This is a genomic window from Herbaspirillum chlorophenolicum (genome assembly GCF_001189955.1).
Taxonomy (GTDB): Bacteria; Pseudomonadota; Gammaproteobacteria; order Burkholderiales; family Burkholderiaceae_D; genus Herbaspirillum; species Herbaspirillum chlorophenolicum.
Genome location: NZ_LFLT01000020.1, coordinates 1 through 88,959, shown reverse-complemented (window position 1 = coordinate 88,959; position 88,959 = coordinate 1). Strand labels below are relative to the sequence as shown.

Genomic DNA, 88,959 nt, shown 5'->3' with positions numbered 1-88,959 from the left:
AACGAGATCATAAACACGCTCTTACGGACGCCTGCCCATGATCGAACCGCGCGATATCGACCTCAACTTGCTGGTGGTCTTCCAGGAAGTATTCCAGGAACGCCAGATCTCCTCCGTGGCGCGTCGCCTGGGGCTGTCGCAGCCGGCCGTCAGCAATGCGCTGGCGCGCCTGCGGCGCAGCTTCGGGGATGAACTGTTCGTGCGCACCGCACAAGGCATGCAGCCCACGCCTTTCGCCGAACACCTGGCCGAACCGGTGGCGGCAGCCCTGCAGCAAGTCTCGCGCGCGCTGAACCTGCATGAAGGGTTTTCACCGCAGTCCAGCCAGCGCCATTTCACGATTGCCATGACCGACGTCGGCGAGGTCTATTTCATGCCGGCGCTGATCGAAACCTGCGGCCGGCTGGCGCCGGGCGTACGCATCAGCACGGTGCGCGCCGGCGCCATCGACCTGAAAAGCGAAATGGAGTCGGGCCGCGTGGACCTGGCCATCGGCGCATTCGACAATGTCTCCGGCGCGCTTTACCAGCGCCGGCTGTTCCGCCAGAACTATGTGAGCATGTTCCGTATCGGCCATGTGCTGGACAACAGGGCCGACATTACGCTGAAGGAATTCCTCGCAGCCGAACACCTGATGGTGTCGTCGCAGGAAAGCCCCTACGACCGCATCAACCAGAACCTGGAGAAGGCCGGGGTGTTGCCCAGCGTGCGTTTCCGCGTGCCGCACTTCACTGCCGTGCCCTATATTGTCAGCACCACCGACCTGGTGGTCACCGTGCCGCGCAAGCTGGCTGAAAGCGCCGCCGTACCGTTCGGCTTGCATTACATCAAGCCGCCGCTGCGCCTGCCGTCGCTGCAGACCAATATTTTCTGGCATCGCCGCTACAATCAGGATGAAGGCAACCAGTGGCTACGCAGCTTCATCTCCGAGCATTTCGCCGAATGATCAGAACGACCGCACAGGAAATCACATGAACATCTACCGCGAGTACACCCGTGAAGCGCTGGACCTGCAATACAACGTGAGGCTGGGCATCACCGGTTTCCAGGACTACTTCGACCGTTTCTCGCAGCAAGCGCTGGCCGCCCGGACATCCCATCCGCATTTGGCCGACGTGCCTTACGGCGGCGACCCGCTGCAGACTTTCGACTTCTTCCCCGCCAGCGCCAATGGCCGGCCGCTGGTGCTGTACATTCACGGCGGCTACTGGCGCTCGCTGGACAAGAACCTGTTCAGCCACCTCGCCCTGCCCTATCTGCAGGCAGGAATCAATGTTGCACTGATCAATTACCGGCTGGCGCCGCAGGTACGGATAGACGCGATTGCCGTCGACTGCGCGACCGCGCTCCAGTATTTGCATGCGAAGGCCGGCGCCCTGGGTTTCGATGCGGATGCCATCTGGCTCATGGGCCATTCGGCCGGCGGCCACCTGGCCACGCTCATCGGTGCGCTGGGGCCGGTGCCGGTCAAGGGAGTCTGCGGCATCAGCGGCATCTACGACCTGGAACCGGTCAGGCTGAGCTACCTCAACGAGATCATGCATCTGTCTCCCGACAATGCCGTCCAGGCCAGCCCGATCCGCCTGCTGCCGCCGTCCGGCGTGAAAACGCTGCTCTGTACCGGCGGCCTCGAATCCGATGAATTCCGGCGCCAGCGCGATGCCTATGCGGCCAGCCTGCGCCAGTCCGACCATTCAGTGGCCATCGCCGAGGCGCCTGGCGCGCACCATCTGAGCATCATCGATGTGGCGGCGGATGCAGGCAGTGCATTGACCCGCGCCATGCTGGCAATGGTCCAGGCCCGCTGATCGCGCGCCAGCCTCGTCGCATTGCCTGTTCGTCAAGCATGCCGGCGGCCGATCTTTTTAAATAAACGCCAATCATTATCATTTGCGGTAATTTATAATAGCGTTCTCCCTGCATTGCCTGCCTGCAACGGCTTTACGGGCGATTCTTCCGATGGAAGAACAAGGGGTCCAGCCCGACAACCATCGAACAACAATACGCTGCCCGACCACACGCAGCCCAACGCCGCACGAGCATGTTCAAGAATATCTGGTTCCAAATCCACTGGTTCATCGGCATCACCGCCGGCACCATCCTCATGACCATCGGCCTCACCGGCGCCGTGCTCTCCTTCCGCGAAGAGATCATGGATGCGCTCAGCCCCGGCGTCATGCACGTGAAGGTACGCGAACAACAGCCGCTGACGCCGCAACAGTTGCTGGAAAAGATCGGCGCCGCCGAACCCGGCCGCCGCGTCACCTCGATCACGCTCACGCCCGAAGCCGGCGCCTCCGCACGCGTGGTGTTCGCACCGCCGCCAGGCGTGCGCCGCGGCGAAGCGCGCTATGTCGATCCCTATACCGGCCAGGTGTCCGGTCCGGTGACGGGCATGGAATTCTTCGAGATCGTGGAACGCTTCCACCGCTGGCTGCTGCTGCCGACGGAGATCGGCAAGATCGTGCTGGGCACACTGGCGCTGGCGCTGCTCACGCTCGCCCTGTCCGGCCTCTACCTGCGCTGGCCGCGCCGGCCGCTGTCGCTGCAGGCCTGGTTCAGGCTGGACTTCAAATTGCAGGGCCGTTCCTTCCTGTGGAACCTGCACTCCATCATCGGCACCTGGGCGCTGGTGATGTATGTGATCTTCTCCATCACCGGCGCCTATTGGGCGCTGGACTGGTTCAAACAGGGCGTGAACACGCTGGCTGGCGAAGGACGTGCACCGCAGGCGCAGCGCGCCGGCGGTGGCGGCAAGCAGCAAGGCGGCGAACGCAGCCACAAGGACAAGGAAGACTCCCCGGCGCCGCTGGACCTGACGCTGGCCTGGGACGCCTTCCTGGCCAAGGCGCCGCATTACCAGAACGCCCAGCTGCGCCTGCCCGAGAAAGCGACGCAACCGGTGCAGATCCTCTTCCTCGGCGAACATGCCCCGCACGAGCGTGCACGCAGCCGCATGACGGTGCTGCCGCAAAGCGGCGAGGTCAAACAGCTCGAACTGTATGAAGACAAAAGCGCCGGCGGCAAATTCATCGCCGCCATCTACCCGCTGCACATGGGCACCTTCTTCGGCCTGCCGGGCCGCATCATCATGACCATCGCCAGCCTGATGATGCCGCTGTTCGGCATCACCGGCTGGATGCTGTACCTCGACCGCCGCCGCAAGAAAGCGGCACTGCGCGCCGAACGCGCCGCGCTGGAACAGGCCGGCGTCGCCGCAACGCCGGCCGGCAATGACGGCGCACAGGACAGCCAGTACCTGGTCGCCTATGCTTCGCAAGCAGGCCAGGCCGAGCGCGTCGCCCTGCATACCGCTGCGTTGCTGCGCCAGTCCGGCGCCCAGGCCACGGTGCAATCGCTGGCGCGCATGACACCGGAAAAACTGCGCCATCATCCGCGCATCCTGTTCATCGCCAGCACCTTTGGCGAAGGCGAAGCGCCGGACAGCGCGCGCGCCTTTGAGCGCCGCATGCGCGCAGCCTCGGGCGAATCGCTGGCCCACGTCGAATATGCGCTGCTGGCGCTGGGCGACCGCAACTACGCCAAGTTCTGCGGCTTTGGCCACACGCTCGACCACTGGCTGCGCAACCGCGGCGCCAAGGCCTTGTTCCCGCTGACTGAAGTAGACCGCATGGATAGCGGCACACTGCAAAAATGGGAACAGATGCTGGCCGATAACGGCATCGTCACCGCTGCCGCCGTCGCCTCGGCGACCACGTCTGCCGCCCCATCCGCGCCACGGCCGCAGGAAGGATGGCATGCCTGGTCGCTCTCGGAACGCCTGCAGTTGAACCACGGCAGCCAGGGCGGGCCGATCTTCCACATCGAGCTGCGCACAGCCGATGTCGCCAACGACGCATGGCAGCCGGGCGCACTGGCGGAGATCCTGCCGCGCCATGCAGCCGACCGCATCACACTGCTGCTGCAGCGGCTGCAGCTGGATGGCCGCATCGTCGTCGACAGCAAAGGCACACGCCTCCCCCTGCAAGACCTGCTGGCGCGCAGCGTACTGCCCGTCGGCCATGCCGCAGCCAATGCCCGCGATGCGCAAGCCTTGGCCGACACCTTGCAGCCGCTGGCGGCACGCAGCTATTCGGTCGCTTCCGTACCGCAAGACGGCGCGGTGCACCTACTGGTGCGCCAGGCGCGGCACGAGGACGGCCTGGGCCTGGCGTCGGGCTGGCTGACCGAATATGCGGAAGTGGGCGCCCCGCTGGACGTGCGCCTGGTGGCCAACGCCAACTTCGCGCCGGCCGGGGGCGATACGCCGGCCATCTTCATCGGCAACGGCTCCGGCATGGCTGGCCTGCGCGGCCACCTGCGCGCGCGCGTCCATGCCGGCCACGCACGCAACTGGCTGCTGTTTGGCGAACGCAACCGCCGCCACGACTTCCTCTACCAGGACGAGCTGGAGCAATGGCTGGCCGATGGCAAGCTGGCGCGGCTGGACCTGGCCTTCTCGCGCGACCAGAACCAGCGCGTCTACGTACAGGACCGCCTGCGCGAAGCGGCCGACGAGTTGCGCCGCTGGATCACCGACGGCGCCGTGGTGTATGTCTGCGGCAGCCTGGAAGGCATGGCCGCTGGTGTCGATGCCGCGCTCGCCGAGGTGCTGGGCGAGCAGGCAGTGGAAGACCTGATCGAACAGGGCCGCTATCGGCGCGACGTCTACTGACGCTGCCCTGACGGATGCGGATACGCCTTGCCAGGCGTATCCACTCCTCCTCCGCCTCCTGGATTTCCCCATCTCATCACGGCCTTCGTCCTTGCCACAAGGCCTGTAGGCAAGCTCCGCTTTCCTCTGTAGGAATACGCCGATTCCGCCGCAAAAGCGGCGCCCCCCTCTGGAGCGCGGCAGATCCCCCACCTATACTCGGCCCAAGCATGCGCTCCTTTTTACGACTGCCATGCGCGCGTCGGCGTCACGGCGCCGCGATACCGGAAACAGACATGAACATCCTGGCCGGAATAAAAAATACAAGCCGAACCGGCATGCATGCCGCAACGCTCGCGCTCGTCCTGGCCGCTTCGCTGCTGGCCGGCTGCGGTTCGCTGCCGACCATCGTTCCCGACATGGAGATGCGTTCGGCAAAGAACATCCGGATGAAGGGCGGAAACGGCGTGCTCACCGAAGAGCAGGCCAAGAGCGCGCTGGACAGGCTCAAGCAGCAGAACGGCAACAATACGATCCTGGACCGCCACCTGGCGGTGGAAGGGGCGATCACCGGCGCGCCGCTGGTGACCGGCAACAAGGTCACGCTGCTCATCGACGGTCCGGCCACTTATGCCTCCATGACACAAGCGATCCAGGCCGCCCGCTCACACATCAACATGGAAACCTACATCATGGAAGACGATGAGGTGGGACGCCAGTTTTCCGGGATGCTGATCGCGATGCAGAAGAAAGGCGTGCAGGTCAACCTCCTGTACGACAGCGTAGGCGCGCTCAACACGCCACGCGCCTTTTTCCAGCCGATGATCGATGCCGGCATCAACGTGCTCGAATTCAATCCGCTCAATCCCACGCTGGCGCGCAAGGACTGGGCCGTGAACCAGCGCGACCACCGCAAGCTGCTGGTAGTGGACGGCAAGACCGCCTTCGTCGGCGGCATCAACATCAGCAGCGTGTATTCCAGCGGTTCGTTCGGCCGCCACAAGAAAAAAATCCAAACCGATGACAACGGCGACAAGATCCCCTGGCGCGACACCCAGGTGCGCATCGACGGCCCGGCCGCACTGGAATTCCAAAAGCTCTTCATGGAAACCTGGAACAAACAGCACGGCCCTGACCTCGGTGAGCACGCCTATTTTCCCAAGGTCGCCGCGGCCGGCGGCGAGATCGTGCGCGCCATAGGCAGTTCTCCTGACGATCCCTACAGCGTGATCTATGCCACCTTCATCTCGGCCATCAACCATGCCGAATCCTCGATCTACCTGACCAACGCCTATTTCGTGCCCGACCCGCAACTGCGCGAGGCGCTCAAGAATGCAGTCAAGCGCGGCGTCGATGTGCGCCTGGTGCTGCCGTCCAGGAGCGATTCCTCGCTGGTGCTGTACGCTTCGCGCTCGTTCTATGAAGAGCTGCTGGGCGCCGGCATCCGCATCTATGAGCGCCAGGATGCCCTGCTGCATTCCAAGACCGCCATCATCGACGGCGTCTGGACCACCATCGGCTCGACCAACCTGGACTGGCGCAGCTTCGTCTACAACCAGGAAATCAATGCCGTCATCCTCAGCCCGCAATTCGGCGCACAGGCGAAAGGCATGTTCGACCGGGACCTTGGCGCCTCGAAGGAGATCACGCTAAAAGAATGGGAACAGCGTCCGGTCAGCGAACGCATGAAGGAATTCGGTGCCAGCGTGTGGGCACGGCTCCTGTGAAGGCCTGCGTGCAGCCTTGATGTGGGCGCACAAATAAAAAGAGGAAACGCATCGCGTTTCCTCAACCTCATCAACCAGCGAGCCCCGGAGGCCTCGCGATGTCATGCTGCAACTGCTTGCGGCCCGGCGCTTATTTCAGCGTCAGTATCCATTTCACCAGTTCACGCGCTTCGGCTTCGCTGACCTGGCCCTTGTTGGCCGGCATCGGCACCGCACCCCACACGCCGCCGCCGCCGCTCAGGACCTTCTGCGCCAGCTTGGTTTCGGCATCCTTCTGGCCGGCATATTTCTTGGCCACATCCTTGAAGGCGGGGCCGACGATCTTGTTGTCGACCGAATGGCAAGCCATGCAGTTCTTGGACTTGGCCAATTGCGGGTTGGCCAGCGCCTCGGCGGTAATGGCCGATCCGGCGACCAGGGTGGCGATCAACAGCAGGTATTTCATAGGGTCTCCTCAGCATTCTTGAACGGCCGGACCTTCGCTCGCAAGAGGTGCGAGGAAGTCCACAGACGGGGCCTATTCTACCTGCCTTGGAGGCCCCCCTATTATCTCCCTGTGCGTATATCTGTCATAGATCAAATCCCATGTCGATACATCCACCCCATTTGCGGCGCAAGCGGGGCGAGTCAGCCGGTGACGGCACCCTTGCTGGCGGTGGAAGCCAGTGCCGCGAACTTGGCCAGCACGCCGCGCGTATAGCGCGGGGCCGGCTGCTTCCAGGCCGCGCGGCGCTTGTCGATTTCCGCGTCGGGCACATTGAGCTGGATCAGTTGCCGGTGGGCGTCGATGGTGACCGAGTCGCCTTCGTGGACCAGCGCGATGGCGCCGCCGACGAACGCTTCCGGCGCCACGTGGCCGACCACCATGCCCCAGGTCGCGCCGGAAAAACGGCCATCGGTAATCAGCCCGACCGATTCTCCCAATCCCTTGCCGATCAGCGCCGAAGTCGGCGACAGCATCTCCGGCATGCCGGGGCCGCCCTTGGGGCCGAGATAGCGCATCACCAGCACGTCGCCCGGCTTGATCTGGTCGGCCAGGATCGCGTCCATGGCGCTGTACTCGTCATCGAATACGCGCGCCGGACCGGTGATCACCGGGTTCTTCAAGCCGGTGATCTTGGCCACGCAACCTTCGGTGGCCAGGTTGCCCTTGAGGATCGCCAGGTGGCCTTGTGCGTACAACGGCCGGTCGATCGGGTGGATCACATCCTGGTCGGCACGCAATGCCGGCACGCTTTCCAGTTCCTCCGCCAGCGTCTTGCCGGTGATGGTGAGGCAGTCGCCATGCAGCAGGCCGGCCTGGTGCAGCACCTTCAGCACGGCCGGAATGCCGCCGGCCTGGTGCAGGTCGGTGGCGACGTACTTGCCCGAGGGCTTCAAGTCGCAGATCACCGGCACCTTCTTGCGCATGCGCTCGAAGTCGTCGATGCTCCATTCGATCTCGGCGGCATGGGCGATGGCCAGGTAGTGCAGCACGGCGTTGGTCGAGCCGCCGGTGGCCATGATCAGGGCAACCGCGTTTTCGATGGATTTGCGGGTAATGATGTCGCGCGGCTTGATGTCCTTCTTGACCGCTTCCACCAGCACGCGCGCCGATTCGGCGGCGGAGCCGGTCTTCTCGTCGTCGGGGTTGGCCATGGTCGAGGAATAGAACAGCGCCATGCCCAGTGCCTCAAACGAGGACGACATGGTGTTGGCGGTATACATGCCGCCGCAGGAGCCGGAAGACGGACAGGCGTTGCGTTCGATACCGTCGAAATCTTCCTGCGACATGCGGCCGGCGGAAAACTCGCCCACCGCTTCGAAGGCAGAGACGATGGTCAGGTCGCGGCCCTTCCATTTGCCCGGCTTGATGGTGCCGCCGTAGACATAGATGCCCGGCACATTGGTGCGCGCCAGGGCGATCATGCCGCCCGGCATGTTCTTGTCGCAGCCGCCGATGACCACCACACCATCCATCCACTGGCCGTTGACGGCGGTCTCGATGCAGTCGGCGATGACTTCGCGCGAGATCAGCGAATACTTCATGCCTTCGGTGCCCATCGACATGCCGTCCGAAATGGTCGGCGTGCCAAATACCTGCGGATTGGCATCGGCCTGCTTGATGGCCGAGATGGCGACATCGGCCAGCTTCTGCAGGCCGGAGTTGCATGGCGTGATAGTGGAGTGGCCGTTGGCCACGCCGATCATCGGCTTGTCGAAATCGTCCTTCTCGTAGCCCAGCGCGTAGTACATCGAACGGTTCGGGCTGCGCGAAACGCCCTGGGTGATATTTTTGGAACGGCGGTTGTATGGCATGGGGGTCTCCTGGTTGAACAAAGTGAACTCTCTGTGTTGTTCCGCCAGGAATGGCAATCCTGGCGGGAAGGAGTTCTGGCTGGGGTAGAACCTGTTCTGAGATTGCGCTTGTACTTATCAGCCTGTCAAATATATTATTCATCGACAATTAATACGCCAGAGATATCAGAAAGCCGCTCCCATGCCCTCCGACACCCGCCTTGAACTGCGCCAACTGCGTTACTTCACCGCCGTTGCCGAAGAAAAGCATTTCGGCCGCGCCGCCATCCGGCTGCACATGACGCAGCCGCCATTGTCGCAAGCCATCGCCGCGCTGGAGGAAATGCTGGGGACGCCGCTGTTCCTGCGCACCAAGCGCAGCGTGGCGCTGACCCCGGCCGGGGAGGCCTTGCTGCCGGAAGCCCAGCGCATCCTGCAACAGGCGGCCGCCCTGCCCGACCTGGCGCGCCGCGCCGCCAGCGGCGCCTCGGGCCTGCTCTCGCTGTCCTTTATCTCGACCGCCGACTACAGCATCCTGCCGCCGCTGCTGCAACGTTTCCGCGCGCGCTACCCGCAGGTGCAGATCGACCTGCGCGAAGCCACTACCGACATCCAGCTGGAAGACCTGATGCAAGGCAAGATCGACGCCGGCTTGCTGCTGCCGCCGCTGCCGGACAAGGCGGCGGCCGTGCTCGACTATCGCCCGGTGCTGTCCGAACCGCTGATCGCCGCGCTGCCCGCCGGCGCCGTGCGCGGGCGCGACGCCGTCGCACTGAAAAGCCTGCGCGAGCTGCCGCTGATCATTTTCCCGCGGCGCATCTCGCCGGCCTTCCACGACACCATCCTCTCGTGCTTTCGCGATGCCGGAGTGACGCCGCACATCGGCCAGGAGGCGATCCAGATGCAGACCATCGTCGGCCTGGTGTCGGCTGGCATGGGAATGGCGCTTGTGCCACAATCCGTATCCAACCTGAAGCGGCCGGGGGTCGACTATCGCCGGCTGTCGGATCCGACGCCGGAAATCCAGACCGGCCTGGCCTGGCGGCGCGACAGCCAGTCGACCGTGCTGCGAGCCTTCCTTGAATTGCTGGAACCATCCGCCTGAACTTGTTAGGGGAGCGCATGCTCCAAATGCATCCCCGCCCCGCCCATCATTGAAAGACCGAATTCATGCTGATCCACCCCATGCCCAACCCGATCGCCCTCCAGATCGGCCCGCTCGCCGTCCACTGGTATGGCCTGATGTACCTGCTGGCGTTCGCCCAGTTCATCGCCATCGGCCGCATCCGCATCAGGCAGCCGCATATCGCCGCGGTCGGCTGGAAAAAGGAGGATCTGGACGACATGCTGTTCTACGGCGTGCTGGGGGTGGTCATCGGCGGCCGCCTGGGTGAAATCCTGTTCTACAACCCGGCGTATTACTTTGCCCATCCGGCCGACATGATCGCGGTCTGGAAAGGCGGCATGTCCTTCCACGGCGGCTTCCTCGGCGTACTGCTGGCAATGTGGCTGTGGGGCCGCAAGCGCGGCCGCCACCTGATGGACATCATGGACTTCATCGCACCGATGGTGCCGCTGGGCTACGCCGCCGGCCGCCTGGGCAACTTCATCAACGCCGAACTGCCGGGCCGCCCGGCAGACCCGTCGCTGCCGTGGGCGATGATCTGGCCCAACGTCGACAACATCCCGCGCCATCCATCGCCGATCTACCAGATGCTGGTGGACGGCATCCTGCTGTTCATCATCCTGTGGTTCTTCGCGCGCAAGCCGCGTCCGCGCATGGCGGTGGCCGGCATGTTCTCGCTGCTGTACGGCTGCGCGCGCTTCTTCACCGAGTATTTCCGCGTGCCGGACTACGAGGTGCATTTCGCCGGCTTCACCATCTCGGCCGGGCAGATGCTGTCGGTGCCGATGATCGTACTGGGCATCCTGCTGCTGGTTGTAGCCTACCGCAACAAGCAGCAGGCACAAGCGCCCGCGCAGGCCGGATAGCATTGGCGCGACTTCAATGAAAACGGGCGGTACCGAATCGGTACCGCCCGTTTTTCTTTCGCAGAAACGAAACTGCTTAAGCCTTCTTCAGTGCGCTGGCCGCACGGGCCAATTCGGTGATCTTGCCCCAGTCGCCGGCTTCGATCGCCGCTTTCGGGGTCAGCCACGAACCGCCCACGCAGACCACGTTCTTGCAGGCCAGAAACTGCGGCGCGGTTTCCTGCGTGATGCCGCCGGTAGGGCAGAAGGCGACATCGCCCAACGGGCCGGCGATGCCGTTCAACATGCCGATGCCGCCGGCCGGCACCGCCGGGAACAGCTTCAGCTGGCGGAAGCCCGCTTCGCGCGCAGCCATCACTTCGGACGGCGTCATCACGCCGGGCAGCAACGGCAGGCCGCTGCGCTTGGCGGCTTCGATCAGCGCCGGGGTCAGGCCGGGCGAAACGCCGAACACCGCACCGGCGTCGCGCGAGGCGGCGAACTCTTCGGGCGCAGTCAGCGTGCCGACGCCGACGATGGCCTCAGGCACCGATTCGGCGATGGCGCGGATGGCCGGCAGGCCGTGCTCGGTGCGCAGCGTGATTTCCAGCACGCGGATGCCGCCTGCGACCAGTGCCTTGGCCAGCGGAATGGCGTGTTCGAGCTTGTCGATCGCGATCACCGGGATGACCGGCGAGGCGCGCATGATTTCCAGTGTGGTCTTCATACCGTTGCTTTCTCTTTCTCAAAAATCGGCGGTAAGCCGAAGGTAGCGCCGCCCTCTTCCGCGGTGCCCACGGAGTTGCGGAACATGGCAAACAATTCGCGGCCCATGCCGTGCTGGTTGTCGAACAGGTTGGCGCTGTCGTTGGCGCGCTGCTCCCATTCGTCCTGAGGCACCAGCGCTTCCAGCATGCCGGCCTCGGCGTCCAGGCGGATCATGTCGCCGGTACGCACACGGCCCAGCGGACCGCCGTCCAGCACTTCGGGCGTGACGTGGATCGCGGCCGGTACTTTACCCGATGCGCCCGACATGCGGCCATCGGTCACCAATGCCACATGGCGGCCCTTGTCCTGCAGGATACCCAGTGCCGGGGTCAGCGCGTGCAGTTCCGGCATGCCGTTGGCGCGCGGACCCTGGAAGGTGATCACGGCGACGAAGTCCTTATCCAGTTCGCCGGCCTTGAAGGCCGCCATGAAGGCTTCCTGCGAATGGAACACGATGGCCGGCGCCTGCACCGCACGGTGCTCATGCTTGACCGCCGAGGTCTTGATGACCGCACGGCCGAGGTTGCCCTGCAGCAGCTTGAGGCCGCCATCGGCCGAGAACGGCTTGGCCACCGTCCCCAGCACGCCTTCGTCGGCGCTCTGTGCCGGCACGTCCTGCCACGTCACCTTGCCGACCTGGCCTTCGGCCACGTCGCCGGCCAGCATCGGCTCCTTGCAGTGCTGGCGCAGGCCCTGACCGAGGATGGTGGTGACGTCGTCGTGCATCAGCCCGGCGTCGATCAGCTCGCGCAGCACGAAACCGGTGCCGCCGGCCGCGTGGAAGTGGTTCACGTCGGCCGTTCCGTTCGGGTAGATCTTGGTGATCAGCGGCACCACGGCGGAGAGCTTGGAGAAGTCGTCCCAGTCGATCACGATGCCGGCGGCCTTGGCGATGGCCACCAGGTGCAGCGTGTGGTTGGTGGAGCCGCCGGTGGCGTGCAGCGCAACGATGGCGTTGACGATGGCCTTCTCGTCGATCATGCGGCCCACCGGCGTGTATTGCGTGCCCTGGTCGGTGATGCGCGCAGCCTGGCGCGCGGCTTCGGCGGTCAGGGCGTCGCGCAGCGGCGTGTTGGGAGTGATGAAGGCAGCGCCCGGCAGGTGCAGGCCCATCGCTTCCATCAGCATCTGGTTGCTGTTGGCGGTGCCATAGAAGGTGCAGGTGCCGGCGCCGTGGTAGGACTGCGATTCGGCTTCCAGCAATTCGGCGCGGCCGATCTTGCCGGCGGTGTAGAGCTGGCGGATCTTGACCTTGTCGCTGTTGCTCATGCCGCTGGTCATCGGGCCGGCCGGCACGAACACCGCCGGCAGGTGGCCGAAGTGCAGCGCGCCGATCAGCAGGCCCGGCACGATCTTGTCGCACACGCCGAGATACAGCGCGGCGTCGAACATGTTGTGCGAGAGCGCGATGGCCGCCGCCATGGCGATGGCGTCGCGCGAGAACAGCGACATTTCCATGCCGGTCTGGCCTTGCGTGACGCCGTCGCACATGGCGGGCGTGCCGCCGGCGAACTGCGCCACCGCGCCCACTTCACGCGCGGCCTGCTTGAGGATCTGGGGGAAACGCTCGAACGGCTGGTGCGCCGAGAGCATGTCGTTGTAGGCGGAGACGATGGCCAGCGAAGGCGCCTTGTCTTCCTTCAGCTTCAGTTTGTCGTTGGCCGGGAAGGCAGCGAAGCCGTGGGCCAGGTTGGTACATGCCAGCGCGCCGCGCTGCACGCCCTTGCGGCGGGCTGCTTCCAGTCGTTCGAGGTAAGCGGTCCGGTAGGGACGGCTACGTTCGGCGATGCGTCGGGTGACGCTGGCTAAGGTAGCGTTGAGAGGCATTGTCGTTTCCTGTTAGCGTTAACAATGTAATTTTACTACACAATTTTCAACAAATAAAATCAAATACTTAGCTTTTCCATCGTGCGTCGCAGTACCAGTTTCCCGACGAAATTTCATTATCCTTCAAAACGCCCTGTGAGCAAGCGATCCAGCTCTTTTCCATCCCTCATCGGTAATGTCATCCACCCGTCACAAACTGTAGTGAAATTACCATCGAGGGCGCATTTGATGTATAGTCTGCACGTCGCGCCCAAGAACTCAAGCCGTGCCGGGGCTGGAAATGCCCTCGGCGACACGGCGTTCACACATTGACAACATGCACACCACCGCCCTGACCGACACGGCAGCATTCAAAGCTCTGCAGCAACACCACGCCAGCCAAGCCGTCCACTGGCACATGCGCGAGCTGTTCGCGCAGCAGCCCGACCGCTTCGAACGCATGTCGGTGCGCGCCGCCGGCCTGCTGCTGGACTACTCAAAGAACCGCATCGAGTCCGAGACCCTGTCGCTGCTGCTGAACCTGGCGCGCGAACGCCAGGTGGAAGCCCTGCGCGATGCCATGTTCAGCGGCGAGAAAATCAACTTTACCGAACATCGGGCGGTCTTGCACACCGCACTGCGCTCGCCGGCCGGCGATACCCCGCTGCAAGTGGATGGACAGCAAGTGAGTGCGGATGTTCACGCCGTGCTCGGCCATATCCGCGATTTCACCGAACGCGTGCGCAGCGGGCAGTGGCGCGGCCATACCGGGCGCGAAATCACCGACATCGTCAACATCGGCATCGGCGGCTCCTACCTCGGTCCGCAGATGGTCTGCACCGCGCTGCGCCAGTTCAGCCATGCGCGCCTGAAGGCGCACTTCGTCTCCAACGTGGACGGCCATGACCTCGACGAGGTGCTGTCCAGGGTCGATCCCGAGACGACGCTGTTCATCGTTGCCTCCAAGACATTCACCACGCAGGAAACCATGCTGAACGCGCAGTCCGCGCGCCGATGGTTCCTGCGCCACGGCAACGAGAGCGACCTGGCGCGCCATTTCGTGGCGGTATCGACCAATGCCAGGGAAGTGTCTGCCTTCGGCATCGACCCCGACAACATGTTCCCCTTCTGGGACTGGGTCGGCGGGCGTTATTCCGTATGGTCGGCGATCGGCCTGTCGATCGCGCTGATGATCGGTTTCGAACATTTCTCCCAGTTCCTGGCCGGGGCCCACGCGATGGACCGGCATTTCCGCGAAACCCCGCTGGAGGCCAACATGCCGGTGATCCAGGCGCTGATCGGCATCTGGAACCGCAACTTCTTCAACAGCGAGTCGCTGTCGATCGCGCCTTACCACCATGGCCTGCGCTATTTCCAGGCCTACCTCCAGCAACTGGAGATGGAAAGCAACGGCAAGCGCATCACCCGCGACGGTACCGCCGTGGGCGTGGCCACCTGTCCGTTCATCTGGGGCGATGTCGGCACCAACGGCCAGCACGCTTTCTTCCAGCTGCTGCACCAGGGCACCGACATCACGCCGATCGACTTCATCGCCGTGCTCAAGCCCTCGCACGGCATCGACGGGCACCACCAGGTGCTGCTGGCCAACTGCTTCGCCCAGTCCGAAGCCTTCATGCGCGGCAAGGATGCGGACGAGGTACGCGCCGACCTGCGCAAGCAAGGCCTGGACGATGCGGAACTGAATGCGCTTTTGCCGCACAAAACCTTCGACGGCAACCGCCCGAGCAACACCATCCTGCTGCCGGAATTGACGCCGGCCACGCTGGGCTCGCTGATCGCGCTGTATGAGCACAAGACCTTTGTCCAAGGCGCGATCTGGGGCATCAACAGCTTCGACCAGTGGGGCGTGGAACTGGGCAAGGTGCTGGCCAAGACCATTCACGGCGAGCTCCATGCCGAGGCCAACCCGGCCCTGCACGACGCCTCGACCAATGCCCTGATCGCCCTGGCGAAACAGGCCCAGCAGCAATGACGGATCGCTGGCGCCCCTGAAGGCGCGCCGGCCTCGACAACCAACGCAGACGACCCAACCTACATCATGGCTATTTCCGATTTCGACCTGGTTTTATTCGGTGGCACCGGCGACCTCTCGATGCGCAAGCTGCTGCCGGCCCTGTACGCGCGCGACCGCGCCCGCGACCTGCCGCCCGAAGCGCGTATCGTCTGCATCGGCCGCGACGACAAGACCCGCGAAGAATTCTTGAACATCGTGGAGAAGGACTCCAAACCGCACATCCCCGCCAGCAACCTGGACGCTGCCGTCTGGGACCGCTTCGCCGCGCGGCTGCGCTATGCCTCGGTCAACGCCAAGGAAGGCTCCAGCTTCGAACACCTGAAGGAGGCGCTGCGCGATACCGCGGGCCTGCCGCGCGTGTTCTACCTGGCCACGCCCCCCAGCCTGTTCGCCTCGATCTGCGAGAACCTGTCCAAGGCCGGGCTGGTGACCCCAAGCTCGCGCGTGGTGCTGGAAAAACCGCTGGGCCGCGACCTCGCCAGCGCGCGCGACATCAACAAGCAGGTCGGCCAGTACTTCGAGGAATCGCAGATCTTCCGTATCGACCATTACCTCGGCAAGGAAGCGGTGCAAAACCTGCTGGCGCTGCGTTTCGGCAACGTGCTGTTCGAGCCGCTGTGGCGCCGCGAATGGATTTCCGACGTACAGATCACCATTGCCGAAGAACTCGGCGTGGGCGGCCGATTCGACTATTACGACACCTCGGGCGCGCTGCGCGACATGCTGCAGAACCACTTGCTGCAACTGCTGTGTATCGTCGCCATGGAACCGCCCGTGTCCAACTCGGCCGATGCCGTGCGTGACGAGAAACTGAAAGTGCTGCGCTCGCTCAAGCGCTTCACCCCCACCACGCTGGCCATGAACGTGGTGCGCGGCCAATACCGCTCCGGCCACGTCAACGGCGTGCCGGTGCCGGGCTACCGCAAGGAAGACGACGCCAACCCCGAATCGCGCACCGAGACCTTCGTCGCCGTCAAGGCCGAGATCGACACCTGGCGCTGGGCCGGCGTGCCCTTCTACCTGCGCACCGGCAAGCGCATGGCCGACTCGCTGGCCGAAATCGTGGTGCGCTTCAAGAGCGTGCCGCACTCGATCTTCGCGCACCAGAACGACACCCCGAACTGCCTGGTGATCCGCCTGCAGCCCGACGAAGGCCTGCACATGAACCTGATGGCCAAGCAGCCCGGCGACGGCATGCGTCTGCGCCCGGTCGAGCTGGAGCTGGACTTCCGCGAGAAGTTCAAGACCCCGCGCATGGATGCCTACGAGCGCCTGCTGCTGGACGTGCTGCGCGGCCATCTCACCCTATTCATGCGCAGTGACGAACTGGAAGCCGCCTGGGAATGGGTGGAACCCATCCTCGACCATTGGGAGCAGCAGGAGTCCGACCCCATCCCCTACAACGCCGGCACCTGGGGCCCCGCTGCCGCCAGCGCGCTGATCGGCCGCGACGGACTGCAGTGGCGCGAAGAAGCGCTGCCTGAAGTCTGACACGCGGGAAGCTCGTAAAAAGGCCGCACCATGTCCATGCTGCTCGACTCCATCCGCACCCACATCAACTCCCTCTCCAAGTCGGAGAAGAAGGTGGCGGCGACCGTGCTCGCCAATCCGCAGCTGGCGCTGGCGGAAAACCTGACCGCGCTGGCCAAGAATGCGGAAGTGTCGGAGCCGACTGTGATCCGCTTCTGCCGCGCCATCGGCTATGAAGGCTGGCATGACTTCAAGCTGAAGCTGGCCCAGAGCCTGGCGCTGGCGCTGCCGGGCGCCGATGAGACGCTGGCCCAGGACGACCTTGCGGCCGACCTGGTCAACAAGATCTGCAGCCGCTCCATCAATACCCTGCTCGACCTGCGCAACCACCTCAACCCGGACGCCATCCAGCTGGCGCTGGACGTGCTGGCGCGCGCCAACAAGATCGAGTTCTACGGCCAGGGCACCTCCGGTATCGTGGCCAACGACGCGCAGCACAAGTTCTTCCGCTCGGGCGTACCCACCGTCGCCTACTCCGACCCGCACATTCACAGCATCGCCGCCTCGCTGCTCAAGGCCGGCGACTGCGTGGTTGCCATCTCGCAACGCGGCGGCAACGCGGCGCTGCTGCGCTCGATCCAGCTGGCGCGCAAAGGCGGCGCCGACATCATCGTGCTGGGCCCGTCCGGCACGCCGCTGGCCGAACTGGCCACGGTACTGGTGCCGATCGACCTGTCCTTCAACATCGACCCCTACACGCCGATCTCGGCGCGCCTGGCGCACCTGGTGGTGATCGACATCCTGGCAGTCGGCCTGGCGCTGCGGCGCGGCCCGGAATTCCGCAAGCAGATGCAGAACGCGCAAAAGTCGCTGCAGAAGTTCGACATGCAGTTCGATTCCTTCTTCCGCTGATCCGCGCTGCTGCGGGTCTGGATCAAAGATCAGGCATCCGCCGACAGACAGCCCGCCGCGATTGCGTACAATGGCACGATCCGGCTTTCCCTTCCAACTTCGCAACCAGGACTTCCCATGAGCCAGCTTGACCAGTTGAAGCAGTACACCACCATCGTGGCCGACACCGGCGACTTCCAGGCAATGAAGGCCTTCGCGCCGCAGGACGCCACCACCAACCCCTCGCTGATCCTGAAGGCGGTGCAAAAGGACGAGTACAAGCCGCTGCTGGAATCCGTGGTCAAGGCCAACGCCGGCAAGAGCACCGAGCAGATCATCGATCGCCTGCTGATCGCTTTCGGCCTGGAAATCCTCAAGCTCATCCCGGGCCGCGTGTCTACCGAGACCGACGCGCGCCTGTCGTTCGACACCGAAGGCACCGTCGCCAAGGGCCGCGAACTGATCCGCCTGTACGAGGAAGCCGGCATCAAGCGCGAGCGCGTGCTGATCAAGATCGCCTCCACCTGGGAAGGCATCCGCGCCGCCGAGATCCTGGAAAAGGAAGGCATCCGCTGCAACCTGACCCTGCTGTTCTCGCTGCCGCAGGCAATTGCCTGCGCCGAGGCCAAGGTGCAACTGATCTCGCCGTTCGTCGGCCGCATCTACGACTGGTACAAGAAATCCACCGGCCAGGAATACACCGGCGCGGACGATCCAGGCGTGCAGTCGGTCAAGTCCGTCTACAACTACTACCGCAAGTTCGGCTACGCCACCGAAGTGATGGGCGCGAGCTTCCGCAACACCTCGCAGATCGTCGAGCTGGCCGGCTGCGACCTGCTGACCATCAGCCCGGAACTGCTGCAAAAGCTGGCTGACACCGATGCGCCGGTGGAGCGCAAACTGAGCAAGGATGCAGCCCTGGCCGCCGACATCGAGCGTGTGACACTGGACGAGAAGACCTTCCGCCTGACGCTCAATGCCGACGCCATGGCGACCGAGAAGCTGGCCGAAGGCATCCGCCTGTTCGCGGCCGATGCGGTCAAGCTGGACAAGATCGTCGATAACCTGCGCTAAGCGCTTACCGATTCGGACAAACAAAAGGCCGCGTCTTTCGGACGCGGCCTTTCTTTTTCGGACATATGTTCCGGATGGCGCATCCCATGCGGAATACAGCCAACCCGGATCAACTCCCCAGCATCTCCGGCAAGGCACCGATCACCTTTTCGCTGCACTGGCGCAGCGTTTCGTTCATCCACTGATGCGCCATGGCGTAATCGTCCTTCATCCATTCTTCCAGCGGCAGGGCTTTTTCCGAGACACGATTGCATGACACACGCACCAGTGGACTGATCGTAAACAGCCCCGCATCTTCCTTGCGTTTGTAGATCTCCAGTTCGGTGTTCATCTTGTATTGCTGCGCTTCCTCGCCGGTCAAGCTCTCATAGATCAGGCGGGTATTGCCGCCAGCCACGTTGATCGGATTCTTGAAGCCGGAAGGATACAGATCGGGCTTGGCGTCGACAGCCAGGTTGACGTCCTTGCGCAATTGTTCGACGAAATCGGTAGCAACCGGATTGCGGACATTGTTGCGGTCTTTCACGTCATCGATCTTGCGGCCCTTCAGATCTTCCTTGCCGAAACCGCTGAAACCGATCCCCCCAGCCAGTGCAAAAGTCAGGATACCGAGCGCGGCCTGTGTAGCCACGTTCTTCTGCGTAGCCTCGGTATTGACGATCATAATTTCCTCCGGAGTCTCCTTCAACCGACTGCCATCGGGAAAACTCGTGGTGTACAGCACTCCCAGCTTCACCAGCTTGGCCGGAATCTCCGGCTTGGAATCGGCACCGGAAGATGGAACCGTGGGCGTGGCCACAGCGGAGGCGGCGGATTGGTTGGCAGCCTGCTGGCCGGCGCAACCGTTGAGGGCGACCAGCGACGCCAGGAAGAGAGTCTTGAGATTTTTTTGCATGCTCTTTTTTATCAAATGAATGGAAAAAACCGTCCCCGCCCTCCTATATGGAAAGCAATATATTCAAAAGGAAATGGGGAAGCAGACGAAATCTTTTCCTGTTGAGGCGCAACCGAACCTTCATGGCCAGCTGCGACTACAAGTGACAGATTCCCCCTTGTCTGCAAGCTGCGAATCTTAGGCCATGAGAACTTGTCTTGTCTATAGACAGTATTTCAACAATCAACTTTTTGCTTGATTTTTCGATGACCGAAAAAGAAAAAGCAGGCCTCACGGCCTGCTTTCGGATGCTGGCACCTTGCAGGTTCAGGCGAAACTGATCTGCACCTTCATCATCTTCGACCGGTCGCCGGCAATCTCAAAGGCTTCCACCGATTTTTCAAACGGATAGGTGGCCGAGATCAGCGGCTTCACGTCCACCAGCTTCTTGTTCATCAACTCCACCGCCATGGCGAACTCCTCATGGAAACGGAAGGCGCCGCGCCAGTCCAGCTCCTTGCCCACCAGCAGGTTGGCCGGGAAGTTGATATCGCCGCCCAGCCCCACCTGCACGATGATGGCCTGCGGGCGCAGTGCTTCCAGCGCGCCGACCAGTGCACGCTCGTTGCCGCTGGCTTCGAACAGGACGTCGAAAGTGCCTTTATCGGCTGCGTATTCCTTCAGCGCATCGGGTGTTTCCGCCATGTTGACGGCGCGGTCGGCGCCGACCTTGACCGCGGTCTCCAGCGGCATCTTCGCCACATCGGTGACCACCACTTCCAACGCGCCGGCGCGGCGGGCGGCGATCACCACCAGTGCGCCGATCGGGCCGCAACCGGTCACCAGCACGCGCTTGCCGACCAGCGGACCGGCGCGGCGCACGGCATGCAGCGCCACCGACAGCGGCTCAGCCATGGCCGCTTCGCCATCGCTGACGTGGTCCGCCACCACATGCGCTTGCGCGCGCTCGATTACGATCTCCTGACGGAACGCACCCTGGACGTGCGGCATGCGCATGGCGCTGCCGTAGAAGCGCATGTCCAGGCAGTGGTTCTGCTTGCCCTCCTGGCAGTACTTGCAGGCGCCGCAGGGACGGCTTGGGCTGATGGCGATACGGGTGCCCGGCTTGATATCGGAAATGCCCGAGCCGACCTCGGCGATCTGGCCCGATACCTCATGGCCCAGCACCATCGGTTCCTTGATGCGCACCACACCGAAGCCGCCGTGGTGGTAGTAATGCAAATCGGAGCCGCAAATGCCGCCGGCCTTGACCTTGACCTTCAGTTGCTGCGGCTGCAGTTCGCCGGTTTCCAGTTCCTGGATGCGCAGGTCGTGCGGCGCATGGATGACGATGCCTTGTTGCATGGTGGTCTCCTGATGTGTACTTGAAGGGTTGATTTACAGTGTCGCGGTCACGCCACCATCCACATAGAGGATATGGCCGTTGACGAAGCGCGAGGCATCGCTGCCGAGGAACACTGCTGCGCCCACCAGATCCTCGACGTCGCCCCAGCGGCGCGAGGGCGTGCGGCCCACCAGCCAGTCGGTGAATTTCTGGTCGTTGACCAGCGCCATGTTCATCTCGGTCTTGAAGTAGCCGGGGCCGAGGCCGTTGACCTGGATGCCGTACTTGCCCCAGTCGATTGCCATGCCCTTGGTGAACATCTTCACCGCGCCCTTGGTGGCGGCGTACGGTGCGATGCCGGGGCGGCCCAGCTCGCTCTGCACCGAACAGATGTTGATGATCTTGCCGCGGCCGCGCGGAATCATGTGGCGCGCCACCGCCTGTGCTGCGTAGAACACGCTGTTCAAGTTGGTGTTGATGATGTCGTGCCAGTCGGATTCCTTGAAATCCTCCAGCGGGTTGCGGCGCTGAATGCCGGCGTTGTTGACCAGGATGTCGATGGCGCCGATGTCGGACTCGATCTTCTGCACGGCTGCCTTGACCGCTTCTGACGAGGTGGCGTCGAAGCTGGATTCATGGATGGTGTGGCCCTCGTCGCGCAGTTGCTGCGCGACCTTGCCGAGCTTGCCCGCATCGCGTCCGTTGAGCACGATGGCCGCGCCCGCCTGCGCCAGGCCTCGCGCCAGCGCCAGGCCGATGCCGCCGGACGATCCGGTGATCAGGGCCAGCTTGCCCTCCAGGGAAAATTCTTTCAGGCCTGCGGGTAGCGCCGTGGTCTTCACTGTCATGTCGTCTCCTGTTGTCGGTGGTGTTTTATGTCGGTCTGACCATCTCGCGCTGGAAAGCGGCGATGGCGTGGTACTCGGCTTCCAGCTTGGCGGGAATGGCCGAGAAGATTGGCTGCAGTCGGCTGTAGACCTTGACTGCTTCGGCTTGCGGCGTGTGATGGTGGTTCGATCCGACCATGTCCGAGATCGCCTCCAGCGAGTCGACCAGGCCCAACGCATACGCCCCCAGCACGGCCGCGCCCAGGCAGGAGGACTCCACGCTCTCGGGCACCATCACTTCGCGGTTGAAGATATCGGCCATCATCTGGCGCCACAGCGCCGAACGGGCGAAGCCGCCGGTGGCCATCATGCGTTTGGTGGGGCCGACCAAATCCTCCAGCGCCGGCAGGATGCTGTAGAGGTTGAAGATCACGCCTTCCAGCGCGGCGCGGATCATGTGGTGCTTGCCGTGGTGCAGGCCGAGGCCAAAGAAGGAGCCGCGCAGGTCGGCGTTCCACAGCGGCGCGCGTTCGCCGGCCAGGAAAGGATGGAACAGCAGGCCTTCGGCGCCGGGGGTGACCTTCTCGGCGATGCGCGTCAATGCCTCGTAGGGATCGACGCCCTCATCGCGCGCGGCAGCCGCTTCGGCCGTGGCCAGCTCGTCGCGCACCCAGCGGAAGATGTTGCCGCCGTTGTTGACCGGGCCGCCGACCACCCAGTGCTTCTCGGTCAGTGCGTAGCAGAACAGGCGGCCGTGCGGGTCTGTCAGCGGCTGGCCGATCACGGTGCGCATGGCGCCGGAGGTACCGATGGTAACTGCCACGTGGCCGGTCTCGATGGCGTTCACACCGAGATTGGACAATACGCCGTCATTGGCGCCGATGATGAAAGGCGTGGAAGTCGACAAACCCAGGCGCTGCGCCATCTCCGGCTTCAGCGCCGGCAGGCGGTAGGTGGTAGGAACCGGCTTGGGCAACTGGGCAGCGTCGACCTTCAGCAGCGCCAGCGCTTCCTTGTCCCAATCCAGCTCGCGCAGGTTGAACATGCCGGTGGCCGAGGCGATCGAATGGTCCACCACCCACTCGCCGAACAGGCGGAACATCAGGTATTCCTTGATGCCGACGAAACGCGTGGCCTTGCTGAACACCTCGGACTTTTCGTGGCGCATCCACATCAGCTTGCACAGCGGCGACATCGGATGGATAGGCGTGCCGGTGCGGCGGTAGATGGCGTTGCCGTCGAATTCCTTCTTGATCCGCTCGGCCCAGACCGAGGCGCGGATATCGCCCCAGGTGATGCTGTTGGACAGCAGCCCGTTGTCGGCATCCAGCGCAATCACGCTGTGCATGGCGGCGCTGAAGGACAGCAGCGCGATGTCTTCCGGCGCCGCCTTGGCAGCCTTCACCGCGCCGGCGATCGAGCCCAGCGCGGCTTCATAGATCTGTTGCGGGTCCTGCTCGGCCATGCCCGGCTCGGTACACAACACCGGGTACTCCTCCGCATGCTGGGCAACCACCTTGCCGTCGAGGGTGAACACGACGGTCTTGGTGCTGGTGGTGCCGAGATCGACGCCGAGCATGTAGCGGGGAGTAGTAGACATGGCATTTCCTTTATGGCAAAACGCCCGGCGCGAGCCGGGCGGGTAGTGCGTTTACACGACCAGGTTGAGCAGCATGATGAAGATAATAGCAACAACCGAAATCAGGGTTTCCATCAGCGTCCAGGTCTTGAAGGTTTCCCCCACGCTCATATTGAAGTATTCCTTGACCAGCCAGAAGCCCGCATCGTTGACGTGCGACAGGATCAGCGAGCCGGCGCCGGTGGCCAGCACCAGCAGTTCCTTGTTGGTGCCGGGGATCAGTGCCACCAGCGGGGCGACGATGCCGGCGCCGGTGATGGTGGCGACAGTCGCCGAACCGGTCGCCACGCGGATCACGCCGGCCACGAACCAGGCCAGCAGCAGCGGCGAGATCTGCGCATGTACGGCCAGCTGGCCGATGGCGGTGCCCACACCGGAGTTCACCAGCATCTGCTTGAAGCCGCCGCCGGCGCCGATGATCAGCACGATGGCCGCGGTCGGCGCCAGGCTCTGGTCGACGAATTTCAGGACTTGCTGGCGGGTGAAGCCGCGGGCCACGCCGAAGGTCCACATCGCCAGCAGCAGCGCCGCCAGCAGGGCCACGATGGGGTTGCCGATGAAGTCCATCAGGTCGCGCATCGCATGGCCGTCCGGCAGGGTGACGTCGACAAAGGTCTTCAGCAGCATCAGGAACACCGGCGACAGCACCGTGACCAGGGTGACGGTGAAGCCCGGCAGGTTCTTGGTCTCCGGCTCGCGCGCCAGCTGTGCCACCAGTTCGTCGGAGGGCTTGATGTCGACGTACTTCGAAATGAAGGAGCCGAACATCGGACCGGCGATGATGACGGTGGGCAGGCCGACGATCAGGCCGTAGAAGATGGTCTTGCCGATGTCGGCGCCGAAGATGCCGATGGCCAAGAGCGGCCCCGGATGCGGCGGCACCAGGCCGTGCATCACCGACAGGCTGGCCAGCATGGGCATGCCGATCTTGAACAGCGGCACGCCCGAGCGGCGCGCGACGATGAACACCAGCGGGATCAGCAAGACGAAGCCGATTTCAAAGAACAGCGGGATGCCGACCAGGAAAGCGCCCATCATCATGGCCCAGTGCACGCGCTCGCGGCCGAAGGCGCGCACCAGCGTCTGCGAGATCTGGTCGGCGCCGCCGGATTCGGCCATCAGCTTGCCCAGCATGGTGCCCAGGCCCAGCACGATACCGACGAAGCCCAGCACGCCGCCGAAGCCGTCCTGGAAGGATTTGACGATCTTGGGCAGCGGCATGCCCGAAATCAAGCCGAGGAAACCGGACGTGATGGTCAGCGCGATGAAGGGGTGGATGCGCAGGCGCGTGATCATCAAGACCAGCGCGAGGATCGCGATGAATGCATTGAACAGCAATGTTGCTTCGTGGCTCATGCCCAGCATGGGATCTCCGTATGCCGATAGCCGACGGCGCGCGGCCAGGCCGGCCGCCGGAGGGCGCCCATTGCCGTTACGGCTTGCGGGCGAGCGTCTCCGGCGACCAGCCTAAGAGGTGGCGCGTTCGTCTGCACTATCTTCGTAGTGTTTTGTTGAATCTTCCTGAGTGTAGTAGCCAGCACCAACTTCGCCGCCGTGTTCCCGGCGGTCGAAATGTTAGCGTTAACATGGGGCGCGATGATAACGCTAACATTTCAAGCTGGTCAAACACTTGTTGTGCTGCGCTGCGGCACAACGGCATCTTCGGCACAGCATGAAAATTGGCTGCGGGAAAGGATTCCCGATCGCCGCCCGGGGGCCCGTCGCGGTATGATGTCGGCCACATCGACGATCCCACCGCCATGAGCAAGCGCGCAGCACAAGACAGCAAATCCGTTCCTCTCCCCCTTCCGAAAGGCAGCCGGGCCACCGGCCGCGTGACCATCACCGATGTCGCGGCCGAGGCCGGCGTCAGTTCGATGACGGTGTCGCGCGCCTTGAAGATGCCGGAGCTGGTGCAGGAACAGTCGCGCGAGCGCATCTTTGCCGCCATCGAGAAGCTGGGCTATGTGCCCAACCAGGCCGCCGCCACGCTGGCCTCGGCGCGCTCGCAGGTCATCGGGGTGCTGGTGCCGTCGCTGACCAATGCCGTCTTCATCGAAACGCTCTCCGGCATCCGCGACTACCTGGCCGAAGCCGGCTATCAGTTCCTGATCGGCGAAACCGGCTATGCGCGCGACAAGGAAGCGCAACTGATCTCGACCTACCTGGCGCATGCGCCGGCCGGCTTCCTGCTCTCCAGCAGCGAACAGCACGAGATCCTGCAAAGCCGCCCGGCCAGCCGCGCCATTCCCGCCGTGCGCATGTTCGACCTGGGGCGCAGCAACGACGAATACTCGGTCGGCTTCTCGCAGACCAAGGCCGGTTATGCAGTGGCCCGCCACCTGGCCGAACGCGGCTACCAGCGCCCTGCCTTCATTGCGGCCCAACTCGACCCGCGCATGATGAAGCGCCGCGAAGGCTTCCGCAAAGGCTTGCAGGAAGCCGGCATCGATCCCGCCGTGGAAGTGCTGCTGCCGCTGCCGACCACGGTGGACATGGGTGCGCAGCTTTTGCGCCGGGTCCTGGAGGTGCGTCCCGATTGCGACGCCGTGTTCTGCTGCAACGACGACCTGGCCCTGGGGGCATTGTTCGAATGCCAGCGCCAGGGCATTGCGGTGCCCGGACAGTTGGCCATCGCCGGTTTCAACGACCTCTCCTGGGCGGCCTGCGCCACCCCCTCCATCACCACCGTCATCACGCCGCGCTACGACATCGGCTACAAGTCGGCCGAAATGCTGATCCGCCAACTCAAAGGCGAAGACATCCCCAAAGGACGGCTCGACCTCGGCTTCGAACTGGCGGTCCGCGAGAGTACCTGAGCACGCCTGTTTTTGCATCGCAACAGCACGCTGGCCCCATCAAATCCATCCCGATTGGCCCTGCCCTCGCCATGGCGGAAATGCTATTCTGCGCCCGCCATGCTCGACAGTGGACGACAGGCGGATACGGCACATGCGTGGATGAAAGCGGCATCAATAATCCAGCGCTTGTCAGAGAAATCCTATAGACAGGCCCAAGGCAGCCTCTACAATCATTGGGTGCCGCCGTCTGCCAGACTGCTGCCATCGATGGCGGTACACAGAACACAAGAATGTTCTAAAACAATAACCCTCTCGACAAGTCCAGATATCAGGAGATCCACATGCAAAAGTTCACCGGACTTTGCAAGCCAGCCGCATTGGCTTTGCTGCCCCTCTGTACCTCGCTGGCGTTCATGCCGGCTTCCGCGCAGACGCCCCCGCCCTCGGCGCCAGTCATCAAATACGACCTCACCTACGACATCATCAGCCCGGTCGAGGCCAAGAACGGCATGGTCGCCACCGAGCAGGGACTGGCCACCAAGGTCGGCGTGGATATCCTGAAGAAGGGCGGCAACGCAGTCGACGCCGGCGTGGCGGTCGGCTTTGCGCTGGCAGTGGTGCTGCCTAATGCGGGCAACATCGGCGGCGGCGGTTTCATGATGATCCACGATGCCAAGACCGGCAAAAACGTGGCGCTGGACTTCCGCGAAATGGCGCCGCAACGCGCCACCCGCAACATGTACCTCGACGACAAGGGCAACGTGGTGCCCGGCCGTTCGCTGTATACCCACCTGGCTGTTGGCGTGCCCGGCACGGTCGCGGGCCTGACCCATGCGCTGTCCAAGTACGGCACCATGAAGCTGTCGCAGGTGATGCAGCCGGCCATCGAGCTGGCTGAAAAGGGTTATCCGGTCAGCCCGAGCCTGGCCTTGATCCTGGCCGCCGAGCGCGAGCATCTGGGCCAGTGGGAGTCGAGCAAGGCCATCTTCTTCAAGGACGGCCGTCCGCTGCAGGCCGGCGAGAAGCTGGTGCAGAAGGACCTGGCCAAGTCGATGCGGCTGATCGCCAAGCAAGGGCCATCGGCCTTCTATGAAGGCGCCATTGCCAAAAAGATCGTGGCCGAGATGGACAAGCACGGCGGCCTGATTTCCGCCGACGACCTGAAGAACTACAAGGTGGTGGAACGTGTGCCGGTCACCGGCAATTACCGCGGCTACCAGGTGATGTCGATGCCGCCGCCGAGCTCGGGCGGGGTGCACATCATCCAGATGATGAATATCCTGGAACGCTATCCGCTCAAGGAATACGGCGCCGACAGCGCGCAGTCCATCCACCTGATGGCCGAGGCCATGAAGCTGGCCTACGCCGACCGTTCCGAATACCTGGGCGATCCGGACTTCACCAAGGTGCCGGTCAAGGGCCTGACCTCGCGCGCCTACGCGGATGAGTTGGCCAAGAAGATCAACCCGGACCGCGCCACCCCGTCGTCCGAGATCAAGCCGGGCCAGCCGCAGCCGTATGAAAGCGACCAGACCACGCATTTCTCGGTAGCCGACAAGGAAGGCAACCTGGTGGCGACCACCTACACGCTGAACCTGAACTTCGGCAGCGGCATCGTGGCGACCGGCACCGGCATCACCTTGAACAACGAGATGGATGACTTCTCCGCCAAGCCCGGCGTACCCAACGCCTTCGGCCTGGTCGGCGGCGATGCCAACGCGGTCGGCCCGTACAAGCGTCCGCTGTCGTCGATGTCGCCCACTTTCGTGCTCAAGGACGGCAAGCCCTTCCTGGTCACCGGCAGCCCGGGCGGCAGCCGCATCATCACCACCACGCTGCAGACCATCCTCAACGTGATCGACTACGACATGAACGTGGCCGAAGCCACCATCACGCCGCGCATCCACCACCAGTGGGCGCCGGACCAGTTGCGCGTGGAAAAGGGCTTGTCTGCCGATACCCTGAAGATCCTGCAGGACAAGGGCCAGAAAATCAGCGTCCAGCCATCGATGGGCCGCACCCAGACCATCCAGATCAAGCCGGACGGCTTCTATGGTTTCTCCGATCCGCGCAATCCGGATGGGCGTACCTTCGGGTTCTGATCCGCAAGCCTGATACGGACCTGCGGGCGCTGCCCGCAAAAAAAAATGCCGCGACGTTCAATACGTCGCGGCATTTTTCATTGTGCGGCGGGCTTGCAGGAATTTACTCCCGCGCGTCCAGCAGCTTGGGATTGATCTTGACCAGCACGATCTTCGGCCCCGACATGCGCTTGATCACCACGTCGAACGCCGGGAACTCGATGCGCTGGCCTTCCTTGGGCAGGTCGCCCAGCTTCTCCATCACCAGGCCGCCGACCGAGTCGATGCTGTCGTCGTATTCGATATCGATGCCCAGCATGTTCTCCAGCGTGACGATCGGCAGGCTGCCCTTGCCCAGCAAGGTGCCGTCGTCCTGGCGCGTCCACTCGCCGGTGTTGTGGCGGAACTCGTCGCGGATCTCGCCCACCAGCAGGCTCAGCATGTTATCGAGCGTGATAAAGCCCTGCGGCGGCTGGCCCTTCTTGCCGATGATGGCGAAGTGCGGCGAACCGGTGCGGAAGCGCCGCAGCAGGTCCAGCGCGGGCAATGCCGGCGAGATGTACTGCACCGGGCGCAGGTAGGCCTTCAGGTCAGCGATGGCGCGCCCGTCCTGCTGCGCCAGGAAGACATCCTTCAAGTGCACCAGCCCCAGCACCTGCTGGCGCTCGGCATCGAAATACGGGTAACGCGAGAAGCGGTTGCGATAGATGATCTCGAGGTTCTCTTCCAGCGTCATGTCTTCGCCCAGGCCCACGATCTCGCTGGCCGGGCGCATGATGTCCGCCACATCCAGTTCGGCGAAGTTCAGGCTCTGCGCCAGCACGTTCCATTCGTCGCGGGTGAACTTGCCGTTCTTGCCGCTCTTGTTGCCGGCGCGCAGGATCAGCTTCAGCTCGTCGGACGAGTAATGCGCATCATGGCCGTGGGTGCCACCCAGGCCGGCCACGCGCAGCAGCCAATTGGAGCTGGCATTGAGCACCCAGATCAGCGGATACATGCCCCAATAGAAACCGTACAGCGGCAAGGCGCACCACAGGCCCAGCTTTTCAGGGCTGCGGATGGCCAGGGACTTGGGCGCCAGTTCACCGACCACGATGTGCAGGAAGGAGATGACGAAGAAGGCGAATACGAAGGAAACGCCGTGGATCAGTTCCTGGTTGGTCACGCCAGCCAGTGAGAACAGCGGTTCGAGGATGCGGGCGAAAGCCGGTTCACCGATCCAGCCCAGGCCCAGCGAGGCCAGGGTGATGCCCAATTGGCAGGCGGAGAGGTAAGCGTCCAGCTGGTTGTGGACCACGGCCAGGATGCGGCCGCGCAGACCTTGTGTTTTTGCGATGGCCCGGATGCGCGTTTGGCGCAACTTGACCAGACTGAATTCTGCTGCAACGAAAAAACCGTTCAACGCAACCAGGAAAAAGGCTGCGACGATCAGTAATATATTTTCCAACTAGGGTTCCTATAGGGCTTGTCGAGGGGCCCGGGTCAAAAAAATACCAACCCGGACTCCGTAATTTACCATGCGCCATGGGGCGAACCCGGAAGATTGCATTAAAGATAACTTTCAATCATCGCGTTGTGCGACCGCTGCCGGGATGAAGGGCAAGCTGCGGCCTCACCTCCGTCGTCCTGTCCTCCCCCGCTCACGGTAGCAAAAACTGCCCGGCTCAGAAGCCTTCCAGCACCACCTTGCCGCGCGCGCGGCCGGTTTCGATCAGTGCGTGGGCGCGGCGCAGGTTGTCGGCATTGATCTTGCCGAAATTCTCACCCAGCGTGGTCCGGATCACGCCCTCATCGATCAGCGACGATACGCGCTGCAGCAACTGGTGCTGCCTGATCATATCCGGCGTCTCGAACATCGAGCGGGTGAACATCAGTTCCCAGTGCAGGGAGATACTCTTGCGCTTGAGCGGCAAGGCATCCAGCGTGGCCGGGTCGTCGATCAGCGCGAACTGGCCCTGCGGCGCCAGCACCTCGACAATCTGCGCGTAATGCTGGCCGGTATGGGTCAGGCTGATGACGATGTCGACATTGGCCAGGCCGATCTTCTGCAACTGCTCCTGCAACGGCTGGCTATGGTCGATCACGTGATGCGCGCCCAGCTCGCCGACCCATTGTTGCGTTTCCTTGCGCGATGCGGTGCCGATCACGGTCAGGCGGGTCAGCTTGCGCGCCAGCTGGACCAGCATGGAACCGACGCCGCCGGCCGCGCCGATAATCAGCAAGCTCTTGCCGTCGCCGCCGTTCTCAGGCACGGCGAGACGGTCGAACAGCAGTTCCCAGGCAGTGATCGCCGTCAGCGGGATCGCCGCGGCGTCGGCATAGCCCAGGCTCCCCGGCTTGGCGCCGACGATACGCTCGTCCACCAGATGCAGCTCGCTGTTGGAACCGGGACGCGTGATGGAGCCGGCGTAGAACACCTCATCCCCGGCTTTGAACAGCGTTACCCCGGAACCCACGGCACGCACCACCCCGGCAGCGTCCCATCCCAACACGCGCGGCTCCTTGACCGGCGCGCCGGTACGGATCTTGGTGTCGACCGGGTTGACCGATACCGCCCTGACTTCGACCAGCAGGTCACGCGGGCCCGGCGTGGGCTGCGGCAAGTCGGTATCCACCAGTGAATTGGCATCGGTAATCGGCAAGCCGTGCTGCGTGTAGACTATCGCTTTCATGTCATTTCCTTTTCCTGAGGTAAAGTGATCTTCGGCGGGAAGCTACTGCCCCGGCAATACCGGAATACCTTCCACCATTGGAAGCCATATTAAGCAAGCGCCGGCGCGTCGACCATCCGCGTTTCCGATTAAGACTTTCACGCCAGATGTGAAAATGATCCGCTTAGAAGACCTCCAATTGTTTGTCCGCTCGGCCGCCCTGGGCAGCTTCTCCCAGGCCGCGCGCGAGGCCGACCTGCTGCCCGGCCAGGTGAGCGCCGCTATCGGCCGCCTGGAGCGCGACCTCGACATCCGCCTGTTCGCCCGCTCCACCCGCAGCCTGCGCCTGACGGAAGAAGGCGAACGCTACCTGCCCTATGCATTGGAAGCGCTGCAGACCTTGCGCGAAGGCCAGGATGGCCTGCGCGGCGACGACGCCGAGCTGTACGGCACGCTGCAGGTGGCCGCGCCGTCCGACCTCGGCCGCAACGTGCTGCTGGCCTGGCTATCGGAATTCCGCCGCGACAATCCGAGGCTGGATCTGCGCCTGCTGGTGTCGGACCAGGTGGCCGACGTGTTCCGCGCCCCGGTCGACATCGCCATCCGCTATGGCCGCATGGACGACGCCAGCTTCATCGCGCTGCCGCTGGCGCCCGACAACCGGCGCGTGCTGGTGGCCTCCCCCGACTACCTGCGCCGGCACGGCGCGCCGCAAACCTTGCAAGAGCTGATGCAGCACGACTGCCTGCAGTACCAGTTGCACAGCCGGGTCTACGATAAATGGTTCTTCCCGCTGGCCGATGGCCAGCAGACCGTGCAAGTGAAGGGGCCGCTGGTCGCCGACGACGGCGACGTGGTGCGGCGCTGGGCGATGGCCGGCGAAGGCATCGCCTACAAGTCCTGGCTGGATGTGGGCGCCGACGTGCGCGCCGGGCGCCTCGACATCATCCTGCCGCAGCAGCGCGGCCAGTCGGTGCCGCTGCACCTGGTATGCCCGCACCGGCGCCAGTATTCGCCGGCGGTACGCCAGTTGCAGGCGCTGCTGGCGTCACGCTGCACCGCCCTGCATGCCGACCTGGAACGGGAGCTGGCAACGCGGGCCTGAACCTGTCGCTCAGCCCGGCAAGTGGCGCTTGATCACCGCCGCCAGCTTGTCGAAGCTGGATGCTATCTCTGCGTTGGGCACGCTGGCATAGCCCAGCAGTAGCCCACGCCGCGCACTGCGCGCGTGCATGTAGTAACGCGACAGCGGCCGCACGATGATGCCCGCGCGCAGTGCTTCCTCGCAGATGGCGACATCGTCGCATTCCGGCGGCAAACCCAGCACCAGATGCAATCCCGCCTCGCCGCCGGTGATCGTCATCTTTTCACCGAAGTGGCGGTCGATCGACTGCTGCAGCAATTGCAAGCGCTCGGCATACAGCACACGCATCTTGCGGATGTGCGAGGCGAAATGCCCCTCCCCCATGAAGTCGGCCAGCGTGGCCTGCAGGAACACCTGGCCGTTGCGGTAAAGCTCGGCGATGCCGGTCGAGAAGGCTTTCGCCAGCGACTCCGGCACCACCAGGAAACCGATGCGCAAGCCCGGGAACATGATCTTGCTGAAGGTGCCCATGTAGAGCACGCGGTCGTGCGTGTCCATGCCTTGCAGCGACGCCAGCGGACGTCCGCCGTAGCGGAACTCGCTGTCGTAGTCGTCCTCGATGATCCATACCTTGTGCGCGGCGGCGTATTCCAGCAGCATGCGCCGCCGCGACAGGCTCATCACCATGCCCAGCGGATACTGGTGCGAAGGCGTGGTGCAGATGAAGCGCGGCGGCCGCCGCAGGTTGGCCAGGCGCATGCGCATGCCCTCCTGGTCGACCGTGATCGGCACCGACTGTATGCCCAGCGAATTGAGCACGCTGCGCGTCCCCCAGTAGCAAGGGTCCTCCACCCAGGCCGAATCGCCATGCTCGCCCAGCAGCTTGACCACGATGTCGATCGACTGGTGGATACCGGTCGTGATCAGCACCTGCGACGCATTGCAATTGACCGAGCGCGCCACCCGCAGATATTCGGCCACCGCCTCGCGCAGCGGTGCATAGCCGGCGCCCGGCCCATAGGTGAGCAAGTCCGAATTGGAGCGGCGCCAATGCTTGTTCTGCAGCCGGCTCCATACCTTGTGCGGCACGCAGGTCACGTCCGGCACGCCGGGCATGAAGGCGCCCCACTGCCGCTCCCCCACGCCGGCCTGGCGCGTGAGCATGGCGCCGCGCGCCGACAGTTCCGACTTGCCCGACGGATCGGTCAGCGGCTCGCTACGCTCGACCGTCTCGGGGATCTGGTCCGGCTCGGTATCGGCCACGAAGGTACCGGCACCGGTACGGCTTTCCAGGTAGCCCTCGGCCAGCAGTTGCTCGTAGGCGTAGGTCACGGTGTTGCGCGACATGCCAAGCTCGGCCGCGAGGTCGCGCGAGGACGGCAACTGCAATCCCGCCGGCAGCGTCTGCGCCAGGATGGCTTCGCGGATCAGCTGGTAAATCTGGCGATTGACGGGCATGCGAGGCGCGCGCGCGGCCGTTTTCGCTGCGGCGCTTCCATGAGCGGAGGTCTTTCCGGCCTTGGCTGGAGCGTTCTTTTGCGCCCCGCGTTCGATGCGCAGCAGCAGGTAATCGGAGAGCGAGGCGAGCTTCAATTGGCACCATCAAATATTTAAGATTGGATCTATATTACAGGTCCATTTCAGTTTTAGTATCGGTTCCGGAACAAGAATTTCATGCGCCGCCGAGGCGCCCTTTCACCGGAGCAAGCAATGAACAGCAAGGCCATCAGCAACCAGCAACTGCAGCAGCGCAAAAACGCCGCCACCCCGCGCGGCGTGGGTGTGATGTGCGACTTCTACGCCGAGCGCGCATCCAATTCCGAACTGTGGGATGTGGAGGGCCGCCGCTTCATCGACTTCGCCGCCGGCATCGCCGTGCTCAACACCGGCCACCGCCATCCGAAGCTGATGGATGCCATCCGCGCCCAGATGGAAAAATTCACCCATACCGCCTACCAGATCGTGCCGTATGCAAGCTATGTGGAGCTGGCCGAACGCATCAACGCCATCACCCCAGGCACCCACGCCAAGAAGACCGCGCTGTTCTCGACCGGCGCCGAAGCCGTGGAAAACGCCGTCAAGATCGCCCGCGCCCACACCGGCCGTCCCGCCATCATCGCCTTCGCCGGCGGCTTCCACGGCCGCACCATGATGGGCATGGCGCTGACCGGCAAGGTGGCGCCGTACAAGCTGGGCTTCGGCCCGTTCCCGGGCGAGGTATTCCATGCACCCTATCCGAATGCCCTGCACGGCATCAGCAGCGCCGACGCGCTGGATGCGGTGGCGAACCTGTTCAAGAGCGACGTCGACCCCAGGCGCGTGGCAGCCATCATCCTGGAACCGGTGCAAGGCGAAGGCGGCTTCTACGCCGCGCCGCCGGAGTTCATGCGCGGCCTGCGCGCGCTGTGCGACGAGTACGGCATCCTGCTGATCGCCGATGAAGTGCAGACCGGCTTCGCCCGTACCGGCAAACTGTTTGCGATGGAGCACTACGACGTGCTGCCCGACCTGATGACCATGGCCAAGAGCCTGGCCGGCGGCATGCCGCTGGCGGCCGTCTGCGGCCGCGCCGAGATCATGGATGCGCCCGCCCCCGGCGGCCTGGGCGGCACCTATGCCGGCAACCCGCTGGCGGTGGCCTCGGCGCTGGCGGTACTGGATGTGATTGCCGAGGAAAACCTGGTGGCGCGCGGCGCGCGCCTGGGCCAGAAACTGAAGGACCACCTGGGCGAACTGAAATCGGCCGTGCCGCAGATCGGCGAGGTGCGCGGCCTGGGCGCGATGGTGGCGGTGGAATTCACCCAGCCTGGCAGCCACAAGCCGGATGCCGAATACGCGAAGAAGGTGCAGCAGCACGCGCTGCAAAACGGCTTGCTGCTGCTGACCTGCGGCAGCTATGGCAACGTCATCCGCTTCTTGTTCCCGCTGACGATTCCCGATACCGTCATGGATGAAGCGCTGGATATCCTGTCGGCCGCGATACGGCTGGCCTGAGTTTTGCATCGCGCCTGACTTTTGCAGAGGGAGAACAACAATGAGTGCAAACGCATTGAGGCAGAGAGACATCGCGCCGCAGACCAGCGATGTGCTGGTGCAGTTCAGCGGCGTGAAAAAAACCTATGACGGCGAAAACCTGATCGTCAAGAGCCTGGACCTGGAGATCCACCGCGGTGAGTTCCTGACGCTGCTGGGCCCCTCGGGCTCGGGCAAGACCACTTGCCTGATGATGCTGGCCGGCTTCGAATTTCCCACCGGCGGCGAAATCCGCCTGGACGGCCAGTTGCTCAACCGTGTGCCGCCGCACAAGCGCAACATCGGCATGGTGTTCCAGAACTACGCGCTGTTCCCGCACATGACCATCGCCCAGAACGTGGCCTACCCGCTGTCGGTGCGCAAGATGAAACGCGCCGAGCGCGAAGCCAAGGTCAAGCAGGCGCTGGACATGGTGCAGATGGGCAAGTTCGGCGACCGTTACCCGACCCAGCTCTCCGGCGGCCAGCAGCAGCGCGTGGCACTGGCGCGCACGCTGGTGTTCGATCCGCAGCTGGTGCTGATGGACGAACCGCTGGGCGCGCTCGACAAGCAGTTGCGCGAACACATGCAGCTGGAGCTGAAGGCATTGCACAAGCGCCTGGGCGTGACCTTCGTCTACGTCACCCACGACCAGAGCGAAGCGCTCACCATGTCCGACCGCGTGGCGGTCTTCGACCAGGGGGTGATCCAGCAGTTGGCGCCGGTGACCGAGCTCTACGAATATCCCGAAAACCAGTTCGTGGCCAACTTCATCGGCGACAACAACCGCTTCAAGGGCGGCGTCGAATCGGTCACCGGCGAGCGCTGTACCCTGCGCCTGCCGGACGGCGCGCAGCTCGCCGGCCTGAACGTGCATCGCGCCCATGCCGGCCAGACGGTCACCGCCTGTGTACGGCCGGAGCGCATCCGCCTGCATGCGGGCGCGGCGCCGGAAAGCACCGGGTCCAATCACATCAGGGCGCGCATCGCCGGCCTGATCTATTTTGGCGACCACGTGCGCGTGCGCTGTACCGTGGCCGGCCAGGAGGACTGCTTCGTCAAGCTTTCGCTGTCCGACCCGGCGCTGGCCGGTCTGGCCGAAGGCGGCGAGGCAACGCTTGAGATCGCACCGCAGTACCTGCGCTGTTTTCTCTAAACGCAACACCGGCTTCAACCCTTGAAGGCAACAACAAGATTGCCGGCAGTTCCAAGTACAACTCCAACATCGCAACATAACCAACGAGGAACACATGAAACGCCTATCTCCTGCTCTGTTATCCCCACTCGCCCTGGGCATGCTGTTTTCCGTCGGCGCAGCTTCGGCCGCGGAACTGACCGTGGTCAACTTCGGCGGCGCCAACGCCAACGCGCAGAAGGTCGCCTACGTCGAACCCTTCCAGAAAAGCACCGGCACCAAGGTCGTGACCGCCGAATTCAACGGCGAACTGGCCAAGGTTAAGGCCATGGTGGAAGCGAAGAAAGTCAGCTGGGACGTGGTGGAAATCGATGGCGGCGACCTCAACCGCGCCTGTGACGACGGCCTGATCGAGAAGCTCGACCTGAGCAAAACCATCAAGAAGGATGACTACATCCCCGAAGCTACCGTCAGCGAATGCGGCATGGGCGCCTTCGTCTGGTCCACCGTGCTGGCCTACAACGCCGACAAGCTCAAGACGGCGCCGACCGGCTGGGCCGATTTCTGGGACGTCAAGAAATACCCCGGCAAGCGCGGCATGAAGAAGAGCGCCCAGTTCAACCTGGAGTTCGCGCTGATGGCCGATGGCGTGCCGACCAAGGACGTCTACAAGGTGCTGTCCGAGAAGGGCGGCGTGGACCGCGCCTTCAAGAAGCTGGACCAATTGAAGCCGTACATCCAGTGGTGGGATGCAGGCGCGCTGCCGGCGCAGTTCCTGGCCTCCGGCGACGTGGTGATGGCCAATGCCTTCAACGGCCGCATCGACGCTGCCCAGCGCGAAGGCAAGAACCTCAAGGTGGTCTGGGCCGGCAGCGTCTATACGCTGGACTACTGGGTGATCCCCAAGGGTTCGCCGAACAAGGCGCTGGGCGAGAAGTTCATCAGCTACGCCAGCCAGCCCGAAACCCAGAAGACCTATGCCAACAACATCGCCTACGGCCCGGTCAACAAGGGTGCATTGAAGCTGCTGGACGCCAAGACCCTGGGCAACCTGCCGACATCCACCGCCAACGCCAAGGACTCCATCCAGTTGAGCCTGCAGTTCTGGACCGACCATGGCGAGGAGCTGGAACAGCGCTTCTCCGCCTGGGTCGCGAAGTAATCAGCGCCTGACCCGGCGCCTGCATGCGGCCCTCGGCTGCGCGTGCAGGCGCCGGCTACGCTTTACCTATGCCGCACCAGGAATACCGAACCATGACCACCATCGCCACCAGCCCCGCCGCAGCCATGCCACTGGCCGAACCGACACCGCAGCAACTCAGGCGCGAACTGCGCGCCGCCGACACCCGCAAGCGCGTCGCCGCCCTGGCGCTGATCGCGCCGCTGGCGATCTTCCTGCTGCTGACCTTCGTCGCGCCTATCGTGGCGCTGCTGCAGCGCGCCGTCGAAAACCCCGAAGTCGCCACCACGCTGCCGCGCACCGTGGCCGTGCTGGCCAAATGGGACCGCAAGGCGCTGCCGCCCGACCAGGCCTTTGCCGAACTGGCCGAAGACCTGGCGCGCGCCAAGGAAGACACCACCGCCGGCCAGCTGGCGCGCCGTATCAACATCGAACTATCCGGCGCGCGCTCGCTGATCATGGGCACCACGCGCGCCATGCCTTTGCGCGATGCCGAAGGCAAGCCATTGCCGCCGCCCGCCGCGAAAGACGCCCTGATCGCCCTCAATGCGCAATGGGGCCAGCCGGACGTCTGGCGCGTGATCGCGAAGAACGGCTCGCTCTATTCCCCCTATTACCTGCTGGCTTCGATGGACCTGCGCCAGAACGTCTACGGCGACATCGTCCAGGCCGATCCCGACGCCTCCATCTACCGCACCATCTTCGGCCGCACGCTGTGGATGAGCGCGGTCGTGACCGTGATCACGCTGCTGCTGGCCTATCCGCTGGCCTACTGGCTCTCCACCATGAGCGAGCGCCGCGCCAACCTGCTGATGATCCTGGTGCTGATCCCGTTCTGGACCTCGATCCTGGTGCGCGTAGCAGCTTGGATCGTACTGCTGCAATCCGAAGGCCTGGTCAACAAGGCGCTGATGCTGGTGGGCATCACGCACGCGCCGCTGGAGATGGTATTCAACCGCGTCGGCGTGTACATCTCGATGACGCACATCCTGCTGCCCTTCATGATCCTGCCGCTGTACAGCGTGATGAAATCGGTGCCGCCAAGCTACCTCAAGGCGGCCGTGTCGCTGGGCAGCCATCCTTTTTCCGCGTTCTGGCGCGTGTACGTGCCGCAGACCTATCCCGGCATCGGCGCCGGCGTGCTGCTGGTGTTCATCATGGCCGGCGGCTACTACATCACGCCGGCGCTCTTGGGCGGCCCCAATGAGCAAATGGTGAGCTACTTCATCGCCTATTTCATCAACACCACCATCAACTGGGGCATGGCCTGCGCGCTGGGCGCGCTGCTCCTGACCGGCACGCTGGTGCTGTACGGCGTGTACCGCCGCTTCGCCAAAATCGATGCCGGCATCGGCTGACGCGCCGCAGACCAACACGGGGATCACCATGAACAAACTACCTCTCTTTCCGCCCTATGTCTCGCTGGCCGAGCGCCTGTGGTTCTTCGTCTCGCGCAGCTTCAACCTGCTGGTGCTGCTGTTTCTGGTCTTGCCGATCCTGGTGATGATCCCGCTGTCGTTTTCCGACAGCAGCTTCCTGATGTATCCGATCAAGGGCGTGTCGCTGCGCTGGTACCAGAACCTGTTCGCCTCCGACGACTGGATACGCGCGGCGCAAAACAGCTTCATCGTCGCCCCCGCCGCCACGGTGATCGCCACCGTGCTCGGCACGTTGGCGGCGGTCGGCCTGAACAAGGCCGACTTCCGCGGCAAGGGCGTGCTGATGGCGGTGCTGATCTCGCCCATGATCGTGCCGGTGGTGGTGGTCGGCGTGGGCGTGTATATGTTCTTCGCGCGCATCGGCCTGTCCGACAGCTACCTCGGCCTGATCCTGGCGCACGCGGCGCTGGGCGCCCCTTTCGTGGTCACCACCGTACTGGCCACGCTGCAGGGGTTCAACCACAACCTGGTGCGCGCCAGCCTGAGCCTGGGCGCCGGCCCCTTGCGCACCTTCTTCCGCATCACGCTGCCGGTAATTGCGCCAGGCCTGATCTCCGGCGCGCTGTTCGCCTTCGCCACCTCCTTCGATGAAGTGGTGCTCACGCTGTTCGTGGCCGGCCCCAACCAGGCCACATTGCCGCGCCAGATGTTCGCCGGCATCAAGGACAACATCAGCCCGACCATCGCCGCGCTGGCGACGATCCTGATCATCTTCTCGACCTGCCTGCTGCTGGCGCTGGAGTGGCTGCGCGGCCGCAACAAGGCGGCCGCGCGCTTCTGACTTATATTGAGGACACCACCATGCTGCAACTGAAAGACCCTTCCCTGCTGCGCCAGCAAGCCTACCTCAACGGCCAATGGCGCGATGCCGACGACGGCGCTGCCTTCGATGTGTTCAACCCCGCCAACGGCGAACGCCTGGGGCAGGTGCCGCAGATGGGCGCGGCCGAGACGCGGCGCGCCATCGAAGCCGCCAACGCCGCCTGGCCGGCCTGGAAAAAGAAAACCGCCAAGGAACGCAGCGCCATCCTGCGCCGCTGGCATGAGCTGATGCTGGCCAACGCCGACGACCTGGCGCTGATCATGACCGCCGAACAGGGCAAGCCGCTGGCCGAAGCGAAGGGCGAGATCGGCTACGCCGCCTCCTTCATCGAATGGTTCGCCGAGGAAGGCAAGCGCACCTATGGCGACACCATCCCATCGCCCTCGCCGTCCAGCCGCATCGTGGTGATCAAAGAAGCCATCGGCGTATGCGCGGCCATCACGCCGTGGAATTTCCCGGCGGCGATGATCACGCGCAAGGCAGGCCCGGCGCTGGCCGCCGGCTGCCCGATGGTACTGAAGCCGGCCGAAGCCACGCCGTTCTCGGCGCTGGCGCTGGCAGTGCTGGCCGAGCGCGCGGGTATCCCGGCCGGCGTGTTCAGTGTCGTGACCGGTTCGCCCAAGGACATCGGCGGCGAGATGACGTCCAACCCCATCGTGCGCAAGCTGTCCTTCACCGGCTCTACCGCAGTGGGCAAGCTGCTGATGCAGCAATGCGCTTCCAGCATCAAGAAACTGTCGCTGGAACTGGGCGGCAACGCGCCCTTCATCGTGTTCGATGACGCCGACCTGGATGCCGCGGTCGAAGGCGCGATCGCCTCCAAGTACCGCAATGCCGGCCAGACCTGCGTATGCGCCAACCGCCTCTACGTGCAGGACGGCGTCTACGATGCCTTCGCCGCCAAACTGGTGGCGGCAGTGCAAAAGCTGAAGGTAGGTGACGGCATGGAGCAAAACACCACGCAAGGGCCGCTCATCAATGAGCAGGCGGTGCAAAAGGTCGAGCAGCATATTGCCGACGCCGTGGCCAAGGGCGCCCGCGTGCTGCTGGGCGGCAAGCGGCACGCGCTGGGCCACGGATTCTTCGAGCCGACCGTGCTGGCCGACGTCACGCCGGCCATGCAGGTGGCGCGCGAAGAAACGTTCGGCCCGATGGCTCCGTTGTTCCGCTTCAAGACTGACGAAGAAGCCGTGGCGCTGGCCAACGATACCGAATTCGGCCTGGCCAGCTATTTCTACTCGCGCGACATCGGCCGTATCTGGCGCGTGGCCGAGGGATTGGAGAGCGGCATGGTGGGCATCAACACCGGCCTGATCTCCAACGAGGTGGCGCCCTTCGGCGGCGTCAAGCAATCCGGCCTGGGGCGGGAGGGATCGCACTATGGCATCGATGACTACCTGGTCATCAAGTACCTGTGCATGGGTGGCATCTGAGCAGACGCCGGCGTTGCCGGTATAGGGCGGAATCATCGCCGTCGTCCTGACTTGTGTCAGGACGACGGTACTGAGAGAACCAGAATCTATCCGCGCCCCATCTTTTCCAGCAGCATCGCCTTCACCTCCGGCCATTCGTCATCGATGATGGAAAAGCGCACCGAATTGCGCTTGCGGCCATCCGGCATGATGCGCTCATGGCGCACGATGCCCTCCTGCCGGGCCCCGAGACGCAGGATGGCGGCGCGCGAACGGTCGTTGAGTTCATCGGTGGTGAACTGCACCCGCACGCAATCCATCCCTTCGAAAGCATGCCGCAACAACAGGTACTTGGCCTCGGTATTGACGCCGGTACGCTGGAACGATTCCGACAGCCAGGTATGGCCGATCTCCAGCTTGCGGTTGGCGGCATCCATCTTCCAGAAACGCGTGGTGCCGATGATTTTCCCGCCGGTCCGCTCCATGATGATGAAAGGCATGACGGTACCGGCCATGCGCCCTTCCAGCGCGGTGGCGAGGTATTTGTCGATCGTCTTTTCTCCGGGTACCACTGTCAGCGTCATGTTCCACAGCTCGCCGTCGGCAGCGGCATCGAGCAGGGCCTGGCGATGCCCGGCCTCCAACGGCCGGAGTTTAATGAGGGCGCCGGTGAGCACCGGCTGCGGTGGAAGGAAAGCGGACATGCGGCTCCGGGGCAAGTTGAAATGGGGCAGGCAATGCCATGATGCCGCACCGCTCATTCGCGCGCGATGAACAGATACGCGCAAATGCCGGCGCAACAGATGCCAAGCGGCCCTGCCCAACCCGGTCAGCGCGCCGGCAAACCCTTGATGAAGTCCCTCAACTGCTGCACATAAAACCGGGCCATGCCGGTCGTGCCGTGGCCGCGCGTCTGTGCGCTGGCCGGGATCAGCAGCAGTTGGGCATTGGGCATGTCCTTGAGTATGTCCTGCAACAGGCCGGTTTCCGGCGGATTGCGTTCGTCGTCGGCGGAATTGATCACCAGCAGCGGCACCTTGATCTTCGGCAAACCCGGCATGGCGTTGTAGTCGGCCGAGGAGCCCCACTGGTAGATGAAGTCGTTGGCGTCCGCCGTCACCGGCGCGGCCAGGCGCTCATCTACCAGCTTGTCGGCCTGCGCATGGGTGCCGGCGATCTGCTGGTAAGCCAGCGTGCCCCCGTTGGTAGCGATCACGAACATGTTGTTGGCCAGGCGCAGCGAAGGCGGCTGCACGGTGTAGTTACCGTTGTTCCAGGCCGGGTCCTGCTTGATGGATTCCACCAGCATGCGCCGCATCATCCAGTTGCGGCTGGACATTTCGGTGGGTTGCGACGCCATCGGCACCAGCGCATCGGCGAAGCCGGGATAAGTGCCGCCCCACAGCCAGGTCTGCATGCCGCCCATGGAGTTGCCGATGATCAGGCGCAGGTGCTTGATGCCCAGCCCTTCCGTCAGCATGCGGTATTGGGCCAGCACCATGTCGGCATAGTTGTACTGCGGAAAAGCGGCGCGCAGGCCGTCCGAGGGCTTGGTCGATTTGCCCACGCCGATGCCGTCCGGGATCACGATGAAGTATTTGCTGGCGTCCAGCGGCTGGCCCGGGCCGAACAGCTCACCGCCGAAATCCTTGCCCAGCATGGCGCCGGCGGCCTGGTAGGTGCCGTGCAGCACCAGCACGGCCGGATTGTCGCGGCTGCCGATGGTGACGTAATGCAGGCGCAGATTGTCCAGCGACTGGCCGTTATGGAAGACGAAGGTCGGCGCGACCCAGTCGCCCTCCATCGGTGCGGGATGGCCGGCAGCACCCGCCGGCGACGACGCGCACAGGCCGATGGCCGCGGATGACAGCAACACGCCGGCAACATGCCGGCTGTAGGAAAACAGGTTCATTGGAATCCTTGTTGGCAAATACCAGATGCGAAAAGCGCCATCCTAACCGCGCTCTCCGGGTAGTGCAAAACTGCAACGCAACATCAACCGCCGAGGCAGCCCCGTTCAGGCGGGAACATGGGCCATGGTGGCCTGCATCAGCGCGATCACCTTGCTGCCGTCCGCTGTCAATGCGTGGACTTCACCGGTGCAGACCGCCAGCGACTTTCCCGAACTCTGCACACGGCCGATCGCCAGAAAGCGTTCGCCAATGGCCGGGCGCATCAGGTTGATCTTGAATTCGACGGTAACTACCTCGCAGCCGGCGGGCGCTTTCGTCAAAGCGGCGTAGCCGCAGGCGCTGTCGACGATGCTGGTGGTCGCGCCGGCATGCAGGTAGCCGTGCTGCTGCGTCAGGTGTGGGGAAAAAGGCAGGGCGATATGCACCTCCCCTTCGGTCACCGACACCAGCTCGGCGCCCAGCGTCTTCATCAGGCCCTGGGCATTGAAACTGGCGGTGATCCGCTCTTTGATACTGCTCATCTGGATGGTCTCCCTGTATTTTTTTGGTTTAGGTGGCCACCCATCGGCGGCCGAGATGTAACAACTGTAAGAGATCGCTTACAAAATCTTGCAACCGGAAACTATCCGCCATGTAAAGATCTACAGCATATCCGCCTGTATCCGGATTTCAACACAGACCGGGCACTGCGGCAGAACTCCCCCACTTTCAGAAAAAACGTCACCATGAAAACATTCCACAAAATGACCGTCATCTCCGTCACCGTCTGTGCTCTGACCGTATTGAGCGGCTGCAGCAACATGTCGCGACGGGACAAGAATACCGCCGTCGGCGCCGGTGTCGGCGCGGTGGCCGGCGCCATCCTGACCGGCGGCAGCGGCATCGGCACGGCCGGCGGCGCTGCGGTTGGCGGGGTGATCGGCCACCAGATCGGCAGGTAATCCATCCCGGCTCCATCGAAAGCCCGAACAAGCCGCTTCACCAAACCGTCATATTTCCTGTCCATACTTGCATGCTTGAACCATACCGGGCGGCGCCATCGCTGGCGCCGCCCGGTTTTCTCGTCGCAATAAGGCTGGTATCCATGGCATTGACTCTTGAAGACATCGACCTGCTGTTTCAGCGGCATGGTGACACGCAATACACCGGCGAACCCGTCACGCAGCTGGAGCATGCGCTGCAAACCGCCGCCCTGGCGGAACGGGAAGGCGCATCGCCCAGCCTGATCGTGGCCAGCCTGCTGCACGACCTGGGCCATATGCTGGAAGACAATGGCGCTACACCGACCATGGCCGGCATCGACGACCTGCACCAGTACCGTATCCTTCCCTTCCTGCGCCAGCTGTTCGACGAAGACGTACTGGCGCCCATCCGCCTGCACGTTGATGCCAAGCGTTATCTGTGCGCGGTCGATCCGGCTTACTTCTCCGCCCTTTCCGACGATTCGGTGCGCAGCCTGAAGCTGCAAGGCGGCATCTTCGATGAAGAAGAGGTTCGGGATTTCATCGCACGGCCCCATGCGGCCGATGCCGTCAGGTTGCGGCGCTGGGACGACCTGGCCAAGGATGCAGGATGCGCCACGCCCGATTACGCGCACTTCTCGGCTTATTTCACCCAATGCCTGCGGGCATCCGCGACCTGATCCCTGGCGCGGGAAATGCCCGCACGCGTCATTCCTTCTCCGACACGCACTCCACCGGCAAGGCCTCGGCATGCCATTGCAGCATGCCGCCGGCCAGGTTGGCCACTTTCCCAAAACCCGCCTTTCCCAGCATCGTGCAAGCTTGTGCCGAACGGACGCCCGAGCGGCACACCGCCACGACCGGCCGTTCGCGATCCAGCTCCGCCAGCCGCTCCGGCAACTGCGACAAGGGGACCAGCCGCGCACCGGGAAGATGACCCAGCCGGTCGATGAATTCCGACTCCTCGCGTACGTCCACGATCTGCACAGCTGCAGCATGCTCCAGCAACGCCATCGGCGCGATCTCCCAGACACCGCTGAAGCGCAAGGTCAGCGGCGCCCAATCGGGCATGTCGATCGGCGGCGCATCACCCTCGGGACGGCCGCAGCGCAGATTGGCGGGCACCGCAAGCGCCATCAGCTTGGGATGCGGGAGGTTCAGATTGCTCATGTAGCCGACGAAATCGCCAACATCCACCCCGCCGCCCAAACGCGGGTTGAACAGGCGCTCTTCGGCCACGCTGGTGACGGTGACGCCCCGGTAGTCGTGCGCCGGATACAACAGGCAGGCATCGGGCAGCGTCAGGATCTGCTCTCGCACCGAGGCGAACAGCTGGCGCGGATCGCCCTGCTGGAAGTCGGTGCGTCCGCAACCGCGGATCAGCAGGCTGTCGCCGGTAAAGGCCATGCTGCGGTCGTCCAGCACATAAGTCAGGCAACCGCTGGTGTGGCCGGGCGTGGCGCGCACTTCCAGATGGCGTGAGCCGAAGGCAATACGGTCGCCATGGCTGAGCGGGCGGTCCGCCAGCTCGGCGCCGGCAGCCTGCGCCACGGCGATGGCGCTGCCGCAACGTTCATGCAGGCGCCAGGCGCCGGTGACGTGGTCGGCATGCACATGGGTATCAAGAGTGGCCAGCAGGCTCAGGCCAAGCTCATCCAGCAGCGCCAGATCGCGCGGAACCTGTTCGTAGACCGGGTCGATCAGCAGCGCCTCGCCGCCATCGCCAAGCAGGTAGGTGTAGGTGGACGAGGCGGCATCGAACAATTGGCGAAAGATCATGGTCGGGGACGTGGAACGCAAAACGAAAAAGGAGCGCAGCGCATGCCGCGCCGCAATTTTTCCATCATATCAAACCGCTTGGGCAACGCAGCGTTCATCTGCACAACCATCCCGGGCAGCGGCCACCGCTGCTGCATTTTGTGTTTGACAAAGCCAAATTTAAGTCGCATTCTGTATACAGAACACGATAAAAGACCAACAAGATATCCACGGCAACCAACCATCAACAGAGGAGACAAGCATGCAACTCACCCCCCAGCAGCTCAAGGATTTCGATGAACTGGGCTACCTGTTCCTGCCCGAATGCTTCAACGCCGACGAAATCGCGCTGTTGAAGCAGGAAGCCGCCAACGTGCTGTCGCAGCAGCGCCCTGAAATCTGGCGCGAAAAGAACGGCGCGCCGCGCACCGCCTTCGCCGCCCACACCTATAACGACGCCTGCAACATCCTGGCCTCGCATCCGCGCCTGGTGAAGCCGCTGCAGCAGTTGTTCGGCGAAGACGTCTACGTACACCAGTTCAAGATCAACGCCAAGGCCGCCTTCACCGGCGAAGTCTGGCAATGGCACCAGGACTTCCCCACCTGGCATGCCGACGACGGCATGCCGGAAGCGCGCGCGATGAACATCGCCGTGTTCCTGGACGAAGTGATGCCGATCAACGGCCCGCTGATGCTGGTGCCGCGCAGCCATAAATCGGGCGCGCTCAAGTCCGAACACGACCTGGAAACCACCTCGTATCCGCTGTGGACGCTGGACCAGCCTACGGTCACCGAGATGGTGGAAAAGAACGGCATCGTCACCCCCACAGGCCGTGCGGGCGGCGTGCTGATGTTCCACGCCAACCTGGTACATGGCTCGGCCGGCAACATCACGCCTTACCCGCGCCGCATCGTCTACCTGACGCTCAATGCAGTCTCGAATGCGATCCAGAAACCGACCCGTCCGGAATTCATCGCGCATCAGGATTTCACGCCGGTCAAACCCACCGCCGACGACGCACTGGCCCGCTACACCGGCAAGAAGGCGGCATAAGGCTTTTCGTTCTCCCTCTTCCCATCTGCCGGCGCGCAATGCGCCGTGCGGATGGGCGGACTTCCACAGTCCGCGCCTTGGCCGCCCGGCCAGGCAAACGCATCGCCACATCCGCATCGGAAACAGGCATGGCGATGCGCGCAATCGGTAATTGGCAATCGGCAGCACCGCAATGCGCTTCACCCTTCGCACCTCGCCCTACCTGCATCTCGTAGCCACCCGGCCGTGTTGCCTGCGGCCGTATATAAAAAGCCAACGGAGACACCCATGAAGCATGTCAACTCACGCCGCGACTTCCTCAAAACCGCCTCGGCAGCATCGCTCGCCCTTGCCGCCGGCGGATGGTCGCAACACGCAAACGCCGCCGAATTCGTCCTGAAATACGCCAACAACCTGGCCATGACGCACCCGATGAACATCCGGGCCGCCGAAATGGCCAAGGCGATTTCGGAGCAATCCAAGGGCCGCATCGAACTGCAGATCTATCCCAACAACCAGCTCGGCGGCGACACCGACATGCTGGCCCAGGTGCGCTCGGGCGCCATCGACATGTTCACCCTGTCCTCGCTGACGCTGGGTACGCTGGTGCCGATAGCGCAGATTTCCGGCATGGGATTCGCCTTCAAGGACTACGACACGGTCTGGGCCGCGCTGGATGGGGATCTCGGCACCCACATGCGGCAAGAGATCCAGGGCAAGTCGACCCTGTTCGCCTTCGAGAAAATCTGGGACAACGGCTACCGCCAGATCACCAACAACACCAAGTCCATCCACACCCCGGACGATCTCAAGGGCATGAAGCTGCGGGTACCACCCAGCCCCTTGTGGACCTCGATGTTCAAGGCGCTGGGCGTGTCGCCCACCAGCATCAATTTCGCCGAGGTCTATTCGGCGCTGCAGACCGGCATCGTGCAGGGCCAGGAGAATCCGCTGGCGATCATCTATACCAGCAAGCTCTATGAAGTGCAGAAATACTGCTCGATGACCAACCACATGTGGGACGGCTTCTGGATGCTGGGCAACAAGAAGTCCTTCGAGCGCCTGCCCAAGGACTTGCAGGAAATCGTCCGCGTCAATGCCAACGCCGCCGGCATGAAGCAGCGCGAAGACGTGCGCAAGCTCAACGAGTCGCTGGCCGGCGAACTCAAGGCCAAGGGCATCCAGCTCAACGACGCCGACCATGAGGCCTTCCACGCCAAGCTGAGGCAGGTGAAGTTCTACGACGAATGGCACAAGAAATTCGGCGACCAGGCCTGGAGCATCCTGGAGAAGTACAGCGGCAAGCTGTCCTGAAGACAGGTTTCAGGCAGGAAAAACGGGCGCATGGCAGATTTTTGTCATGCGCTTGTTGCATTTCTGGGGCATCATCCCGCAACATCGTGCAGCCGCCTGGCACATTTGCTCACCATGGCAGCCATCACAGCACGTCCAATCAATAAATAATATGCAGCCGCGAATTGCCCATGGAAATCCTGCACAACATCAATCTCGACTCGTTGCTCGACACGGCCATCAGCCTGACCGCCGCCTTCATCCTGGGCGGCGCGATCGGACTGGAACGCCAATACCGCCAGCGTACCGCCGGCCTGCGCACCAATGTGCTGGTGGCGCTGGGTGCGGCCGTATTCGTCGACATGGCCAACCGCATAGGCGGGCATGAAGGCGCCGTGCATGTGGTGGCGTATGTGGTATCCGGGGTGGGCTTTCTCGGCGCAGGCGTGATCATGCGAGAGGAAGGCAATGTACGCGGCATCAACACCGCAGCCACACTATGGGGTTCGGCCGCGGTGGGTGCGGCAGCCGGCGCCGACCTGATCCTGGAAGCCATCGTCGCCACCATTTTCGTGCTGGCCGCCAACACGCTGCTGCGCCCGGTGGTCAACACCATCAACCGCAAGCCGCTGGACATACCGTCAGTGGAAGTCACCAATACCCTGCACCTGATCGTCGACAGCGAACACCAGAAGCACGTGCTGGCGCAGGTCAACCAGATGCTGGAACAAAGCCATTACCCGACGCACGACCTGGAGATACGCTCGTTCACCGAAGATGAGGTGGAAATCGAAGCGACGCTGGCCGCCACTTCGGTCGACGGCGACGAGCTGGATGCCCTGATTGCCCGCCTGCAGTCGCTGCCGGCAGTCAAGCAGGCCTTCTGGAGCCCCAGCACCACCGACTGAAGCGGCCGCACGGCATGGCGGACAGACAGGCTACGCGCGGCGCCGGCATGCGTTATCATCGGCAGCTTCCGCCGCCTTCTTTTCTCCTGCCATTGCCGCCATGCACCTGATCGACTGGTCCGCCGTCCTCGCCGTTTTTTCCGTCTATATCACTGGCGTCATCATCCCCGGCCCCAACTTCGTGGCGGTACTGCATAAGGCCGCCTCCTCCACCCGTTCGGCGGCATTGGCGATGGTGGCCGGCATCGTGCTGGTCAACCTGTTCTGGGCCACCTGCGCCATCCTAGGCGTAGGTATCGTGTTCGCCACTTTCCCCTGGGTGGCATTGATCGTGAAAGTGCTTGGCGCGGCTTACCTGCTGTGGTTCGGTTCTCGCCTGATCTCCAAGGCCAACGAGAAGCAACCGGGCGCAGCCGCCGAGATGGCGCAGACCGACGACCTGAAGTCGTCCTTCGTCCAGGGTTTCCTGACCAATATCGTCAATCCGAAATCGATGGCATTCTTCGCCGCCGTGTTCGCTTCGGCAGCGCCGGCGCATGTATCGTGGCCAACTTTCGCGGCCATGCTGGGTGTGGTGCTGGTGGTGGCAGGAAGCTGGTACAGCTTCCTGGCGCTGGTGATGTCGCACGGCGGCGTCGCCGCGCGCTACCGCAAGAGCGCGGTAATGGTCGACCGCTTGTGCGGCAGCCTGATTGTGTTCCTTGGGATTCGCCAACTGATCCGCTAACGCCGGGTATCGCTTCCCTCTTCCCCGACTAGACCCTGGCCCGCGCCAACCCATAGCAACGCGCGGCGGTCCCACCCCACAATTGCTCCTGCTCGGATGCCGACAAGCGCGTCTCGGCCCATTCCCTGACCACCGCCACCACGCGCGCATAAGATGCCGCCAGCAGGCACACCGGCCAATCCGATCCGAACATCAGTCTTTGCGCACCGAAAGCGTCGAGCGCGGTATCCAGGCACAGCACAATGTGCTCGTAATCCTTGGGCCGCAGACCGCGTATCCAGTCCGCTTCGGTCACCAGCCCCGACAATTTGCAAGCCACATGCGGCAACGCGCCCAGCGCGCGCAGTTCGCGCCGCCATTCGGCATAGGCCGCCTCCCCCTTGCCGAACTCGGCCAGGGCCGGCTTGCCCAGATGGTCCAGCACCAGCCAATGGGCGTCGTGGCGCGCGCAGAATGCCTGGATCGCCGGCAACTGGCGCTGGTACACCAGCACATCGTAGACCAGGCGCTGCCCCTGCAGCCAGGCCACGCCACGGTTGAAGCCGGGCTGCGCGACGAAGGCGGCGACGTCGCTCTCATCCTGGATCTGGTGACGGAACCCCAACAGCTTGTCGCGCCCCCATTCACCGACACGGTCGGCAAGCTGCGCGCAGGAAATGTCTTCCCAACCGACCACACCGGCAATGTGCACATCCTGGCGCGCCAACTCCAGCAGAAAACCGGTCTCCTCCCGCCCCGCGCGCGCCTGTACTGCAATCGAGGTATCCAACCCCTCGGCCATGAGCACCGGATGCAGTTCGGATGGCATACGGTCTTTCGCCAGCAGCTCCATGCCCCGGCCTATCCACGGATAGTCTTCAGGGCGATAGCGCCAGAAATGCTGGTGGGCATCGATGCGTTGCGGTTTCATGCGTCAACTTTCAGACAGCGGCGGGCAAAAGGAAAACGGGTACGCCAGACGGGGAGATCCGGCGCACCCGCAAAGGCCATACTCAGTCGTACAGCACTGCAGCGATCTTGGGATCGTCGATATTGGTCTTGTCGTACCAGTAGAAGCCGGTGTCGATGATCTTCGGCAGTTTTTCGCCCTTGATCGCCTTGACCGCCGCTTCCACCGTCTTGTAGCCGATGCCCACCGGGTTCTGGGTAATGGCGCCGGCCATCAGGCCTTCGCGGATCGCATCCTTCTGCTGCTTGCCGGAGTCGTAGCCGATGATCACGATCTTGCGCTTCATTTCCCGCACGCCATTGACCACGCCGACGGCAGAGCCTTCGTTGGTGCCGAACATGCCCTTGAGCTTGGGGTAAGCCTGCAGGATGGACTTGGTGACTTCGGTCGACTTCAGGTGGTCGCCGCCGCCGTACTGCACACTGACCACCTTGATCTTCGGATAGGCGGACTTGATACGTTCAAGGAAACCGTCGCGGCGGTCGATCGCGGTGCGGCTGGTCTGGTCGTGCGCGACCACGGCCACTTCGCCTTCCTTGCCGATCAGGTCGGCCATCTTGTCGGCGGCCAACGCGGCGGCAGCCTTGTTGTCGGTGGTGGCAGTGGTGACCGGGATGTCGCTGTCAACACCGGAGTCGAACGCCACCACGGGAATCTTCGCGGCCTGCGCCTTCTTCAGCAGCGGCAGCGCGGCCTTGCTATCGAGTGCGGCGAAGCCGATGGCTTGCGGCTTCTTGGCCAGGGCGGCCGAGAGCATGTCGATCTGCTTGTCGACCATGGCTTCGGTTTCCGGGCCTTCGAAGGTCACCTTGACCTTGTAGTCCTTGGCCGCCTGCTCGGCGCCGGATTTCACCGCTTGCCAGAACTGGTGCTGGAAGCCCTTGGAGATGAGGGGAATGTAGGTTTCCTGCGCTTGCGCGCCGGCCGTACCGAAGGCCAGGGCCAGGCCGAGGGCTGTGCCGAGTAGCTTGCTCTTGATCACGTTGAGTCTCCTTTTGTTATCGATGATGGAGTGCCGGTTGCCCGGCGCGGGTTGAAAACGTCGTTCAGGTACGCCGGCGGCGGCGCAGGATATCCAGGTACACCGCCAGGATGATGATCACGCCGGTCACCACCGTCTGCCATTCCTGCGCCACCGACATGATGCGCAGGCCGTTGACCAGCACGCTCATGATGAAGGCGCCGATGATGGTGCCCAGGATGGTCCCGGTGCCGCCCGACAGCGAAGTGCCGCCGATCACTACCGCGGCGATGGCGTCCAGCTCATAGCCCTGGCCCAGCGCCGGCTGTGCCGAGTTCAGGCGGGAGGCAATGATCAGGCCGGCGATGCCGCAGATGGCGCCGGAGAAGGTATAGACCGCAACCTTCCAGAAATCGACCTTCACGCCCGACAGCCGCAGCGCTTCCTCGTTGCTGCCCAGGGCGAAGGTATAGCGGCCGAACACCGTCTTGTTGAGGATGATGGAAGAACCGATGGCCACCAGGAACAGGATCAGCACCGCATTGGGAATCGGCAGCGACGGGATCAGGTCGCCGATCAGCGAATCCTGGGCGATGGCCGAGAAACCCTCGGTGTCGTTGAAATAGATCGGACGGGTGCCGGAGATCACCAGCGACAGGCCCTTCAACAACATCATCATGCCCAGCGTGGCGATGAAAGGCGGCACCTTCAGCTTGGCAATCACCATGCCCGAAACCCAGCCCGACAAGGCGCCGAAGAACAGCGCGGCGGCAATGCCCAGCGGCAGCGGCATGCCCCAGTTGGTCAGCACCACGCCGGTCATCACGGCGCAGAAGGTCATCATGGTGCCCACCGACAAGTCGATGCCGGAAGTAATGATGACGTAGGTACAGGCGATCGCCAGCACGCCGTTGACCGCGGTCGATTGCAGGATGCTGACCAGGTTGTCCACTTCCATGAAGTTGGGCGAGGCCACGCTGAAGAAGATCATCAGCAACAGCAGGCTGGCGAAAGCCAGCAGCTTCTGGCGTGCGACCGGGTTGAAGAAGCGTTCGCGGAAACCGGAGCGCGCAGCGGACGTGTCGGGATTAGCCATGGATGGGGAAGATACGGAAGTAGCTGGATGAATGTGGTTAGCCATGATCGCCTGGGAGCCTGTGGATTATTGGACGACGGCCGATTCGCGCTGGGTGGCCAGTTGCATGATCTTTTCCTGGGTCGCTTCGGCAGCGGACAGCTCGCCGGTGATGCGTCCTTCGCACATGACCAGCACGCGGTGGCTCATGCGCAGCACTTCAGGCAGCTCGGAAGAGATCATCACGATCGCCTTTCCCTGCGCCGCCAGCGCGTCGAGCAGCTTGTAGATCTCGCTCTTGGCGCCGATGTCGATGCCGCGCGTGGGCTCGTCGAAGAACAGGATGTCGCAATCGCGCAAGAGCCATTTGGCAATCACGATCTTTTGCTGGTTGCCGCCCGAGAGCAAACGCGCCTGCTGCTCCACCGATGGCGTCTTGATCGCCAGTTGGCGCACGTAGCCTTGCGCGGTTTCCCGGATGGCGCGCTGGTCGAGGAACATGCCGCGCCGGGTGAAGCGGCCCATGCTCGACATGGCGATATTGGCCTGCACATCCATGCCGGTGGCCAGGCCGAAATGCTTGCGGTCTTCCGAGAGATAGCCGATGCCATGCGCCACTGCATCGGCCGGCGACTTGATCATGGCGCGGCCGCCGTGGATGAAGATTTCGCCGGCGTCCAGCGGGTCGGCGCCGAAAATGGCGCGCGCCACCTCGGTGCGGCCGGCGCCCATCAATCCTGCAAAGCCGAGGATCTCGCCGCGCCGCAGCTTGAAGCCGACGTCACGAATCGCCCGCCCGCGCGACAGGCCGCGCACTTCCAGCACCACCTCGTTGGCCGAGGTGTCGGGCGGCACACGCTGCGCACCGTCGAGCTGGCGGCCGACCATCATCGAGATGATGGTGTCCATCGACGTGCCTTCCATCGGCACGGTGGCGACGTATTTGCCGTCGCGCATGACGGTGACGCGGTCGGCGATCTGGCGCAACTCGTCCATCTTGTGCGAGATGTAGACGATGCCTACCCCCTGCGCCTGCAGGTCGCGGATGATGCGGAACAGTTCTGCGATCTCGGCGTTGTTGAGGGCCGCAGTCGGCTCGTCCATGATCAGCACACGCGAATCGAAGGACAGCGCCTTGGCGATTTCCACCATCTGCTGGCGCGCCACGGTGAGCTGGCCGACCGGCGTGCGCGGGTCGAGGTCGAGCCGCATGCGGGCGAAAATGTCGGCGGCCTGGCGATTGAGCTGTTCTTCGTCGATGAAGAGGCCGAAAGCTTTCTTCGGCTCGCGCCCGATGAAGATGTTCTGCGCGGCCGACAGGTGGTTCATCAGGTTCAGTTCCTGATGGATGATGCCGATGCCCAGCGCCTGCGCCGCGCGCGGCTCATCGATCTCGGCCGGACGGCCGTCGATCAGGATCTCGCCGCTGTCCTTCTGGTAGACGCCGGAGAGAATCTTCATCAGCGTCGACTTGCCAGCGCCATTTTCGCCCATCAGCGCGTGCACCTCGCCCGGCACCAGGTCGAACTGGCAATTGTCCAGCGCCAGCACGCCGGGAAAGCGCTTGCTGACATTGCGCAGCACGATCAACGGTGGCGGTGGCGGCGGCGCCTGGCTGGTGTTGTTTGTCTCTTGATGTTCTTGCATGCTCACCTCGGTTGCATAGCGGCTCTTCTAAGTAGCCGTCTGCGTGTCTTCCCTATTGGTTTCCAATCGTTTTCCGACCGGGTCCCGACTTTCGCCGGAATGGCAGCGACGAATCAGTCCTGCGTGGAAAGATCGAATATCTTTTCCATCGCAATCCACTTCTGCCCTGCCGGCGTCCATGGCGTAGGCGCCTGGAAACGCCACATCAGTTCTTCCCACTCGCGCACCTTCGGGTCGTTCTCCATCGCTGCTGCCATTGCCGCCGCGTCATAGACCGCATCGTCGGTTTCCATCACCATCGCCATGCGCGTCCCCAGCCGGTAGATCTCCATGCCGGTCACGCCGTGATGCCGCAAGTGCTGCGCGATTTCCGGCCAGATGCGGCGGTGATGCGCTTCATACTGTGCGATCAGCGCGGCGTCATCTTTCAAATCCAGTGCGAGCAGGTGGCGCATGGATCAACTCAATGCCCGGTCAAGATGGGTGTATCCGCCGTCGACGAAAATCCATTGGCCGGTGGTATGCGACGAACGTCCCGACAACAGGAATACCGCCATGTCGGCCATTTCCTCCGACGTGGTGAAACGCTTGCCCAGCGGAATCTTGCTGGTGATCGCATCGAGCTTTTCCTGCGGGTTGTCGAAAGTCGCGATCCACTTTTCATACAGTGGCGTCATCACTTCGGCCGGGATCAGTGCATTGACGCGCACGCCGTCGTTGAGCAATGCTGCCGCCCATTCGCGCGTGAGCGACAGTTGCGCGCCCTTGGAAGCGCAATAGCCGCTGGTGTTGCCCTGCCCGGTGACGGCGGTCTTGGACGAGACGTTGACGATGGCGCCGCGCGTGGCTTTCAGGTGCGGCACGCAGTAATGCGCCATCGTGTAGTAATGGATCAGGTTGCGTTGCAGGGAGGCGACGAAGGCATCCTGCCCGGCATCCAGGCCGACGCTGTCGTTGACGCCGGCATTGTTGACCAGGCCATCCAGGCGGCCGAAGCGCTTGACGGTTTGCTCTACGGCGTCGCGGCAGGCAGCGTCGTCCTGCAGTTCCAGCCTGAACAGCGCGGCATGCGGCTGCAGCTGTTGCAGACGGCGCCAGAAATCGGCATCGGGCTCGCTGCGCGCGAACACCACGGGAATGGCGCCCTCGGCCGCCAGTTGCATCGTGATCGCACCGCCGATGCCGGAAGCGCCGCCGGTCACGATCACCACTTTGTCTTGCAGGTTCAAATCCACTTCTGTCTCCGTTTGCTTTTTGTATTTGTTCAGCTTGCCGGGTGGATATGCTTGCCGCCTTATCCGCGGAAGCGGTATTGCTCCAGCGATTCCGGTTTCATCTCGATCGAGAATCCCGGCAGGCTGGGCGGCATGTAGGCCGCATTCTTCACCACGCAGGGATCGACGAAGTGCTCGTGCAGGTGGTCGACGTATTCGGTCACGCGCCCTTCCTTGCTGCCCGAGATGCAGAGGTAGTCGATCATCGACAAGTGCTGCACGTACTCGCACAGGCCCACGCCGCCGGCGTGCGGGCACACCACCAGCTTGTATTTGGCGGCCATCAGCATCACCGCCAGGATTTCGTTGACGCCGCCCAGGCGGCAGGAATCGATCTGCGCCACGTCGATCGCGCCGCGCATGATGAACTGCTTGAACAGCACGCGGTTCTGGCACATCTCGCCGGTGGCGACCTTGACCGCGCCGATGCCTTCGCGGATCTTACGGTGGCCTTCGACATCGTCCGGGCTGGTCGGCTCTTCGATGAACCAGGGCTTGGCGAAGGCCAGCGCGTTGACCCAGTCAATCGCCTGGTCGACTTCCCATACCTGGTTGGCGTCGATCATCAGCTTGCGGTCCGGACCCAGCACTTCGCGCGCGATGGTGACGCGGCGCTTGTCGTCGGCCAGGTCGCGCCCGACTTTCAGCTTCACATGGTTGAACCCCTGGTCGATGGCTTCCTGGCACAGGCGGCGCAGCTTGGCGTCGTCATAGCCCAGCCAGCCGGCCGAGGTGGTGTAGCAGGGATAACCTTCCTGCTGCAGCGTACGGATGCGCTCGGCCTTGCCGGCTTCCTTCTCGCGCAGCAGCGCCAGCGCCTCATCGGGCGTGATGCAGTCGGTCAGGTAACGGAAGTCGATGGTGCGCACCAGTTCTTCCGGCGACATGTCGGCGACCAGTTTCCACAGCGGCTTGCCTTCGGCCTTGGCCCACAGGTCCCACGCCGCGTTGACGACGGCGCCGGTAGCCAGGTGGATCGCGCCCTTGTCCGGACCGATCCAGCGCAACTGGCTGTCGGAGGTAACGTGGCGCCAGAAGCGGCCCATGTCGGCGGCAATCCATTCCAGCTCCAGGCCCACCACGAGGTGCTCCATGGCCTTGATGGCGGCACAGCAGATCTCATTGCCGCGGCCGATGGTGAAGGTCAGGCCGTGGCCCTTGAGCTTGTCGTTATCGGTATCGAGGATGACGTAGGCAGCGGAATAATCCGGGTCCGGATTCATCGCATCCGAACCGTCCAGCGATTGCGAGGTGGGGAAACGCACGTCAAGGACGCGCATGGCAGTGATCTTGGTCATCGTCAGTTGTATGGGTTACTGGCGGCAGCCATATAACTCACAAATAAAATTTATTTTCATATATGAGTTATAGAGAATACTCGTTATTCTCCCATAGCCATCACACTGAACCGATGATGTTTCAATCGCTACCGATATCAAAATGAGGATGTCAAAACGACATCAATACACAATCAATAAAAAATACTTTTACAAATAAAATATCTTGTCTTATACAATCTTCTAAAATCTGCGGCGAAAAACATCCGCTCAACCAGCCCGGAGACAGGCAATTCAACAGGCCACGCCGCCATGCCCAGAACCAGAAAAATCACGACACCTGAATCCGCCGCCGTCCAGACCGTATCGGAAATCGACAACGATGCCGCAGCCGATAACGCCAAGAACCGCTATGCGGCTCCTGCGCTGGACAAAGGGCTGGATATCCTGGAGTTGCTCAGCCGCTCCGAGCAGATGCTGACGTTGAACCAACTCTCCAGACAGCTCGGCCGCAGCGTCAATGAAATCTTCCGCATGGTGGTCACGCTGGAGCAGCGCGGCTACCTGATTGCCGACAACGACCACTACCGCCTCTCGCTCAAGCTGTTCGAGCTGGCCCACTATCACCAGCCGATCCGTTCGCTGGTCAGTACCGCCCTGCCGCATATGCGCGAGCTGGCCAGCCGGTCCGTGCAATCGACCCACCTGACGGTCTACGAGGCCGGCCGCGTGATCGTGGTGGCCCAGGTCGACAGCCCCGAGCGCTGGGCCTTCGGCCTCAAGGTGGGCGCACTGGTGAGCCTGACCGACACCGCGTCCGGCCACGTGCTGCTGGCCTTTCGCGACGACGCCGAACGCGCCAGCATGCTGGCGGCCCATGTGCGCATGGACGGCGAACAGGAGATCGAAGCGGCACAGCTGATGCGCCAGATCGAAGACACCCGGAAACGCGGGCATTCGCGCATGGACAGCCGCCAGATCCGTGGTGTGGTCAACCTTTCCTATCCGGTCATGGGCGCCAACAACCGCATGCTGGCGGCACTGAACGTGCCTTACATCGAACGCATCGACAAGAAGGTCAACCCCAGCCTGGATGAAGTACAAGGCATCGTGCAGGAAATCTCGGCGCGGCTGTCGCGGCTGATGGGCGACTCCAGTTTTGGTTCATAAGCGGGCCTCATGCCCCTGAATGCCGGTTCGCCGAAGACCGGAGAAAATCAGCCGCCGAACCGCACTTCGGGCAGACCCCGTACGCCATTGACCGGTACCGAGAACAAGGCGCCGGCCAGCGCATCGCGTGCACGCTTGTCTTGCGGCATGCCTTCATGCGCAGTAGTGACATAGAGCGTATCGAGATCCGGCCCGCCAAAGGCGACGCAACTCGGTTGTTCGGTCGGCATCTCGACGATGCGGTCGATGCTGCCGTCAGGTGCGAAGCGCACCACGCGCGATCCGCCCCATTGCGCATTCCAGAGATAACCTTCGGCATCCACGGTGGAACCGTCGGGACAGCCGGGCTGGCCCGCAAAATCGGCAAACAAGCGCTGGTTGGTCACTGCGCCGCTGTGCACGTCGTAGTCGCAGCACATGATCCTGTTCTGCATGGTGTCGCAGTGGTACATCACACTGCCATCCGGACTGAAGCAAATGCTGTTGGAAATCGCAATGCCAGGCAAGGAAAGCCGCTCCAGCGTGAGATCGGTATTGAGGCGATAGAAGCTGGCGATGGGAGCGCGGCCAGGATCTTCGTTGAGCGTGCCGAAGACGAAACGTCCTTGCCGGTCGCAACGGCCGTCATTGAGCCGGGTCGTCGGCAAATCGTCCTCAATGCGGCAGATCGGCCCCATGCTGCCGTTGCCCAGATTGAAGAAAGCCAGGCGCGATTCCAGCCCGATCAGCAATTGCTCGGCATCGGCGGTAAAGGCAAAGCAGCACAGGCGTTCCGGCATGCCCCAACTGCGCGTGGCGCCGCTGCCGGGATGATGGTTCCACAGCCTGGATGCGTGAATATCAGTCCAGAACACCGACTGCGAGCGCTCGCACCACAGCACTCCTTCGCCCAATTCATGACGTCCATCGACTACCAGTTGCGCCTTCATCAACACTTCCTCACATTGCGTCATTCACAATCGCGCCCGCCATCATGGCAAACGCACACGTATTCTTGTTGCTACCGACATCGGAACAAGTAAAAAAGGGCAGGCTTGCGCCTGCCCTCAAACTACATCAAGACCACCTCAGGAAGGATTACTACACTACATCAGAACGAGTGGGCGATACCGAAGTACCCACCAGTTTGACTCAAGCCTGCGACACCGGTCTGGCTACCCCATTCCAGCGCTTCCGACGAATTGCCGTTGTTGCGGACGGTACCCACATCAAAGTACAGCAGGGTACGCTTGGACAGGAAATAGTTCACGCCGGCCAGATACAGGTTGGCGCTGCCGCCGCCGTTGTTATAGCTGGCATGGAAGTAGCCACCGACCAGTTGCAGCTTCGGATTCAGATCATAGTTAACGCCGATCCACTCGTGGTTAACCTTGGTGATGCCATTGCTTGCAGGAATATTGGTGGTACCTGCAGGATCAGAGCCCGAAGAATCGGCCTTCAGGTTTTCATAACCCAGGAAGATCTTCAGCTTGTCGATCGTGTAAGTACCACCCAGGATGAGCTCCTTGGAGTGGGCAAACACGTTGGTGTAATTACCGTTCGCGTCGCGCACTACGTCATAGATCGCGCGCAGTTCCAAACCGTTCTTTTGATAGGCCAGCGAGATACCGTCCTTGCGACCATCCGAAGTACCGGTGGTAGTGATATTGCCACCGCTGATGGAGCCGGCCTTTTCGCCCAGGCTGGTCTGCACATTCACGGTGAAACCAGCCATGTCCGGGCTGTTGTATTCAATGATGTTGCTGGCGCCCGGCCAGTTGCGCTGGTTGACCAGGACGGAAGTACCGATAGCCTGCTGGCCGGTCGGGTCCAGGAACCAGATGTCATTGTTGATGAACAGGTTCTTACCCAGCTTCAGGGAGCCGGTGGACGCCGACGACAGGCCGACGTAGGAACGGCGATTGAACAGCGCGCTACCGTTGCTGGTATCGCTGCCGTTGAAGCCCCCCTTGGTTGAATTGAAGCCAGACTCCAGCAGGAAGAAGGCATTGGTACCGCCGCCCAGGTCTTCCGTACCCTTGAAGCCGATCATGCTGGTGCCCCATTGGTTGTTGGCGGCGCTCCACTTGGTGCCCTTGCCGTTGGGACCTGCATTAGTCTGAAAATCAACGCCAGCAACAACACGACCATAAATGGTCACGCTGGTCTGCGCTTGCGCCTGTGCCGAAAATGCTCCCAGAAGCGCGAGCGCGCACAGGGTCTTTGCTCCAATAAAGGATGGCTTCACTTGCTTCATGAATAGTCTCCGTGGATATTGCTGTTTAAATTTTTTTCGTCGGTGGGCTTTGGTCGTGCAAGCTCGCACTCTTGACCATTCGGACCTGACTCGATCCTGACAGTCTCCCAACTTTTTGTTTATGGTGCTGCCCGACCTTCTCTACCCATCCCAAACGCTGCGTTCGTTTATTTTTGCGTGCTTGGAATGTGGCTAGATACTAAGTATTCGGTTCATGTCTTTCCAATGAATTCTTTCGCAATTCCGATATGCGATTTGATATCATCATTCGCAGCAAAAAATTCCAAGTAAAAAATTTAAAACAAAGGCTCCGCGGAGGCATATGAAAAACAGTGACCCCAACTGGTTTCTCCGGGCGCGATTGAAGACACGCCAACTCCTTCTGCTAATCGCCCTCGACGACACACGCAACATCCACCGCGCCTCCAGCGAGCTGAACATGACCCAGCCGGCCGCCTCCAAGCAGCTCAAGGATCTGGAAGACATGCTGGGAGTCTCGCTGTTCGAACGCTTGCCGCGCGGCATGCGGCCTACCATCTACGGCGAGGCGATGATCCGCCACGCGCGCATGGCGCTGACCAGCCTGTCCAAGGCGCATGAAGATATCGTGGCGCTGAAGTCCGGCCTCTCGGGCCAGGTGGATGTGGGTGTAATCCTGTCGCCGGGCATGGCGCTGCTGCCTCCGGCGATTGCACGCGTGAAGGAACAGGCGCCGATGCTGCGCATCGGCGTGGAAGTGGAAAGCAGCAACATCCTGCTGTCGCGGCTGCTGCACGGCGAACTGGATTTCATCATCGGCCGCATTCTCGATGAAGAAGCCAAGCACGGCCTGCACTACCAGGAACTGGCCGACGAGCCCGTGTGCGCCGTGGCGCGCGTAGGCCACCCGTTGCATGCGCACACCGACCTCAAGCTGTCGGACCTGGCCAACGAACCCTGGATCCTGGCACCCAAAGGCAGCATCTTGCGCGCGCGCTGCGACCAGATGTTTCGCGAGGAAGGCCTGGCGCCGCCATCCAATGTGGTCGACACCACTGCGATCCTGTTCATCACCAGCCTGTTGCAGCAAACCGACTTCCTGTATGCCATGCCGACCGAAGTCGCACGCTATTACACCCAGGCACGCCTGATGGATATCCTCCCCATCGAACTGCCCTGCCGCATGTCCGGCTTCGGCATCATCACGCGCCAAGACAACCTGCTCTCTCCCGGCGCCACCATGTTGCTGCAGGCGATACGCGAAGTCGCGAAAATGATCTACTAAGCGGCGCAGCGCTTCTTTGCGACACATTATGCTGCCGGCCGACGGCACCGCGACGCGGAGTTTTTTTAAGAAATGTAAGGAAGAGTAAGCCAAACTGAAATGCTGTATTGAATACTGATCGAATGCGGCATCGGCACCACACTCCAGGCATCGCCCACAGCATTGCTACCTCCCGGAAATGAAAAAGAGCCGCCATCCGGGCGACTCTTTTTCATTGGCGGGCAACCGGGATATCAGTTTCGATATCCGGCAAACAGCATCACACCCATCCGGCATCGACGATGAATTCCTGCGCCGTGCACATTGCACTATCGTCGGCTGCCAGGAACAGCACCATGCGCGCCAGGTGCCAGGGCAGCAGTTCTCCTTGCAGGCACTGATTGCGCGCGATCGCCTTCTTGCCCTCTTCATCCAGCCACAGCTTGATCTGGCGCTCGGTCATGACCCAGCCCGGCGTGACGGTGTTGACGCGGATCTTATGCGGGCCGAGGTCGCGCGCCAGGCCGCGGGTCAGACCCAAGGTCGATGCCTTGGCCGTGGTGTAGACCGGGAAGCCACCGCCGGACTGATGCCAGCTGATCGAACTGAAGTTGATGATGGAACCGCCACCGCGGCGCTTCATGCCTTCCACCACCGATTGCACGGCGAAGAAGGACGGGCGCTGGTTGATGGCGATGCGGTCGTTCCAGTAATCCAGGGTCACCTCTTCCAGCTTGTGGCGCTCGTCGTTCGCGGCATTGTTAACCAGTACGTCGAAATCGCCGACCTCGCCATGCAGCTCGGCAATGGTTTTCTGGAAAGCAGGAATGTCGCGCAGGTCGCAATGACGGAACAACGGCCTGGGAAAGCCCGCTTGCGCCAGCTCCTGGCACAGCGCTTCGCTGGGCTCTTTCGCAATATCGACGAAGGCTACATGCGCGCCCTGCTCGGCAAAAGCGCTGACGATTGCAGCGCCGATACCGGTACCGCCGCCCGTGATGAAAACGCGCTTTCCCTTGAGGCTGGGGAAGCTGGCGAGTTGTGCGTTGCTGCTCATCTTTTCTCCTTGGTGGCCGGCCTCATGGCGACGCCGGCGCATTGTTTGATTGTTCCGGTTACTTACTCAATGCGAATGCTTGGGGACGGCTGCGCCACGGCAACCGACCAGGAAATCGAAATCGCATCCCTGGTCCGCCTGCAAGACGCGGTCGACGTACAGCGACTGGTAGCCGCCGGCCATCGCCGGCTGCTGCGCGGCCAGTTTGGCGGCGCGCTCGGCCTGGCGGCGCGCCATCTCTTCATCGCTGATGTCGAGCTGCAACCTGCCGGCGTAGGCATCGAGCTCGATGAAGTCGCCGTCCTGCACGATGCCCAGCGGTCCGCCAGCTGCAGCTTCCGGCGCCACATGCAGGATCACGGTGCCATAGGCCGTGCCGCTCATGCGCGCATCCGAGATACGCACCATGTCCTTCACGCCGGTCGCCAACACCTTGGGCGGCAAGCCCATGTTGCCGACCTCGGCCATGCCGGGGTAGCCTTTGGGACCGCAATTCTTCATCACCAGCACGCAGCTTGCATCGACATCCAATTCAGGATCGTTGATGCGCTCCTTGTAGTGCGCGAAGTCTTCGAACACCACGGCCCGGCCGCGATGCTTCATCAGCTCCGGCGATGCTGCTGAAGGCTTCAACACAGCGCCGCGCGGCGCCAGGTTGCCGCGCAGGATGCACATGCCGCCATCCTCGATCAGCGGCTTGGCCAGCGGGCGCACCACTTCATCGTTGTAGATCGGCGCGTCCTTGACGTTGTCCCACATGGTCTTGCCGTTGGCGGTCAGCGCATCCGGATGCGGCAGCAGGTTGGCTTCGCCCAGGCGGCGCATCACCGCCGGCAGGCCACCCGCGTAGTAAAACTCTTCCATCAGGTAGCGGCCCGATGGCTGCAGGTCGACGATGGTCGGCGTACCGCGGCCGATACGGGTCCAGTCTTCCAGTTCCAGGTCGACGCCAATGCGGCCGGCGATCGCCTTCAAATGGATCACCGCATTGGTGGAACCGCCGATGGCGGCGTTGGTGCGGATGGCGTTTTCAAACGCCTTGCGGGTCAGGATCTTGGACAGCGTCAGGTCTTCCCACACCATGTCGACGATGCGCATGCCGGACAAGTGCGCGAGCACATAGCGGCGCGCATCGACTGCGGGAATGGCGGCATTGTGCGGCAATGACACGCCCAGCGACTCGGCCATACAGGCCATGGTCGAAGCAGTACCCATGGTGTTGCAAGTGCCGGCCGAACGCGACATGCCAGCCTCGGCCGCCATGAAATCGTGGATGCTGATCTCGCCCGCCTTGACCTGTTCGGACAACTGCCACACCACGGTGCCGGAACCGATATCGCGCCCCTGGTGCTTGCCGTTGAGCATCGGGCCGCCGGTCACGACGATGGCCGGCACGTTCACGCTGGCCGCGCCCATCAGCAACGCCGGGGTAGTCTTGTCGCAGCCGGTCAGCAGCACTACGCCGTCGATCGGATTGCCGCGGATCGATTCCTCGACGTCCATGCTGGCCAGGTTGCGCGTGAGCATCGCAGTCGGGCGCAGGTTGGATTCGCCGTTGGAGAACACCGGGAACTCCACCGGGAAACCGCCGGCCTCGATAATGCCGCGCCGCACGTGCTCGGCGATCTTGCGGAAGTGCGCGTTGCAGGGCGTCAGCTCCGACCAGGTGTTGCAGATGCCGATCACCGGCTTGCCCTGGAACTCGTGGTCGGGAATGCCCTGGTTCTTCATCCAGCTGCGATACATGAAGCCATTCTTGTCGGCGGTGCCGAACCAGCTGGCCGAGCGCAGCTTGCGGCTCTTGTCTTTCGTGTCGTTACTGCTCATTGTGGGATTCCTGATGTCTTGAAGATGGTTCCTGAATGCACAAGGCGGGCCATCGTGGCCCGCCTTGTGTTTTCCCGGCCTTACTTGTTCTTGTTATATACGTCGAAGCACACTGCCATCAGCAGCACGAAGCCCTTGATCATTTGCTGGTAGTCGATGCCGATGCCCATGATGGACATGCCGTTGTTCATCACACCCATGATGAAGGCGCCGATGACCGCGCCCATCACCTTGCCGACGCCGCCCGATGCCGAGGCGCCGCCGATGAAGCAGGCTGCGATCACGTCCAGCTCGAAACCGAGGCCGGCCTTGGGCGTCGCAGTGTTCAGGCGCGCCGCGAAGATCAGGCCTGCCAGCGCCGCCAGCACGCCCATATTGACGAAGGTCAGGAAAGAAACGCGCTCGGTCTTGATGCCGGACAGCTTGGCGGCCTTCTCGTTGCCGCCCACCGCATAGACGCGGCGGCCCAGCGTGGTGCGGTTGGTGATGAAGGTGTACAGCACCATCAGCGCGAACATGATGATCAGCACATTGGGCATGCCGCGATAGGTCGCCAGGAGGTAGCTGAAGGCGATGATGGCGATGGCGAACAGGCCGTTCTTGACCAGGAAGAACAGTTGCGGTTCATCTTCCATGCCGTGCTTGGTCTGCTTGCGGCGGCCATGGATCCTGGTCACGATCAGCACCACGGCGGCGATTATGCCGACCACCAGCGACGTGGTACGGAACTGCATGTTGCCGGTCAGTTCAGGAATGAAACCCGAAGACAGCATCTGGAAGGCCGGCGGGAACGGGCCCAGCGACTGGCCCTGCAGCAAGGCCAGCGCCATGCCCTTGAACACCAGCATGCCGGCCAGCGTGACGATGAAGGATGGAATCTTGAAATAGGCGATCCAGTAACCTTGTGCCGCGCCGATCACTGCACCGGCGATGATACAAACCACCGAAGCGCTGACGAAGTCCCAGCCGTAATCCACCATCAGCACCGCCGCCAGCGCGCCGATCAGGCCTACCACCGAGCCCACCGAGAGGTCGATGTGGCCGGCCACGATTACCATCAGCATGCCCAGCGCCATGATCACGATGTAGCTGTTCTGCAGCACCAGGTTGGTCAGATTCAGCGGACGCATCAGCGTGCCGTCGGTCATGATCTGGAAGAACGCCATGATTGCCACCAGCGACAGCAGCATGCCGTACTCGCGCATATTGTTCTTCAGGAAACCGGCGTAATCCTTCTTTTCGGCCATCGTGACCGTTGTGCCGCTGGCCGCCAGCGACTCTTTCTTGCTCATGTTCATGGTCTCCATGTGGGTGCTCCTTGGATGCTTGGATTCTTTTCTGTGCCCGGATACTCAGATCCGCTTGTTGCGCATGATGGCGCGCATGATGCTTTCCTGGCTGGCCTCGCCGCGGTCGAACTGGCCCACGAACTGGCCTTCGTTCATCACGTAGATGCGGTCGCACATGCCCAGCAGTTCCGGCATTTCCGACGAGATCATGATGATGCACTTGCCCTCGGCGGCCAGCTTGCTGATGATGTTGTAGATCTCGAACTTGGCGCCGACATCGATGCCGCGGGTGGGCTCGTCCAGGATCAGCACTTCCGGGCTGGAAAACAGCCACTTGGAAAGCACCACCTTCTGCTGGTTGCCGCCGGACAGGTTGACCACTTTCTGCAGCACGCTGGAACAGCGTATCCGCATCTGGCTCCTGAAATCGCTGGCGACCTTGTACTCGCGCGCCTCATCGATCACAGTGCGTTCGGACACGCCGCCCAGGTTGGCCAGCGAGATGTTCTTCTTGATGTCTTCTTCCAGCACCAGGCCGTCGCCCTTGCGGTCTTCGGTGACGTAGGCGATGCCGTGCCGGATTGCCTTCTGGATGGTAGACAAGTCGACTTCCTTGCCGTGCAGGAAAGCCTGGCCCGTGATCTTCTTGCCGTAGGCGCGGCCGAAGATGCTCTTGGCCAGCTCGGTGCGGCCCGATCCCATCAAGCCGGCGATGCCGACGATCTCGCCGGCGCGCACGCTCATGTTGACGTCCTTGATCGCCAGGCGGTCGACCAGCACCGGATGGTGCACGCGCCAGTCGCGCACTTCGAAGATGACGTCGCCGACGTGCGGGTCGCGCTGCGGATAGCGGTCGGCCATCTCGCGTCCGACCATGTTCTGGATGATGCGGTCTTCGCTGATCGGCTCGGCGCGGCAATCGAAGGTATCCACCGTGGCGCCGTCGCGCAGCACCGTGATGGAGTCGGCCACTTTGGAAATTTCGTTGAGCTTGTGCGAAATCAGGATGGAAGAGATGCCCTGCGATTTCAGTTCCAGCAGCAATTCCAGCAGCGCATCGCTGTCGCTCTCGTTGAGGCTGGCGGTAGGCTCGTCCAGGATCAGCAGCTTGACTTCCTTGGACAGCGCCTTGGCGATCTCGATCAGTTGCTGCTTGCCCACGCCCAGGTTGTTCACCAGCGTCAGCGGCGATTCCTTCAGGCCGACCTTGGCCAGCAGCTCCTTGGCGCGCACATAGGATTTCTCCCAATCGATCACGCCGCCGCGCACCTGCTCGTTGCCGAGGAAGAGGTTTTCCATCACCGACAGCAGCGGCACCAATGCCAGCTCCTGGTGGATGATGATGATGCCGAGATGTTCGCTGTCGCGGATGTCCTTGAAGGAACGCACGTCGCCCTTGTAGACGATGTCGCCCGAGTAGGTGCCGTGGGGATAGACGCCGGAGAGCACCTTCATCAGCGTCGACTTGCCGGCGCCGTTCTCGCCGACGACGGCGTGGATCTCGCCTTCGCGCACGGCCAGGTTGACATTGTTGAGTGCCTTCACGCCGGGGAAGGTTTTCTCGATGCCGCGCATTTCGAGAATGTTGTTCATGATGCTGACCTCTTGTTCTGCACCGGCCGCCGTCTTGCGAAAGCTGCCGGGATTCACTTCGCCTGCACCGCGCAAGCTGCGCAGGTACACATCGTTAAACGCAATAGTCCCGCACAGGTGCGGGACTATGCTGATCTTGCCTCACGTATTGAATCGAACGGTTGCGGCCGCGGCATCCCACCGCGGCCGGCCGGCTTACTTAACTTGCGCTTCGGTGTAATAACCGCTGTCGATCAGCACCGGCTTCCAGTTGCTCTTGTCGACCACCACCGGCTTCAACAGGAAGGAAGGCACGACCTTCACGCCGTTGTTGTAGGTCTTGGTGTCGTTGATCTGTGGCTGCTTGCCGCCCAGCACTGCATCGACCATGCCGACGGTAACCTTCGCCAGTTCACGGGTGTCCTTGAAGATGGTCGAATACTGCTCGCCGCGAATGATGGACTTGACCGATGGCACTTCCGCATCCTGGCCGGACACGTACGGGAACGGCTGTTGCGGGGTACCGTAGCCGACGCCGCGCAGCGAGGACAGGATGCCGATCGAGATGCCGTCATACGGCGACAGCACTGCGTTCACCTTGGCATTGGTGTAGTAGGCCGACAGCAGGTTGTCCATGCGGGCCTGGGCAGTGGCGCCATCCCAGCGCAGGGTCGCGACCTTGTCCATGCCCATCTGCTTGCTGCGCACCACCAGCTTGCCGCTGTCGATGTAAGGCTTCAGGACCGACATGGCGCCGTTGTAGAAGAAGAAGGCGTTGTTGTCGTCAGCCGAACCGCCGAACAGTTCGATGTTGAACGGACCCTTGCCATCCTTCAGGCCCAGACCCTTTTCCAGCGACTGCGCCTGCAGCACGCCGACCTGGAAGTTGTCGAAGGTGGCGTAGTAGTCGACGTTCTTGGAGCCGCGGATCAGGCGGTCATAGGCGATGACCTTGACGCCCTTGTCGGCAGCTTTCTGCAGCACGTCGGTCAGGGTGGTGCCGTCGATAGCGGCAATCACCAGTACCTTGGCGCCCTTGGTCAGCATGTTTTCGATTTGCGACAGCTGATTGGGAATGTCGTCTTCAGCATATTGCAGGTCGGTGTTGTAGCCCTTTTCCTTCAGGACCTTGACCATATTGTTGCCGTCGGCGATCCAGCGTGCCGAGGACTTGGTTGGCATGGCCACGCCGACCAGCGCCTTGCTCTGTGCGCTCACTTGCGCGCTGATGGACATCAGGGTGACGCCCAGGCCGAGCGCCAGCCCGGTCAATACCGATTTGATCTTCATGTTGTATGTCTCCAGTTTATAAGTGGCGTGTTGTTCTTCTCAAAACACCGCCGCGCACTGCCGCGATAATCCGACTCATGCAGAAGCTTAGGGTTTATGTTTTGCGGCCTCTACATTAATGTCTTTACCAATACATTTCTAATGATTTTTTAAGCGTAATGGATATGGTTTTTAGTATAGCTCTCCCTATGTAAAGAACTTTTAAGTTATCTGAACAAACCTGCGGTTTCAGCCCGTTGCCGGCACCTTTTCCGCGGCCACGGATTTGCCCCGCAGGGCGCCCAGCGAGATCACCCTTTGCGCCACGCAGAACACGAACAGCAAGGCGCCGATGAAGATTTTGGTCCACCACGAACTCAGCGTGCCGTCGAAAGCGATCAGGGTCTGGATCACGCCGAGGATGAGCACACCGGTCAGCGTACCGGCGACGTAACCGTAGCCGCCGGTCAGGAGCGTGCCGCCGATCACCACTGCGGCAATCGCATCAAGCTCGGCGCCCTGTGCGTGCAGGCCGTACCCCGACAGCATGTAGAAAGAAAACAGTACGCCGCCCAGCGCCGCGCAAAAACCGGAGAAGGCGTACACCAGTACCTTGGTGCGCCCCACCGGCAACCCCATCAGCAGGGCCGACTGCTCGCTGCCGCCGATGGCGTACACCGCGCGGCCGAAGCGCGTGCAGTGCGCCAGCCAGATGCCCAGCGCCAGCATCGCCAACGCCACCACCACGCTGGGCGAGATGAACAAGCCGCCGAACTCGATGCGGGTCTGGGACATGGCGACGAAAAAGGGATCGTCGATGGTGATGGAGCTGATGCTGATCAGGTAGCACAGGCCGCGCGCCAGGAACATGCCGGCCAGCGTGACGATGAAGGCCTGCAACTTGAAGTAATGGATCAGCCCACCCATCGCCGCGCCGAACGCCGCGCCCAGCGCCAGCACGGTGACGATCACCAAGATCGGATGCCAGTGCGCCGTCTGCAGCAGCCAGGCCGCGACCATGGTCGACAGCGCCAGCACCGAGCCCACCGACAGGTCGATGCCGCCGGACAGGATCACGAAGGTCATGCCGATCGCCACCACCAGCAAAAAGCCGTTGTCGATCAGCAGGTTCAACATCACCTGCGGCGACAGGAAACCGTCATAGCCCACCGCACCCAGCAGCAGCATGACCACCAGCAGCGCCACCGTCACCGCCGAGGTAAACCACGGCGCACGGAAAGCGCGGCGCAAGGAATCGATTGTGCTCATGATTTGGCTGCCTTGAAGATGCGGCGGAATTCCGGCGATTGAGACAGGCAGACCAGGAACACCACGATGGACTTGACCACCATGTTCACCTCGGGCGGCACGCCCAGCGAATAGATGGTGTAGGTCAGGGTCTGGATGATGAGCGCGCCGATCACGCTGCCCACCAGGCTGAACTTGCCGCCCGCCAGCGAAGTGCCGCCCAGGGTGACGGCCAGGATGGCATCCAGCTCCAGCAGCAAGCCGGCATTGTTGGCGTCGGCGCTCTTGATGTTGGAGGCCACCATCAGCCCGGCCAGCCCGGCGCAGAAACTGCAGAAGATATAGACGAAGAAGATCAGCGCGGCGGTGCGGATACCCGCCAGGCGCGAAGCCACCGGGTTGATGCCGACCGACTGGATGAACAGGCCCAGCGCGGTCTTCCTCATCAGTACCGCCAGCAGCAGGAACATGCCCAGCGCAATGTAGAGCGAGAACGGCAAGCCGAACAGGTAACCGCCGCCGATGAAGAAGAACGGCTTGTAATAGACCGTGATGATCTGGCCGTCGGTCAGCAGTTGCGCCAGCCCGCGTCCCGCCACCATCAGGATCAGCGTGGCGATGATGGGCTGCAGGCCGAGCACCGCCACCAGCAAGCCGTTCCAGGCGCCGCACAGCAGCGCCGCGCCGATTGCCGCCGCCAGCGCCCATGCCATCGGCACGTTGCTGACGTATTGCGAGACGCCGTCGACCACCACCATCTTGCCGCCGATCAGGATCGCCGCCGCCGCGCCGGAGATCGCCACGACTGCACCCACCGAAATATCCACGCCGCGCGTGGCGATCACCAGCGTCATGCCCAGCGCCGCCAGCATCAAGGGGGCGGCGCGGTTGACGATGTCGATCAGCGCACCGTAAAGGTGGCCGTCCTTGATCTCCAGCCGGAAGAAGCCCGGCACCAGGAAGAAATCGATCAGCAGCAGTGCCGCCAGCGCGGCCAGCGGCCGCAGCAGCGGATGGCGCATGGCCCGGGCCAGCAACGCCCGCAAGTCGTTATTGGCCATCACAGTTTCAGGTATCAGTTTGGACTCCATGGATGCACTCATGCGGCTTCTCCCGCAATCACCTGCAGCACCGACTTCTCGTCGAGTTCGCCACGCTTGTATTCGCCGCAGGCGCGGCGGTCGCGCAGCACCAGCATGCGGTCGCTGCAGCGGATGACTTCCGGGATCTCGGAAGAGATGAACAGGATGGCCATGCCCTTGCGGCACATCGCAATGACAAAATCCATGATCTCCTGCTTGGCCCGCACGTCGATGCCGCGCGTGGGTTCATCCAGGATCAGCATGCCGGGGTCGGTGGCCAGCCAGCGCGCCAGCAGCGCCTTTTGCTGGTTGCCGCCGGACAGCAGGCCGATCGGGGTTTCCAGGTCGGCAGTCTTGATGCCGAGCCACTTCACGTAGTCGGCGGCGAGCTGGTTCTGGCGCTTTCTTGACAGCACACGGAACAGGCCCTGGCGCGCCTGCAGGGCGAGGATGATGTTCTCGCGCACCGACAGTTCCAGGATCGCGCCCTCCTTCTTGCGGTCTTCCGAGCAGAAGCCGATGCCAGCGGCGATGGCGTCGCGCGGCACGGCCAGCTTGATGTCGCGGCCGCCAATGCTCAATGTGCCGCTGTCGGCGCGGTCGGCGCCGAACAGCAGGCGCGCCATCTCGGTACGGCCTGACCCGAGCAGGCCGCACAGCCCGAACACTTCGCCGCGCCGGATGTCGAGGTCCTGCGGCGCCAGCATCCCCTTGCGGCCAAAGCCACGCGCCTGCAGGAATACTTCGCCCGCGCCTGATGCATCGGCCGACAGCTCAGCGGCCAGCGCTTCGGCGCCGGCCTCCACCTTGCGCGGGTCGACCGCGACCACGCCGACCATCTTGTTGACCAGCTCCAGGCGCGACAACTCCGCCACCGGATATTCGCCCTCGCGCACGCCGTTGCGCAGCACGGTGATGCGGTCGGAGATTTCGTAAGTCTGGTCGAGGAAATGGGTGACGAACAGGATCGCCATGCCCTGCTCGCGCAGGTGGCGCAGCACCTTGAACAGTTGCTGCACCTCGGCCTCGTCGAGGCTGGAAGTCGGTTCGTCCAGGATCAGTATCTTGGCCGACACCGACAACGCACGCGAAATCGCCACCATCTGCTGGATCGCCAGCGGATAGGAAGACAGCTGCGCGGTGACGTCGATCTCGATCTGCAACTGCTGCAGCAGGCGGCGCGACTCGGCATACACCGTCTTCCAATCGATGCGGCCGAAGCGGCGCGGATAGCGGCCGATGAAAATGTTTTCCGCCACCGAGAGATTGGGGCAGAGGTTGACTTCCTGGTAGACGGTGCTGATGCCCAGCTCCTGCGCCTGCAGGGTGGATGCCGGGGCGATCTCGTTGCCGTCCAGTGCGATGCGCCCGGCATCGGGTTCATAGACACCGGTCAGCACCTTGATCAGCGTGGACTTGCCCGCGCCGTTCTGCCCCATCAAGGTATGCACTTCCCCCGGAAACAAGCGCAGACCCACATCAGTCAGCGCTTTTACGCCGGCGAAAGCCTTATGGATACCGCTTAGTTCCAACATGGGGCGCACCTGCGCCCCGACAGCCATGCTCATCGCAACTCCGTGAAAAGGCGTACGGCCGGCTTGCAGGACTCATTCCCTGCGCACCGGCCGCTCACACTCAATACTTGCGGTTCGGGAATTCCTTGGCTGCGACTTCGGCCGGGAACACGCCCTCTTCAGTAGTAATGCGCTTGGGCACTTCCTTGCCTGCCTTCACGTCCTTGGCGATCTGCATCAGTTGCGGGCCCAGCAGCGGGCTGCACTCGACGGTAACGTTGAGCTTGCCGGCCATCATGGCCTCGAACGCACCCTTCACGCCGTCGATGGAAATGACCAGGATGTCCTTGCCCGGTTTCAGGCCGGCTTCTTCGATGGCCTGGATGGCGCCGATGGCCATGTCGTCGTTATGCGCGTAAAGCACATTGATCTTCTTGCCGTCGGCCTTGAGGAAGGCCTCCATCACTTCCTTGCCCTTGGCGCGGGTGAAATCGCCGGTCTGCGAACGGATGATCTTCAGGCGCGGATCGGCCTTGATCTCCTGCTCGAAGCCTGCCTTACGGTCGATGGCCGGGGCCGAGCCGACGGTGCCCTGCAGCTCGACAATGTTGATATCGCCGGCCGGCATCGACTTGGCGCGCTCCAGCAGCCAGCGCGCGGCGCGGCGGCCCTCTTCCACGAAGTCGGAACCGATGAAGGTCACGTACAGCGACTTGTCGGAGACGTTGACGGCGCGGTCGGTCAGGATCACCGGGATCTTGGCGGCCTTGGCTTCGCGCAGCACGGTTTCCCAGCCGGATTCAACCACCGGCGAGAAGGCGATCACGTCGACCTTCTGCGCGATGAAGGAGCGGATTGCCTTGACCTGGTTTTCCTGCTTCTGCTGCGCATCGGCGAACTTCAGGTTGACGCCGGCCTGCTTGGCCGCATCCTTGATCGACACGGTGTTGGCGGTGCGCCATTCGCTTTCGGCGCCCACCTGCGAGAAGCCCATGGTCAGCGGCTTGTCCGCAGCGAATACGGGCAGGCCCGCGATGGTGCTGCCCAGCCCCATGCAAATGGCTGCGCCCAGAAGCGCTCTTCTCTTGGTTTTCATTGCTTGTCTCCGTTGGCTGGAAATCCTCGGATTTCCTTGTTATGTGCAAGAAATGCGTGCGCTGCGCCGGCAATACTTTTGACTTGTTCGAGATATGGGCGCGGCGGTGCGGCCTGAAATTGCGGGAAAATCTTAGTCCGTCAATTCGCGCTCAATATTAGGAGAGCGAAAAATATCTATCCAATGAATTTTTAATGGAATCCGATATCGTTTCGCGCATCGTTGACCGAAGAAGAGGTAAGCCGCACGAGAATCGTTTTCAGTAACCGGCCGCTCTCAATTTTGATATCGCTAGCGCTCTTTTTTTCATTATTCCGCGTTAGAGGCGGGTGATAGCATCGGCCTGTTTTTTTGAAGCGCATTGCATGAAGATAAGAGTGTGGCGTTTCTTAAGCGATCCTTTATCTTCTGTGAGATGGCTTCTGCCGGGGTGGGTACACGATGCCTTCCATCTGCAGCATTTCATAACAATATACGAGACACCATGCCTTCCCGAGCAACCAACGCCACCCGCGCAAGCTCCCGGGCGCTGCCGGAAATCCACATCCTGCAATCCGGCCGACAGCGCTTGCATGTCATGCCTGAACTGGGCGGCAGCGTCGCGGCTTGGGATTGGCACAAGGGCGACCAATGGCTACCGCTGTTCCGTCCCTGGGATGCCCGTTCGCGCGACCTCTACACCACGGCCTGCTTTCCGCTGCTGCCCTGGTCCAACCGGATCACCGAAGGCGGCTTCCCATTCGGCGGCAAGCAGTACGCGATCAAACCCAACCGCACCGGCGAGCCCTATCCGATCCATGGCGACAGCTGGCTGCAAGCCTGGACCGTCGCTGCGCATGCGCAAGACCGCATGACGCTGGAACTCGATTCCACATGCTTCGATGGCAATCCATACGCCTATCGCGCCCGCCAGTTGTTCACGCTGCGCGAGAACGCGCTGGAGATAGAACTGCGCGTGACCAATGCCGGCGATGCGACCTTGCCCTTCGGCCTGGGCCTGCATCCCTATTTCCTGAGCGACGCCAGGACACGCCTGCAATTCCGCTCGCGCGGCGTATGGATGTCCGGTGCCGATCCCATCCCCACCGGCTTTACGCGCAAGTTGCCGCCGAGCTGGGACTACAACCGCCCGGCAGCGGTGGACGGCCCGCTGATCGACAACTGCTACGAAGGCTGGGATGGCCTGGCCATGATTGAAGACCCTTCGCGCGGCTTGCGGCTGCAAATGCACACCCAGGATCGCAGCGGTTATACGCTGCTGTACCGGCCGCCTGGTCTGGGGTACTTCTGCCTGGAGCCGATCACGCATCCGATCGATGCCTTCCACATGCAGAACCGTCCCGGCCTGATCGACCTTGCACCGGGCGAGGACATGGTGCTGCTGACCCGTTTTTCGGTTTGCGACCTGTAAAGCAGGCTGGCGCCGAATAAAGAAACCTGATGACAGAGCCAACCGAAAACAACTGTGCCCTGATCGCGCTGGACTGGGGCACGTCTTCACTGCGCTGCTATCGCTTCGATGCGCATGGCGGCGTGGCAGAACGCCGCGGCCATCCCTGGGGCATCATGAATCTGCCCGTGGTGGATGGCGCCGCGGCCAATCCCGTGCTGGCCTTTCGTAGCGCACTGGAAGCGGCATGCGGAGACTGGATGGCGGCTGCGCCGGATGCGCCGCTGATCGCCGCCGGCATGGTGGGCAGCAAGCAGGGCTGGCGCGAAGCGCCTTACCTGACCGTGCCGCTGGCGCCCGACCGCATCGGCCGCAAGCTGCTGCGCATCGAGACAGGATTGTCGCGTCCGCTTTACATCGTGCCCGGCCTGCTGCAGGTATCGACGCTGCCCAATGTCATGCGCGGAGAAGAAACCCAGGTGATCGGCGCACTGCAACAATGGCGCGATGATGAGCTGTTGATCGGCCTGCCCGGCACGCATTCGAAATGGGTGCGCGTCACGCATGGCCGTATCCAGCATTTCGATACCTTCATGACCGGCGAGGTTTACGGCGCGCTGTCGGCGCACACCATCCTCGGCCGCACCATGCACAAACCCGATACGCCCGACGATGCCGCTTTCATGCGCGGCGCCCGGGTGGCGCAAAGCGCCGAAGGCCAGGCCGGCGTGCTCTCCAATATCTTTAGCTGCCGCACGCTCGGGCTGACCGGCGAACTGGAGCCGCAAGCACAGCCTGACTATCTTTCCGGCCTCCTGATCGGTCACGAGATCGCCGCGCTCAAGAGCATGGCCAGCCATCATCCGCAACGCATCGGCCTGATCGGCGACCCGGCCCTGTGCCGCCGTTACCAGCTGGCGCTGGAGCTGTACGGCATGGGGCCGGTCAGTGTGGCCGAACAGGCCACCGAAGCCGGCCTGTGGACGCTGGCGCAGCATGCCGGCCTGGTCGGCTGAAGCCACCTGCACCAACAAGGACAATATGAACAGCAATCCCAAGCTACTCGAAGACGCGCTGCGCCGCACCGGCCTGATCGCCATTCTGCGCGGCGTACGCAACACCGAGGCCGAAGCCATCGGCGCGGCTTTGTATGAGAGCGGCTTTCGCATCATCGAAGTGCCGCTCAATTCGCCCGAGCCGCTGGCCAGCATCGCCGCTTTGCGCAAGAGCCTGCCGGCCGACTGCATTGTCGGCGCCGGCACCGTGCTCAAGACCGAACAGGTGGAGCAGGTGAAGGCCGCAGGCGGCGAATTGATCGTCATGCCGCACAGCGACGGCGCGGTGATCCGTGCCGCCAAAAACGCAGGCCTGTACTGCGCACCCGGCGTGGCAACCGTGACTGAAGCTTTCGCCGCATTGGCCGCCGGCGCCGATGTACTCAAGATGTTCCCGGCCGAACAGCTCGGCCCGCACGTGGTCAAGGCCTGGCGCGCCGTGGTGCCGCGCGAGATTGCACTGCTCCCGGTGGGCGGCATCGCGCCGCACGGCATGGCAGCGTTCCGCGAAGCCGGCGCTTCGGGCTTCGGCCTGGGCTCGGCACTGTACTCGCCGGGCCTGTCGGCCGACGAGGTGCGCCAGCGTGCGCAGGCCTTCACCGCGGCATGGAAAGCGCTGGCCTGAGGCCTGCCATACCTTAATTATTTGGCCGCACGGAAGCGGCCTTTGCAGATTTCTCCTGAACGGACAAGCTAATGAAAATCACCAAGATCAGCACCTTCATCGTTCCACCGCGCTGGTGCTTCCTGAAGATCGAGACCGACGAAGGCATTTCCGGCTGGGGCGAGCCCGTTGTCGAAGGCCGCGCGCACAGCGTGGCGGCGGCAGTTGATGAGCTGTCCGACTACCTGGTCGGCAAGGATCCGCGCAATATCGAAGACCACTGGACCATCCTCTACCGCGGCGGTTTCTACCGCGGCGGCGCCATCCACATGAGCGCGCTGGCCGGCATCGACCAGGCGCTGTGGGACATCAAGGGCAAGTCGCTCGGCGTGCCGGTGCACCAGTTGCTGGGCGGCGCAGTGCGCGATTCGATCCGCGTGTATTCGTGGATCGGCGGCGACCGCCCCTCCGTCACCGCCGAAGCGGCAAAGAACGCCGTCGCACGCGGCTTCACCGCGGTCAAGATGAACGGTACCGAAGAACTGCAATTCGTCGACAGCCACGACAAGATCGAACTGACGCTGGCCAACGTGCAAGCGGTGCGTGAAGCGGTCGGCCCCAACATCGGCATCGGTGTCGACTTCCACGGCCGCGTGCACAAGCCGATGGCCAAGGTGCTGATCAAGGAACTGGAGCCGTACAAGCTGATGTTCATCGAAGAGCCGGTCTTGTCGGAAAACTCGGAAGCGCTGAAGGAAATCGCCCACCTGACCTCGACCCCGATCGCGCTGGGCGAGCGCCTGTATTCGCGCTGGGACTTCAAGCGCATCCTCTCCGAGGGCTACGTGGACATCATCCAGCCCGACGTCTCGCACGCCGGCGGCATCACCGAAACGCGCAAGATCGCCGCCATGGCCGAAGCCTACGACGTGGCGCTGGCCCTGCACTGCCCGCTCGGCCCGATTGCGCTGGCGGCCTGCCTGCAGGTCGACGCCGGCAGCTACAACGCCTTCATCCAGGAGCAAAGCCTGGGCATCCACTACAACGAAAGCAACGATCTGCTGGATTACATCAAGGACAAGGACGTGTTCGCCTACGAAGACGGCTACGTCAAGATCCCCCAAGGCCCCGGCTTGGGCATCGAGATCAACGAAGACTACGTGCGCCAGCGCACTGAAGTCGGCCACCGCTGGCGCAATCCGATCTGGCGCCACAAGGACGGCAGCTTCGCCGAATGGTGACGCAGCCTCCAGTAACCTCTCCTCGGTAGTACTTCAAGCCCGGTTCCGACTTTGTCGGCCGGGCTTTTTTATGTTGTGAATGCACGGCGTGCAAACATTCTGCGAAACGGCTAGAATATATGAAACGACTACATTTCATATATCACCTACATCATGGGAATCGTCAAGATATCGGACCAGATGCACGACAACGTGCGTATCGCAAGCAGCGCCCTGAACCGCTCCATCAATGCCCAGGCCGAGCACTGGATGCTGCTGGGCATGCTGTCGGAACTGCACCCCGAACTGAACCACGCCGAGATCGCGCAATTGCTGGTGCGCGACCAATTGGCGCGCGAGCATGGCGGCGTGCTATCGATACGGGAACTGATCGACGCCGGACGTTCTCCGGCAGGCCAGGACAAGACAAAGGAAAAGGCCGCGCCCGTTGCGCGCCGCAAGACAGGAAAAGAGTACGCATGAGACAAGTAAAACTGCGCGGCCCCGCCGAAATCGCCCAGGCGCGCGCTGCCGGGAAACTGGCTGCCGAAGTGCTGCAAGTAGTGGCCGAACACGTGAAGGCCGGCGTCACCACCGACGAACTGGACCGCATCTGCCACGACCATATCGTCAAGGTGCAAAAAGCCAAGCCCGCCAACATCGGCTATCACGGCTTTCCCAAGACCATCTGCAGTTCGGTCAACGAGGTGATCTGCCACGGCATCCCTTCGCGCCAGAAACTCAGGGACGGCGACATCATCAACATCGACGTGGCCGTGATCAAGGATGGCTGGTACGGCGACTGCAGCCGCATGTATTTCGTCGGCCAGCCCAGCGCTGCCGCACGCAAGCTGGTCGAGACCACTTATGAAGCGATGTGCGCCGGCATCATGGCAGTGCGCCCCGGCGCCACGCTGGGCGACGTCGGCCACGCGATCCAGTCGGTGGCGCACCGCGATGGCTTTTCAGTGGTGCGCGAATACTGCGGCCACGGCATCGGCACCATCTATCACGACGAGCCGCAGGTGCTGCATTACGGTCAGCGCGGTACCGGCCTGCCGCTGAAGGAAGGCATGATCTTCACCATCGAGCCGATGCTCAACGCCGGCAAGCGCCATTCGCAGCAGCTCGACGATGGCTGGACCGTGATTACCGCCGACGGCTCGCTGTCGGCGCAGTGGGAGCATATGGTGGTCGTGACGGCCAGCGGCTATGAAATCCTGACGCCGTGGCCGGAGGGTTTCGGCAGCTACGCGGCCATCGCCACGCGCAGTTGAAGCGGCGGCGCGCATCGCTATCGGATGCCGCCATCTATAAGTAACGGCGGATGCGACATTAAACCGGTTCAGCTGCTGATCGCACCCCGCGCCGCACGAATCCGGCCGAAACTGACAAAGGTAGCCACTGCCGTCGCCGCCACGGCGACCCACAAGGCCACCCGGATCGCCACGGCATCTTCTGCCGCATTCATCTGCGCATGGCCCTGCGACATCGCCGCAGCCGCGTAGACCGACAGCACGATCCCCAGCAAGGCCGCGCCCATGCATTGGCCGAAGGTGCGCATGATAGCCAGCACACCGGAGGCATTGCCGCTGCGCTCGCGCGAGACATTGCCCAGCATTTCGCGGTTGTTGGGGCTCTGGAAGAAACCGAAACCCATGCCGCATACCAGCGCGCGCCAACCGATATCCCAGGCTTGTGCATGGTCGGGCAGCAAGGCCAGCAGCGCCAGGCCGACGGTGAACAAGGCCAGGCCAACGGTCGACAGCAAGGCCGGCGAATGGCGGTCGGCGAGGCGCCCGGCATGCGGCGCTACCAGCACGATACCGATCGGCCAGGGGGTAAAGAGCAATGCCGACTCGAAGGCGCTGTAGCCATATGCGTTCTGGAACAGGAAAGGCAGTGCGACGAAGGCGATGCCCTGCCCCACGAAGGAGGCCAGCGAGGTCAGGGCCGCCAGCGAGAAACGCACCGAAGAAAAGATATCCAGCGGCAGCAAGGGTTGCCGCGCACGCCGCTGCACCCGCACGAAGGCCACTGCCGCGACGATGCTGGCCAGGCCGAATGCGGCGGCGCTCAGCAGGGCTTCGCCTGCCTGTGTGCCGTGAGCCAGCTGCGCACAGGCCTCCGCCGCCAGGATCATGGCGCCCATGGCGATGGCCGACAGTGCCGCGCCAGCGATGTCGAAGGGCTCGCCGGTGCGCACACGGGCGTCGGGAATAACGCGCAACGAAAGCCATACCGCTGCCAGCCCCAGCGGCACATTGATGGCAAACAGCCATTGCCAGCTCAGGGCCGCTAGCAAGGTTCCGCCCAGGGCCGGCCCCACGGCCGTACTGGTGGCGATGAGCACGGCATTGAGACCGAGGATGCGCCCCAGCAGGCGGTTGGGAAACACCGTGCGGTGGATGGCCGGCGCGATGCTCAGCATGGCGGCGCCGCCAAAACCCTGCAGCACCCGCATGCCGATCAGCACCTCCACCGTCGGCGACAAGGCGCAACCCAGCGAGGCCAGCGTGAACACTGCCAGCCCGGCGCTGAACAAGGTCCGGAAGCCAACCCGGCTGGACAATGAGGCGAAGGTGGCCAGGGTCATCGCCGTGGCCAGCAGGTAACCGTTGGTCACCCAGATGGCAGTACCCACCGATGCCCCCAGCTCGCGGGTGATCTGCGGCAAGGCCACATTGACGATGGTGCCGTCGAACACCGCCATCGTAGTGGCCATCATTACTGCGATCATCGCCAGGCGGCGCTCGGTCCCTGGCAGCCCTTCATCGCCTGGCTGGTCTGAAAACAATTCCATGTTTGGCTAATCCTGTTGATGCACGATGGGCAAACTATACCGAGGCCGCATGCATGGCGGAAGGCGCATGGATTGCAACTGATAACTGCACCAAACGCCATATCTGCTAGGATGGGCCGCATGTCCGAACCCGACCTCAACCTGCTCATCGCCCTGGATGCCTTGCTGACCGAAGAAAGCGTGGCCGGCGCCGCGCGCCGCCTGGGACTGAGCGCCTCGGCCATGAGCCGCACGCTGGCCCGGCTGCGCGAGGAAGCGGACGACCCATTGCTGGTGCGGGCCGGACGCCGCATGGTGCTTACCCCCTGCGCCGAAGCCTTGCGGGAACGCGCACGCAACGTGGTGCATGAAGCGCGTTCAGTACTGCGTCCCGCCGCTCCCGAGCCGGACCTGGCAACGCTGCGGCGCACCTTCACCATCCGTGCCAATGAAGGCTTCGTCGAAGCCCTGGGCGCACGCCTGATCGGCGCGGTCAATGCCGAAGCGCCGCTGGTGCGGCTGTATTTCGCCCCCAAGGTCGACAAGAGTCCCAGTTATCTGAGGGAAGGAACGGCCGACCTGGAGATCGGCGTGGTCAGCGACATGGGACCGGAAGTGCGGATACAGGCGTTGTATCGCGACCGCTTTGTCGGCGTGGTGCGCAGCGGCCATCCGCTGGCAAAGGGCAAGATGACCCTCCAACGCTACGTCCAATTCGGCCATGTCGCGGCCTCGCGGCACGGGCGCGCCGATGGGCCGGTAGATGAGGCCCTGGCCGCAGCCGGCGTGGAACGCGAAGTGCTGGCCATGGTGCCGAGTTTTCCGGCCGCGCTGGCCGTGGCGCGCGGATCAGACTTGGTAGCGGTGGTGCCAGCCTCTTACCTGGCCGCCGAACGCCTGGTCAATACCTTCGTCTTCGAACTGCCGGTGGCAACCGGGCAGATCACCATTTCGCAGATGTGGCATCCGCGCCTGGAGCTGGATCCTGCACACCGGTGGTTGCGCGAGGTGGTGCGCCGGGTGTGCGGCGAAGCCCGGTCGGAGCAGGTTGAAATCAGGCGTCTCGCTCCAGAAATCGGCTAAATAATTGATCTTCTAAACTTGGAGGATCGCTTTCGCCCCCAAGCACTGTCTCGTCCCGGCGCTTTCGTCATAAGGCGCTAGCTGCAAACTGATCAGAGTCGGCGGACTGGCGAGACTCAACCCAGCGCCTGCCGGGCGAGACACGCGACGATCAGCTCGTTATCGGCCTCGTCGCGCTCTCCGTCCTCCAGGAACCAGGCGGCCGATAGCGCGGCATGAGCCATTACCCACTGGAGCAAGCGGCGACGCTCCAGTCCCGCAACATTAACGACGATGTCGACCTGCCGCTCAAAGCGCATCGGGTCGGTACAGGTTTTCAAGTCGGGGTTACACAGCACGTTGACATAGTCGTAGCAACGCTCGCCGGTCACGCGCTTGGGATCGATTGCCAGCCAGCCGCGCTCTTCGAAATCGAGAATGTTGCTGTGGTGCGCATCCCCGTGCAGCACTACATGTTCGCGCTGCGAGCCCAATAGTTCTTCTGCCACCACTGCACATTCGGCCATCAGGCCGCCTTCACGTCGCGCCATTGGTGCCAGCGATTCGAAGAAACGCGTGAGCGGTAACAATTCGCCGGGTAATGGCGAAGGTCGCTTCGTATGCAGCCTGCCGATGGTGTGGCAGATGATGCTTGTGGCAGCGTCGTCGCCGCCTTGTAGAGCCATGTTCAGCAGATTACCCGAGCCGGTTGCGCGCTCCATCAGCAACACACCCGCTTCCTCGTCGTAGGCATAGACGCGCGCCGCACCATCTCCGTCCCACCAACGCATCACTTGGCAACCAATCCGCTCATCAATATGTCTTGAGATTTTGATCATCGCGGGGCGACCGCCCGGATGTCCGCCAAGACGGACCGGCATCAAGTAGCCGGCATGAGTTGCGAAGGGCTCACCATCGGGGTGTGCATTCCAACTTTGCAGATAGGCATCAAACAGGGTCAGGTCGGACATATGGTTGATTTCTTGTTCATGGCCTTATTCTCGCAAGAGTTAGAGCTTCCTCAAAATCCAGGGCAGTTCATGCAGAACAAGGTTGGCGCTACTGCTCGATACGACTTGAACCGGTCGAAGGCATTGTCAAATTCATATTTATTTGAATGCACGATTTAATCGAACATCAAAATTAATTTCACCTATTCGTACGCCAGGAAAAGAACTTACGCGGCAAAAATCAGCCAAAAAAACCAGAAAATTCATCTAAGCCACTGATTTAAAAGAAATATTACTTCCATCATTTGGGATCGCGATATCATTAATAATGATCGCGAACAACCAATCCCGCCTTGAAAATTCCGACCTCCGTCCCTATACTTAGCACTCGTCACAGGAGAGTGCTAACAACCCTCCTTGGCATATTCCCCTTTTTCATGCGGTGATATTTGCTGCATTTGGAAGAAAAACCATTGCAGCCATTGCCGCAATCAAGACCAACTTATTGAATTTTAAGGAGTTCTCATGAATCTTCGCCCTTTGCACGATCGCGTTATCGTCAAGCGCCTCGACCAGGAAACCAAGACCGCTTCCGGTATCGTTCTGCCTGATGCAGCGACCGAAAAGCCTGACCAGGGTGAAGTCCTGGCCGTCGGCAACGGCAAGATCCTGGAAGACGGCAAGGTTCGTCAACTGGCCGTGAAGGTTGGCGACCGCGTCCTGTTCGGCAAGTATTCCGGCCAGGCTGTGAAGATCGATGGCCAGGAACTGCTGGTCATGCGCGAAGAAGACCTGTTCGCCGTCGTCGAGAAGTAATTTTCGGCCCGGGCAGCCGCCAGGCTGCCGCGCAGGTAGTGCAAATGCACCGGCCGTCCAACCGGCGGCCACCACGGTGAAATGAATTCAACCGAATTTCTGGAGAATCCAACATGGCAGCAAAGCAAGTTATTTTCGGCGATGAAGCACGCGCCAAGATCGTCAACGGCGTCAATATCCTGGCTAACGCAGTCAAGGTGACCCTGGGCCCCAAGGGCCGTAACGTGGTTCTGGAGCGCAGCTTCGGCGCCCCGACCGTGACCAAGGACGGCGTTTCCGTCGCCAAGGAAATCGAACTGAAGGACAAGCTGGAAAACATGGGCGCCCAGCTGGTCAAGGAAGTCGCTTCCAAGACCTCCGACAACGCCGGTGACGGCACCACCACCGCAACCGTGCTGGCTCAAGCGATCGTTCGCGAAGGCTTCAAGTACGTTGCAGCAGGCTTCAACCCAACCGACCTGAAGCGCGGCATCGACAAGGCTGTCACCGCCATCGTCGGCGAAGTCAAGAACCTGGCCAAGCCCACCACCACCAGCAAGGAAATCGCCCAGGTCGGTTCGATCTCGGCCAACTCCGACCAGGACATCGGCGACATCATCGCCAAGGCCATGGACAAGGTCGGCAAGGAAGGCGTGATCACCGTTGAAGACGGCAAGTCGCTGGAAAACGAACTGGAAATCGTCGAAGGCATGCAATTCGACCGCGGTTACCTGTCGCCGTACTTCATCAACAACCAAGAGAAGCAAGTTGTCGCCCTGGACAACCCGTTCATCCTGCTGTTCGACAAGAAGGTCTCCAACATCCGTGACCTGCTGCCGATCCTGGAACAAGTCGCCAAGGCTGGCCGTCCGCTGCTGATCATCGCTGAAGATGTCGAAGGCGAAGCGCTGGCAACCCTGGTGGTCAACAACATCCGCGGCATCCTGAAGACTGCTGCTGTCAAGGCTCCTGGCTTCGGCGACCGCCGCAAGGCCATGCTGGAAGACATCGCTATCCTGACCGGTGGCCAAGTGATCGCCGAAGAAGTCGGCCTGACCCTGGAAAAGGCTACCCTGGCTGAACTGGGCCAAGCCAAGCGCGTTGAAATCGGCAAGGAAAACACCACCATCATCGACGGCGCTGGCGAAGCCACCGGCATCGAAGCTCGCGTCAAGCAAATCCGCGCCCAGATCGAAGAAGCGACTTCGGACTACGACCGTGAAAAGCTGCAAGAGCGCGTGGCCAAGCTGGCCGGCGGTGTTGCACTGATCAAGGTTGGCGCTGCTACCGAAGTCGAAATGAAGGAAAAGAAGGCTCGCGTCGAAGATGCGCTGCACGCAACCCGCGCAGCCGTTGAAGAAGGCGTTGTGCCAGGCGGCGGCGTGGCCCTGCTGCGCGCTCGCGCCAACGTCAAGAACCTGAAGGGTGACACTCCTGACCAAGAAGCCGGCATCAAGATCGTTCTGCGCGCTATCGAAGAACCGCTGCGCCAGATCGTGTTCAACGCTGGCGACGAACCTTCGGTCGTCATCAACAAGGTGCTGGAAGGCACTGGCAACTTCGGCTACAACGCTGCCAACGGCACCTACGGTGACCTGGTTGAACTGGGCGTGCTGGATCCGGCCAAGGTGACCCGTTCGGCCCTGCAAAACGCGGCTTCCGTGGCTGCCCTGATCCTGACCACCGATGCACTGGTGGCAGAAGTGGCTGACGACAAGCCGGCCGGCATGCCTGGCGGCATGGGTGGTATGGGCGGCATGGGCGGTATGGACGGCATGATGTAATAGCCGTCGGCCCCGACGACCGTCGCCTTGTGCGGCGGTCAGCGACCGAAAAAATCCCCGCATCGGTAACGATGCGGGGATTTTTGTTTTCAACGCCCGGCTAACCACGTTCTAACGCCGGCGCGCCTCCAGCCATTCAAAGACCAGCATCCCGGCCAGCATCGCCAGCACGAAAGCGATGGCCTTGCCCTCCCCCATGCCCAGCGCCACCAATGCCGGCCCCGGACAAAAACCAGCGACACCCCAGCCGATGCCGAACAGCGCGCTGCCCGCCAGCAGGCGCGGCGTGATGCCGGTAGCGGTGGGCAGTTGCATGGGCAAGCCCAGCCAGGACGACTTGCGCCGGCGCGCCACGGCGAAGGCGAGCACGCCCACGCCGATGGCGCCGATCATGACGAAAGCCAGCGAGGGGTCCCAGTTGCCGGCGAGATCCAGGAAGCCCAGCACCTTGGCCGGATCGGCCATGCCGGAAAGCATCAGGCCGAGCCCGAACAGCAAACCGCTGGCGAAGGAAACGATGATCGCAGGTACACGCACCTCAGCCTCCCAGCACATGCCGCAGCACGAACACGGTGACGAATCCCGCTGCCATGAAGGTCGCGGTGGCCGCAATGGAGCGCAGCGCACCGCGCGAAATCCCGCACACGCCATGGCCGCTGGTGCAACCGCCGGCATAGCGCGTCCCCAGTCCAACCATGAAGCCGGCGACGATCACCGCCGGCCAGCCGGCATCGATGTGCAGCGGCACCCGCCAGCCCAAGGCCGCTGCAGCCAGCGGCGCAGCCACCAGTCCGGCGATGAAGGCCGCGCGCCAGGCGCGTTCGCCGGTAGCCGCCCGCAACAAGCCGCCAAGAATGCCGCTGATGCCGGCGATGCGGCCGTTGAACAGGATCAAGGCAGCCGCTGCCAGGCCGATGGCGATGCCGCCGGCCAGCGAGAATGCCGGCGTGAAATGCGCCCAGTCGATATGCATGGGGAGTCCCCGGAGTTGGATCAGACCGACATTATAGAAAGAGCCGCGCGACGGGTGGCCTCAAAAAGAAAAAGCCCACGTCCGGAAAGGAACGCGGGCCGTGCAGGCCGTCCGCCGGGGAAGGCTTGGGCACTGCGGATACTGCAGGGGAGTCGTTGACGGCGCCGCATCCGCTTGCAGCGATGCGGCGCCGTGGCTGGCTCATCTCGCGCTCACGCGCGCATCATCAGAACGCGTGGATGATGCCGGCGTTGAACGCGTTCTGGCTGCTGTCCGAACCAGGAGCCTGGCCGCTGGTCACGCCCGGGCTGTAGGTGTCGGAAGCGCGCAGGTTGCGGTAGATCGCGTACAGGTTGGTGCGCTTGGACAGTGCGTACTTGGCGCCCAGATTCAACTGGATCAGGCGGCCGTTGGACGCATTGACGAAGTTGGCGCGGGTATACTGCACGCTACCCAGCAGCGACAGCGCAGGGGTCAGGCCGTAGTTGACGCCGACATCGAAGATGTCGTTCTTCTCGTTGTTCACGCCGCCCACCAGGTATTGGCCGGTGCTGTCAGCCGAATAGCTGGCAGCCGATGCTGCGGAGAACGAGGAAGCCGAACCGCCGGTCGCCAGCGGCAGCTTCACGCGCGACCACGAGCCGTACACCTTGGCCGGGCCGAACTGGTAGGAAGTCGCCAGGGTCCAGGTCTTCAGGCAAGTGTCGCCCGCGGAGCCGGCGCCGTTGGTGCAAGTGGTGGCGGTGCTGGAGTTGACGTCGCTGGACGCCACGGTACCGGCCTTCTTGGCCTGGAAGTACGACACGCCGACGTTGAACGGGCCGTTGGAGTAAGCGCCGCCGATGCCGAAGGATTGGCCGGAGGTGTTCTCGCCGGCTTGCTCGCCGAAGCCGTAGATCAGGCTGCCGTAGAAGCCGTTGACGTTGGGGCTGTTGTAGCGGATCGAGTTGTTGACGCGTTCGCCGTTGGTGCGGTCCAGGTCACGTGCGTGAACCTGGCTGACCATGCCGCCGAAGTCGTTGACCGAGGTGAAGGCAGCGATGTCGTCGGTGAAGTCCTTCTGGCGGCCCAGCAGCACGGCGCCGAAGTTGCCCGACAGGCCGACAGTGGCGGTACGGCCGAACAGGGTGTTGCCTTGGGCTGCTGCGCCGTTATCCAGCGTGAAACCGTTTTCCAGGTTGAACAGCGCCTTCATGCCGCCGCCCAGGTCTTCGCTGCCCTTGAAGCCGATGCGCGAACCCTTGATCGCACCGGAATCGACGCCGACGCGGTTACCGTTGCCGGTACCGGTAGTTGCCACCTTGCTGTTGTACGACAGGCTGGCGTCGATGATGCCGTAGATGGTGACCGAGCTTTGCGCATGTGCGACGCCGGTGAAGGCGCCCAGCACTGCCAGTGCCAAGAGGGACTTTCTCATGAGGAACTCCAAAGGTTGTTGAATTGCTGTTTGATTGTTGGTGGTTCCGCTACCTATCCGGACAGGGGAAACACCCAAGCTTCCAGAAAGAAATATCAAGAAGACTTAATTTATTTAATCAAAATTTATTTTCACAAACAATTTAACTTTTTGTTTTTCTGATTTTTATATTATTTATGTCTCTTTATTACAACTACAAGACAACATAAAACCTGAAAGAAAAAATGCCGACTCGCGATTCACTTTGCAGAAGAAAATCAAGAAACGATGTGAATAAACAACACATTATTTCTTTTTCTGCACAGAACGCGGTCGGCAAAAACCTGCGGCATACGGCCGGCGCAAGGAAAACGCCAGCCGCCCCGCAGGAGGACAAGCCTGGAAAATGGGCCTCTCTCACATGAACACCCGGCCCCAGCCCGCCCACGCAGTTGATACTGCGGACGACTGCTCCAGGCCCGCCGCAAAGAGCGCGATACAGAACCTGTATCCGCGGTTCAGTAGTGGAACCTGCATTGGTGCACGACGATGCGGTCGCGCAAGCGCTCGAATACCAGCCGGTGCTCAGACGACAGGCGCACCGAACGCAGGCCTTGCAAGCGCAACGGCAAGACCGAAACCTGCTGCGCCGGCAAGCTTGCGCCATCGCGCAGGCAGCGCAGCAGGCGGGCAATGCGCCGCGCCAGCTCGCTGTCCTGGCGGCGCCAGAAGGCAAAGTCCTCCTGGGCCAAGGGGGTCATCAGCAGTTTCATTCGACCTCCGGCTCGGACAGGAAATCGGCGCGCAGTTGCTGCAGGCTGCGCAGCAGGCGGTCTGAATTGATATCGGTGGCGAACAGATGGGCCGCGTCCTGCATGGCCCGCCAGACCGATTCCTTGACGATGACCAGGTTCTCGCCGCTGTCGCGGGTGACGACGACTTCGTCGATGTCGGCCAGCTCCATGAGTTCAGGAAGCTGGCTGGCCAGTTGCGTGGCGCTGAAGGAATACATGGGATCCTCTTGTCTTGTTGTGATGGACGGCAAGCGGACAAGCGGCGCATGCGCAATGAGCGCCCTCGCGCCGCCTGGAGCGATCCATCAATAGCCGCGGTAGAGGCCCTGCGGATCTGGATTCTTCTGGTATTCGACCAATTCGGCCTGCACTTGCGCGCGGCTCTTGGTGGAAACGAATTCAGGCAATTTCGGGTAGTAGGCGTCGCCGACATTGACCAGGCCTTGGGCATTGGCCACCTTCAATTCTTCGATCACTTGCGCACGGGTCTTCGTGGAAACGAAGGCGGGAAGCCTGGGGTAATCGTAATCACCCACGGTGAGGGTGCCGTCGGCGCGAGCTTGCTTGAGCTCTTCGATAACCTGGGCGCGGGTCTTGCCTTGCACGTTCCGGGCTTGGTCGGAAACGTTTTGTGCCAGCACGGCGCCGCTTGTGGCGGCCAGTGCGAGGGCGATGAGGAGATGACGGGTATTCATGTTGTGCTTTCTTTGAACCTGTTCACGATCTTGCCGGGAGTCGGCCAATCGTCCTTTCAGGATGGGATGCAAGGCGCAAAACGCAGGCGGGCCGGTGGCCCGA

The 88,959-nt window shown here is 62.6% G+C and carries 78 protein-coding genes; 36 read left to right on the top strand and 42 right to left on the bottom strand.

Annotated elements, in window-relative coordinates:
- Positions 1-37: 37 nt before the first annotated feature.
- From AKL28_RS13805 to cls, 4 genes are all read left to right on the top strand, one after another.
- The gene (locus AKL28_RS13805; protein ID WP_174525365.1) at positions 38-946 is read left to right on the top strand and encodes a LysR family transcriptional regulator; all 909 of its coding nucleotides are present in this window, start codon (positions 38-40) and stop codon (positions 944-946) included.
- A 25-nt stretch (positions 947-971) separates the two neighbouring features.
- Positions 972-1,808 (top strand): alpha/beta hydrolase, encoded by an 837-nt coding sequence (locus tag AKL28_RS13800; RefSeq protein ID WP_050468730.1) that lies wholly within the window; start codon positions 972-974, stop codon positions 1,806-1,808.
- A 233-nt stretch (positions 1,809-2,041) separates the two neighbouring features.
- Positions 2,042-4,675 carry a PepSY domain-containing protein gene (locus AKL28_RS13795; RefSeq protein WP_050468729.1) on the top strand — a complete coding sequence of 878 codons (2,634 nt, stop codon included), beginning with the start codon at positions 2,042-2,044 and terminating at the stop codon, positions 4,673-4,675.
- 317 nt (positions 4,676-4,992) lie between these two features.
- On the top strand, positions 4,993-6,381 hold the full coding sequence (gene cls, locus AKL28_RS13790; RefSeq protein WP_050468728.1) for a cardiolipin synthase: 1,389 nt from the start codon (positions 4,993-4,995) through the stop codon (positions 6,379-6,381).
- 130 nt (positions 6,382-6,511) lie between these two features.
- On the opposite strand, the gene AKL28_RS13785 is transcribed toward cls, so the two are convergent.
- Entirely contained in the window at positions 6,512-6,826 is a 315-nt protein-coding gene (locus AKL28_RS13785; RefSeq protein WP_050468727.1) for a c-type cytochrome, read from the bottom strand.
- 182 nt (positions 6,827-7,008) lie between these two features.
- Complete coding sequence (ilvD, locus tag AKL28_RS13780) at positions 7,009-8,679, bottom strand: dihydroxy-acid dehydratase (protein ID WP_050468726.1); 1,671 nt, start codon at positions 8,677-8,679, stop codon at positions 7,009-7,011.
- Between the two features lie 181 nt (positions 8,680-8,860).
- Here ilvD and AKL28_RS13775 point away from each other — a divergent pair, with 181 nt between their 5' ends.
- Positions 8,861-9,763, top strand: coding sequence for a LysR family transcriptional regulator (locus AKL28_RS13775; protein ID WP_156226342.1), 903 nt, complete (start codon positions 8,861-8,863; stop codon positions 9,761-9,763).
- Positions 9,764-9,828: 65 nt separating this feature from the next.
- Positions 9,829-10,650 (top strand): prolipoprotein diacylglyceryl transferase, encoded by an 822-nt coding sequence (gene lgt / locus AKL28_RS13770; RefSeq protein ID WP_050468724.1) that lies wholly within the window; start codon positions 9,829-9,831, stop codon positions 10,648-10,650.
- Positions 10,651-10,726: 76 nt separating this feature from the next.
- Here lgt and AKL28_RS13765 read toward each other — a convergent pair whose 3' ends face one another.
- Together AKL28_RS13765 and edd are read right to left on the bottom strand one after the other, a co-directional pair.
- Entirely contained in the window at positions 10,727-11,356 is a 630-nt protein-coding gene (locus AKL28_RS13765; protein WP_050468723.1) for a bifunctional 4-hydroxy-2-oxoglutarate aldolase/2-dehydro-3-deoxy-phosphogluconate aldolase, read from the bottom strand.
- Positions 11,353-13,224, bottom strand: a complete 1,872-nt coding sequence (gene edd, locus AKL28_RS13760) for a phosphogluconate dehydratase (protein WP_050468722.1) — start codon at positions 13,222-13,224, stop codon at positions 11,353-11,355. Before edd ends, AKL28_RS13765 begins: the two co-directional genes overlap by 4 nt.
- A gap of 316 nt (positions 13,225-13,540) precedes the next feature.
- Between edd and pgi the strand changes: the two genes are divergently transcribed.
- The 4 genes from pgi to tal all read left to right on the top strand — a co-directional run bounded on the left by pgi (position 13,541) and on the right by tal (position 18,673).
- Complete coding sequence (gene pgi / locus AKL28_RS13755; protein WP_050468721.1) at positions 13,541-15,196, top strand: glucose-6-phosphate isomerase; 1,656 nt, start codon at positions 13,541-13,543, stop codon at positions 15,194-15,196.
- Positions 15,197-15,262: 66 nt separating this feature from the next.
- Complete coding sequence (gene zwf / locus AKL28_RS13750) at positions 15,263-16,729, top strand: glucose-6-phosphate dehydrogenase (RefSeq protein ID WP_050468720.1); 1,467 nt, start codon at positions 15,263-15,265, stop codon at positions 16,727-16,729.
- A 36-nt stretch (positions 16,730-16,765) separates the two neighbouring features.
- A complete protein-coding gene (locus AKL28_RS13745; protein WP_050468741.1) occupies positions 16,766-17,620 on the top strand; it encodes an SIS domain-containing protein in 855 nt (284 codons plus the stop codon).
- Between the two features lie 117 nt (positions 17,621-17,737).
- The gene (gene tal, locus AKL28_RS13740; protein WP_050468719.1) at positions 17,738-18,673 is read left to right on the top strand and encodes a transaldolase; all 936 of its coding nucleotides are present in this window, start codon (positions 17,738-17,740) and stop codon (positions 18,671-18,673) included.
- Between the two features lie 109 nt (positions 18,674-18,782).
- Here tal and AKL28_RS13735 read toward each other — a convergent pair whose 3' ends face one another.
- The 5 genes from AKL28_RS13735 to AKL28_RS13715 form a co-directional block, all read right to left on the bottom strand.
- Positions 18,783-19,568 carry a hypothetical protein gene (locus AKL28_RS13735; protein ID WP_050468718.1) on the bottom strand — a complete coding sequence of 262 codons (786 nt, stop codon included), beginning with the start codon at positions 19,566-19,568 and terminating at the stop codon, positions 18,783-18,785.
- Between the two features lie 306 nt (positions 19,569-19,874).
- Positions 19,875-20,912 (bottom strand): L-idonate 5-dehydrogenase, encoded by a 1,038-nt coding sequence (locus AKL28_RS13730; protein ID WP_050468717.1) that lies wholly within the window; start codon positions 20,910-20,912, stop codon positions 19,875-19,877.
- Between the two features lie 33 nt (positions 20,913-20,945).
- Positions 20,946-21,740, bottom strand: a complete 795-nt coding sequence (locus AKL28_RS13725) for a glucose 1-dehydrogenase (protein WP_050468716.1) — start codon at positions 21,738-21,740, stop codon at positions 20,946-20,948.
- Between the two features lie 25 nt (positions 21,741-21,765).
- Entirely contained in the window at positions 21,766-23,319 is a 1,554-nt protein-coding gene (gene gntK, locus AKL28_RS13720; RefSeq protein ID WP_050468715.1) for a gluconokinase, read from the bottom strand.
- 51 nt (positions 23,320-23,370) lie between these two features.
- Positions 23,371-24,723 carry a GntP family permease gene (locus AKL28_RS13715; protein WP_050468714.1) on the bottom strand — a complete coding sequence of 451 codons (1,353 nt, stop codon included), beginning with the start codon at positions 24,721-24,723 and terminating at the stop codon, positions 23,371-23,373.
- Positions 24,724-25,118: 395 nt separating this feature from the next.
- On the opposite strand from AKL28_RS13715, the gene gntR reads away from it, so the two are divergent.
- Both gntR and ggt read left to right on the top strand, forming a co-directional pair.
- Positions 25,119-26,177 carry an HTH-type transcriptional regulator GntR gene (gene gntR, locus AKL28_RS13710; protein WP_050468740.1) on the top strand — a complete coding sequence of 353 codons (1,059 nt, stop codon included), beginning with the start codon at positions 25,119-25,121 and terminating at the stop codon, positions 26,175-26,177.
- A gap of 323 nt (positions 26,178-26,500) precedes the next feature.
- A complete protein-coding gene (ggt, locus tag AKL28_RS13705; RefSeq protein WP_050468713.1) occupies positions 26,501-28,261 on the top strand; it encodes a gamma-glutamyltransferase in 1,761 nt (586 codons plus the stop codon).
- A 103-nt stretch (positions 28,262-28,364) separates the two neighbouring features.
- Here the strand turns inward: ggt and AKL28_RS13700 are convergent, their stop codons facing one another.
- Positions 28,365-29,687, bottom strand: a complete 1,323-nt coding sequence (locus AKL28_RS13700; protein WP_050468712.1) for a hemolysin family protein — start codon at positions 29,685-29,687, stop codon at positions 28,365-28,367.
- A 217-nt stretch (positions 29,688-29,904) separates the two neighbouring features.
- On the bottom strand, positions 29,905-30,912 hold the full coding sequence (locus tag AKL28_RS13695) for a zinc-binding alcohol dehydrogenase family protein (RefSeq protein ID WP_050468711.1): 1,008 nt from the start codon (positions 30,910-30,912) through the stop codon (positions 29,905-29,907).
- Positions 30,913-31,066: 154 nt separating this feature from the next.
- On the opposite strand from AKL28_RS13695, the gene AKL28_RS13690 reads away from it, so the two are divergent.
- Positions 31,067-31,996: a LysR family transcriptional regulator gene (locus AKL28_RS13690; protein WP_050468710.1), complete on the top strand. Its 930-nt coding sequence runs from the start codon at positions 31,067-31,069 to the stop codon at positions 31,994-31,996.
- A 9-nt stretch (positions 31,997-32,005) separates the two neighbouring features.
- Here the strand turns inward: AKL28_RS13690 and pdxR are convergent, their stop codons facing one another.
- A complete protein-coding gene (gene pdxR / locus AKL28_RS13685) occupies positions 32,006-33,568 on the bottom strand; it encodes a MocR-like pyridoxine biosynthesis transcription factor PdxR (protein WP_050468709.1) in 1,563 nt (520 codons plus the stop codon).
- A gap of 117 nt (positions 33,569-33,685) precedes the next feature.
- Here pdxR and gabT point away from each other — a divergent pair, with 117 nt between their 5' ends.
- The 6 genes from gabT (at position 33,686) to gabD (ending at position 40,997) form a co-directional block, all read left to right on the top strand.
- On the top strand, positions 33,686-34,969 hold the full coding sequence (gene gabT, locus AKL28_RS13680; protein WP_231602427.1) for a 4-aminobutyrate--2-oxoglutarate transaminase: 1,284 nt from the start codon (positions 33,686-33,688) through the stop codon (positions 34,967-34,969).
- 40 nt (positions 34,970-35,009) lie between these two features.
- On the top strand, positions 35,010-36,143 hold the full coding sequence (locus AKL28_RS13675) for an ABC transporter ATP-binding protein (protein ID WP_050468708.1): 1,134 nt from the start codon (positions 35,010-35,012) through the stop codon (positions 36,141-36,143).
- A 94-nt stretch (positions 36,144-36,237) separates the two neighbouring features.
- Positions 36,238-37,284 carry an ABC transporter substrate-binding protein gene (locus AKL28_RS13670; RefSeq protein ID WP_050468707.1) on the top strand — a complete coding sequence of 349 codons (1,047 nt, stop codon included), beginning with the start codon at positions 36,238-36,240 and terminating at the stop codon, positions 37,282-37,284.
- A gap of 92 nt (positions 37,285-37,376) precedes the next feature.
- The gene (locus AKL28_RS13665; RefSeq protein ID WP_050468706.1) at positions 37,377-38,660 is read left to right on the top strand and encodes an ABC transporter permease; all 1,284 of its coding nucleotides are present in this window, start codon (positions 37,377-37,379) and stop codon (positions 38,658-38,660) included.
- Between the two features lie 28 nt (positions 38,661-38,688).
- Positions 38,689-39,522: an ABC transporter permease gene (locus AKL28_RS13660; protein ID WP_050468738.1), complete on the top strand. Its 834-nt coding sequence runs from the start codon at positions 38,689-38,691 to the stop codon at positions 39,520-39,522.
- 20 nt (positions 39,523-39,542) lie between these two features.
- Positions 39,543-40,997, top strand: a complete 1,455-nt coding sequence (gene gabD / locus AKL28_RS13655; RefSeq protein WP_050468737.1) for an NADP-dependent succinate-semialdehyde dehydrogenase — start codon at positions 39,543-39,545, stop codon at positions 40,995-40,997.
- An 86-nt stretch (positions 40,998-41,083) separates the two neighbouring features.
- Here the strand turns inward: gabD and AKL28_RS13650 are convergent, their stop codons facing one another.
- The 3 genes from AKL28_RS13650 to AKL28_RS13640 form a co-directional block, all read right to left on the bottom strand.
- Positions 41,084-41,680 carry a GNAT family N-acetyltransferase gene (locus tag AKL28_RS13650; RefSeq protein WP_050468705.1) on the bottom strand — a complete coding sequence of 199 codons (597 nt, stop codon included), beginning with the start codon at positions 41,678-41,680 and terminating at the stop codon, positions 41,084-41,086.
- 125 nt (positions 41,681-41,805) lie between these two features.
- Positions 41,806-42,888, bottom strand: a complete 1,083-nt coding sequence (locus tag AKL28_RS13645) for an alpha/beta fold hydrolase (protein ID WP_050468704.1) — start codon at positions 42,886-42,888, stop codon at positions 41,806-41,808.
- A gap of 105 nt (positions 42,889-42,993) precedes the next feature.
- The gene (locus tag AKL28_RS13640; RefSeq protein ID WP_050468703.1) at positions 42,994-43,410 is read right to left on the bottom strand and encodes a PaaI family thioesterase; all 417 of its coding nucleotides are present in this window, start codon (positions 43,408-43,410) and stop codon (positions 42,994-42,996) included.
- 204 nt (positions 43,411-43,614) lie between these two features.
- Here AKL28_RS13640 and AKL28_RS13635 point away from each other — a divergent pair, with 204 nt between their 5' ends.
- Positions 43,615-43,830: a glycine zipper 2TM domain-containing protein gene (locus AKL28_RS13635; RefSeq protein ID WP_050468702.1), complete on the top strand. Its 216-nt coding sequence runs from the start codon at positions 43,615-43,617 to the stop codon at positions 43,828-43,830.
- Positions 43,831-43,973: 143 nt separating this feature from the next.
- A complete protein-coding gene (locus AKL28_RS13630; RefSeq protein ID WP_050468701.1) occupies positions 43,974-44,531 on the top strand; it encodes a phosphonate degradation HD-domain oxygenase in 558 nt (185 codons plus the stop codon).
- 28 nt (positions 44,532-44,559) lie between these two features.
- Here the strand turns inward: AKL28_RS13630 and AKL28_RS13625 are convergent, their stop codons facing one another.
- A complete protein-coding gene (locus AKL28_RS13625; protein WP_050468700.1) occupies positions 44,560-45,630 on the bottom strand; it encodes an MBL fold metallo-hydrolase in 1,071 nt (356 codons plus the stop codon).
- A gap of 241 nt (positions 45,631-45,871) precedes the next feature.
- Here AKL28_RS13625 and AKL28_RS13620 point away from each other — a divergent pair, with 241 nt between their 5' ends.
- The 4 genes from AKL28_RS13620 (at position 45,872) to AKL28_RS13605 (ending at position 49,570) form a co-directional block, all read left to right on the top strand.
- On the top strand, positions 45,872-46,663 hold the full coding sequence (locus AKL28_RS13620) for a phytanoyl-CoA dioxygenase family protein (protein ID WP_050468699.1): 792 nt from the start codon (positions 45,872-45,874) through the stop codon (positions 46,661-46,663).
- 267 nt (positions 46,664-46,930) lie between these two features.
- On the top strand, positions 46,931-47,956 hold the full coding sequence (locus AKL28_RS13615) for a TRAP transporter substrate-binding protein (protein ID WP_050468698.1): 1,026 nt from the start codon (positions 46,931-46,933) through the stop codon (positions 47,954-47,956).
- A gap of 170 nt (positions 47,957-48,126) precedes the next feature.
- Positions 48,127-48,843, top strand: a complete 717-nt coding sequence (locus tag AKL28_RS13610; protein ID WP_050468697.1) for an MgtC/SapB family protein — start codon at positions 48,127-48,129, stop codon at positions 48,841-48,843.
- Between the two features lie 106 nt (positions 48,844-48,949).
- On the top strand, positions 48,950-49,570 hold the full coding sequence (locus AKL28_RS13605) for a LysE family translocator (protein ID WP_050468736.1): 621 nt from the start codon (positions 48,950-48,952) through the stop codon (positions 49,568-49,570).
- 28 nt (positions 49,571-49,598) lie between these two features.
- On the opposite strand, the gene AKL28_RS13600 is transcribed toward AKL28_RS13605, so the two are convergent.
- The 7 genes from AKL28_RS13600 to AKL28_RS13570 form a co-directional block, all read right to left on the bottom strand.
- Positions 49,599-50,480 (bottom strand): L-fucono-1,5-lactonase, encoded by an 882-nt coding sequence (locus AKL28_RS13600; protein WP_050468696.1) that lies wholly within the window; start codon positions 50,478-50,480, stop codon positions 49,599-49,601.
- An 82-nt stretch (positions 50,481-50,562) separates the two neighbouring features.
- Positions 50,563-51,501: an ABC transporter substrate-binding protein gene (locus AKL28_RS13595; RefSeq protein ID WP_050468695.1), complete on the bottom strand. Its 939-nt coding sequence runs from the start codon at positions 51,499-51,501 to the stop codon at positions 50,563-50,565.
- Between the two features lie 64 nt (positions 51,502-51,565).
- The gene (locus AKL28_RS13590; protein ID WP_050468694.1) at positions 51,566-52,621 is read right to left on the bottom strand and encodes an ABC transporter permease; all 1,056 of its coding nucleotides are present in this window, start codon (positions 52,619-52,621) and stop codon (positions 51,566-51,568) included.
- A 21-nt stretch (positions 52,622-52,642) separates the two neighbouring features.
- Entirely contained in the window at positions 52,643-54,202 is a 1,560-nt protein-coding gene (locus AKL28_RS13585) for a sugar ABC transporter ATP-binding protein (RefSeq protein ID WP_050468693.1), read from the bottom strand.
- A gap of 113 nt (positions 54,203-54,315) precedes the next feature.
- The gene (locus AKL28_RS13580; RefSeq protein WP_050468692.1) at positions 54,316-54,657 is read right to left on the bottom strand and encodes an L-rhamnose mutarotase; all 342 of its coding nucleotides are present in this window, start codon (positions 54,655-54,657) and stop codon (positions 54,316-54,318) included.
- 3 nt (positions 54,658-54,660) lie between these two features.
- Positions 54,661-55,437: an SDR family oxidoreductase gene (locus AKL28_RS13575; RefSeq protein ID WP_050468691.1), complete on the bottom strand. Its 777-nt coding sequence runs from the start codon at positions 55,435-55,437 to the stop codon at positions 54,661-54,663.
- 59 nt (positions 55,438-55,496) lie between these two features.
- Positions 55,497-56,774 carry an L-fuconate dehydratase gene (locus tag AKL28_RS13570; RefSeq protein ID WP_050468690.1) on the bottom strand — a complete coding sequence of 426 codons (1,278 nt, stop codon included), beginning with the start codon at positions 56,772-56,774 and terminating at the stop codon, positions 55,497-55,499.
- Positions 56,775-57,065: 291 nt separating this feature from the next.
- Between AKL28_RS13570 and AKL28_RS13565 the strand changes: the two genes are divergently transcribed.
- Entirely contained in the window at positions 57,066-57,923 is an 858-nt protein-coding gene (locus tag AKL28_RS13565) for an IclR family transcriptional regulator (protein ID WP_050468689.1), read from the top strand.
- 47 nt (positions 57,924-57,970) lie between these two features.
- On the opposite strand, the gene AKL28_RS13560 is transcribed toward AKL28_RS13565, so the two are convergent.
- Positions 57,971-58,852 (bottom strand): SMP-30/gluconolactonase/LRE family protein, encoded by an 882-nt coding sequence (locus AKL28_RS13560; protein ID WP_050468687.1) that lies wholly within the window; start codon positions 58,850-58,852, stop codon positions 57,971-57,973.
- A 161-nt stretch (positions 58,853-59,013) separates the two neighbouring features.
- Positions 59,014-60,159: a porin gene (locus AKL28_RS13555; protein WP_050468686.1), complete on the bottom strand. Its 1,146-nt coding sequence runs from the start codon at positions 60,157-60,159 to the stop codon at positions 59,014-59,016.
- A gap of 322 nt (positions 60,160-60,481) precedes the next feature.
- On the opposite strand from AKL28_RS13555, the gene AKL28_RS13550 reads away from it, so the two are divergent.
- Positions 60,482-61,423 carry a LysR family transcriptional regulator gene (locus AKL28_RS13550; RefSeq protein ID WP_050468685.1) on the top strand — a complete coding sequence of 314 codons (942 nt, stop codon included), beginning with the start codon at positions 60,482-60,484 and terminating at the stop codon, positions 61,421-61,423.
- Positions 61,424-61,682: 259 nt separating this feature from the next.
- On the opposite strand, the gene AKL28_RS13545 is transcribed toward AKL28_RS13550, so the two are convergent.
- The 9 genes from AKL28_RS13545 to AKL28_RS13505 form a co-directional block, all read right to left on the bottom strand.
- Complete coding sequence (locus AKL28_RS13545) at positions 61,683-62,459, bottom strand: SDR family NAD(P)-dependent oxidoreductase (RefSeq protein ID WP_050468684.1); 777 nt, start codon at positions 62,457-62,459, stop codon at positions 61,683-61,685.
- Between the two features lie 66 nt (positions 62,460-62,525).
- Complete coding sequence (locus AKL28_RS13540) at positions 62,526-64,286, bottom strand: IlvD/Edd family dehydratase (protein ID WP_050468683.1); 1,761 nt, start codon at positions 64,284-64,286, stop codon at positions 62,526-62,528.
- An 80-nt stretch (positions 64,287-64,366) separates the two neighbouring features.
- The gene (gene mmsB, locus AKL28_RS13535; protein ID WP_050468682.1) at positions 64,367-65,593 is read right to left on the bottom strand and encodes a multiple monosaccharide ABC transporter permease; all 1,227 of its coding nucleotides are present in this window, start codon (positions 65,591-65,593) and stop codon (positions 64,367-64,369) included.
- A gap of 45 nt (positions 65,594-65,638) precedes the next feature.
- Complete coding sequence (gene mmsA, locus AKL28_RS13530; RefSeq protein WP_050468735.1) at positions 65,639-67,168, bottom strand: multiple monosaccharide ABC transporter ATP-binding protein; 1,530 nt, start codon at positions 67,166-67,168, stop codon at positions 65,639-65,641.
- Positions 67,169-67,363: 195 nt separating this feature from the next.
- Positions 67,364-68,437 (bottom strand): multiple monosaccharide ABC transporter substrate-binding protein, encoded by a 1,074-nt coding sequence (gene chvE, locus AKL28_RS13525; protein WP_050468681.1) that lies wholly within the window; start codon positions 68,435-68,437, stop codon positions 67,364-67,366.
- Positions 68,438-68,665: 228 nt separating this feature from the next.
- Complete coding sequence (gene yjfF, locus AKL28_RS13520) at positions 68,666-69,685, bottom strand: galactofuranose ABC transporter, permease protein YjfF (protein ID WP_050468680.1); 1,020 nt, start codon at positions 69,683-69,685, stop codon at positions 68,666-68,668.
- The gene (locus AKL28_RS13515; RefSeq protein WP_050468679.1) at positions 69,682-70,767 is read right to left on the bottom strand and encodes an ABC transporter permease; all 1,086 of its coding nucleotides are present in this window, start codon (positions 70,765-70,767) and stop codon (positions 69,682-69,684) included. Before AKL28_RS13515 ends, yjfF begins: the two co-directional genes overlap by 4 nt.
- The gene (locus AKL28_RS13510) at positions 70,764-72,314 is read right to left on the bottom strand and encodes a sugar ABC transporter ATP-binding protein (RefSeq protein WP_050468678.1); all 1,551 of its coding nucleotides are present in this window, start codon (positions 72,312-72,314) and stop codon (positions 70,764-70,766) included. The genes AKL28_RS13515 and AKL28_RS13510 overlap by 4 nt, the downstream gene beginning before the upstream one ends.
- 67 nt (positions 72,315-72,381) lie before the next feature.
- Positions 72,382-73,356, bottom strand: a complete 975-nt coding sequence (locus AKL28_RS13505; RefSeq protein WP_050468676.1) for an ABC transporter substrate-binding protein — start codon at positions 73,354-73,356, stop codon at positions 72,382-72,384.
- Between the two features lie 484 nt (positions 73,357-73,840).
- On the opposite strand from AKL28_RS13505, the gene AKL28_RS13500 reads away from it, so the two are divergent.
- The 6 genes from AKL28_RS13500 (at position 73,841) to map (ending at position 78,902) form a co-directional block, all read left to right on the top strand.
- Positions 73,841-74,767 (top strand): aldose 1-epimerase, encoded by a 927-nt coding sequence (locus AKL28_RS13500; protein WP_050468675.1) that lies wholly within the window; start codon positions 73,841-73,843, stop codon positions 74,765-74,767.
- 29 nt (positions 74,768-74,796) lie between these two features.
- Positions 74,797-75,762 carry a 2-dehydro-3-deoxygalactonokinase gene (locus AKL28_RS13495; protein WP_050468674.1) on the top strand — a complete coding sequence of 322 codons (966 nt, stop codon included), beginning with the start codon at positions 74,797-74,799 and terminating at the stop codon, positions 75,760-75,762.
- 25 nt (positions 75,763-75,787) lie between these two features.
- On the top strand, positions 75,788-76,426 hold the full coding sequence (locus AKL28_RS13490) for a 2-dehydro-3-deoxy-6-phosphogalactonate aldolase (RefSeq protein ID WP_050468734.1): 639 nt from the start codon (positions 75,788-75,790) through the stop codon (positions 76,424-76,426).
- Between the two features lie 71 nt (positions 76,427-76,497).
- Positions 76,498-77,646, top strand: coding sequence for a galactonate dehydratase (dgoD, locus tag AKL28_RS13485; RefSeq protein WP_050468673.1), 1,149 nt, complete (start codon positions 76,498-76,500; stop codon positions 77,644-77,646).
- Positions 77,647-77,799: 153 nt separating this feature from the next.
- The gene (locus AKL28_RS13480) at positions 77,800-78,108 is read left to right on the top strand and encodes a ParD-like family protein (protein ID WP_050468672.1); all 309 of its coding nucleotides are present in this window, start codon (positions 77,800-77,802) and stop codon (positions 78,106-78,108) included.
- A complete protein-coding gene (gene map, locus AKL28_RS13475; protein WP_050468671.1) occupies positions 78,105-78,902 on the top strand; it encodes a type I methionyl aminopeptidase in 798 nt (265 codons plus the stop codon). The genes AKL28_RS13480 and map overlap by 4 nt, the downstream gene beginning before the upstream one ends.
- Positions 78,903-78,970: 68 nt before the next feature.
- On the opposite strand, the gene AKL28_RS13470 is transcribed toward map, so the two are convergent.
- Entirely contained in the window at positions 78,971-80,428 is a 1,458-nt protein-coding gene (locus AKL28_RS13470) for a DHA2 family efflux MFS transporter permease subunit (protein WP_050468670.1), read from the bottom strand.
- 120 nt (positions 80,429-80,548) lie between these two features.
- On the opposite strand from AKL28_RS13470, the gene AKL28_RS13465 reads away from it, so the two are divergent.
- Positions 80,549-81,490, top strand: a complete 942-nt coding sequence (locus AKL28_RS13465) for a LysR family transcriptional regulator (protein WP_050468733.1) — start codon at positions 80,549-80,551, stop codon at positions 81,488-81,490.
- Positions 81,491-81,606: 116 nt separating this feature from the next.
- On the opposite strand, the gene AKL28_RS13460 is transcribed toward AKL28_RS13465, so the two are convergent.
- A complete protein-coding gene (locus AKL28_RS13460) occupies positions 81,607-82,440 on the bottom strand; it encodes an aminoglycoside phosphotransferase family protein (RefSeq protein ID WP_082221491.1) in 834 nt (277 codons plus the stop codon).
- Positions 82,441-82,944: 504 nt separating this feature from the next.
- On the opposite strand from AKL28_RS13460, the gene groES reads away from it, so the two are divergent.
- Together groES and groL are read left to right on the top strand one after the other, a co-directional pair.
- Positions 82,945-83,235 (top strand): co-chaperone GroES, encoded by a 291-nt coding sequence (gene groES / locus AKL28_RS13455; RefSeq protein ID WP_008115200.1) that lies wholly within the window; start codon positions 82,945-82,947, stop codon positions 83,233-83,235.
- A gap of 113 nt (positions 83,236-83,348) precedes the next feature.
- Positions 83,349-84,998 (top strand): chaperonin GroEL, encoded by a 1,650-nt coding sequence (gene groL / locus AKL28_RS13450; protein ID WP_050468669.1) that lies wholly within the window; start codon positions 83,349-83,351, stop codon positions 84,996-84,998.
- 111 nt (positions 84,999-85,109) lie between these two features.
- Here the strand turns inward: groL and AKL28_RS13445 are convergent, their stop codons facing one another.
- From AKL28_RS13445 to AKL28_RS13420, 6 genes are all read right to left on the bottom strand, one after another.
- Positions 85,110-85,535 carry a DUF6691 family protein gene (locus AKL28_RS13445; RefSeq protein WP_331456562.1) on the bottom strand — a complete coding sequence of 142 codons (426 nt, stop codon included), beginning with the start codon at positions 85,533-85,535 and terminating at the stop codon, positions 85,110-85,112.
- Position 85,536: 1 nt separating this feature from the next.
- Complete coding sequence (locus tag AKL28_RS13440) at positions 85,537-85,971, bottom strand: YeeE/YedE family protein (RefSeq protein WP_050468667.1); 435 nt, start codon at positions 85,969-85,971, stop codon at positions 85,537-85,539.
- Between the two features lie 226 nt (positions 85,972-86,197).
- Positions 86,198-87,388, bottom strand: a complete 1,191-nt coding sequence (locus AKL28_RS13435) for a porin (RefSeq protein ID WP_050468666.1) — start codon at positions 87,386-87,388, stop codon at positions 86,198-86,200.
- 497 nt (positions 87,389-87,885) lie between these two features.
- Entirely contained in the window at positions 87,886-88,140 is a 255-nt protein-coding gene (locus AKL28_RS13430) for a type II toxin-antitoxin system YoeB family toxin (RefSeq protein ID WP_050468665.1), read from the bottom strand.
- On the bottom strand, positions 88,137-88,379 hold the full coding sequence (locus AKL28_RS13425; RefSeq protein WP_050468664.1) for a type II toxin-antitoxin system Phd/YefM family antitoxin: 243 nt from the start codon (positions 88,377-88,379) through the stop codon (positions 88,137-88,139). The genes AKL28_RS13430 and AKL28_RS13425 overlap by 4 nt, the downstream gene beginning before the upstream one ends.
- A gap of 87 nt (positions 88,380-88,466) precedes the next feature.
- A complete protein-coding gene (locus AKL28_RS13420; protein WP_050468663.1) occupies positions 88,467-88,856 on the bottom strand; it encodes a DUF4148 domain-containing protein in 390 nt (129 codons plus the stop codon).
- Between the last annotated feature and the right edge of the window lie 103 nt (positions 88,857-88,959).

What these genes read in the sequence shown, in the direction of transcription:
- AKL28_RS13805 (WP_174525365.1), top strand. Translation starts at nt 38, where the DNA reads ATGATCGAACCGCGCGATATCGACCTCAACTTGCTGGTGGTCTTCCAG.
- AKL28_RS13800 (WP_050468730.1), top strand. Translation starts at nt 972, where the DNA reads ATGAACATCTACCGCGAGTACACCCGTGAAGCGCTGGACCTGCAATAC.
- AKL28_RS13795 (WP_050468729.1), top strand. Translation starts at nt 2,042, where the DNA reads ATGTTCAAGAATATCTGGTTCCAAATCCACTGGTTCATCGGCATCACC.
- cls (WP_050468728.1), top strand. Translation starts at nt 4,993, where the DNA reads ATGCATGCCGCAACGCTCGCGCTCGTCCTGGCCGCTTCGCTGCTGGCC.
- AKL28_RS13785 (WP_050468727.1), bottom strand. Translation starts at nt 6,826, where the DNA reads ATGAAATACCTGCTGTTGATCGCCACCCTGGTCGCCGGATCGGCCATT.
- ilvD (WP_050468726.1), bottom strand. Translation starts at nt 8,679, where the DNA reads ATGCCATACAACCGCCGTTCCAAAAATATCACCCAGGGCGTTTCGCGC.
- AKL28_RS13775 (WP_156226342.1), top strand. Translation starts at nt 8,861, where the DNA reads ATGCCCTCCGACACCCGCCTTGAACTGCGCCAACTGCGTTACTTCACC.
- lgt (WP_050468724.1), top strand. Translation starts at nt 9,829, where the DNA reads ATGCTGATCCACCCCATGCCCAACCCGATCGCCCTCCAGATCGGCCCG.
- AKL28_RS13765 (WP_050468723.1), bottom strand. Translation starts at nt 11,356, where the DNA reads ATGAAGACCACACTGGAAATCATGCGCGCCTCGCCGGTCATCCCGGTG.
- edd (WP_050468722.1), bottom strand. Translation starts at nt 13,224, where the DNA reads ATGCCTCTCAACGCTACCTTAGCCAGCGTCACCCGACGCATCGCCGAA.
- pgi (WP_050468721.1), top strand. Translation starts at nt 13,541, where the DNA reads ATGCACACCACCGCCCTGACCGACACGGCAGCATTCAAAGCTCTGCAG.
- zwf (WP_050468720.1), top strand. Translation starts at nt 15,263, where the DNA reads ATGGCTATTTCCGATTTCGACCTGGTTTTATTCGGTGGCACCGGCGAC.
- AKL28_RS13745 (WP_050468741.1), top strand. Translation starts at nt 16,766, where the DNA reads ATGCTGCTCGACTCCATCCGCACCCACATCAACTCCCTCTCCAAGTCG.
- tal (WP_050468719.1), top strand. Translation starts at nt 17,738, where the DNA reads ATGAGCCAGCTTGACCAGTTGAAGCAGTACACCACCATCGTGGCCGAC.
- AKL28_RS13735 (WP_050468718.1), bottom strand. Translation starts at nt 19,568, where the DNA reads ATGCAAAAAAATCTCAAGACTCTCTTCCTGGCGTCGCTGGTCGCCCTC.
- AKL28_RS13730 (WP_050468717.1), bottom strand. Translation starts at nt 20,912, where the DNA reads ATGCAACAAGGCATCGTCATCCATGCGCCGCACGACCTGCGCATCCAG.
- AKL28_RS13725 (WP_050468716.1), bottom strand. Translation starts at nt 21,740, where the DNA reads ATGACAGTGAAGACCACGGCGCTACCCGCAGGCCTGAAAGAATTTTCC.
- gntK (WP_050468715.1), bottom strand. Translation starts at nt 23,319, where the DNA reads ATGTCTACTACTCCCCGCTACATGCTCGGCGTCGATCTCGGCACCACC.
- AKL28_RS13715 (WP_050468714.1), bottom strand. Translation starts at nt 24,723, where the DNA reads ATGCTGGGCATGAGCCACGAAGCAACATTGCTGTTCAATGCATTCATC.
- gntR (WP_050468740.1), top strand. Translation starts at nt 25,119, where the DNA reads ATGAGCAAGCGCGCAGCACAAGACAGCAAATCCGTTCCTCTCCCCCTT.
- ggt (WP_050468713.1), top strand. Translation starts at nt 26,501, where the DNA reads ATGCAAAAGTTCACCGGACTTTGCAAGCCAGCCGCATTGGCTTTGCTG.
- AKL28_RS13695 (WP_050468711.1), bottom strand. Translation starts at nt 30,912, where the DNA reads ATGAAAGCGATAGTCTACACGCAGCACGGCTTGCCGATTACCGATGCC.
- AKL28_RS13690 (WP_050468710.1), top strand. Translation starts at nt 31,067, where the DNA reads ATGATCCGCTTAGAAGACCTCCAATTGTTTGTCCGCTCGGCCGCCCTG.
- gabT (WP_231602427.1), top strand. Translation starts at nt 33,686, where the DNA reads ATGAACAGCAAGGCCATCAGCAACCAGCAACTGCAGCAGCGCAAAAAC.
- AKL28_RS13675 (WP_050468708.1), top strand. Translation starts at nt 35,010, where the DNA reads ATGAGTGCAAACGCATTGAGGCAGAGAGACATCGCGCCGCAGACCAGC.
- AKL28_RS13670 (WP_050468707.1), top strand. Translation starts at nt 36,238, where the DNA reads ATGAAACGCCTATCTCCTGCTCTGTTATCCCCACTCGCCCTGGGCATG.
- AKL28_RS13665 (WP_050468706.1), top strand. Translation starts at nt 37,377, where the DNA reads ATGACCACCATCGCCACCAGCCCCGCCGCAGCCATGCCACTGGCCGAA.
- AKL28_RS13660 (WP_050468738.1), top strand. Translation starts at nt 38,689, where the DNA reads ATGAACAAACTACCTCTCTTTCCGCCCTATGTCTCGCTGGCCGAGCGC.
- gabD (WP_050468737.1), top strand. Translation starts at nt 39,543, where the DNA reads ATGCTGCAACTGAAAGACCCTTCCCTGCTGCGCCAGCAAGCCTACCTC.
- AKL28_RS13650 (WP_050468705.1), bottom strand. Translation starts at nt 41,680, where the DNA reads ATGTCCGCTTTCCTTCCACCGCAGCCGGTGCTCACCGGCGCCCTCATT.
- AKL28_RS13645 (WP_050468704.1), bottom strand. Translation starts at nt 42,888, where the DNA reads ATGAACCTGTTTTCCTACAGCCGGCATGTTGCCGGCGTGTTGCTGTCA.
- AKL28_RS13640 (WP_050468703.1), bottom strand. Translation starts at nt 43,410, where the DNA reads ATGAGCAGTATCAAAGAGCGGATCACCGCCAGTTTCAATGCCCAGGGC.
- AKL28_RS13635 (WP_050468702.1), top strand. Translation starts at nt 43,615, where the DNA reads ATGAAAACATTCCACAAAATGACCGTCATCTCCGTCACCGTCTGTGCT.
- AKL28_RS13630 (WP_050468701.1), top strand. Translation starts at nt 43,974, where the DNA reads ATGGCATTGACTCTTGAAGACATCGACCTGCTGTTTCAGCGGCATGGT.
- AKL28_RS13625 (WP_050468700.1), bottom strand. Translation starts at nt 45,630, where the DNA reads ATGATCTTTCGCCAATTGTTCGATGCCGCCTCGTCCACCTACACCTAC.
- AKL28_RS13620 (WP_050468699.1), top strand. Translation starts at nt 45,872, where the DNA reads ATGCAACTCACCCCCCAGCAGCTCAAGGATTTCGATGAACTGGGCTAC.
- AKL28_RS13615 (WP_050468698.1), top strand. Translation starts at nt 46,931, where the DNA reads ATGAAGCATGTCAACTCACGCCGCGACTTCCTCAAAACCGCCTCGGCA.
- AKL28_RS13610 (WP_050468697.1), top strand. Translation starts at nt 48,127, where the DNA reads ATGGAAATCCTGCACAACATCAATCTCGACTCGTTGCTCGACACGGCC.
- AKL28_RS13600 (WP_050468696.1), bottom strand. Translation starts at nt 50,480, where the DNA reads ATGAAACCGCAACGCATCGATGCCCACCAGCATTTCTGGCGCTATCGC.
- AKL28_RS13590 (WP_050468694.1), bottom strand. Translation starts at nt 52,621, where the DNA reads ATGGCTAACCACATTCATCCAGCTACTTCCGTATCTTCCCCATCCATG.
- AKL28_RS13585 (WP_050468693.1), bottom strand. Translation starts at nt 54,202, where the DNA reads ATGCAAGAACATCAAGAGACAAACAACACCAGCCAGGCGCCGCCGCCA.
- AKL28_RS13580 (WP_050468692.1), bottom strand. Translation starts at nt 54,657, where the DNA reads ATGCGCCACCTGCTCGCACTGGATTTGAAAGATGACGCCGCGCTGATC.
- AKL28_RS13570 (WP_050468690.1), bottom strand. Translation starts at nt 56,774, where the DNA reads ATGACCAAGATCACTGCCATGCGCGTCCTTGACGTGCGTTTCCCCACC.
- AKL28_RS13565 (WP_050468689.1), top strand. Translation starts at nt 57,066, where the DNA reads ATGCCCAGAACCAGAAAAATCACGACACCTGAATCCGCCGCCGTCCAG.
- AKL28_RS13560 (WP_050468687.1), bottom strand. Translation starts at nt 58,852, where the DNA reads ATGAAGGCGCAACTGGTAGTCGATGGACGTCATGAATTGGGCGAAGGA.
- AKL28_RS13555 (WP_050468686.1), bottom strand. Translation starts at nt 60,159, where the DNA reads ATGAAGCAAGTGAAGCCATCCTTTATTGGAGCAAAGACCCTGTGCGCG.
- AKL28_RS13550 (WP_050468685.1), top strand. Translation starts at nt 60,482, where the DNA reads ATGAAAAACAGTGACCCCAACTGGTTTCTCCGGGCGCGATTGAAGACA.
- AKL28_RS13545 (WP_050468684.1), bottom strand. Translation starts at nt 62,459, where the DNA reads ATGAGCAGCAACGCACAACTCGCCAGCTTCCCCAGCCTCAAGGGAAAG.
- AKL28_RS13540 (WP_050468683.1), bottom strand. Translation starts at nt 64,286, where the DNA reads ATGAGCAGTAACGACACGAAAGACAAGAGCCGCAAGCTGCGCTCGGCC.
- mmsB (WP_050468682.1), bottom strand. Translation starts at nt 65,593, where the DNA reads ATGGAGACCATGAACATGAGCAAGAAAGAGTCGCTGGCGGCCAGCGGC.
- mmsA (WP_050468735.1), bottom strand. Translation starts at nt 67,168, where the DNA reads ATGAACAACATTCTCGAAATGCGCGGCATCGAGAAAACCTTCCCCGGC.
- chvE (WP_050468681.1), bottom strand. Translation starts at nt 68,437, where the DNA reads ATGAAGATCAAATCGGTATTGACCGGGCTGGCGCTCGGCCTGGGCGTC.
- yjfF (WP_050468680.1), bottom strand. Translation starts at nt 69,685, where the DNA reads ATGAGCACAATCGATTCCTTGCGCCGCGCTTTCCGTGCGCCGTGGTTT.
- AKL28_RS13515 (WP_050468679.1), bottom strand. Translation starts at nt 70,767, where the DNA reads ATGAGTGCATCCATGGAGTCCAAACTGATACCTGAAACTGTGATGGCC.
- AKL28_RS13510 (WP_050468678.1), bottom strand. Translation starts at nt 72,314, where the DNA reads ATGAGCATGGCTGTCGGGGCGCAGGTGCGCCCCATGTTGGAACTAAGC.
- AKL28_RS13505 (WP_050468676.1), bottom strand. Translation starts at nt 73,356, where the DNA reads ATGAAAACCAAGAGAAGAGCGCTTCTGGGCGCAGCCATTTGCATGGGG.
- AKL28_RS13500 (WP_050468675.1), top strand. Translation starts at nt 73,841, where the DNA reads ATGCCTTCCCGAGCAACCAACGCCACCCGCGCAAGCTCCCGGGCGCTG.
- AKL28_RS13495 (WP_050468674.1), top strand. Translation starts at nt 74,797, where the DNA reads ATGACAGAGCCAACCGAAAACAACTGTGCCCTGATCGCGCTGGACTGG.
- AKL28_RS13490 (WP_050468734.1), top strand. Translation starts at nt 75,788, where the DNA reads ATGAACAGCAATCCCAAGCTACTCGAAGACGCGCTGCGCCGCACCGGC.
- dgoD (WP_050468673.1), top strand. Translation starts at nt 76,498, where the DNA reads ATGAAAATCACCAAGATCAGCACCTTCATCGTTCCACCGCGCTGGTGC.
- AKL28_RS13480 (WP_050468672.1), top strand. Translation starts at nt 77,800, where the DNA reads ATGGGAATCGTCAAGATATCGGACCAGATGCACGACAACGTGCGTATC.
- map (WP_050468671.1), top strand. Translation starts at nt 78,105, where the DNA reads ATGAGACAAGTAAAACTGCGCGGCCCCGCCGAAATCGCCCAGGCGCGC.
- AKL28_RS13470 (WP_050468670.1), bottom strand. Translation starts at nt 80,428, where the DNA reads ATGGAATTGTTTTCAGACCAGCCAGGCGATGAAGGGCTGCCAGGGACC.
- AKL28_RS13465 (WP_050468733.1), top strand. Translation starts at nt 80,549, where the DNA reads ATGTCCGAACCCGACCTCAACCTGCTCATCGCCCTGGATGCCTTGCTG.
- AKL28_RS13460 (WP_082221491.1), bottom strand. Translation starts at nt 82,440, where the DNA reads ATGTCCGACCTGACCCTGTTTGATGCCTATCTGCAAAGTTGGAATGCA.
- groES (WP_008115200.1), top strand. Translation starts at nt 82,945, where the DNA reads ATGAATCTTCGCCCTTTGCACGATCGCGTTATCGTCAAGCGCCTCGAC.
- groL (WP_050468669.1), top strand. Translation starts at nt 83,349, where the DNA reads ATGGCAGCAAAGCAAGTTATTTTCGGCGATGAAGCACGCGCCAAGATC.
- AKL28_RS13440 (WP_050468667.1), bottom strand. Translation starts at nt 85,971, where the DNA reads ATGCATATCGACTGGGCGCATTTCACGCCGGCATTCTCGCTGGCCGGC.
- AKL28_RS13435 (WP_050468666.1), bottom strand. Translation starts at nt 87,388, where the DNA reads ATGAGAAAGTCCCTCTTGGCACTGGCAGTGCTGGGCGCCTTCACCGGC.
- AKL28_RS13430 (WP_050468665.1), bottom strand. Translation starts at nt 88,140, where the DNA reads ATGAAACTGCTGATGACCCCCTTGGCCCAGGAGGACTTTGCCTTCTGG.
- AKL28_RS13425 (WP_050468664.1), bottom strand. Translation starts at nt 88,379, where the DNA reads ATGTATTCCTTCAGCGCCACGCAACTGGCCAGCCAGCTTCCTGAACTC.
- AKL28_RS13420 (WP_050468663.1), bottom strand. Translation starts at nt 88,856, where the DNA reads ATGAATACCCGTCATCTCCTCATCGCCCTCGCACTGGCCGCCACAAGC.